Origin of the sequence: Psychrobacter sp. UBA3483 (assembly GCF_002377905.1) — a bacterium.
Lineage (GTDB): Bacteria > Pseudomonadota > Gammaproteobacteria > Pseudomonadales > Moraxellaceae > Psychrobacter.
Genome location: NZ_DFQS01000019.1, coordinates 1 through 115,343 on the forward strand (window position 1 = coordinate 1; position 115,343 = coordinate 115,343).

General features: G+C 44.3%; 94 protein-coding genes, 1 tRNA gene and 1 other RNA gene (1 of these 96 running past the window's edge). 59 read left to right on the top strand and 37 right to left on the bottom strand.

Going from position 1 to position 115,343, the window contains the following annotated elements; all coding sequences use genetic code 11:
• Nucleotides 1-25: 25 nt before the first annotated feature.
• Entirely contained in the window at nucleotides 26-769 is a 744-nt protein-coding gene (gene yihA, locus B2866_RS03300) for a ribosome biogenesis GTP-binding protein YihA/YsxC (RefSeq protein WP_296190698.1), read from the bottom strand.
• A gap of 396 nt (nucleotides 770-1,165) precedes the next feature.
• Between yihA and B2866_RS03305 the strand changes: the two genes are divergently transcribed.
• The 4 genes from B2866_RS03305 to B2866_RS03320 all read left to right on the top strand — a co-directional run bounded on the left by B2866_RS03305 (nucleotide 1,166) and on the right by B2866_RS03320 (nucleotide 4,312).
• Nucleotides 1,166-1,501 carry a c-type cytochrome gene (locus B2866_RS03305; protein ID WP_296190700.1) on the top strand — a complete coding sequence of 112 codons (336 nt, stop codon included), beginning with the start codon at nucleotides 1,166-1,168 and terminating at the stop codon, nucleotides 1,499-1,501.
• Nucleotides 1,502-1,852: 351 nt separating this feature from the next.
• Nucleotides 1,853-2,521 (top strand): c-type cytochrome, encoded by a 669-nt coding sequence (locus B2866_RS03310; protein ID WP_200662535.1) that lies wholly within the window; start codon nucleotides 1,853-1,855, stop codon nucleotides 2,519-2,521.
• A gap of 271 nt (nucleotides 2,522-2,792) precedes the next feature.
• Nucleotides 2,793-3,935, top strand: coding sequence for a hypothetical protein (locus B2866_RS03315; protein ID WP_296190704.1), 1,143 nt, complete (start codon nucleotides 2,793-2,795; stop codon nucleotides 3,933-3,935).
• A complete protein-coding gene (locus B2866_RS03320) occupies nucleotides 3,935-4,312 on the top strand; it encodes an RnfH family protein (RefSeq protein ID WP_296190706.1) in 378 nt (125 codons plus the stop codon). Before B2866_RS03315 ends, B2866_RS03320 begins: the two co-directional genes overlap by 1 nt.
• A gap of 22 nt (nucleotides 4,313-4,334) precedes the next feature.
• Here B2866_RS03320 and B2866_RS03325 read toward each other — a convergent pair whose 3' ends face one another.
• The gene (locus B2866_RS03325; protein WP_068406454.1) at nucleotides 4,335-4,754 is read right to left on the bottom strand and encodes an outer membrane protein assembly factor BamE; all 420 of its coding nucleotides are present in this window, start codon (nucleotides 4,752-4,754) and stop codon (nucleotides 4,335-4,337) included.
• A 312-nt stretch (nucleotides 4,755-5,066) separates the two neighbouring features.
• Between B2866_RS03325 and fur the strand changes: the two genes are divergently transcribed.
• Nucleotides 5,067-5,501 (top strand): ferric iron uptake transcriptional regulator, encoded by a 435-nt coding sequence (fur, locus tag B2866_RS03330; protein ID WP_068406404.1) that lies wholly within the window; start codon nucleotides 5,067-5,069, stop codon nucleotides 5,499-5,501.
• A gap of 135 nt (nucleotides 5,502-5,636) precedes the next feature.
• Here the strand turns inward: fur and B2866_RS03335 are convergent, their stop codons facing one another.
• Both B2866_RS03335 and B2866_RS03340 read right to left on the bottom strand, forming a co-directional pair.
• A complete protein-coding gene (locus B2866_RS03335) occupies nucleotides 5,637-6,758 on the bottom strand; it encodes a PilT/PilU family type 4a pilus ATPase (protein ID WP_296190709.1) in 1,122 nt (373 codons plus the stop codon).
• Between the two features lie 165 nt (nucleotides 6,759-6,923).
• Nucleotides 6,924-7,979 (bottom strand): type IV pilus twitching motility protein PilT, encoded by a 1,056-nt coding sequence (locus B2866_RS03340; protein WP_296190711.1) that lies wholly within the window; start codon nucleotides 7,977-7,979, stop codon nucleotides 6,924-6,926.
• A gap of 369 nt (nucleotides 7,980-8,348) precedes the next feature.
• On the opposite strand from B2866_RS03340, the gene B2866_RS03345 reads away from it, so the two are divergent.
• Complete coding sequence (locus tag B2866_RS03345; RefSeq protein WP_296190713.1) at nucleotides 8,349-9,113, top strand: YggS family pyridoxal phosphate-dependent enzyme; 765 nt, start codon at nucleotides 8,349-8,351, stop codon at nucleotides 9,111-9,113.
• Nucleotides 9,114-9,204: 91 nt separating this feature from the next.
• On the opposite strand, the gene B2866_RS03350 is transcribed toward B2866_RS03345, so the two are convergent.
• A complete protein-coding gene (locus B2866_RS03350) occupies nucleotides 9,205-10,482 on the bottom strand; it encodes a hemolysin family protein (protein WP_296190714.1) in 1,278 nt (425 codons plus the stop codon).
• Nucleotides 10,483-10,779: 297 nt separating this feature from the next.
• A complete protein-coding gene (locus tag B2866_RS03355) occupies nucleotides 10,780-12,483 on the bottom strand; it encodes an NAD+ synthase (RefSeq protein WP_296190716.1) in 1,704 nt (567 codons plus the stop codon).
• Nucleotides 12,484-13,411: 928 nt separating this feature from the next.
• Between B2866_RS03355 and B2866_RS03360 the strand changes: the two genes are divergently transcribed.
• From B2866_RS03360 to epmA, 3 genes are all read left to right on the top strand, one after another.
• Nucleotides 13,412-14,566: an AI-2E family transporter gene (locus B2866_RS03360; protein WP_296190718.1), complete on the top strand. Its 1,155-nt coding sequence runs from the start codon at nucleotides 13,412-13,414 to the stop codon at nucleotides 14,564-14,566.
• A 128-nt stretch (nucleotides 14,567-14,694) separates the two neighbouring features.
• Nucleotides 14,695-15,813, top strand: a complete 1,119-nt coding sequence (locus tag B2866_RS03365; RefSeq protein ID WP_296190860.1) for a 4-phosphoerythronate dehydrogenase — start codon at nucleotides 14,695-14,697, stop codon at nucleotides 15,811-15,813.
• Between the two features lie 101 nt (nucleotides 15,814-15,914).
• Nucleotides 15,915-16,940, top strand: a complete 1,026-nt coding sequence (gene epmA / locus B2866_RS03370; RefSeq protein WP_296190719.1) for an EF-P lysine aminoacylase EpmA — start codon at nucleotides 15,915-15,917, stop codon at nucleotides 16,938-16,940.
• A 145-nt stretch (nucleotides 16,941-17,085) separates the two neighbouring features.
• Here the strand turns inward: epmA and B2866_RS03375 are convergent, their stop codons facing one another.
• The 6 genes from B2866_RS03375 to B2866_RS03400 form a co-directional block, all read right to left on the bottom strand.
• The gene (locus tag B2866_RS03375; protein ID WP_296190721.1) at nucleotides 17,086-17,724 is read right to left on the bottom strand and encodes an NAD(P)H-binding protein; all 639 of its coding nucleotides are present in this window, start codon (nucleotides 17,722-17,724) and stop codon (nucleotides 17,086-17,088) included.
• A 292-nt stretch (nucleotides 17,725-18,016) separates the two neighbouring features.
• Entirely contained in the window at nucleotides 18,017-18,466 is a 450-nt protein-coding gene (locus B2866_RS03380) for a YaiI/YqxD family protein (protein WP_144297416.1), read from the bottom strand.
• A complete protein-coding gene (locus tag B2866_RS03385) occupies nucleotides 18,466-19,812 on the bottom strand; it encodes a 5-(carboxyamino)imidazole ribonucleotide synthase (RefSeq protein ID WP_296190724.1) in 1,347 nt (448 codons plus the stop codon). The genes B2866_RS03380 and B2866_RS03385 overlap by 1 nt, the downstream gene beginning before the upstream one ends.
• Nucleotides 19,813-20,031: 219 nt before the next feature.
• Nucleotides 20,032-20,610: a 5-(carboxyamino)imidazole ribonucleotide mutase gene (gene purE / locus B2866_RS03390; protein WP_191691903.1), complete on the bottom strand. Its 579-nt coding sequence runs from the start codon at nucleotides 20,608-20,610 to the stop codon at nucleotides 20,032-20,034.
• A 119-nt stretch (nucleotides 20,611-20,729) separates the two neighbouring features.
• Nucleotides 20,730-21,686 carry a metallophosphoesterase gene (locus B2866_RS03395; protein WP_296190731.1) on the bottom strand — a complete coding sequence of 319 codons (957 nt, stop codon included), beginning with the start codon at nucleotides 21,684-21,686 and terminating at the stop codon, nucleotides 20,730-20,732.
• Between the two features lie 130 nt (nucleotides 21,687-21,816).
• Complete coding sequence (locus B2866_RS03400; RefSeq protein WP_068406432.1) at nucleotides 21,817-22,425, bottom strand: rhomboid family intramembrane serine protease; 609 nt, start codon at nucleotides 22,423-22,425, stop codon at nucleotides 21,817-21,819.
• Between the two features lie 536 nt (nucleotides 22,426-22,961).
• Here B2866_RS03400 and B2866_RS03405 point away from each other — a divergent pair.
• Both B2866_RS03405 and B2866_RS03410 read left to right on the top strand, forming a co-directional pair.
• Entirely contained in the window at nucleotides 22,962-24,590 is a 1,629-nt protein-coding gene (locus tag B2866_RS03405; RefSeq protein WP_296190732.1) for a hypothetical protein, read from the top strand.
• 436 nt (nucleotides 24,591-25,026) lie between these two features.
• Nucleotides 25,027-26,742, top strand: coding sequence for an OmpA family protein (locus B2866_RS03410; RefSeq protein WP_296190733.1), 1,716 nt, complete (start codon nucleotides 25,027-25,029; stop codon nucleotides 26,740-26,742).
• 132 nt (nucleotides 26,743-26,874) lie between these two features.
• Here B2866_RS03410 and nagZ read toward each other — a convergent pair whose 3' ends face one another.
• Entirely contained in the window at nucleotides 26,875-27,945 is a 1,071-nt protein-coding gene (gene nagZ, locus B2866_RS03415) for a beta-N-acetylhexosaminidase (protein ID WP_296190734.1), read from the bottom strand.
• A gap of 553 nt (nucleotides 27,946-28,498) precedes the next feature.
• On the opposite strand from nagZ, the gene B2866_RS03420 reads away from it, so the two are divergent.
• Nucleotides 28,499-30,709: a carboxy terminal-processing peptidase gene (locus B2866_RS03420; RefSeq protein WP_296190737.1), complete on the top strand. Its 2,211-nt coding sequence runs from the start codon at nucleotides 28,499-28,501 to the stop codon at nucleotides 30,707-30,709.
• Nucleotides 30,710-31,174: 465 nt separating this feature from the next.
• On the opposite strand, the gene B2866_RS03425 is transcribed toward B2866_RS03420, so the two are convergent.
• Nucleotides 31,175-31,660: an FKBP-type peptidyl-prolyl cis-trans isomerase gene (locus B2866_RS03425; protein WP_296190738.1), complete on the bottom strand. Its 486-nt coding sequence runs from the start codon at nucleotides 31,658-31,660 to the stop codon at nucleotides 31,175-31,177.
• A 326-nt stretch (nucleotides 31,661-31,986) separates the two neighbouring features.
• Between B2866_RS03425 and B2866_RS03430 the strand changes: the two genes are divergently transcribed.
• Nucleotides 31,987-34,023, top strand: a complete 2,037-nt coding sequence (locus tag B2866_RS03430; protein WP_296190739.1) for a M61 family metallopeptidase — start codon at nucleotides 31,987-31,989, stop codon at nucleotides 34,021-34,023.
• A gap of 96 nt (nucleotides 34,024-34,119) precedes the next feature.
• Here the strand turns inward: B2866_RS03430 and copM are convergent, their stop codons facing one another.
• Both copM and B2866_RS03440 read right to left on the bottom strand, forming a co-directional pair.
• The gene (copM, locus tag B2866_RS03435) at nucleotides 34,120-34,962 is read right to left on the bottom strand and encodes a CopM family metallochaperone (protein WP_296190740.1); all 843 of its coding nucleotides are present in this window, start codon (nucleotides 34,960-34,962) and stop codon (nucleotides 34,120-34,122) included.
• Nucleotides 34,963-35,228: 266 nt separating this feature from the next.
• Nucleotides 35,229-35,855, bottom strand: a complete 627-nt coding sequence (locus B2866_RS03440; protein ID WP_296190741.1) for a pseudouridine synthase — start codon at nucleotides 35,853-35,855, stop codon at nucleotides 35,229-35,231.
• Between the two features lie 544 nt (nucleotides 35,856-36,399).
• On the opposite strand from B2866_RS03440, the gene icd reads away from it, so the two are divergent.
• A complete protein-coding gene (gene icd / locus B2866_RS03445) occupies nucleotides 36,400-37,659 on the top strand; it encodes an NADP-dependent isocitrate dehydrogenase (RefSeq protein ID WP_296190742.1) in 1,260 nt (419 codons plus the stop codon).
• A gap of 113 nt (nucleotides 37,660-37,772) precedes the next feature.
• On the opposite strand, the gene B2866_RS03450 is transcribed toward icd, so the two are convergent.
• Nucleotides 37,773-38,306, bottom strand: a complete 534-nt coding sequence (locus B2866_RS03450; protein WP_296190743.1) for a potassium channel family protein — start codon at nucleotides 38,304-38,306, stop codon at nucleotides 37,773-37,775.
• A 356-nt stretch (nucleotides 38,307-38,662) separates the two neighbouring features.
• Entirely contained in the window at nucleotides 38,663-40,885 is a 2,223-nt protein-coding gene (locus B2866_RS03455) for an NADP-dependent isocitrate dehydrogenase (protein WP_296190744.1), read from the bottom strand.
• A gap of 904 nt (nucleotides 40,886-41,789) precedes the next feature.
• On the opposite strand from B2866_RS03455, the gene B2866_RS03460 reads away from it, so the two are divergent.
• The 3 genes from B2866_RS03460 to glyA all read left to right on the top strand — a co-directional run bounded on the left by B2866_RS03460 (nucleotide 41,790) and on the right by glyA (nucleotide 45,296).
• Nucleotides 41,790-43,148, top strand: coding sequence for a GNAT family N-acetyltransferase (locus B2866_RS03460; RefSeq protein WP_296190862.1), 1,359 nt, complete (start codon nucleotides 41,790-41,792; stop codon nucleotides 43,146-43,148).
• A gap of 80 nt (nucleotides 43,149-43,228) precedes the next feature.
• Nucleotides 43,229-43,729 (top strand): chorismate--pyruvate lyase family protein, encoded by a 501-nt coding sequence (locus B2866_RS03465; protein WP_296190746.1) that lies wholly within the window; start codon nucleotides 43,229-43,231, stop codon nucleotides 43,727-43,729.
• Between the two features lie 310 nt (nucleotides 43,730-44,039).
• A complete protein-coding gene (glyA, locus tag B2866_RS03470; RefSeq protein ID WP_296190747.1) occupies nucleotides 44,040-45,296 on the top strand; it encodes a serine hydroxymethyltransferase in 1,257 nt (418 codons plus the stop codon).
• 208 nt (nucleotides 45,297-45,504) lie between these two features.
• Here the strand turns inward: glyA and B2866_RS03475 are convergent, their stop codons facing one another.
• The 5 genes from B2866_RS03475 to B2866_RS03495 all read right to left on the bottom strand — a co-directional run bounded on the left by B2866_RS03475 (nucleotide 45,505) and on the right by B2866_RS03495 (nucleotide 50,369).
• A complete protein-coding gene (locus tag B2866_RS03475) occupies nucleotides 45,505-46,203 on the bottom strand; it encodes a ZIP family metal transporter (RefSeq protein ID WP_296190748.1) in 699 nt (232 codons plus the stop codon).
• A gap of 193 nt (nucleotides 46,204-46,396) precedes the next feature.
• Nucleotides 46,397-47,671 carry a sodium/glutamate symporter gene (gltS, locus tag B2866_RS03480; protein ID WP_238060126.1) on the bottom strand — a complete coding sequence of 425 codons (1,275 nt, stop codon included), beginning with the start codon at nucleotides 47,669-47,671 and terminating at the stop codon, nucleotides 46,397-46,399.
• 84 nt (nucleotides 47,672-47,755) lie between these two features.
• The gene (locus B2866_RS03485; protein WP_296190750.1) at nucleotides 47,756-48,133 is read right to left on the bottom strand and encodes a barstar family protein; all 378 of its coding nucleotides are present in this window, start codon (nucleotides 48,131-48,133) and stop codon (nucleotides 47,756-47,758) included.
• 1 nt (nucleotide 48,134) lies between these two features.
• Nucleotides 48,135-48,908 (bottom strand): ribonuclease domain-containing protein, encoded by a 774-nt coding sequence (locus B2866_RS03490; RefSeq protein ID WP_296190752.1) that lies wholly within the window; start codon nucleotides 48,906-48,908, stop codon nucleotides 48,135-48,137.
• Between the two features lie 159 nt (nucleotides 48,909-49,067).
• On the bottom strand, nucleotides 49,068-50,369 hold the full coding sequence (locus B2866_RS03495) for a glutamate-5-semialdehyde dehydrogenase (protein ID WP_296190753.1): 1,302 nt from the start codon (nucleotides 50,367-50,369) through the stop codon (nucleotides 49,068-49,070).
• Between the two features lie 404 nt (nucleotides 50,370-50,773).
• Between B2866_RS03495 and B2866_RS03500 the strand changes: the two genes are divergently transcribed.
• The 9 genes from B2866_RS03500 (at nucleotide 50,774) to B2866_RS03540 (ending at nucleotide 60,027) form a co-directional block, all read left to right on the top strand.
• Nucleotides 50,774-51,088 carry a hypothetical protein gene (locus B2866_RS03500; RefSeq protein WP_191691458.1) on the top strand — a complete coding sequence of 105 codons (315 nt, stop codon included), beginning with the start codon at nucleotides 50,774-50,776 and terminating at the stop codon, nucleotides 51,086-51,088.
• Nucleotides 51,089-51,441: 353 nt separating this feature from the next.
• Nucleotides 51,442-52,239, top strand: coding sequence for an ABC transporter ATP-binding protein (locus tag B2866_RS03505; RefSeq protein WP_068406004.1), 798 nt, complete (start codon nucleotides 51,442-51,444; stop codon nucleotides 52,237-52,239).
• Nucleotides 52,240-52,545: 306 nt separating this feature from the next.
• Nucleotides 52,546-53,346 (top strand): transporter substrate-binding domain-containing protein, encoded by an 801-nt coding sequence (locus B2866_RS03510; RefSeq protein WP_296190758.1) that lies wholly within the window; start codon nucleotides 52,546-52,548, stop codon nucleotides 53,344-53,346.
• Between the two features lie 137 nt (nucleotides 53,347-53,483).
• Nucleotides 53,484-54,422, top strand: coding sequence for a transporter substrate-binding domain-containing protein (locus B2866_RS03515; RefSeq protein ID WP_296190759.1), 939 nt, complete (start codon nucleotides 53,484-53,486; stop codon nucleotides 54,420-54,422).
• Nucleotides 54,423-54,618: 196 nt separating this feature from the next.
• Entirely contained in the window at nucleotides 54,619-55,578 is a 960-nt protein-coding gene (locus B2866_RS03520; protein ID WP_296190761.1) for an ABC transporter substrate-binding protein, read from the top strand.
• A 424-nt stretch (nucleotides 55,579-56,002) separates the two neighbouring features.
• On the top strand, nucleotides 56,003-56,749 hold the full coding sequence (locus B2866_RS03525; protein ID WP_296190763.1) for an ABC transporter permease: 747 nt from the start codon (nucleotides 56,003-56,005) through the stop codon (nucleotides 56,747-56,749).
• Nucleotides 56,750-56,761: 12 nt separating this feature from the next.
• Entirely contained in the window at nucleotides 56,762-57,487 is a 726-nt protein-coding gene (locus tag B2866_RS03530) for an ABC transporter permease (protein ID WP_068405992.1), read from the top strand.
• A 167-nt stretch (nucleotides 57,488-57,654) separates the two neighbouring features.
• A complete protein-coding gene (locus B2866_RS03535; protein WP_409520846.1) occupies nucleotides 57,655-58,284 on the top strand; it encodes a fumarylacetoacetate hydrolase family protein in 630 nt (209 codons plus the stop codon).
• Nucleotides 58,285-58,557: 273 nt separating this feature from the next.
• On the top strand, nucleotides 58,558-60,027 hold the full coding sequence (locus tag B2866_RS03540; RefSeq protein ID WP_296190767.1) for a hypothetical protein: 1,470 nt from the start codon (nucleotides 58,558-58,560) through the stop codon (nucleotides 60,025-60,027).
• Between the two features lie 109 nt (nucleotides 60,028-60,136).
• Here B2866_RS03540 and B2866_RS03545 read toward each other — a convergent pair whose 3' ends face one another.
• Nucleotides 60,137-61,114: an Hsp33 family molecular chaperone HslO gene (locus B2866_RS03545; RefSeq protein WP_296190770.1), complete on the bottom strand. Its 978-nt coding sequence runs from the start codon at nucleotides 61,112-61,114 to the stop codon at nucleotides 60,137-60,139.
• A gap of 318 nt (nucleotides 61,115-61,432) precedes the next feature.
• Between B2866_RS03545 and B2866_RS03550 the strand changes: the two genes are divergently transcribed.
• The 11 genes from B2866_RS03550 (at nucleotide 61,433) to B2866_RS03600 (ending at nucleotide 75,385) form a co-directional block, all read left to right on the top strand.
• Nucleotides 61,433-62,416 (top strand): glutamate/aspartate ABC transporter substrate-binding protein, encoded by a 984-nt coding sequence (locus B2866_RS03550; RefSeq protein ID WP_296190771.1) that lies wholly within the window; start codon nucleotides 61,433-61,435, stop codon nucleotides 62,414-62,416.
• 93 nt (nucleotides 62,417-62,509) lie between these two features.
• The gene (locus tag B2866_RS03555) at nucleotides 62,510-63,256 is read left to right on the top strand and encodes an amino acid ABC transporter permease (protein ID WP_296190773.1); all 747 of its coding nucleotides are present in this window, start codon (nucleotides 62,510-62,512) and stop codon (nucleotides 63,254-63,256) included.
• Nucleotides 63,253-63,924 (top strand): ABC transporter permease subunit, encoded by a 672-nt coding sequence (locus B2866_RS03560; protein WP_068405974.1) that lies wholly within the window; start codon nucleotides 63,253-63,255, stop codon nucleotides 63,922-63,924. Before B2866_RS03555 ends, B2866_RS03560 begins: the two co-directional genes overlap by 4 nt.
• A gap of 189 nt (nucleotides 63,925-64,113) precedes the next feature.
• Nucleotides 64,114-64,833 carry an amino acid ABC transporter ATP-binding protein gene (locus tag B2866_RS03565; protein ID WP_296190865.1) on the top strand — a complete coding sequence of 240 codons (720 nt, stop codon included), beginning with the start codon at nucleotides 64,114-64,116 and terminating at the stop codon, nucleotides 64,831-64,833.
• A 210-nt stretch (nucleotides 64,834-65,043) separates the two neighbouring features.
• Nucleotides 65,044-66,252: an FAD-dependent oxidoreductase gene (locus B2866_RS03570; RefSeq protein ID WP_296190775.1), complete on the top strand. Its 1,209-nt coding sequence runs from the start codon at nucleotides 65,044-65,046 to the stop codon at nucleotides 66,250-66,252.
• A 323-nt stretch (nucleotides 66,253-66,575) separates the two neighbouring features.
• Nucleotides 66,576-68,333 (top strand): AMP-binding protein, encoded by a 1,758-nt coding sequence (locus B2866_RS03575; protein WP_296190778.1) that lies wholly within the window; start codon nucleotides 66,576-66,578, stop codon nucleotides 68,331-68,333.
• Between the two features lie 66 nt (nucleotides 68,334-68,399).
• Entirely contained in the window at nucleotides 68,400-70,010 is a 1,611-nt protein-coding gene (locus B2866_RS03580) for a carboxyl transferase domain-containing protein (protein ID WP_296190779.1), read from the top strand.
• A gap of 53 nt (nucleotides 70,011-70,063) precedes the next feature.
• Nucleotides 70,064-70,870: an enoyl-CoA hydratase/isomerase family protein gene (locus tag B2866_RS03585; RefSeq protein ID WP_296190781.1), complete on the top strand. Its 807-nt coding sequence runs from the start codon at nucleotides 70,064-70,066 to the stop codon at nucleotides 70,868-70,870.
• Between the two features lie 56 nt (nucleotides 70,871-70,926).
• Complete coding sequence (locus B2866_RS03590) at nucleotides 70,927-73,050, top strand: acetyl-CoA carboxylase biotin carboxylase subunit (RefSeq protein ID WP_296190783.1); 2,124 nt, start codon at nucleotides 70,927-70,929, stop codon at nucleotides 73,048-73,050.
• Nucleotides 73,051-73,086: 36 nt separating this feature from the next.
• Nucleotides 73,087-74,007, top strand: coding sequence for a hydroxymethylglutaryl-CoA lyase (locus tag B2866_RS03595; RefSeq protein WP_296190785.1), 921 nt, complete (start codon nucleotides 73,087-73,089; stop codon nucleotides 74,005-74,007).
• 190 nt (nucleotides 74,008-74,197) lie between these two features.
• Nucleotides 74,198-75,385, top strand: coding sequence for an isovaleryl-CoA dehydrogenase (locus B2866_RS03600; RefSeq protein WP_296190787.1), 1,188 nt, complete (start codon nucleotides 74,198-74,200; stop codon nucleotides 75,383-75,385).
• A gap of 200 nt (nucleotides 75,386-75,585) precedes the next feature.
• Here the strand turns inward: B2866_RS03600 and B2866_RS03605 are convergent, their stop codons facing one another.
• Together B2866_RS03605 and B2866_RS03610 are read right to left on the bottom strand one after the other, a co-directional pair.
• Nucleotides 75,586-76,314 carry a pantothenate kinase gene (locus B2866_RS03605; RefSeq protein WP_200661590.1) on the bottom strand — a complete coding sequence of 243 codons (729 nt, stop codon included), beginning with the start codon at nucleotides 76,312-76,314 and terminating at the stop codon, nucleotides 75,586-75,588.
• Between the two features lie 59 nt (nucleotides 76,315-76,373).
• Nucleotides 76,374-77,402, bottom strand: coding sequence for a biotin--[acetyl-CoA-carboxylase] ligase (locus B2866_RS03610; RefSeq protein WP_296190792.1), 1,029 nt, complete (start codon nucleotides 77,400-77,402; stop codon nucleotides 76,374-76,376).
• 215 nt (nucleotides 77,403-77,617) lie between these two features.
• Here B2866_RS03610 and B2866_RS03615 point away from each other — a divergent pair, with 215 nt between their 5' ends.
• Nucleotides 77,618-78,421: a sulfite exporter TauE/SafE family protein gene (locus B2866_RS03615; RefSeq protein WP_296190867.1), complete on the top strand. Its 804-nt coding sequence runs from the start codon at nucleotides 77,618-77,620 to the stop codon at nucleotides 78,419-78,421.
• A gap of 51 nt (nucleotides 78,422-78,472) precedes the next feature.
• Nucleotides 78,473-79,408, top strand: coding sequence for a hypothetical protein (locus B2866_RS03620; RefSeq protein WP_296190794.1), 936 nt, complete (start codon nucleotides 78,473-78,475; stop codon nucleotides 79,406-79,408).
• A 42-nt stretch (nucleotides 79,409-79,450) separates the two neighbouring features.
• Here B2866_RS03620 and B2866_RS03625 read toward each other — a convergent pair whose 3' ends face one another.
• Nucleotides 79,451-79,765: a DUF4298 domain-containing protein gene (locus B2866_RS03625; RefSeq protein WP_296190797.1), complete on the bottom strand. Its 315-nt coding sequence runs from the start codon at nucleotides 79,763-79,765 to the stop codon at nucleotides 79,451-79,453.
• Nucleotides 79,766-79,904: 139 nt separating this feature from the next.
• On the opposite strand from B2866_RS03625, the gene B2866_RS03630 reads away from it, so the two are divergent.
• From B2866_RS03630 to ligA, 3 genes are all read left to right on the top strand, one after another.
• Nucleotides 79,905-83,834, top strand: coding sequence for an AAA family ATPase (locus tag B2866_RS03630; protein WP_296190799.1), 3,930 nt, complete (start codon nucleotides 79,905-79,907; stop codon nucleotides 83,832-83,834).
• Between the two features lie 226 nt (nucleotides 83,835-84,060).
• Complete coding sequence (locus B2866_RS03635; RefSeq protein WP_296190801.1) at nucleotides 84,061-85,083, top strand: cell division protein ZipA C-terminal FtsZ-binding domain-containing protein; 1,023 nt, start codon at nucleotides 84,061-84,063, stop codon at nucleotides 85,081-85,083.
• 233 nt (nucleotides 85,084-85,316) lie between these two features.
• Entirely contained in the window at nucleotides 85,317-87,392 is a 2,076-nt protein-coding gene (gene ligA / locus B2866_RS03640; protein ID WP_296190803.1) for an NAD-dependent DNA ligase LigA, read from the top strand.
• A 60-nt stretch (nucleotides 87,393-87,452) separates the two neighbouring features.
• Here the strand turns inward: ligA and B2866_RS03645 are convergent, their stop codons facing one another.
• The 5 genes from B2866_RS03645 to B2866_RS03665 form a co-directional block, all read right to left on the bottom strand.
• Nucleotides 87,453-87,956: a hypothetical protein gene (locus B2866_RS03645; RefSeq protein ID WP_296190804.1), complete on the bottom strand. Its 504-nt coding sequence runs from the start codon at nucleotides 87,954-87,956 to the stop codon at nucleotides 87,453-87,455.
• A 248-nt stretch (nucleotides 87,957-88,204) separates the two neighbouring features.
• A complete protein-coding gene (locus B2866_RS03650; RefSeq protein WP_296190806.1) occupies nucleotides 88,205-88,618 on the bottom strand; it encodes a hypothetical protein in 414 nt (137 codons plus the stop codon).
• 492 nt (nucleotides 88,619-89,110) lie between these two features.
• Entirely contained in the window at nucleotides 89,111-91,579 is a 2,469-nt protein-coding gene (locus B2866_RS03655) for a YgiQ family radical SAM protein (protein WP_296190808.1), read from the bottom strand.
• 228 nt (nucleotides 91,580-91,807) lie between these two features.
• The gene (locus tag B2866_RS03660) at nucleotides 91,808-92,569 is read right to left on the bottom strand and encodes a hypothetical protein (RefSeq protein ID WP_296190810.1); all 762 of its coding nucleotides are present in this window, start codon (nucleotides 92,567-92,569) and stop codon (nucleotides 91,808-91,810) included.
• Between the two features lie 137 nt (nucleotides 92,570-92,706).
• Nucleotides 92,707-93,174, bottom strand: coding sequence for an Lrp/AsnC family transcriptional regulator (locus B2866_RS03665; protein ID WP_201542102.1), 468 nt, complete (start codon nucleotides 93,172-93,174; stop codon nucleotides 92,707-92,709).
• A 300-nt stretch (nucleotides 93,175-93,474) separates the two neighbouring features.
• Here B2866_RS03665 and rarD point away from each other — a divergent pair, with 300 nt between their 5' ends.
• Nucleotides 93,475-94,497: an EamA family transporter RarD gene (rarD, locus tag B2866_RS03670; RefSeq protein WP_296190814.1), complete on the top strand. Its 1,023-nt coding sequence runs from the start codon at nucleotides 93,475-93,477 to the stop codon at nucleotides 94,495-94,497.
• A gap of 118 nt (nucleotides 94,498-94,615) precedes the next feature.
• Here the strand turns inward: rarD and smpB are convergent, their stop codons facing one another.
• Entirely contained in the window at nucleotides 94,616-95,092 is a 477-nt protein-coding gene (gene smpB, locus B2866_RS03675) for an SsrA-binding protein SmpB (RefSeq protein ID WP_068405891.1), read from the bottom strand.
• Between the two features lie 287 nt (nucleotides 95,093-95,379).
• Here smpB and coaD point away from each other — a divergent pair, with 287 nt between their 5' ends.
• From coaD to B2866_RS03740, 13 genes are all read left to right on the top strand, one after another.
• On the top strand, nucleotides 95,380-95,889 hold the full coding sequence (gene coaD, locus B2866_RS03680) for a pantetheine-phosphate adenylyltransferase (RefSeq protein ID WP_296190817.1): 510 nt from the start codon (nucleotides 95,380-95,382) through the stop codon (nucleotides 95,887-95,889).
• A gap of 121 nt (nucleotides 95,890-96,010) precedes the next feature.
• Nucleotides 96,011-96,259: a YfhL family 4Fe-4S dicluster ferredoxin gene (locus tag B2866_RS03685; protein ID WP_068405886.1), complete on the top strand. Its 249-nt coding sequence runs from the start codon at nucleotides 96,011-96,013 to the stop codon at nucleotides 96,257-96,259.
• Between the two features lie 3 nt (nucleotides 96,260-96,262).
• Entirely contained in the window at nucleotides 96,263-97,600 is a 1,338-nt protein-coding gene (gene bioA / locus B2866_RS03690) for an adenosylmethionine--8-amino-7-oxononanoate transaminase (RefSeq protein WP_296190821.1), read from the top strand.
• Nucleotides 97,597-98,316 carry a dethiobiotin synthase gene (gene bioD / locus B2866_RS03695; RefSeq protein ID WP_296190824.1) on the top strand — a complete coding sequence of 240 codons (720 nt, stop codon included), beginning with the start codon at nucleotides 97,597-97,599 and terminating at the stop codon, nucleotides 98,314-98,316. Before bioA ends, bioD begins: the two co-directional genes overlap by 4 nt.
• Nucleotides 98,317-98,405: 89 nt before the next feature.
• An RNA gene (rnpB, locus tag B2866_RS03700) (RNase P RNA component class A) lies at nucleotides 98,406-98,772 on the top strand.
• 135 nt (nucleotides 98,773-98,907) lie between these two features.
• A tRNA-Met gene (locus B2866_RS03705) sits at nucleotides 98,908-98,984 on the top strand.
• A gap of 308 nt (nucleotides 98,985-99,292) precedes the next feature.
• Nucleotides 99,293-101,092: a translation elongation factor 4 gene (gene lepA / locus B2866_RS03710; protein WP_068405877.1), complete on the top strand. Its 1,800-nt coding sequence runs from the start codon at nucleotides 99,293-99,295 to the stop codon at nucleotides 101,090-101,092.
• A 102-nt stretch (nucleotides 101,093-101,194) separates the two neighbouring features.
• The gene (gene lepB, locus B2866_RS03715) at nucleotides 101,195-102,097 is read left to right on the top strand and encodes a signal peptidase I (protein ID WP_296190826.1); all 903 of its coding nucleotides are present in this window, start codon (nucleotides 101,195-101,197) and stop codon (nucleotides 102,095-102,097) included.
• Nucleotides 102,098-102,262: 165 nt separating this feature from the next.
• Nucleotides 102,263-102,658 carry a DUF4845 domain-containing protein gene (locus tag B2866_RS03720; protein WP_201542094.1) on the top strand — a complete coding sequence of 132 codons (396 nt, stop codon included), beginning with the start codon at nucleotides 102,263-102,265 and terminating at the stop codon, nucleotides 102,656-102,658.
• Nucleotides 102,659-102,820: 162 nt separating this feature from the next.
• The gene (rnc, locus tag B2866_RS03725; RefSeq protein WP_068405869.1) at nucleotides 102,821-103,618 is read left to right on the top strand and encodes a ribonuclease III; all 798 of its coding nucleotides are present in this window, start codon (nucleotides 102,821-102,823) and stop codon (nucleotides 103,616-103,618) included.
• Nucleotides 103,619-103,801: 183 nt separating this feature from the next.
• Complete coding sequence (era, locus tag B2866_RS03730; RefSeq protein WP_296190828.1) at nucleotides 103,802-104,965, top strand: GTPase Era; 1,164 nt, start codon at nucleotides 103,802-103,804, stop codon at nucleotides 104,963-104,965.
• A gap of 74 nt (nucleotides 104,966-105,039) precedes the next feature.
• Nucleotides 105,040-105,819 carry a DNA repair protein RecO gene (gene recO / locus B2866_RS03735; protein WP_296190829.1) on the top strand — a complete coding sequence of 260 codons (780 nt, stop codon included), beginning with the start codon at nucleotides 105,040-105,042 and terminating at the stop codon, nucleotides 105,817-105,819.
• A gap of 76 nt (nucleotides 105,820-105,895) precedes the next feature.
• A complete protein-coding gene (locus B2866_RS03740; RefSeq protein WP_296190831.1) occupies nucleotides 105,896-106,693 on the top strand; it encodes a pyridoxine 5'-phosphate synthase in 798 nt (265 codons plus the stop codon).
• 19 nt (nucleotides 106,694-106,712) lie between these two features.
• Here the strand turns inward: B2866_RS03740 and B2866_RS03745 are convergent, their stop codons facing one another.
• Entirely contained in the window at nucleotides 106,713-107,300 is a 588-nt protein-coding gene (locus B2866_RS03745) for a GspH/FimT family pseudopilin (RefSeq protein WP_296190833.1), read from the bottom strand.
• A 567-nt stretch (nucleotides 107,301-107,867) separates the two neighbouring features.
• Here B2866_RS03745 and B2866_RS03750 point away from each other — a divergent pair.
• The 3 genes from B2866_RS03750 (at nucleotide 107,868) to mscL (ending at nucleotide 111,959) form a co-directional block, all read left to right on the top strand.
• Nucleotides 107,868-109,052: an OmpA family protein gene (locus B2866_RS03750; RefSeq protein WP_296190834.1), complete on the top strand. Its 1,185-nt coding sequence runs from the start codon at nucleotides 107,868-107,870 to the stop codon at nucleotides 109,050-109,052.
• 349 nt (nucleotides 109,053-109,401) lie between these two features.
• Nucleotides 109,402-111,249 (top strand): translational GTPase TypA, encoded by a 1,848-nt coding sequence (gene typA, locus B2866_RS03755; protein WP_296190835.1) that lies wholly within the window; start codon nucleotides 109,402-109,404, stop codon nucleotides 111,247-111,249.
• A gap of 266 nt (nucleotides 111,250-111,515) precedes the next feature.
• Complete coding sequence (mscL, locus tag B2866_RS03760; RefSeq protein WP_296190836.1) at nucleotides 111,516-111,959, top strand: large conductance mechanosensitive channel protein MscL; 444 nt, start codon at nucleotides 111,516-111,518, stop codon at nucleotides 111,957-111,959.
• Nucleotides 111,960-112,047: 88 nt separating this feature from the next.
• Here mscL and B2866_RS03765 read toward each other — a convergent pair whose 3' ends face one another.
• The 3 genes from B2866_RS03765 to B2866_RS03775 form a co-directional block, all read right to left on the bottom strand.
• A complete protein-coding gene (locus B2866_RS03765; RefSeq protein ID WP_296190837.1) occupies nucleotides 112,048-112,488 on the bottom strand; it encodes a hypothetical protein in 441 nt (146 codons plus the stop codon).
• A gap of 357 nt (nucleotides 112,489-112,845) precedes the next feature.
• Entirely contained in the window at nucleotides 112,846-113,781 is a 936-nt protein-coding gene (gene mutM, locus B2866_RS03770; RefSeq protein WP_296190838.1) for a bifunctional DNA-formamidopyrimidine glycosylase/DNA-(apurinic or apyrimidinic site) lyase, read from the bottom strand.
• 80 nt (nucleotides 113,782-113,861) lie between these two features.
• On the bottom strand, nucleotides 113,862-115,343 hold the 3' portion of the coding sequence (locus tag B2866_RS03775; RefSeq protein ID WP_296190839.1) for a RelA/SpoT family protein. Its footprint extends 1,071 nt past the window's final position; the window shows 1,482 of its 2,553 coding nt (coding positions 1,072-2,553); its start codon lies beyond the right edge, outside the window — the gene reads right to left on this strand; the stop codon is at nucleotides 113,862-113,864.

A 115,343-nucleotide genomic window follows, 5' to 3' on the forward strand; every position in this document is an offset into this window, starting at 1 on the left:
TCTTCTAGGTTGTGGATTGGTATAGTCATAAGTGGATTATACTATATATTTTGGGTTTGGTATTATTTTCTTGGTTCTCAGGAGCAGCTGCTTCAGAATTTTTGTCCTCATTGGTCTGATATTGGTACCAGTTGCCCATGACCCCAGCGAGTTCATCAAGACCTTCTTTTCTTAGGGCAGAAAATAGCTGTATCGTACAGTCTAAGTCCAACTGCTTAAGTCTCTTACGGGTATTAAGCAGCGCAGTTTTAGATGCGCCATATTTAAGCTTATCGGCTTTGGTTAGCAAAATATGCACCGGCAGCTCGCCATCCTTTGCCCAATGCAGCATTTGCTCATCAAAGAATTTAAGCGGATGACGGATATCGGTCATCAGTACCAAACCTGCTAAACTTGAGCGCGATACCAGATATTCTTCTAGCTCAACTTGCCATTCTTTTTTCATCTCAAGTGGCACGGCTGCATAACCGTAACCCGGCAAATCAACCAAACGCGTATCGGTATCACCGATACTAAAAAAGTTAATCATTTGCGTACGCCCAGGCGTTTTAGACGAGCGCGCCAGTTGACGTTGATTGGTTAGAGCGTTGATAGCGGACGATTTTCCAGCGTTTGAGCGACCAGCAAAAGCAACTTCGAGCCCTACATCGGGCGGACAAAGACGAAAAGTCGGCGCGGACGTCATAAATTCAGTTTGCTGAATGCGCTGACGGGCTTTGGTATTAAAATCCGCATGTTCGGCGGCGACATCTTTAAACGGGGTACTCATAAATGACTCATTAATCTTAAAAAATTAGATACAGTAGTGAAAAGTTTGTGAATAAAGCAGAGCGCTAAGCAATGCTTAGAATAGATGAATGGTAAAAATCGGTCGTCAATAATATAAGGGTTTTAGGATAATGCCTATTCTATACTATTACAGCGCTTAGTTATTGAAATTACGGTAATTGCCCTCATATAAATCGCAACACAACCGTAAATAAGAGCGCGTCTGAGCCCCGATTTTTATTCCAATAAACATCGTTAACAAAGCTAAACCATATTTATATATATTAATATGACATATATTGTTACAATCTTTAGTCAGATAAATCGAATGACAATTGCACGATAAACGTTTAATAAAATCATGGATTAAGCGCATAAAAAAGATATGAGGTGTCTTATGTTTTCAATCACCGACATTTTTGCCAGAAGCTATCGTCTTCTAGCCGCCAGCGGTGCAGCCCTAATCATTGGCACGGCGACGATAAGTAGTGCGGGCGCTGCTGACATTGCCACGTCCTATAATAACTCATGTGCGGCCTGTCACGATAGTGGCGCCCTTAATGCGATTAAAAAAGGCGATAGTGCCAAATGGCAACAGCTTATCAAACAAAAAGGTATGCCAGCGCTGGTTAAGTCTGTCAAAAATGGCATGATTCAAATGCCAGCGGGTGGCTTGTGCCAAAACTGTAGTGATGACGATTATCGCAAGCTTATCGAGTATATGAGCAAGTAGTAATTGGCTAATTAGTAAGTAGTGTTGTACGGCTAAATAAGTGTAATGATAAATGATACGAGGCGCAGGGTGAGTAAACCTATTGCGCTTTTTGTTTTTTTATTAAACGACTAAATGTCGAATAGCCAGAAAAAATAACCAATGCTACGATTAAGTAGGCAAATAGTAAAAAGTCTTGCTATAATAATCCAAAATAAACCCTGATATTAGTAAGTACTTTCGGGCTGCTTGTGATAAAGACCGCATAATACATAGCGTAGCTGATTAAAGGCTATGTTTGTAGTGGGTGCGGCTTTTGATAATGCAATCACTCTAAATAATGCTTACGTCGAGTTAGTAGGATTTGTATCAATGAAAAAGTTAATCGCTGCCGCCAGCTTATGTGTTGCAAGTTTCAGCGTACAAGCTGCTATTATTGTTCCTGAACATGACGTCAATGCAGGTAAGCAAATTGCAGAAACCGTTTGTGCGGCTTGTCATGGTGTTGATGGTGTCAGTCCTGTGCCAGCACAGCCAAATCTTGGCGGTCAAAACGTGAAGTACTTATATAAGCAATTGGTCGATTTTAAATCAGGCTACCGTAAAAACGGTATCATGCAATCACAAGTTGCCAATTTGTCTCAGCAAGATTTGGCCAACGTTTCAGGCTATTATGCTAGCCAAAAACCTTGGGGTGTTGCATTCGGTAATCCTGCCACTACGCAAGAAGCAACTAAGCTATTTTTAGGTGGTGATAAATCACGTGGTGTTATCGGTTGTGCAGGCTGTCATGGTCCAGATGCTGCCGGTAACGTTTGGGCTGCATTTCCGCGTTTAGGTGGACAGCATGCTGAATATATTGCCACCCAGCTAAAGCTTTTCCGTGCTGCCGGACGCGTTGATGATATCGATAGTGATGAGCAAAAACGTGTTAACGATGCAGAAAAAGAAGGCGAGATGGGTATGATGCAGATGGTTGCTGCCAAACTATCTGATCGCGATATTCGTATCTTGTCAGATTATGTGAGCGCGATTCACTAATTTGCTACCTATATAGCGGCTCGCACTTTGACGTGCTTAGTGAGATTATATAATAAGTGAAGCAATTTGCTGCCGCCGTTATGATTTAGCTCTTAAACCCCGATTTCGGGGTTTTTTTATAACTGTTAGTCCTTATATAATTTGCGTAAGCTTTGCTAACCCTTATAGGAATTAAGCGGCTTTTATATGTCGCTATCATAGAAAATATAGATGTCTATCAGTACTTTATAGCCTTAACTATTATTCACTTTGAATCGCTTGGATTTAGATTATGATGATTCGCTATGCTTCTTACTTTATCGCCGCGCTGCTACCGTTATTATTATTTCGCTGGTTTGCACCCGCATCCATAGGCGAGATTGATTTTTGGTTGCTATGGCTTGTGGCGATGGTACTGGTCTCTCTGCCCGTCGTTTATGCGGAAATTGCTTTGGCCTATCGTAGCGCTGAAGCACCGTTGGCAGGTATGCAAAAGCTTACGCGCGAAGCGGATGCCAGCACTCTATGGCGCAGTTTTGGCTGGCTTGCGGCACTGGTTTCTATCCTCATTGCTGCGCTTGTCATATCAGGGGCAAGCCAAGGTATTTTAGCCGCTTTGGCGGAGCTCAATAGCGCACCTAATGTGCCAAGCTTTGCCATTGCGGCAGGATTAATGGTCATCGCCGTCTTATTAAGCTTACTCGGCGTGGCGCCGTTACCAATTGGCTTGGGTTTAATGCTGGTTGGTCTGTTATTGGGTGTGGCCAACGGCTTGCCAAATATTGCTTTTGCCATGACCGATGTCAGCTTAAGTGAATGGGCACGAGCAGTGGCTTTAGCGTTAGTGAGCGTTGGTGCGGGTACAGGTTTATACTGGTTTGGTCAAAACTTAGTGAGCAAGCAAGCGGTCACGGCGGTAGGGGCTGATAATCACAATGCGCAAAAAACCTCTCATAATAATGTCGCACAAGCATATCGCGCAACCAAGCTGGTGTTACCGATTTGGATATTACAGCTAGTCGTTGGCGTGGTCGCTTTATTTATCAGCGGCATGGCACTGCCACCAATCGGACAGCTATTGTATTGGGTCGGTGTGCTGTTTGTGGTCAGCTATTTGCTCCATTATAGTACGCAGCAATTGGCGCACAGATTTGGTTTGCTAGTCAGCGTGGTATTAACGTTTGTGCTAGCGCTATTGTTAGTCGTCGCCATACCGACCAATTGGCTCGTCGGCATTTTGGTGATTATCAGTAGTATCGCCGTGCTGTTATTGTCGGTTTTTGCTGGTTGGCAGATGAAAATCAGCCATTTGCGTAAGTCTTTAAACTTTGGCAATGAAGCTTTTTATAACTTGTGGCGGGTGGCGATACGCCTTATTGTGCCGCTAGCGTTACTGTTGGCGTTAATCGGTTGGGTGATGCAGTGGTTAAGCTAATGACCGCTGCTAATCATAGTGCAGCTGATAAAGATGAGGTTAACGTTAACCCAGCTCAGACTGATTTGATAACAGTATATCTGGCGTATGCAGAAGAGGCAGCACGACAGCATTATCACTCTATCCAAGTTAGGCGGGGCGCAACTTTGTATGAGGCATTGGCTCAGGCAGGTTGGCTGACACAGTTTGAGGAGCTAGCAAGCTGGTGTGAGCAGGTCGCTGATACGACAACGCCAACGGCTAAGCGTTGGCATGTAGGGGTATATGCGCAAAAGCAGCCACTAAACTATATGTTGCAGCCTTTTGATCGGGTAGAGGTATATCGCAGCTTGAGCGCTGATCCTATGTCTCAACGCAAAAAAAAATCTCGCGGTTAGTTTTTAGAAATTTCGGTCAGACTTATGATGCAGGTAGGCTATCGATACCTTCAATGCGAGTCACTATACCGTTATCATCGAAATAAACAATCAAATGCTGGCTGGCATTTTTGACATCGGCGATACCTTTACGGCGACCTTCTGTGCCTGCTTTATAATCGTAAATATAGTCCCAGCGTTTTGGCGCGAGCGTGTCTCTGATTGCTGGGCTACCAAGAATATAAAGCACCTGATTTTGATTCATACCTACTTGCACTTTTTGCGCTTGCGCTTGGGTGATGGCAGTGCCTTGGGGCAAGTCAATCTTATAGACACTCAGTAATGAGCAGCCAGACATAGCCACAGTAGCACCGAGCATAGTCGTCATGGCAATCTTACGTAATGCGTTTGCAGAGCTTAACGAACGAAAATTAAAGGTCTTTATCATGGTAAAATGACTCATAAAAAATGGGTTAGGCGCCGCTAAAAACCGATAATGTGGGTCTTGCAGGCAATCTTGCACAAATGATACGTCATTTACTTGCAATTGCCTACCACTTACGACATTATTTACCAAGCGCTATCTTGCTGCCTTTATTATTTATATTTTAAATTCAAACACTTGGCAGCGATTTTTCGCAAAAAATGCTCTGCATAATCGCTCATTTTTTATTGTTTTTATATTTTATCAGCACTTATTATTAACTATTGATGTTTATTTAACTCCTGTTTTTTGAATTCATTTGCTAAGACTTTCATAGTCAGAAGGGATATTATGGCTTCTTTTACCAATCAAGATTTACGTAAAGCGGGTTTAAAGGTAACGTTACCACGTATCAAAATTTTAGAGCTGCTTGAAAGTGCAGAGCTGCATCATATGAGTGCTGAAGAAGTGTATAAGGCGCTGATTGATCAAGGCGAAGATGTGGGGCTAGCAACCGTTTACCGCGTATTAACCCAGTTTGAGCAAGCGGGTATCGTTGAGCGCCACAACTTTGAAAACAATTTATCGGTGTTTGAGATTACTCAAGAAGAGCATCATGACCATCTAGTTTGTGATGTGTGCGGCAAAATCGTCGAGTTCCATAACAAAACCATTGAAGAAGAGCAGACCAAAGTAGCGGCAGAGCATGGCTTTAAGCTATCTGGACATTCCTTGGTGCTATACGGTATTTGTGATAATCAAGCCTGTAGAGACAACGCTAAGTAAGCGTTTGAGAAAACGATTATCTGATATTGATAATTTATAGTCTATTACTGTCCAAGTATTAACTGAAACGCCAAAAAAAGCCCTCACATTTGATGAGGGCTTTTTTATGGGGAAATTTAACCAAATTGAGCTGGTTTAAGTAATATCTAACGATAAACTATCGGCACCTTCATCTAGGTTGACGTTGCCACTTTTGCTGCTTAGTTTAATTTTTAAGCGTAAATCGTTAGGGGAGTCAGCGTGCAGAATGGCTTCTTTATAAGTAATTTCACCATTTTCATATAAATCAAACAGCGCTTGGTCAAAGGTTTGCATACCGCTCTCACGTGAGCGCGTCATGACATCTTTGATTTCATGCACCTCGCCTTTACGAATATAGTCGCTGATCAGCTGTGAGTTTAAGAGAATCTCAATAGCGGCGCGGCGTCCTTTACCATCAGGCGTTGGAATCAATTGCTGAGCGATAATAGCTTGCAAGTTTAAGGATAAATCCATAAACAACTGATTATGGCGACTGGTTTCAAAAAAGTGAATGATACGGTCAATCGCTTGGTTAGCGTTATTGGCGTGCAAAGTAGCAAAGACCAAATGCCCTGTTTCAGCGTATTGAATCGCATAGCTCATGACTTCGCGGTTACGAATCTCACCAATCAAAATCACATCAGGCGCTTGGCGCAAGGTATTTTTAAGACCCGCTTCAAAAGAATGGGTGTCGATACCGACTTCGCGCTGGGTAATGATACAACCGCGATGCTTATGCACAAACTCAATCGGATCTTCGATGGTAATAATATGACCGTGTGAATTTTGGTTACGATGTCCAATCATCGCGGCAAGGGTGGTTGATTTGCCCGTTCCCGTTGCGCCAACGAGTAAGATAATACCGCGCTTTTTCATGGCCAGCTCTTTTAGCGCGGGTGGCAGGCGCAGCTCTTCGACGGTGGGGATTTTATTTTCGATTTTCCGTAAAATCATCCCTGCCATGTCGCGCTGGATAAAGGCACTGACCCGAAAACGGGCTTGCTGCGCTTGATCTGAAATCGCAAATTGACACTCATTGGTCTCTTCAAACTCTTTTTGCTGGCTTGGAGTCATCACCCCTTTAACCAATCTCATGGTTTGGTCAGCGGTTAACGGCGTTTTACCAACGGGCAAAATTTTGCCATTGATTTTCATGGACGGCGCGACATCAGCAGTAATAAAAAGGTCAGAACCGTTTTTATTAATCATTAATTGTAAAAGCTTATCAATGTCCATAACGTACCTACATTTGGAATATATAGGTTAAAATTGCTGCGATAAGACTTTAAAGCGGGCAATAACAACCGTTAAAAATAACTAAAGCTAAGTAAAAATCTATGAGTGTGTATCTTTAAATCTAAAAAATTTATGCTAAAAGCTTTAAGGTGATGTAGAACAATACTAAATAAACGCTTCAGGCTGCTTGGCATAAGGGCGGGCGACATCTTTACTAATGGTGCCTTTTGAAACCAAGTTTTTAAGCGTTTGATCAAGGGTAATCATGCCATCACCAGCACCAGTCTGGATAGCAGAATACATCTGCGCGATTTTGTTCTCACGTATCAAGTTACGAATCGCAGGCGTGCCCAGCATAATTTCATGGGCAGCAATACGTCCACCGGTTTGGCGACGTAGCAGAGTTTGCGAGATAACCGCTTGTAGCGATTCTGAAAGCATCGCTCGAATCATGTCTTTTTCAGCAGCAGGGAAGACATCAATGACGCGGTCAATGGTTTTGGCCGCTGAGCTGGTGTGCAAGGTGCCAAAGACTAAATGCCCTGTTTCCGCGGCGGTCAATGCCAAGCGAATGGTCTCAAGGTCACGTAACTCACCAACGAGGATAACGTCTGGATCTTCACGTAGGGCTGAACGCAGTGCGGGCTCGAAACCTAAAGTGTCGCGGTGGACTTCACGCTGGTTAATCAAGCTCTTTTTAGACTCGTGGACAAACTCAATCGGGTCTTCAATGGTTAAAATATGCTCTTTACGGGTTTCATTGATATAATCAATCATGGCAGCAAGTGTGGTAGATTTCCCTGAGCCCGTTGGACCTGTGACTAGAACGACGCCGCGTTTAAAGTCGGATACCCGTTTAAAGACGTCACCCATGCCTAAGTCTTCCATGGTGAGAACTTTAGAGGGAATGGTTCGAAAAACAGCGCCAGCGCCGCGGTTTTGGTTAAAGGCGTTGACACGAAAGCGTGCTAGGTTTGGAATTTCAAAAGAGAAATCGGTTTCAAAAAACTCTTCAAAGTCGGCGCGTTGCTTATCATTCATGATGTCATAGATAAGCTGATGCACCACTTGATGCGTCATTTCGGGCATATTAATACGGGTCATCTCACCATCGACACGAATCATCGCTGGCATACCGGCTGAAATATGTAAATCCGACGCTTTGTGCTTAACCGTAAAGCGCAACAAGTCTTCGATGCTTAAATTATTCTTTTCAGCCATAATCGGATATTCCTATTTATAGACAAAATGAGCTAAGAAGGATGAGCAAAGAAATGCATAGAACGTATAATAATTTGCGATTCTATGTCACTATCTAAATTAGCTTATTTAAAAGAGTGTTAGTCTTAACTGTTACTATTACTATATTTTTCAGTAGCATATGTTAGACCATGTAACAATATGATAACAAGACTGCTGCTATTTAACCATCTACTATATGAATAAAGTGTAAAAATAGTCTGAATATTTATTGTTTCGTTACTATGAAGTTAATTGTAGCTTGCTCTCGGAGTATCAATTACTTACATTTATATTATCTTCTATTGATAATTCTTAAATTAATTGCCTAATTTCTTCTGTGAGCTTTTTATGAACAATATCTCCACACTGCAAACTAATGCTACGAGTTTAGCTAATGAAAAAAATAATGAACAAGATTTTGATGCGACGCAATTGATTGAAAATTGGCAACAAGTAAACGAACAGGTGGCGCAAGCCTCTGCCCAAGCGACAAGGCAAAAAGACGAGGTTACTTTATTAGCGGTATCTAAAACCAAGCCTACTGAGATGATTGCGTCATTAGCGCATCAAGGACAGCGTGACTTTGGTGAAAATTACTTGCAAGAGGCTATTGAGAAAATACAAATTTTACGGCAACAGCCACAATGCGAACAAATTATTTGGCATTATATTGGCAGTATTCAGCGTAATAAAACCCGTGATATTGCTGAGCATTTTGATTGGGTGCAAACGCTCGAGCGTGAGATTATTGCCAAACGCTTAAACGAACAACGTCCAGCTGAGCTGCCAGCGCTTAATGTGTTGATACAAGTCAATATTGATAACGAGGACAGTAAGTCAGGTTGTTTGCCAGCTGAGCTGCCAGACTTGATAAGCACGATTAAAGATTACGAGCGCTTGCAATTGCGCGGGCTAATGATTATTCCCGCAAAAGCTAATACTGATGCCTTTGCTCGCACCAAGCAATTGTTTGATAGTATCAAGCGTGAACATCCAGAATTGCAGCACTGGGATACGCTGAGCATGGGTATGAGTGATGATATGAATGCCGCGATTGCCAATGGCTCGACCATGGTACGCGTTGGTACAGCCATATTTGGCGCGCGTGGCTGATTTTTCTAATGTCATTAAATCCATTAATTGAGGGTTAAACGCTTTAAGTTCATACGGTTGTTTATGAGAAATGTACTTTGAAATGCCACTTTTACAAAACTTTTTCTTCAAGTTTAGTAACCAGTAGCTGGGTGATTTTCAGATTGTCAGTCGCGATAATCTCAAAACGATAGTTGGCATATTCGATGGTATCGGTTTTTTTAGGAATTTTGCGCAGCATGTACATCATAAAGCCGCTGATGGTTTCATAATTTTGACTGCGTGGTAAATTGACAATATCGAGCGCTCGAACCACATCTTCGATGGGCGTCATACCATCGATAAGCCAAGAGTTATCGGTGCGCTGTACGATAGGCTGCTCCTCAACGGTCACCAGCTCTCCCATGACAATACTCATCACATCACGCAGGGTAATGACGCCAACCACCAAGCCATATTCATTGACGATAACGGCAAAATCAGCGCCGGTCGATTTAAACATCTCCAACACTTCGAACAAAGACAAGGTATCAGGGACAAATAACGCCGGTTTTAACAGCGCTTTGTCAGTTAGGCTCACTTCTTGCTGATTCAGCACTAAGGCTAAAAAGCTGCGCGATTCTACATAGCCGATAATCTGCTCTAAATCGTCTTCCTCGCAGACCAAAAACTTATTATGTGGCTGGGCAATCATGACCTCAACCACTTCTTCGGTGCTGGTTTTGCTATCAAAATAAACGATATGCTCGCGGGGATTCATGACCGAAGTAACGGTACGCTCTTGCATCTCAAAGATATTTTCAATCAGATGATGTTCTTGTTTTTTGATTACCCCAGCTTCCGCGCCCGCATCCATCACCGCATAAATGTCTTCTGGCGTCATATCATCTTGGCGCGTGGTTGAGATACCAAAAAACTCAAAAATGAGGTTCGCTGCGCCATCGAAGATCCAAATGACTGGTTTGAAAATAAATGTCAGCGCAATCATAGGGCGTACCAGTCGCACCGCAAAGACTTCTGCATTAGACATCGCCAAACGTCTTGGCATCAAATCGGCAAGTAGGGAAAATAAGCTGGTAATCACGACAAATGAGATAATCGATGACACCGCTTCATTCTTGACTAGCAGTTGTAAATACGGGCTAATCGCCGACTCACCAACCGCACCTGCTGAAATGGCGACGGCATTAAGCACAACTTGCACCACCGTAATAAATCCACCGGGATTTTCTTGCATATGCAGCACATCAAGGGCGCGGACTTCGCCTTCTTTGGCCATGATTTGTAGCTTAATCTTGCGGCCAGCAGCGATAGCAATTTCTGCCCCAGAAACAAAGGCACTCAAAGCCAGTAATAATAAAAGAAAGATACTAGCGGTTAGCAAACTCATGACGGACTCGGATAACGATAGGTAGGGTAGTTAAATTGAAAGTTATAGTAGAAATAAGGGAAAGTAGAAAACTTGGTTTAATTACTACGCTAAAGGTTTATATAAAGAAAAACTTTTAGCAATAAAAACAAAAAAGCTGGGTAAATACCCAGCTTATTATAAAACATTTTGATTATATTATATCGAATTATATAAAAACGTAAAGTTAATCAACCTTTTAGCCTTTATTAAAACAGCAATTAAGGCAAAAGACACACACATCTAAAAGGCTGCAATAGTGAATTTTATAGTCGACGCTTAACCTTTTATCGACCATTTATTGACTAAAGGAAAACGACGTTCGCGGCCAAAGGCTTTATGGCTGATTTTAGTCCCAATCGGAGCTTGGGCGCGTTTAAATTCGCTATTATCAACCATTTTAATCACCTTAGCGACCAAATCGGCATCAAAACCTTTATCGACAATATCTTGATAGCCCATATCTTCGTCGATATACGACATCAAAATACCATCTAGCACATCATAGTCAGGCAAGCTATCTTGGTCTTCTTGATCAGGACGTAGCTCAGCCGAAGGCGGACGTATAATCACGCGCTCAGGAATAACTGGCGTGTCTTCTAAACGGTTGCGATAGCTTGCCAGTTTATAAACCTGGGTTTTATAAACGTCTTTTAGCACGTCAAAACCACCCGCCATATCGCCGTATAACGTTGAATAACCAACCGCTAGCTCTGATTTGTTACCCGTGGTGATAACCAAATGCCCGAACTTATTAGACAAGGCCATCAGTACCACACCGCGTGCGCGCGCTTGGATGTTCTCTTCGGTAGTATCAGCAGGTGATTTGTTAAATAACGGCGCCAAGGTATGGCGGATACCTTCAACGGCATCAAAAATCGGGCAAACCGTATAAGAAACGTTTAAGCGGCGGGCTTGCGCTTGGGCGTCTTCTAAGCTGATTTGAGAGGTATATTCGTACGGCATCATCACCGCATAGACTTTATCAGCGCCGAGCGCATCGACAGCGATACACAAGGTTAACGCTGAGTCGATACCGCCTGACAAGCCAACGATAATACCAGTAAAGCCCGATAGATTGACGTAATCACGCAGACCAACGACCAACGCTTGGTACATCTCTGACTCGCGGCTTAATGACAGCGGCGCTTTTATTTGTGTATCAAATTTTGCGGTCTTGACGTCAAATGTTGCTAGCAGCAGCTGATTCATAAAGCGCGACGCTTCGTGAGCAACGCTGCCGTCGGCTTGAATGGCCATAGAGCCGCCATCAAATACCAAGTCATCTTGTCCGCCAACGGCATTTAGATAAATAATTGGCAAATTATTTTCACGGCTACGTTTGGCGAGCATGGTTTTGCGATTGTCTTGTTTTTCAATCTCAAACGGTGAGGCGTTTAAGCAGGCCACAAGGTCAGCGCCTTGCTTTTTAAGCTCAGCAATCGGACCTTTTTCCCACAAGTCTTCGCAGATAAGTAGACCAATGGTGATGCCTTTATAGTCGAATAAAACTTGATTGCGACCTTTATCAAAATAACGGCGCTCATCAAAGACGCCATAATTTGGCAAAATTTGTTTATGATAAAAGCCTTTTTGATGACCGTTATGCAAAATCGCCGCCGAGTTAAAAGTGCCATGATGGTCGACATGCGGGTAGCCCACAATCATCACGATATCATCAATATCACTCAAGCTTGATAGGGCGCTTTTGACACGGCCAGATAGGCTCGGACGTAGCAGCAAGTCTTGCGGAGGATAGCCTAACAAGGCAAGCTCTGGGAAAATGATGACATCAGCGCCTTGCTCACGGGCTTGTAGGGCAAGGGCGCGCATTTTTTCAGCATTAGCGGTGATATCACCGACTAAAAAATGCGATTGCGCTAACGCAAAAGTGACGCTGTCTTGCGATTTAGAGGCCGTATTGGCATCATTTGACGAATTAAGGTTGGGATTATCAGTATCTTTGGTGGTGTCTTTTGACATTGTTATTGTTCCTATCAATAGGTTGTGTAAATGTGGTAAATCCAGCTTGGTTTCAAATAAAACCAAAGCAAAATAGGTTATAAAAGTAATGCAAAATATAAGTCTTTATTCATGCACTCAAATCGTGACTCTTGAATAGAAAGTCTATGCTGAGCGCAGCAGGATAGTCATTAATGCAATGAATATCAGTCATGCTAAAATATGCAGCGCTGCTCTAAAGGCGAGTGCTTAACACCGTTTAGAGTAGAGTAATCAATAAAGGTTGTCAGAAATAAGGTTAAAAATGCTAGGGCTGAGTTTGCTACAAATCAATAAAAGCAAATTCCCTTAACAGCATTTAAATGTGCAAATTAATCCCTTTAGTATAACATCAATTGTCTGCACAAATAGAACTGCGCAGTGATTTAGCGCGCAAGTTATTACCGCAGAAGTCACTAACGAGCAGATAAATGAGTATTGTTTTATGGCAATAATTTTGTTTAAACATTTTTGACAGTACTTCTCAATATTCGGGTTTGCAGCGTGCAGCTAAATGTAAGTAAAGATTACAACATAGCCTTATTTATTTGGCAGGCTTTGAGGCATAATAAGCCGTTGTCATGATTGGGTTTACTCCTCTAAATATAGAGAAATGGCAAGTTAAGAGTTATTTAATGAATCACAGTTATTTTTATAGTTGAATACTGTTTTTATAGCCAAATAAGATGTTTATAACCGCACTCTATGGTACGGTAGCGCTATTATTAGAGTTGTTTTTCACCATTATTTTGCCCAACTTATTCACCAAATATCTTGCAAAACTTACAACGCAAAACACTCGCTAATGGATATAGATGATGGACATGGTCTGTGATTTTTATCCACCTATTTATAAACGTTACAGCAGAGCCAAATTGGCCGTATGCTGCCCGCTCTTGGTTTATACGCTATGATCGAAAACTGGACAAAAGAATTTATTATTCAGCGCTTATTGGCCATTACCTTGCTGGTGGTGCTGATTGTATTGTGCTTTCAAGTCGTACAGTTTTTTATTGTACCGGCGCTGTGGGCCGCGATTTTAGCGTACGTCACTTTTCCTATTTATAATTTTTTTCACCAGCGCGTTCGTTTTAGCTCGAATTTTAGCGCCGCTATTATGACGGTCAGCATCACCCTTATGATAGGTCTACCGATTGTCGCTGGTGTCTTTATCTTGCAGCAAGAAGCGTTAAGCCTGATTAGTAATTTGATTTATCGTATCAAGGTTGGCTATTTGGATGTACCAGACTCTATTAAGGATTTGCCAATCATCGGTCAGCAAGTCAAAGATATGTTATGGCGCATTAATAAGAACCCTGAAGGCACGTTAGAGGCTTTTCGTCTGTGGGTACAGTCGCATTTGTATTATGGCAAAGTCGCGTTTGACGTCGTATTTAGTGGTTTGGCTAAGCTTGGTATGGCGCTGATGACGCTGTTTTTCTTTTATCGCGATGGCACAAGTTTGGTACGTCAAATCCGCCAGGCATTACGCAATATCATCGGCAATCGCATCGATGGTTATATTGATTCGGTCGGTACAACCACGCGCGCGGTGGTATACGGCATTGGTTTGACCGCATTGGCGCAGGCATTGATTGCGGGTATTGGTTACTATTTCGCTGGTGCGCCAAGTCCTATTTTGCTGACCATTGTCACTTTTATCATTGCTTTAATCCCCTTTGGTACGCCATTTGTTTGGGGCGGGGTATCGGTTTGGTTATTAAGCCAAGGTCATACTGTAGAAGGGATTGGTTTGGCGCTTTGGGGCATATTGGTTATTAGCTGGGTTGATAATCTTATTCGTCCTATCGTCATCAGTGGTGCGACCAAAATTCCTTTTATTATTATTTTTATTGGGGTGTTGGGTGGTCTGACGGCGTTTGGTTTTGTTGGGCTATTCATCGGCCCTGTGGTATTGGCAATTGGCCTTGCGGTATGGCGTGAATGGATATCGCAGCATAAGAATGATTTATTTGCACAGCACGAAGATATGCTCGCTGACGCTCAGCTGCAACCAAAAGTTAAGGTAGAAAACAAAGACGAAAATATCGTTTCTACGGATTAGCGGCATCTTTAATTTAAGCAGCAATTTATAAAAAATACACCTTGCTAATCCAGTAACCATTGATAATAAACCTTTATAAATAAGGATCTTTAAAAATGCCACATGCGACCGCTGCACATAATGAAGCTATGCGTCCTCTAACTATCGTTGCTGATAGCAATATCGCTAGCCTTGATGAGTTTTTTAACGCGTCGACGCTTGGGCAAGATAATAAACGATTAGTGAATATTATTAGCGTTGCTGGCCGTGCTATCAATGCCCAGTTGCTCGCAGAGTTGCAACCTGATGTGCTATTGATACGTTCGGTGACGCCAGTGAGCGCGGCGCTATTGGCAGATAACAACAGCGTTCAGTTTGTTGGTTCGGCGACGATTGGTACCGACCATGTCGATCAAGCCTATTTGGCAGCGCGTAATATAACCTTTGCTAATGCTGCTGGTTGTAGTAAGCACTCGGTTGCGCAGTATGTATTGAGCGCTATTTTAACTTTACGTCCGCAGTATTGGCAGCAATCGCCGCCAGTGACATTAGTGACGTTGGGCATTATCGGACTGGGTAATATTGGCAGCACGCTTGCGGAGTACGCTCGTGATTTAGGCTGGCAAGTATTGGGTTACGATCCGCTATTGCCTGCATCGAACATCAATAACGCCAGCTTTGAGCAAGTATTGAGCCAAAGTCATGTGATTAGCTTGCATGTGCCGTTAACCGATAAAAAACATGACACTAATCCTAATGGTAGCGACTATCCAACTCGTCATTTAATCGATAAAGAAGCGTTAGCTGCGATGCCAGTAGATACTATGTTAATTAATAGCGCGCGCGGGCCGGTCATTAATGCCGATGATTTGCAAGCAGATATTGCCTGTACCGGACGCCAAGTGGTACTCGATGTGTTTGAGCATGAGCCTAAAATAGCAGAAAGCTTATTATCCAAACTTGCGATTGCTACTCCTCATATTGCCGGCTACACGTTAGAAGGTAAGCTACGCGGTACGCAAATGGTTTATGATGCGCTTTGTGAAAAATTAGCAGTGACCCCTGTGCAAACCATGCATAAATTACTGCCGCTCAATATGTTTTTATGGTCTGAATTAAAGGCGCATCCAGATAGACTGGTAAAATTTTATGACATCATGGCAGATGATGTGGCACTGCGAGATAAAGTAACGGACGGACAAATACATGGTGCTGATTTTGATCAATTGCGCCGAGATTATCATTTACGCCGTGAATGGCAGTCGTAAAAGCTAGGTGTTTTTAAAAGCCAGACATTTATAAAAGTTAGTTGGTCTTACACGCTAAAACACCACTTCAAAACCCATTTCTTAAATTGCAGTAAATAATAATGACTCAAGCAAGTAATCCTTTCTCTACACCCAGTTATGCGCCAACGATGACGCTATCAATGGCACAAAAACGTGCGCAATTTATCAGTGCTATTCGGCAGTTTTTTGCCAGTCGTCACGTGCTTGAAGTGCAGACACCGTTGTTGTCGCAAGCAGGTAACACCGATACCTTTTTGCAGTCGGTCGCCGCGAAGGTTACTTATCAAGATAAACCTTATACCTATTATCTGCATACGTCGCCTGAGTTTGCCATGAAGCGCCTACTTGCCAGCTGGCAGGTGCCTATTTATCAGATTTGTCCGGTATTTCGTGATAATGAGATAGGCGTGCGCCACAATATTGAATTTACTATGCTCGAGTGGTATCAGCCGAACTATAGCCTAGACGATATGGGCGCTGAATTGGGTGAGCTGTTGGAGGCGCTTTACGGTTATCCGATTGTGCTGAGTCATTATCGTTACGTCGATGCCTTTATGGATTTTGTGGGTATCCATCCATTGACGGCGAGTCTTACCGCGCTACAAGCGGTGGCAGAAGACAAAGGTTTGACAGGATTTGATTTTAACCGTGCAGAAAATAATGCAAACAATAACGAAGAAGATATTCGTCAAAGTTGGTTAGATTTATTGTTTAGTCATGCCGTCGAGCCAAATTTGGGGCACGATTTGCCGACGTTGATTATAGAATATCCGCCAGCAACGGCAGCATTGGCGAAAACGGCTATCGATAAAGACGGTAATACAGTCGCCAAGCGCTTTGAGCTTTATATTAACGGTATTGAAATTGCCAATGCTTACGATGAGTTGGCAGACGGGCAGGCGTTAAGAGCGCGATTTGAGCGTGATAATCAATTGCGCAAGCAGCATAATCTGCCACAAATGCCAATCGATGAGCATTTATTAGCAGCATCTGATGACTTAATACCTTGTAGCGGTATCGCCGTCGGTATTGATAGGTTGCTGATGGTCATCACAGGCGCTAGCAGCTTAGAGAACGTCATTCCATTTCCAAGTGGCCTAGCTTAGTTACTCTTTGATATCGTTTGACGTAACCGTTAATTTTTAAATAATCCATAAGAAAAGCGCGTAAACCATGGCTTACGCGCTTTTTTATTTCTGTGATTTTAACAATGCTTCAAAGCTACATATTATTTATTATAGCTTTTATTTACTAAAGTTTAGCCAGCGCTGCATCGATGGCGGTCTCACCATTATGCATGCTAAAGACTTTTTTAATCGTATTGTCAGCATTAAGTACCGCTGCTAACGTCGTAGCTACATCTTCAATAGCGTTTTCGCCCGCATTGTCATCATTAATAATGATTTTACCCGTACCAGCGCGTTCTTTTAGCGCACCTGCTTGTACAATGGTGTAATCAAGACTGCTATTTTCAACCAACCAGTGATCGGCGTAATGTTTACAGATATAGTATTCTTTTAAATCGGCAATACCAGGCTGGTTCCATTTGCTGGTATTTAAAGAAAATACCGTGCTTAGCATTATATAGCGTTTGATACCTTTATCTTCTGTTGCCTGCATGGTTTTAACTGCGCCATGCAAATCGACTTCTAAGACATCTTTCCCACCAGAACCAGCAACAAAATAAACCGCATCGATATCCGGTTCAATTTGCTGTTGAATGGCGTCTTTTTCAGCAGTAATATCTAAATCTAACTGACTATAATGGTCATCACTGAATAATTTTTCATCTTGACGGGTCGTGCCAATCACTTGATGGTTGTCCGCTAATAGCTGCTTAACCAAATCTGTACCCACTCGACCGCTAGCGCCAATCACTAAAATTTTCATCGTCATTCCTATTGTTATATGAGTTTTATATGCATTATCTTTACTTTAAAACTTGTTATTTAAAAGCAGTTGTTTAAAACTGATCGTTTTAAAAGTTGCCTATAGGGTAACAATAATGATGAGCACACTTCGTTATGAAGCGTGCCGTTTGCATAGTGTTTGGTTATGGAGTGTATAGGGTTTGCAAGACTGGAATTTGTGAAGGTTGCTATTCATAGAGATAAGAAATTTTTTAAGAAGTTTTAAAAAGTAGGGCTTTCAAATTGATAAATAAAAGAAATGACCGCACCAATTAACGCACCAAGCGATTAAGACCGTCGGCAAAGGCTTTTTTGTCACGGTCACCGTAAGGTTTCTGCCCACTCATTTCTTGCAGTTCAAGCACGCCTGTACCGCGCATGGTATCCATAAAGTCGCGCATATTGAGCTTTTGCTTGATATTGTTTTTATCATAAACCACACCGCGCGTGGTCAAAACCATACCGCCCTTATCCAAAATGTCATTGGCCAAGGGAATATCGCTGGTAATGGCCAAATCACCTGGCTGGATTTGCTCGACGATATAATCATCGGCTTTATCAAATCCTGATGGCACCACGGTCATGACAAGCAGTGGTGATTTGCGCAATTTAATCGGCTGATTAGCGACAAATATCGCCATCGTTTGAGTACGTTCAGCCGTTTTGATGATTAAGTCTTTGGCAATCAGTGGCACCGAATCGGCATCTACCCAAATCTGCATTATTTCTCAGCCTTGCCGGTCTTTAATGATGCCTCTGTTTGGCTACCTTTGACTTCATTTTCATTATCTTCTAAAGTGCTGTTAGGTTTCGTATGGCTTGCTTCCTCTAACGTACTTGTTTGCTTGTCGGTCATGGTTGGCGCAAGTTTTTTATCAAGCCCCACTTTATTTGGCAAGACGGCAACCAGTTTGGCTAGAGCAGGTTCTAAATCCGCCACGTCATTTGGCATCAAGGTAATATGTGCAATTTTACGGTCTTCGCGCTCAGCCTTGTGGTAGCTATGATAATGGGCGCCATCGATATCGAGCACCGCGCGGATATCAGGATACTGACCCAACACGTTAAGCATAATCGCTGGATGAACGTTGTCGGTATCGCCTAAGGGCAGATTGACCACCGCGCGGATATGGTTTTCAAATTGACTGGTAATCGCGCCTTCGATACTCCAATGTCCAGAGTTATGGACACGCGGGGCAATCTCATTGGCCAGTAGATAATCGTTACCGCGAGCATCTTTACTTACAAACAGCTCAAGCGCCATCACACCGACATAACCTAAGTGATTCATCACCGTGCTAATAGCGTCGGTTGCTTGCTGAAATAAATGGCTAGTACCAACGGCTGGGGCACGGGTTTTGGCTAAAATACCATGATGATGGTGATTTTCGACCAAATCATAGCAGCGCACCTGACCATTTTGCGCGCGTACGGCAATGATAGACACTTCACGGCTAAAGTTGATAAAGCCTTCTGCGATGAGGGGTGCAGGCGTTGGCGTTAGCGCGCCTTTACCGCTAACCGCGTCTTTCAGCTCATGCCAAGCGATTTTAATATCGCTGTCTTCTCTAATGACAAACTGACCTTTACCATCATAACCGCCGCGGCTGGTTTTGAGCACAATCGGTAGTCCTAGCTTGTCGCAAGCTTGCTTTAATTCCGTTTCAGAGTTGACCGCCATAAATGGCACAGTGGCGATCTCAAGCTCATTAAACATGCCTTTTTCTTTTAAGCGATCTTGAGCGATATCAAGAGCAATCGGTGGCGGGAACATGCCTTGTTTGCTGCCTGATTTTGATAGATGCGCTAACTGCTCGACAGTCGCCGTTGGCGTGTTTTCAAACTCTAAAGTAAAAACGTCAGCTGCGGCGATAAATTCATCTAATTGCTCGCTAGAAAAAACTTTTCCGTAAAGGCTGGCAGGGCAGTCGGCGTTGTCTTCTAAAAACACGCACTGATGACCGAGCGGCAGGGCAGCTTGGGCGAGCATCATACCAAGCTGACCGCCGCCTAAAATACCGATGGTACGGATGGTTTGGGTAACAGGATAAGCATTGGCGGTAGTCATGGCAGGCTCTTTACATTTAAAATGAATAAGGGTTTTTAGTAAGGGATTAGCTAAAAGTTAAGGTTAGAAATAGGAAAAGGTGCACCGTATGCACCTTATCTTTAGTAAAACTCATTTGGTTATAAATATCAAGTTTAGCGCATGGTAAGTATAAAATATTGCTAGCAAGAGTATGGATAATAGCATTTTTTGTTAAAAGCTTAACTCACTTTACTTACTTTATTGATTAATAATACCAGGCGTTGGACTTGCAAGAATGGTTTCTGTTTGCGCTTGACGCATGTTATCAAGCTTAGTAGCAAGTGACTCATCATGCAAGGCAAGCACCTGAATGGCAAGAAGGGCGGCGTTATAGGCGCCAGCAGTGCCAATGGCTAAGGTGCCAACAGCCACGCCTTTTGGCATTTGTACAATAGAGAGTAGGCTATCCCAACCGCTAAGCATGGAGGATTTAACAGGGACACCAAACACAGGCAGCGGCGTTTGACTGGCACACATACCGGGCAGATGCGCGGCGCCGCCAGCCCCAGCGATAATTACCTGCAAGCCGTTACCTTTGGCGCTTTTGGCATAGTCGAACAATCTATCTGGGGTACGGTGCGCTGACACTACTTCACATTCAAAAGCAATATCAAAGTCAGCAAGCAACTGCGCCGCTGCACTCATGGTCGCCCAATCCGACTGCGAGCCCATGATAATGCCAACTTTTGGTTGACCAGCAGGGGAGGTAATAGGACCGTTTTGCTCAATAGCAGCGTTTTGTGTAGTAGGGTTCACAGTAGCGGAGGTGGTGCTCATGCTTTGATATCCTCAAAAAGACCATCATACAAAAGTTTTGCTGCCTTCGTAAAGCCAAGTTTGTCGTTTAATGACAAGGCCGGCTAAATAGCAGTTTTTTATGTCGCGATTTTATAGATTTACAATGGGCCTTCATCATGGCGATATTGCACAAAGTTACTGGCTTTCAATGGTAATGGCTGTTCAGTATCAAGCTGATAACAGGTCATATAACCGCTATCTATGGCTGCTGAATAATCGGTGCAAACCACTTGATGGCTCAATGGTTCAGGATTGCCAGTGAGCCAATAATGCCCAACAAACACGGGTTTATGCGTTTTAAGGGCAAATTCAATGTTCTCTGCCATGGCATCGTTTGGAATCTGCGCCAACCCTGAGCTCGGCGCCCGAGCTATCTCATGAATAGTGCGCTTATTGAGCTCATCAAGCCACCAACGCACGCGTACTTGTGAGCGCTCTGCCCCGTCTTTATCAACCATGACCAAACCTTCAGGCAACGCTGTTTCCACGCCTTTTAACACACGCTCAAGCGCATCATAGGCGGGGCTATGTTTTTGTGAGGTGGCAATGACCGCTTCAGGGGTCAAGCAGTTATCAGCAGTGAGCAAAGGTTTTAATACCGCCATGCTATCGACATCCCAGCAAGCGTGGACAAAGCAGGCATAATCGGTCTCAAGCCAAAGCGGTATTTCATAAAAGCGCTGCAGCCAGTATTGATGCGCTTCTGAGCCAAAGGGCACTTCGGCTAAAAACGCTTCATGTTGGCGTACGTGTACATCGCTATGCGAGCGTAAATAGCACTCGGGCTGCTTTGGATCAAGCATTGCAAAAGCCAAAGCATTGTATTCATGATTGCCCATCACCGCATCGGCCACGCCTGCATCTAGCATCGCAAAAACAATTTCAAGAGTGGCTACCTGCTGCGAACCTCGGTCAATCAAGTCACCAATAAAGAGGGCCCGATGCCCCGATGGCGGTACAAAGTGGCGGCCATTATGCACATAGCCCAACTGTTTTAGCAGCCCAACCAATTTGTCTGCATAACCGTGAATATCGCCAATAATATCTATAATCATAATTATTTATTAAATTCTTAAATATTTTGTTCAAAATAAAATTACTAAAAAACATCGCCAACTGCTTAACTACTTAAAATTCATTTATAAACCAAGCTTCGACTTTCACCACTTGATTTCATTAAACATTCTACAGCCCAGGAGATAATAGCGCATTCAAAAAGTGCGGCAAGACGCGAGGTTCTAAAATAATTGTCGCAATCACCCCAAACGCGCCGCCCCACATATGCGCCATATGATTGATATTGGAGCCGCCGCGTTTATCGGCATAAATACTATAAGCGACGTAAGCGACTGCAAACACTATCGCTGGAATAGGAATAATGGCAAATAAGTAAATCTTTTCCCACGGTGCTAGTAAAATAAATGCAAATAGCACTGCTGATACACCGCCTGAAGCACCAAGGCTCAAATAACTGGCACTTTTTTTATTTTTAAGATAGCTTGGCACCATGGCGATTACGATAGCCAGTACATAAAAAACCACGAAACCGTAACCGAATAAGAATGGCTGATATAAGCCTTCGATAGCCCGGCCAAAAAAGTACAGAGTGAACATATTAAACAGCAAGTGCATCGCATCGGCATGAATAAAGCCGTGGGTCACAAAGCGGTCCCATTGACCGTTATTTACCGCCGGCGGATAAAAAATCAGCCGATTAAATAGGGTTTTATTTTGCCACGCCAATAAACTGACAATAACCGTAATAATGATAATAAGCGTCGTGTGGTTGAACAAAGGAGAGTCCTTAGGCCGAGCCTGATAGAGGGCAGTGTTATAGAGCGTAGTGCTTAAAGACCAGATAAGTTGGATAAAAAATAACTAAATATGGGTGCTGAAAAATAGCTAAAGCTCACACCAACAGTAATAACAGTGATGCTAAGGCAAAAAACCAATAGACGACAAAATTATGCTTTAATAATCGTTTATATTGAATAATATAACAGCGTAACAGGCAACTAAGTAATGCTTCGTATACTGACCGTAACGTTTAACGACAGAATAAACAGTAATCAAAAAATGAGTATACACAGATATGTTTATGCAGTTTTATAGTCATTTAAACGCTGATACAGGGTTAGGATTGATAGGCAATTTATATGCCAACATTGCTTACCAAGTACTGACTAAGTACTGATTAAGTACTAACTGAATGCTGACCTGTTAAGGGCGTATTTTTATGGACGTGCTACAGTCTACAGCCTATAAAAATGAAGTCAAAAAAGAAATCGCTATGCCGTATCTTAAATCAACGCCGACAAAGGCTATACCTTATGAATATCATTGACCAATTAGAGCAGATAGTAACGCCCGCTGTCTTAGGTAGCCAGATTAATAATGAACAGGTTATCGATGACCATCATATTGATAACGGCCGCGTGTCTTATGTCAGCTTATTAGAGCAGTTTTATGCCATATTGGTGGCGCGTTTGGCATTGCCGCAAATTTATTCGCAATTGCTACGTGATGATGAGCCGATTGCCAATGACAATATAGTAGAGACACCATTATTTGAGCAGTTATGGCAAGCCCCAAGCGCGCGCCGCACTATTATCGAAGAGCTTGCAGCGACCCACCATATTGATGAGCTGACTACTACAAAACTTATTATGAATGCGGCGCCACTGGCTTACCGTGAGCTTAAAGTCATGGCCAATGGGCAGTTTTTACCGGCGTTTTTACAAACTGAGCAGCCATCATTGCGCCATTACCTGCCAATATGGGCGGCACCGCTCATTACCGTCGCACAAGATAACCCTGATGAATTGTTTGATTACCAAAACGCCATAGTCGACGCTGCTACAGAAGTGAGCCCTGTTTTATTAGATAAGAATGCTACTGAAGCAGGTGTGGTAAGGTCTTCTGCGAACCTGATAAAACAACAACACGTGGTAACAGAGCTTGCTAGTGAAAGCTTTGATAACAGTCTAGAGACGAGTGCCATTCATGCCAATCCTGCTGAGCATTACTTAGCTGAAAACAGCAGTTTAAAGCGCGAAAAAGTACGAACCCGTAACCAACGTAATGACTTATTAATACGGGTATTTTTACTATTTGCCGCCATCGCAGCGATTGGACTGGTATGGGCATTTTTAATTAAGCCTAATGACGCCCCGCATGTAGAACCAGTGGCCACTGCGCCTGCTGTCATAACGCCTGTCGCCGAGCCGCCCGCGCAGGTATTAACGCCGGTTTCACTTATCGTTGGCGTGGATAATAACGGTAATTTATACACCTGTAGCGCCTCCGTCGGTGACGCCGCGCTCCAAAGTACGCTGCAACAAGCGCTTAATAGTAGCTTTGGCAAGCAGGCAGGTATATGTCAGTTTACGGTACAAGAAGGCGTGGCTAACAATATTGCCAATATGCCTATCGAAGCGCTACCCAATATTTTGACTTTATTAAGAGCGGCACCATTTGCTCGCTTACAATTGCAAAATGACCGTATGATGATAGAAGCGCCAGATGGTATGCAGCTACAAAGATTGGCCACTGATATCCGTGCTCTGGCACCAACAATGATGGTAGATAGTACCGCGCCGCTACCACTGCCCAATAATGCAGAAAACGGTATAGGCGCCGATAATATGGCGATGAATGATGCAAACAATCAGTTTGCCCAAGATGGAAGCAGCATAAATGACCAGTACACTGGCATTAATAATATAAATAACAATAACGACTATCAAGCTTCTGATGACGTTACCGGTGATAGCGTGACACCTGCACCAGCACGCAATAGCGACTTTAATAATCCGCCTAGAGCTAACGAACCTAGAAGTAATGAACCTAGAAGTAATGACCGTCCCGCATCGACGCGGCCACCGGGACCTTTTTCAGAATCGGAAGTAGACGATATGGCAAGCAGCGTTATCGTGGCCGAGCCTGCGCAAGTCAGATAGATAAGCTTAAAATATAAAACACATAGGAAAGAATGCACCAAAAGTAGTTGGCTAAAAGGAGGGCAGGCACAATCACTGACTGCGCTCCTTTTTTATTTTTAGCTAAGTAGACATAGCGCCACTTGAAAATATAATTAATATGTTATTAATTTGTACTGTAAAGAGCTCGTAGTTACGTGTCACAACTGAAACATTACTTAACGTAGCAATTGCACAACAGCCCGTCGATTGTGAATAGCGCCTTAATACTTTTATAATAACAAAAGTTGAATATAGATAAATAGTGCTGATATTTATTAAGCCATTTTTGTTAATTGATTTTTTTATTAAATATGAGTATTAAGAAATATCAGTACTATTAATTTTTTAGTTTTTTGAGAATGTAGTTTGGTGCAAAAGAATTATTCAAAATAACAATTTATTAAGGAATGACATTATGGATATTATCAGTCACTTAACGCGGACGGTTAGCCCTGCAGTATTAGGCGATGATCGCAATCCCGCTAAACAGAATTTACTTGAACAATTTTATGCTATTTTTGCCGCACGCCTAGCGGATAATACGACTTATACGCGTTTTGCTAATGAAAATATCGCCCGTGATGACCAAGGGTTTTATGATCGCGTATGGACTGATGGCGCCCACCGCGACCAAATTGCCCGTGAGCTTGCCGGTAAACATAACGTTGATGCCACCGCAGCACGTGGTTTGATTGCGATGGCCGCTCCATTGGCTTATCACGAGATAAAAAGTTTGGCAGGGACCACCCCTGTCCCACAGTTTTTAAATGACAACCTTGCCAGCTATCAGCACCATATTCCAGCATGGGCGAGTGCTGTTCTGCCTGCAGGTATGGTTGCCGCGCCAGCTGGTGCTCGGGTGTCTGATACGGTCAGTACTGCGCCTATTCGCCGTGAAGAGGAAGAAAAAGGCAGCTTTATGAAAGCGCTGCTACCAATTATCGGTTTGATTATCTTAGGGGCATTGGCGTGGGCGCTGCTCAGAGGTTGCCAAGACAATCCTGAGCCAGTCGGTACGCCAGTTGCCACTGAGCAACAAGCTGCCAATGACGGACAAACAGTGGTTGCAGCCGATATACAGCCAGCTTCATTACGTATTGCGACTGGTGAAAACAGTGAGTTATACGCGTGCCGTATGAACGTTGGTAACGAGACGCTACAAGGCAACGTGATGGACGCGTTGACGGCGACGTTTGGTGATGAGGCCAATAATTGCCGCGCTGATGTCGATGATTACTTCTCGATAGATATGCCAGCTGCCGCTCAGCTTTCTTCTATTTTGCCTATCGTCAAAAACGTACCAAATGCCAGTATGCTGATTCAAGGCGATACCATTACCGTGAATGCGCCAGATGCGGCAGCATTAGATAAATTGGTTGCTGATTTACAAGCCGCAGCGCCAGCTATGACGGTACAAGCAGAGGGTCCGCTCAATGAGCGAAGCGAGATTGATCGCAGCTTAGCAGCATCGCAAGCGGCGATGCAGAACCTCGGTCAAGACCCAGATCCTCGTGATGTGGCTCGCGCCCTGAGTCTGCAAGTAGTAAACTTTGAAGTAGATAAAGCTGTTATTCCAGAAGCCAACAAGCCATTATTGGACAATGCTGTTAAGATTATGCAGCAAGTGCCAGATATGAAACTGTTAATTATTGGTCATACCGACAAAACCGCCGATGCCGCTTATAATATGCAGTTGTCACAAGAGCGCGCGCAATCGATGAAAGATTATCTGGTCGCCCAAGGTGCGGATCCAACCAAGCTAATGACCAAAGGTATGGGTGAGACCGATCCAATCGCTGATAATGCCACAGAGCAAGGTCGTTTCCGTAACCGCCGTATCGAGTTTGTGGTATATGATGAAACAGCAATGACTAACGATGGCGTGGCGATTAGTAACGGTGCGCTCGATCCAGACTTAAATCCATTAGATAGTAATAATGATGATTTGATGCCTGACAGTGATGACCGGACAGGGAACAATTTACCGGCACCTAAAAGCTCAATACCAACATCAAATAGTAGACCAATTGATCCAGACTTAAATCCATTAGACCGTAATAATGATGACATTTTACCGGACGCTGATGATGCGAGCCGTGGTACTGCTTTAGACCCAAAAGCCAGTAATTAATAAGAATTCTAATTACTTATAGTTGTCTATCGATAGCTAGTATTAATATTAAAAAGACCGCATCTTATGTTTAAGGTGCGGTTTTTTGTTGCATTAAATAAAACTGGAATAAAGCTGGTTTGGTTACATGAATTATTTATAAGCGGTTGGATCTTTTGACTCAGTAGGCGCTTCTATTTGATTCATAAAAAATGCTTGTAAGATATTTCCCTTTGCTTGTTGCCAATAAGCAAACTGCTGGCACGTTGATTCAAGGTCGCCCTGCCAAACAGGTATTTGCCCGCGCATGGCTTTGATACGCTTTTGGTCAGGATAGGGTAGCTCTTGGGCTGCTTTGGCGGCTTCGTGAGCAGCAACGCGATCATTACAGACAAGAGCAATATCGCAGCCTGCCTCAATCGCAGCTTTGACGCGGGCGCTGACATCACCTGCTGCTTGTGCGCCTGCCATCGATAAATCATCAGAAAATAAAACCCCATTAAAATTCAGCTGCTTGCGAATGATGTCTTTGAGCCAAATTTTTGAAAATCCAGCGGGTTTATTATCGACTTGTGAGAAAATCACATGCGCCGGCATTAAGGCATCAAGCCAAGGCAACGTCTGCGCAAACGGCTGCATGTCGCTATTAATAATCTCATCTAAACTACGTGTATCGATTGCTTCTGCCACATGCGAGTCAGGCGCGACGGCTCCATGACCGGGGAAGTGCTTACCGGTGGTTGCCATACCCGCCGCTTTCATACCGCGCATAAACTGGCTTGCTAAAGCGATAATGGCTTGTGGGTTTTGATGAAAACTGCGATCGCCGATCACTTGGCTGATACCGCCTCTATCGAGCACCGGCGCAAAGCTCAAATCAATGCCGACCGCCAATACTTCTGTTGCCATCAAATAACCGCAGTCGTAAGCAAGGCTTAGAGCGCGGCTAGGGTCTTGGTCAAATAGATCGCCAAGTCTACCCATCGCTGGTAATGGCGTAAAACCTTGACGTAATCTAGCAACGCGGCCGCCTTCTTGATCGACGCCAATCAATAAGTCGGCATTGTGCTGGCGGATATCGTCACACAAGGCTCGCACTTGCGCCGCATCTGCCACATTGCGGGCGAATAATATCACCCCGCCCACCTGTGCTTGTTTGATTAAACTGACATCTTCAGCAGTCAGTGCGATACTATCGATATCAATCATTAAAACGCCGTACATTGCGTGATCCTTATCAGGCTAGAGGGTTGTTTTCTCATTTCACTACATTATAAGTCAAATCGAGACAGAGCTTAGAGATGAGATGGTTTTTCCTTATAGATAATCTTTCTGTTGCGGATGGTTTGTCGCTACTTACATTTACCTTATATTATGCCAGTGATTGCAAGATGCACATAATAGCGGTTTGCTTGGCTTAAATAAATTAGGTTTAAATGATAAGTTTAAACGAGATGATTCACGCTTATAACCAAATGCACCAATGGATGCGCTACAAAATAGCCAGACCGCGTGTAAGATTGTTTATACAGATTGAGACAGTGGTGTATTTATAGCTATGCTATTATTGATTGATTTTTAACAATGAAAATAAGGATCTATCCTAAGATAAACATCCCATATTTGCCTGCTTTTAATGCTAGCGTAACCTATGGTTTAATGGTAAATATAATAGGGTGAAAAAGCACGACATCTTTTGGCTCATAGTCTATTAAATAACCTTTATTGGTAATAACAACTCAGCATACTTTTAACTTAAAATAATTAGGTATATACGATGAAAAAACAACCAGCACAGTGGTTACTCAGTGCAGCGTCAGTGGGCGTCGCTGGTCTTATCCTTACTCAAAGCTATAGCACCGCAGTGGCCGATAGCAATACAGCAGGCTTTAAAGCCACCCCTGAGCAACAGGTTACCACCCGCCAAGTAGCCGCCTTGCTGGATCGTAGCCATTATCTCAATCAGCCGCTCGATAGCGACATGGGTAGCGAGATTTTGTCCATGTATATTGACAGTCTCGATCCAAACCATACCTTGTTTTTGCAATCTGATGTCGATGAATTTAAGAAAAAATATGCCGACGAATTTGCCGCGCGTTTAAAACGTGGCGACCTATCGGCTGGGGTCGCGATTTTTGAGCGTTACCGTCAGCGCTCTAATGAATATTTTACCCTATCAAAACAACTGCTTAAAACCAAGATGGATTTGACCAGTAAAGATAGTATTGTCCTTGACCGCGAAAAGCTCAGTCATTTTAAAACCAAAAAAGAGCAGCGCGACTATTGGACGCGTCAGCTGAAGTTTCAGCTGATGAGTATTACCTTAGGCCAAGAAGACGAGAAGGCGAAAGAGAAAGTCTTTTTAAGCAATCCTGATATTACGCGCGGCCAAGACTTGTTGCGTAATGATGAGCGCACGCCAAGTGAGATTTTGCTCAATCGTTTGTCACGTCAGCAAGAGCAGCTTGCCCGTCTAAAAGATGATGAAATCATGGAAACCATCTTAAATACGGCGATGCTCACTTATGATCCGCACAGTAATTATTATGCGCCGATTCAAGCCAATGAGCTACAAATTCAATCGAGTCTGCAATTAGAAGGCATCGGGGTTTCGATTCGTCCTGACCGCAAAAATCCTGATTATACCCGCATTGTCACCTTGGTAGATGGTGGTCCGGCGGCGAAATCGGGGCAGATTAAGCCCAATGATTTGATTATTGGCATTGCCAAAGACGGCGAGAATATGGTTGATGTGGTCGGCTGGTCAACGCGTGAAATCGTCGGTTTGATTCGTGGTAAACGTGGCACCTCGGTGACCATCAAGGTGCGCCAACCAAATACGCCTGATGCCAGCGCCCGTAATGTGACGGTGGTACGCGATATTATTCAGCAAGAAGAGTCGGGCGTAAAACAGCGTGTCGTCGAAGTGCAGCGTCCCAATATCGATAAAACGCCCAAACGTATCGGTGTGCTTGAGATACCAAGTTTTTATCTCAACTATCGCGCGCGCCGCAATGGCGAAGAGTACAGGAGCGTCAGTGACGATACCGAAAAAGCGCTTAAAGCGCTGAATAAAGAAAATATCGACGGTCTGGTGGTTGATTTACGTAATAACCCAGGCGGCTCGCTCGATGAGGTCGCCAAGATGCTTGGTTTCTTTATCAAGAGTGGCCCATTGGTGCAGATTCGCGACAATCGCGGCAATATTCAAGTCTACCGCGATGACGATGGCGGCGAGCAGCTTTATAACGGCAAAGTAGTCGTTATCACCAATTTAGCCTCTGCCTCTGCCAGTGAAATCTTTGCCGCCGCGATTCAGGATTATGGCCGTGGCCTCGTTGTCGGTAGCACAACGACCGGTAAGGGCTCGGCGCAAATACAGCTAGACAGCCTAGCTTTAGGCACAGCAACGCTCACGCAGCGTAAGTTCTACCGCATCACTGGTGGCAGTACGCAAAACAAAGGCGTGGTCCCTGATGTTGAATTGGTTAATATCTACGATGATGCAACCTTTGGCGAGCGCGCGCAGAAAAAAGCCTTACCGTGGGATACGATTAAAACCGCGCCTTATAAGCCAGAAGGTAAATTTTCTGCCAATACCTTAGCAACGCTAAATCAGCAATCAAAAATTCGTCAGCAGCAAAACCCGCACTTTGTGTATCTGTCAACGCTAAATGATATTCGTAATATGGAAGATGAGAAAAAACCGATTCCTCTTGATATCAATAGTCGCCGCGCCAAAATGCAGCTGATAGAAAAACGCTCATTGGAAGCGGAAAATAAACGTCTGATTGCAACGGGCGAGCGTCCTTATGCCAACTGGAATACTTATCAAGCTGCCATGGATGCAAAATTTGAAGAGCGCAGTCAGATGAAAGAAAGTGAGCGTCCTGAGCTACCGGAGGATGAAGCGTTCATTAAAGAAGCTGCTTATATTATGCTTAGCGCTGATGCAAAGGTGCAAGCCAGCCCAGAAGAGAAGTTATAAAGAAATTCAACTGTTGAACAGTCATTATCGCAATAAAAATGCGTGTAAGCATATGCTTACACGCATTGACGTTTAGACCTCTTACTAACCTTGCGCCAATCTGCGATTATAACTGTACGGCACGATTGAACGAAAAGGTTCATAGATACTAGGGATTGGTATCGTAAAGGTCGCATCAGGGATAGGTGGTTTGCTGATTAGGGAAGATAAGGCTGGATGCCTGAACGTTATAAGATGCTCCGGGATTAAGTATCTGATAACATTAACATGGATGGTTGGTGATAAAAGCCGCATAATGCTTGTCGTTATGCGGCTTTGTTACGTCTGCAATTCCTAAAGTTTATCCAAAGAAAAGGTCAATAGATTGCTCTACTGACCTTTTTAGTTAGACGATAATACTATTATCAATAACTCATTAATAAATAACTATTCGTCTAAGCAGGTTACGCCAAACTCAAAAAGAGATTAGTGCTCAACGCCACCAGCGCCATGGATATGGCCGTGGTTTAGTTCGTCTTCAGTCGCTGCGCGTACTTCTTGAATCTCAACGTCAAAGGTCAAACGCTTACCAGCCAATGGATGGTTTGCATCAACCGTCACTTCTTTGTCGTTTACGTCAGTCACAGTCACTAACATCACTTGACCGCCAGCTTCTGACTGGAATTGCATACCAGGCTGGATATCATCAACACCTTGAAAGTTTTCGCGTGGTACATGTTGTACCGCTTGTTCTTGGTATTCACCGTAACCATCAGCAGGCTCTACGACGGCATTGACTCTTTCGCCAGCAGATTTGCCTTCTAGTTGTTTCTCAAGACCTGGGATGATGTTGCTATGGCCATGCAAATAAGCAAGCGGTTGACCTTCTGGAGACTGGTCAAGGATATTGCCTTCGTCGTCTTTTAGCGTGTAGTTGAACTTGACGGCAGTGTCTTTTGCGATAGTAGTCATAAATTATCCTAAATATGTCGATATTAAAATTTAAATACGGTTGCAATAAACCTAAAAAAGCCAATCAGCCAGCCAAATAGCCACGTCATTAGTTAATTATCATCAGTTTATTAGGGTAACTTTAGCAGTTAGCATCTTTAATTGCGATGCCTGCCATTGGTTTCAAGGTTAAAATCCGAAAAAATAGTAATTATTCGGCGAATTAATGTAAATAAATATGATTTTCTCAGTTTTGGCGGTTAGTAAAGGTGGAGGTTAAAGTTTGCCGGTTGCGTTTTTGCATCATGACTCCTACCATAGTCATAAACATAAGGATAACAACGATTATGAATTCATCTTCTCAAGCCTCTCCGATTAATAATTTAAATCAGCCAACCGCTCATGTCTTTTACCAATTCGACTTTGCGCGGTTTTTGGAGCATTTGGTCAATGTCGCGCTGACTTTTACCGCCGATACTGACGCGCCAAGTCTATGGTTGCCAGCATGGATACCAGGTAGCTATTTAATGCGTGAATTTGCCCGTAATATCACCGCGGTGCATTATGAGATTTTAGATAGCCAAACTCTAAAAAATCAAACATTAGATAGTCAACTCACGGACAGTGATAAAAAAACAAACACGTACCGCGCGCAAAAAACCGATAAAAATACATGGCAGTTGCCAGAGGCGCTGGCAGGGCAACGCATACGCGTCCTTTATGAAGTGTATTGTTATGATTTATCGGTGCGTACGGCGTATGTCGACCAGCAGCGTTTGTATGGCAATTTTACCTCGCTTGCATTAGCAATTGATGGGCAAGAGCAACAAGGGGTAGAAGTTGGTTTAATCGTGCCAGCTGCGTTTTTAGCGGATAAAGACGCTAGCCGTGTGCGCTTGGCCTGTGGACTTGAGGCCGTGCAATCACAAAGTGCGACCCAAATAAGGAGTGATAAGCCGCAAATATACCATCTACAAGCAGACAGCTATCACGAACTTATCGATCATCCGTTTGAGATTGCCGAACAAGATAGCTTTGATTTTATTATTCAAGATGATAGCCATCAGACACTGAGCCATCATTTTTATCTTTCAGGTAGCCATAACGCTAACATGGGACGCTTGCAGCAAGATGTCACTCAAATCTGTCAAACTTATCTAGATTGGCTTGGCGATGCGCCCTTTAACGATTACACCTTTATGACCTTTGCCAGTGGGCAGGATTATGGCGGGCTTGAGCATATCAACTCGACCAGTTTGATTACCCCGCGCCGCGATTTGCCTAGTATGGATGAGCCAAAAGTGCCAAGTAGCGACTATCAGCGCTTTTTGGGCTTATGCAGCCATGAATACTTCCATGCATGGTGGGTCAAAACCGTGCGTCCAGATGTGATGCTAAACGTCGATTTACGCCGCGAAGCCTTTACGCCATTGCTATGGGTGTTTGAAGGTTTTACCTCTTATATCGATGATTTTATGTTGCAGGCGTCAGGCGTCATCGATAAAGCAAGCTATCTTAAATTACTCGCCGAACAAATCAATCGTTACTACCAAACCCCAGGACGTGCGCATCAAAGCGTTGCTGAGTCGAGCTTTGACGCTTGGATTAAGCTGTATCGCAACGATGAAAACACCGGCAATGCAGGTATCAGCTACTATAATAAAGGCGCGTTGGTGGCATTATGCTTAGATTTAACGTTACTGGCAAAAAGTGCTGGTCGTTATCGTTTGTTTGATGTGGTTAAAGCCTTTTATAGCAAAGCAAAGCAAAAGGATAATAAGCGCATCGGCATTAGCAGTGCCGATATGGGTGCAGTTATCGGGCAGTTTATGCCATTAGCAGATTGGGAAGAGTTTGAGCGCCGTTATGTCAATGGCGTTGAGGAGCTGCCGCTTGAGACGCTGCTTACAGAAAATGGTATTAAGATTCATACCAACACCAAAGAGACGGCAGATAAAAACATACCGTGGGGCATGCGTTGTAGTGAGACACCGCTGGGATTAAAAGTTAATCGCGTCAACCGTGACAGCGCTGCCGCCAAAGCGGGTATTTCAGCGCATGATGTCATCATTGCAATCGATGGGATTAAAGCAGACACTAAGCAATTAGCAACGCTTAGCACTGCCACGCGCCCTGTGCAATGTCATTTATTTCGCCGTGATGAGCTAATAGTAGTTGAGGTTTTGCTTAAAGCTGACTTGGTGGATAATGATACGTATGACTATAATGAAACAGCATTCCCGCATAGCATCAGCTTACGCTTAGCAAGGGCAGCTATTGACTGCGAAGACGATGGCGATTCTGTCGGGTACGCCAATACTGAAGATACATGGCTAAATGCGCTAGCACGCCATCAAAGTGAAGAGATAAATAATAAAGCGTGAAGACATTAAAAACCCTTGCTAAGTACGCAGCTTAGCAAGGGTTTATATGTTTAATATTCAGCGTGGTATAAATAATAGTTAAGAGTTTATAGGTGTTTAACTTGCAGCTTTAGTGGTTTCTTTGATCGCTTCTTTATTGTTTTCTTCATCATTAATAACGGCTTCATCGGAGTCTGTAATCGCGGTATTAGGAGATTTATTTGCCGCAATCCAGCTTTGCATCAACTCAATCTCAGGCTGCTGAGCATTGATAATGTCTTGTGCCAATTTGCGCATCTCCTCATCGGCACCGTACTGAAGTTGTACTTTTGCCATATCTACCGCGCCGATATGATGCGCCAGCATACCGCGCGCAAATGCCATATCAGCGACAGGCTCAGCAATACCGAGCATCATATCGCTGTGCATGGTATTCATTCCTTTTGCATACGCTTCTTGCATGGCTTCGGTATTGGGTTTTGGTTTGGGCGCATCGGGGTGGCTTGCGAGCCATTTATTGATAATATCAATTTCAAGCTGCTGTGAGTCGATGATGTCTTGCGCAAGTTTACGCATGGTTTCATCAGTGCCGTACTTTAGCTCGATTTTCGCCATATCGACCGCGCCGCGATGATGCCCGAGCATGCCTTTGGCAAAGGCGGTATCAGGATCGTTATAACCCATACCAACCATCATCTCATTGTGCATACTGGTCATTGACTTGGTATAGTCTTTCAGCATATCTGACATTTTTTCAGCGTTTACCGTAACAGCATTGGCAGCCATGTCGTGCCCAGCATGGGCATCCTCGGGAGCCGTTGCCGCCGGTTCACTGCTGGCTTGAGTGGCCTCTTCTATTGGCATAACCTCGTTATCCTCAGTTGCTGGCTGGCAAGCGCTTAGCAGCAGGGCAGTAGCCACACTGGTAGCAAACAAAGCAAAATGACGAGAGGCAATCATGATATATCCTTACTATCAAAAAAACAGGAAACAGGCTCAACGAAAAATAAGACAGAAAACAAGATAAATAATGGCCAAATTTAAACCGATATAAAACGCGAAAATACGGCAAGGTTGGCAAGTCAGCGCAGTTTTGCATCTTAACAGATAAACCTTACGCGTTCGAGACGCGCCGTTTAATAAGTCGTAATATTTCAATAAAAACAAAATTGGCTCATATAAGCGGATAAGGTTTAATTTGCCACGCTAATCTAATCTAATCTAATCTAATCGACAATCCCTAACTGCCGACAGCGCTCACTATTTAAATGAATACGTACAAACTCACCAACGCCAAGCGAACCAAGCTCAAATCCTGCCACCGACCAACGAATCAGACGCAAGCAAGGCAAGCCCACATGAGCGGCCATGCGTCTTACTTGGCGATTTTTGCCTTCATAAATGGTCAACATAAGCCATGAGGTCGGCACGTTTTTACGCTCGCGAATGGGCGGATCGCGTTGCCATAAGTCAATCGGCAAATCGCCTTCCTCGACCAGTCGTGCAACTGCTGGCAAGGTTTTGCCGTCTTTTAAATGTACTCCCGCCGCCAATTGCTCTAGTTGAGCCGCGCTTACCAAACCTTCGACTTGTACCAAATAAGTCTTCCCTTGTTTTTGCTTGTTTTGGGCGAAGTTCTTGGCTGATGGTGGTTGGGTAATGGCTTTATTTACCCGTCCATCACTGGTCAAAATCAACAAGCCTTCTGAGGTTGCATCAAGTCGACCAGCAACGCGCAGCGATTTGTCAGTGAAGTACTGCGATAGAGTAGTGTGGTCATTGTTGCTGTCATCACGAAATTGACTTTGTACGCCGTAAGGTTTGTTGAATAAAACTAGGCTAGAGGTCGACATAAAATGGCATTTCCCAAAAATAAAATAATTGCTAACCGGCTGTGCGCACGGCATTCTAAGACGATTTTACTCAAAAGTAAAAAACGGATTGTTGCTAAAAAATAACTCGGCGAAGCGTGCCTACTGATAACAATAAACGAGATGTTAAATAACCTTGTTTATATTGTGGTATTTATAATATTGATTGGTAAAATTGACGTATGCAAAAGAAAAATTATCAGTCATGCTTTTATGTTAGTACACTATTTAAGGTAAATGATGATATTTTTATATCATTCATCTGATAGAAATCATGAAAATGATTATTTTTGCTTCACGCAACTTTAGCGCTTTAGTCATAAAAATAATGGCAAAAAATATGATTTTTAAAATGATTATCTAACATACTTTTAAACCTATTGGCGTATCGGCATTTTACGTAAATTATTAATACGTAACTCGCTAGCATAATGCCATTTTAAAGCCAAAATATTTTAGCTAGCATAACAGAATGCCAAGGATGCTGGCGCAACCATATATAAATATAACCAAGGAGTTTGACCCCATGCCCTATGATAAAGTTATCGTCCCAAGAGACGGCGCAAAAATAACCGTCAACGCTGATTTGTCACTAAACGTCCCCAATCATCCGATTATTCCCTTTATCGAAGGCGATGGCATTGGTGTTGATATCACGCCGGTGATGATTAAAGTGGTCGATGCCGCCGTATCAAAAGCCTATAAAGGCAAAAAATCGATCGTTTGGATGGAGGTTTATTGTGGCGAAAAAGCTTCTAAAATCTATGACGGCGAATACATGCCGACCGAAACGCTGGAGATTTTGCGCGAGTATGTCGTCAGTATTAAAGGGCCTCTGACCACGCCAGTTGGCGGCGGTATGCGCTCATTAAACGTCGCGCTACGTCAAGAGCTTGATTTATACGTTTGTCAGCGTCCGGTGCGCTGGTTTGAGGGCGTGCCAAGCCCTGTACACAGCCCAGAGCTAACCGATATGGTGATTTTCCGCGAAAACTCAGAAGATATCTATGCGGGTATCGAGTGGAAAGCGGGCAGTGATGACGCCAAGAAAGTCATTAAATTCCTAAAGGAAGAGATGGGCGTGACCAAAATCCGTTTCTCAGATGACTGCGGTATCGGCATCAAGCCTGTATCAAAAGAAGGCTCGCAGCGCTTGGTACGTAAAGCCATCCAGCATGCTATCGATAATGACTTACCGAGTGTCACTCTTGTACACAAAGGTAATATCATGAAATTTACCGAAGGCGCGTTTAAAGAATGGGGCTATGAGCTTGCCGCTGAGCGTTTTGGTGCTGAATTACTCGATGGTGGGCCTTGGATGACGATGAAAAACCCAAAAACCGGTAATGATATTATTATTAAAGACGTCATCGCCGATGCTTTTCTGCAGCAAATTTTGATGCGCCCTGCTGAATATTCAGTTGTTGCAACCTTAAACTTAAACGGTGATTATATCTCTGATGCGCTTGCTGCTGAAGTTGGCGGTATTGGTATCGCGCCGGGTGCCAATAAAGGCGGCTCAATCGCTGTTTATGAAGCCACTCACGGCACAGCGCCTAAATATGCCGGTCAGGATAAAGTCAATCCAGGTTCGTTAATTTTATCGGCGGAGATGATGCTGCGTGATATGGGTTGGATAGAAGCGGCTGACCTTGTTATCGAAGGTATCAAAGGCGCGATTAAAAATAAAACCGTCACTTATGACTTTGAGCGTTTGATGCCAGATGCTATTTTGCTCAGTAGCTCCGAGTTTGGTAAAGCAATCATTAAGCATATGGATGCCTAAGCGCTTTATAGCAGGTTATTTTATAATTTATAGCGCAAATAATAAACCATCTATATTTTTATAGATGGTTTTTTTGTGCTTATGAGTTTTATACTGAGTATTGAATGATAAATTTAGCTGTCATTTTTACCACGATTTTTACCGCTACCACTTGCCGTCCATTTGACCACCGATAAGCTGGTTGAGGCCATTAAACCGAGCACCAAGTAGCCAATCAACGCCTGTAAGCTTGCAAACACCCGAGTGATGCCTTGTGGCCGAAAATCGCCATAGCCTGTTGAGGTAAAAGTGACGACGGCATAATAGCAGCACGCCCAAAAATCTTGCGAAATGGGATTGCCATCGAGTGTGGTGTCGACGATGCCCACTTCGTAATAAAGGGCGGAGAAGGTCAGCAAAAATAAAAAGACGTTGAGCGTTGTCATCGCAAGCTCTTTCCATAAATTGCCATCATCGCCATAGATACGCTGCAAGGTGCTAAAAAGCGACCACATAAAAATACCGCAAAATAAGAAAGCAAGGCTGATAGTAAATATATCGCGCCAGCTATTGTCCGGTAAAAAATGCGTCAGTAAATACCATAAACTGCCAGTTAGGATATAAATAAAAAGAGTACCTCTAGCCGTTGTTATTTTTTCTAGCATCATAAGGTGTCATCCAAACGCTTAATATTATTTTTAGTGATAACTTAACAATAATTTTAACATGGTCGCCATTTAACCATCGTAGTAGGGCGCTTTATATACGACATTGATGTATAGTCGGAGTACTTTTAAACCGCTACGGTGTTGCTCGCCCTAGATGTACTCAGCGTACTATCTGCGGTAGATTGCCTTGTAGCTATTTTAAAATTCCTTGACGATAGATGCTTGCACTTAAATGCCTCAAGCCACAAAGAACCCATAAAAACGCCCCAATAGCCTAGGACTATTGGGGCATTTGTTTTAAACGGACGTTAACAAGACTTGTTCAGCCAGCTTGGGTTTTATTTGCAACCAAGCATTTATGACAATGAAGCAATGGCTTCGTTAAATAACGGACTTGGGCGCATGGCTTTTTCAGCCAAAGCTTCATCTGCTAAGTAGTAGCCTTTTAGATCCATCGATTTACCTTGAACTTCATTCAGCTGCTCAACGATAGCGGCTTCATTGTCTTCAAGTTTTTGAGCCAGCGGCGCAAACTGAGCTTTTAGCTCGCTATTCTCATCTTGTGCTGCAAGCTCTTCCGCCCAATATTTTGCCAGATAGAAATGACTACCACGGTTATCAAGCTCGCCTGTTTTACGTGATGGCGACTTGTCATTTAACAGTAGCGTTTCAGTTGCTCTATCAAGGGCGTCCGCCAATACTTTCGCTTTGGCATTGTCATCGTTTTTGGCCAAATGCTCTAAGGATTCGGTCAAGGCTAGGAACTCACCGAGAGAATCCCAACGTAGATGGTTTTCTTCGATCAGCTGCTGTACGTGCTTCGGTGCTGAACCGCCAGCACCTGTTTCAAACAAACCGCCGCCTTTCATTAATGGCACAACTGACAGCATTTTCGCACTGGTGCCCAATTCTAAAATCGGGAACAAGTCAGTCAGATAATCACGCAAAATATTACCAGTGGCAGAAATCGTATCTAAACCACGGGCAACGCGCTCTAGGGTGTAACGCATGGCGCGAACTTGTGACATGATTTCGATATGCAGACCGTTGGTGTCATGATCTTTTAAGTACATTTGTACTTTTTTAATCAGCTCGTTTTCATGCGGACGGTAAGGGTCAAGCCAGAAAATAACCGGCGTATTTGATTCGCGTGCACGGCGTACTGCAAGCTTCACCCAATCTTGGATTGGTTCATCTTTAACCTGACACATGCGCCAGATGTCGCCTTTTTCAACACGTTGCTCAAGTAAGACTTCACCTGAGTCAATGTCAACAATACGCGCGATACCATTGTCGCTAGATTCAAAGGTTTTGTCGTGCGAGCCGTACTCTTCGGCTTTTTGCGCCATCAAACCAACGTTTGGTACCGTACCCATGGTGGTTGGGTCAAAGTTGCCATGCCACTTACAGAAATTAATCATTTCTTGGTAAATACGCGCAAAGGTCGATTCAGGCATGACCGCTTTACAGTCATATAATTTGCCATCAGCGCCCCACATTTTACCACCGTTACGAATCATCGCAGGCATTGAAGCATCGACAATCACGTCGCTTGGAGAATGGAAGTTGGTGATACCTTTTGAAGAGTCAACCATCGCTAGACGCGGACGATGCACTTGGCAGGCATGGAGATCGCGCTCAATCTCTTCACGTAAGCTGGCTGGCAATTCGGTGATTTTTTCGTACAAGCTTGCCATACCGTTATTGACGTTAATACCTAGCTCATCAAATAACGCGCCATGCTTTTGGAAGGCGTCTTTATAATAAATGCGCACCGCGTGACCGAAGACGATAGGGTGTGACACCTTCATCATGGTGGCTTTTACGTGTAATGAGAATAAAATACCGGCTTCGCGGCAATCTTCCATTTCACGCTCATAAAACTCAAGTAGCGCTTTTTTGCTCATAAACATCAAGTCGATGACTTCTTTATCTAGCAAAGCAATCTTTGGCTTTAGCACCTTGGTCGTACCGTCTTCGAGCAATAGCTCCATACGCACGGTACGCGCTTTATCCAAGGTCATCGATTGCTCGCCGTCATAAAAGTCGCCGCTATGCATGTGCGAAACGTGGGTCTGTGACCATTGTTTCCATTCGCCCATCGAGTGCGGGTGTTTACGCGCGTAGTTTTTCACCGCTTTTGGCGCGCGGCGGTCTGAGTTACCTTCACGTAATACAGGGTTGACCGAGCTGCCTAAGCTTTTGCCATAACGGCGACGGATTTCTTCTTCTTCTTCCGTTTTTGGCTCATCTGGGAAGTCAGGAATCGCATAGCCCTTGCCTTGTAACTCTTTGATAGCCGCTTTAAGCTGCTGTACAGAGGCACTGATATTTGGTAGTTTGATGATGTTGGCGTTTGGGTCTTGAGTCAATTTACCAAGCGCCGCTAAGTTATTAGGAACGCGCTGCTCTTCGGTTAAGTATTCTGGAAATTCGGCCAATACGCGCGCTGCAACCGAGATATCACTGGTTTCAACGTCGATGCCTGCTGTTTGGGCAAATGCTTTTACAATCGGCAAAAAGGATAAGGTGGCAAGCGCTGGGGCTTCGTCAGTTTTTGTATAAATAATTTTTGACATGTTAGTAGGTTTTTCCTTGTTGTCATTAATGAGGTTAATAAGGCTGCGATATCATTTAATAGCTCTATACAGCCCTTATACAATAATGGTCTACGGGGTTGGTTCGAGTTCAATCGAGGTCCAAATACATCAGTCGTCTGTTAGCGCCATTCTTGAGCGGATATAACGGTGAGAAAAGTATTTCGTCGGCCGCCATTTGCGTTTATCAAGCTTATTTGTCTTTATTAAAAGTGCGCTTTATCAAGCGCTATCTTATAAAGGGTCATTATAAAACATTATAAAAGGTCACAATCAAAAGAGCGTTGTTAAAAAGTTATGCTAACCAACGACTCAATACTCATCATTCACAATGCTCTGAGCGTGAATGGCTGACGCTATATTATAGTTGATCCACTATAAATCTGATATGATGTCAATGTTGTATATTGAACTAAGTATACTATTTTCGCTCATATCCTATGTATCTGAATTATATTAAGCTAATAATAGCCTTATTCTACCAGTCCTCGCCCTCAATATCATCTTTTGCGTGTAATTAGCGCGCTTTTAGTGCCATTTTTCATCTTTGTATGCTTGTTTGTGAAATGATGCGCTTATTGACGTTGAAATAGTCTAGATACTTCAAATTATATGTTTTTAAATTAGCTTCTTTTAGAGTATCTGTTTTTAACATACTAACGCTAGCAACACTCAATCCTACGCCCCATCAATAAAAGACTTAGTAATCTGTCCGTATGGCATTTTTATGCGCCTTTGTTTATAACCCTTCTTCATAAAAGTATTTTAGCGCTAGATAATTTCTGGTTTTTTGCAAATTGTGACAGCAAAAGCGCTGATATTTGCTAGGCTAGACGATAAAAATAAACGAGCTTAAGAATAAATTCTAAAAAATAGTGTGGTGATGATGAATTTACAATATGCGTTACTCAGTGATAATAGCTGGCAGGATATGGCGCGTTGGCAAACGCCAGATACGCCTTTTATGACATTTGAGTTTTGGCAAGCACTGAGCGAGACGGGCGCAATTGGTGAGCAAGCAGGTTGGTTGCCGATTTATGTCTTAATCCATCGACCAAATGAGACAGATGGCGTTATTGATAATAATGCGAATGATGATAAAAGTAATGCTGCGCAGCCAATGCTTACTTCAGAACCAATAGGACAACCGATTGCCGTCATGCCAGTTTTTATTAAAGGGCATCATCAAGGCGAGTTTGTCTTTGATCATGCGTGGGCACAAGCTTATGCGCAGTATGGTCTTGATTATTATCCGCGTTTGGTGACCAGTGCGCCTTATACACCGGTGACTGGCCAGCGTCTGTGGCTAGCAGCAGGTGAGGCGCTACATGCAGATATTTTAAAAACAGCTATCGCAGGGGTTGATGATATCGCGCAGCAAGTAGAGGCCTCTAGCTGGCATGGTTTGTTTGTGACATCTGAGATGGCGGCTGTTGCCAATACAGCAATGCCGACTGATATCGATATAGAAATGGCGCTTAATAATCAAAAAAATAGCGGTACGGTAGAACCGATTGAGCTGCCGATACTTGAGCGGCAGGGCTGCCAGTTTTTATGGCAAAATAAAAATGTCAGTCAAAACAATAAACAATTTGCCGACTTTGAGGCATTTTTGGCAACCTTTAGAGCCAAAAAACGCAAAACCGTGCGTGCTGAGCGGCGTAAAGTTGCCGAGCAGGGCATCACCTGCCAGCGTAAATGCGGGGATGCTATCACTGCAGAAGATTGGCAGACGTTTTATCATTGTTATGTGATGACATACGCGGTACGTGGGCAGCAGCCTTATCTCACGCTAGATTTCTTTAAAAGACTGGCTGCTAGCATGCCTGAGCATTTGATGCTGGCGCAAGCGCTTGATACCAATGGTGAAATTATCGCTAGCAGTTTGTTCTTTTATGATAAACCCAATAACCAAAACGCCACGCTTTATGGTCGTTATTGGGGCGCACTCGCTGAGTATGATAGCCTGCATTTTGAGCTGTGTTATTATCAAGGCATCGAGTTTGCGATTGAGCAAGGTTTGACGTATTTTGACCCCGGCACCCAAGGTGAGCATAAATTAATTCGTGGTTTTGTTCCGACCAAAACTCACTCGTTGCACCGTATTTACGATGGGCGTTTTGTTCCGGCGATTAGTAATTTTTGCGTAAAAGACCGCATGCATATGGCGCAATATCGCAAGCAAGCCTTTGCAGCATTGCCCTTTAATATTGATAATATGCCGACGTTCGATAGTCCTGATTAATGGTATCACTGATTAATATGTGATTTACCACGTCCTGCTTGGCAACTTCTCATTTAATAACTTCCTATCAGCTGTAAACTATGACTCCTCATTTTTCTCGTTCTGCTCCATTATCCGCTCCCACTGAGCTCGTAGATTTTCTCAATACAGAAGGGTCGCTGACGGCCATGCTCGAGGTAAAAGCAGGGCAGCCTTTACGCGTCGAGCGCAGTTTTGAAGGCTATCGGTTATTATCCTTAGCGCAAAAAAAGCAATTGGGTTTGCAAGGCGCGGCGTTAAACCGCCCGTTATTGGCGTGGGTACGCGAGTCGCAGCTATATGGCGATAATGAGCAGCCATGGGTGGAAGCGCAGAGTATTTTTCCGCTAGCAAGTTTGAAGGGGCGCGCTCGCCGTTTACAGCAGCTAAAAGGTACGCCGATTGGCTATGTGTTGTTTAAGCGCCGCCGTACTTTACCCAATCAACGTTTTATTGAGCAAACAGCAGATGGTTGGCAACGGCAAACGCTATATGATTGGTATGGACGTAAAATACTGATCAGTGAGACTTTTTTAGCAGCGTTTTTGTCCAAGAGTGATTAACTAATTACAATAAAAGCTGATATACAAAATCAGTAAGTCATTTATTTTATTGCGCATTTATTTCTCTAATAACGCCATTTAAATCTCTCAGCTTTCCGTGAGGTTTTTTTGCGCTCATCGCACAAAGTTTCATGCTACACTTAAGCTATAGCGATGATGTCGATGCCCTTCTGCGCACCGATTTTATTGCCAATTTAGGCAAGTTATTAACAGGCCAATTGTCTGCGTTTGCCAATTTTATCTCCTTTTATTACTCGCCTCTTTTCAATGAGCACCACCATTAACGATAGCCACTACCTAGGACATCACTATGTTTAAAGATATTTCTATCAAAGAGTTTGATCCAGTACTTGCTGAAGCCATGGCCGCTGAAAGCGTTCGTCAAGAAAACCACATCGAGCTTATCGCTTCAGAAAACTACTGCTCACAAGCAGTGATGGAAGCACAAGGCACTGACCTAACCAATAAATACGCTGAAGGCTATCCTGGTAAGCGTTATTATGGTGGTTGTGAGCACGTTGATGTGGTCGAACAATTGGCCATCGACCGTGCAAAAGAATTGTTTGGCGCAGAATACGTCAACGTCCAGCCACACTCAGGTAGCCAAGCGAACTCTGCTGTTTTCTTAGCATTATTAGATGCCAATGACACCGTGCTTGGCATGAGCCTAGACGCAGGTGGTCACTTGACGCACGGCGCGCACATTAACTTCTCAGGTCTAAACTACAACGCCGTACAGTATGGCTTGGTTGAAGAGACGGGTCTGATCGATTATAACCAAGTTGACGCTCTTGCTCGTGAACACAAGCCAAAGATGATTATTGCTGGTTTCTCAGCGTATTCACAAGTCGTTGATTGGCAGCGCTTCCGTGACATCGCTGATGAAGTTGGTGCGTACTTGCTGGTTGATATGGCACACGTAGCCGGTTTGGTCGCGGGCGGCGTTTACCCAAGCCCAGTACCATTTGCTGATGTGGTCACAACTACCACGCATAAAACCCTACGTGGTCCGCGCTCAGGTATGATTTTGGCGCGTGATGAGAAGCTTGCGAAAAAGCTAAACTCTGCGGTATTCCCAGGCAACCAAGGCGGTCCGTTGATGCACGTTATCGCGGCAAAAGCGGTTTGCTTTAAAGAAGCGTTAGAAGATAACTTCAAAACTTATCAGCAGCAAGTGGTCAAAAACGCCAAAGCCATGGCAAAAGTTATCCAAGACCGTGGCTACGAAATCATCTCTGGTGGTACTGAAAACCATCTCATGCTGATCAGCCTAGTCAAGCAAGAAATGACGGGTAAAGAAGCGGACAAATGGCTTGGTGATGCGCACATTACCGTCAATAAAAACGCCGTACCAAACGATCCAAAATCGCCATTTGTTACCTCTGGTATCCGCATCGGTACGCCAGCGATTACCACGCGCGGCTTTAACGAAGCACAAGCGGGCGAGTTGGCTGGTTGGATTTGTGACGTGCTAGATAGCCGCGGTGATGAAAAAGTTGCCGCTGAAGTACGCGCTAAAGTAGAAGCCATCTGTAAAGAGCTGCCAGTTTATGCTAAAAACCAGTAATTTCTGATTCATTAGTTTGATAATTTAGAGATAAAAAAACCGCTTAGTTTAATTGCTAGGCGGTTTTTTTGTTGCGCTGACGTTTATTTTTTAAGTGGTCAGTTTATGCGAGCTAAACTGTCTATACGTACTAAGCTGGGCAATCCGTCACTTTTAAAAAAATCTCTACCAATACGACTTGATAGTGCAAAGTTACCTAGTCCACCTTTTAACCACCAAGCTGATTTAATGCTAGTGCTAAGATGAGGCCAACGGTGGTACTGATACCTGCCCAATGGTTGCTACGTTTAAAGGCGGTCGGGAAGACTTCGGTCGCTAAAGAAGCAATAACCGCCCCTGCCGCAAAACAGTTAATGCCACTAATGATGGCGTCATCGACATTTTTTAGCAGCACCTTGCCTAGGATAGCAGCCAGCGATAATAAAATCGCTGCCCCAATCCAAAGCATGAGCACTTTTTTATTGCTGGCACCGTTGCGGCGCATTTCTTTGGCACCGCCTGCCGCTTCTGGCAGATTTGATAATAAAATAGAGCCCGCCAGCGCCGCCACTTGCATAACGTTGCCACTAATTAATGCTACACCCAGCGCTAAGTTTTCTGGTATGCCATCGAGAGTGATGGCTGCCAGTAGTCCTGAGCCGCCATCGGCATTGAGCTTCTCATCGAGCAGATAATCGACACTCGCAAATACCACTGCGCCCAACAGGGTAAAGGCCGCTGTTACCCAAATTCCGCTGTCAGTCACCGCCGGCTGCACCAGCTCAATGACCACTGATATCATTAGCGCGCCGCCAGCGACTGCCAGTAAATTACCTTCAAGCCAACCCGGTAAACGGCCATAAAGTCCCCAAAGCGCCCCGATAATCAGAGCCCCTGAGACCACAATAATCACTGCAAACATTAACATAATATGCCTCATTATTTTTATAAGTTATTGATAACGGCTGTTGGGTGTGGTGTCATTATAACTTGCGTAATTGATGTGTTAGAGGCTGTTAACGGCCCATTTTGCTCGTATAAAACACTCAAAAAAACCCCGACTATATTTTTATAATCGGGGCTTATGGATATGCATTTAGGTTAACTTTCTACTCAGTAGCTTACATAAACGGTAACTTGGTAAATATCTGCAAGATAGTCGCGTTAACGATATCGACAAAGAACGCACCAACCATTGGTACAATCAAAAACGCCTTAGGTGATGGCAGGTAGCGATCGGTCACTGCCTGCATATTGGCAATCGCCGTCGGCGTCGCGCCCATACCAAAACCTGAGTGTCCGGCTGCCAAAACCGCGGCATCATAGTCTTTACCCATGATTCTAAAGGTAACAAAATAAGCATAACCAATCATGACCAAAGTCTGAACGACTAAGATAATCAAGACAGGCCCTGCCAAATCTGTCAACTCCCATAGTTTTAGCGATAGCAGCGCCATGGCTAAAAATAGACTTAATGACGCATTACCAATCACGTCGATAGCACGGTCGAACATATCAAAGTTGAACACCATGGTTAAGGCATTACGAATGATAACGCCGCCCGCTAATGCCCAAACGAAGGTGGGCAGCTCAAACGCGGTATCTGCTGCAACCAATGTCATGATGTCTGCAAACGCCAACGCTCCTGCAAATAAAGCCAATGATTCAATCGTTGAAGAGGCGGTAATCAGGCGAATGTTATCAGGTTTTTCGAACATCTCTTCATGTCGATGATCGCCATCTTCACTATGCTTGGTACTATATAACGACTGCTTGCCAGCAAGCTTTTCAACGTCGCTTTGATTGGGGTTAACAGGGGTGGGTTTTAGTCCCATTTTATTGATCAATCGGCGTGCAACAGGACCACCAACCAGACCACCTGCAACCAAACCATAGGTAGCAACGGCAATACCAAGGGTAGTAGCACCAACCACATTGTACTGTTCTTCTAGCACAACGCCCCACGCGCCTGCGGTACCATGGCCGCCTGTTAGGGCGATAGAGCCAGTCACCAAGCCGAGCAGCGGATCAAGTCCCAATACGCTGGCCATCGCCACCCCAACCACGTCTTGTAAAATAATAAAGACCGAGACGACGATAGTGAAAATTAATAAAGGCGTACCACCTGCTTTCAGCCGTCCAAAATCAGCGCTAAGTCCGATAGAGGCAAAGAACATCAGCATGGTCGCTGTTTGTAGTCCTTGGTGGAAGTTAAAGCTATAACCCCAAATCAAATTAAGGGCATAAACAATCACAGCGGCAATCAAGCCACCGGCCACCGGTTCTGGGATATTAAAGTCTTCCAAAAACTTAATTTTTTTAACCAAAAAGCGCCCTAATAGCAGCACCAATGTGGCAAAAATCAGGGTGTAATATCCATTTAATGTTACTTCCATAAGTTCATCCTTTCTCTAAATATGAATTCACCTAAATTCGGGATAAAACTGGCTTTATCTCGAATTTAGGTTCTGCTCGTTTTGCTATTCGTAGGCATCGTCTGACGCCTCAATAATCCATAATTGCGGTTTGCCAAAATCTTTATAGGCGTCTTCGATAAGGCGCTTAAAGACATTAAAGTCCTCGCTGTTGATTTTTTCTACCTCATTTAAGTAAAGCGTGAAATCTGTGATATCACTATCGGTCAAACAGTCCCAAGCGCTGTCCCAATTATGGGCAAAATAACTGGGGAAGTTGGCCACTTTCGCTAAACTCTTTAGCAGCGATTCTTTATCCAAAACATCGCCAATGGGAATATTAATTGCATGCTTCGGAATGCGATGAATAGGCGCTTCGTCTTTTTGCGCAATAGCGTTTTGGTTAACATCATTTTTTTTAATATAATAAATCGCTTGGTTCATATCATCTCACCTGCAATGGTCGAAAGCTGTCGTAATGGTCGACGGTCAAATAATAGACGGTCGGTGGATGACCGCCGGTGACAATACGCCGTGCGCCGCGATGCGAAACGCCCGGTGTCGGCACAGTGTATTCGCGATAATAGCCTTGCGACTGGGCAGGCAATTTGCCTTCGCGATTATAAAAGGGGGTGCCATCTTTATCAGGGTAAGGAAATGGGCCGCCTTGCTGAATCAGCGCCAGTGTTGGGTCAATTTGCGCATCACCCGTGATAGCTGCTGTGGCTGTTGTATCAGGGCTAGAGGTCTTAAGAGTCGTCTGCGTTATAGACGTTGCTGGCGTGCTATCTGCAAAAAAACTGGCTGTTAAGTCGCCAAAGAAAAAAACCGCCACCGCAATAAGGGCGATAAAACTCAGTAGGGTAGAAACACCAGTTTTTTTATGTTGTCTGCTTTGATTATTTTTTGACTGGTTTTTTCGATGATAGCTAGCGTTATTTTTATGCGTGTTTTTTGCGAGTTGTTTGGTTGAATTTGCTAGCGGTGCTTTTGAGTCTGCCGTTTCTAAAATGCTTAATTCATCAGAGGTGACTTCGGTTGCGCGTAATTGGTTTTTGTCATTACGCTGACTGTTAAAATAGACACGTTGGCCCTCACTTATCGGCTGCGATAAGCGCGCGGTTCTGATATGAAAGAAGACATCTTCACCTTGATTATCTACATCAATAAAGCCATAGCCTTTGTCAGCATTCCAGTGTTTAATTTTGCCACTTTGCATGGGTACGGCTTCCTATAGCGTGGTTTTTATTCAGCAAAATAATTTTTATATGCCATATATAGCATATTTATCAATAATAAAAAAACGCCAGCAATTAAGCTGACGTTGTTTAAGATTATACTCGAATTGGGCAATAAATTATAGTGCAGCCATAACGCCCTAGGCGCGCGTTTCGCCGTGACCGTAAACGATCCATTTTTGCGAGGTCAAGCCTTCAAGCCCAACCGGTCCACGCGCATGGATTTTATCGGTTGAGATACCGATTTCCGCTCCAAGTCCATACTCAAACCCATCGGCAAAACGGCTAGAAGCGTTAATCATCACGCTTGCTGAATCGACTTCGCGGATAAAGCGCTGCGACTTGGTGTAGTTGTCGGTAATGATCACATCGGTATGATGACTGCCGTGAGTATTGATATGTTCAATGGCCTCGTCGATACCAGATACCACCTTAACCGCTAAGATAGGGGCAAGATATTCGGTATCCCAGTCCTCGCTGGTGGCTGCTGATAAATGACCTTGCAGGGTAGCATTGTCATTTAAAATCGCCTGTGACTTCTCATCGAGGCGCAGTTGCATGGCGTCATCGGCTGTTACGATGGCTTCAGCAATCTTTGGTAATAGCTTGGCGGCGATTGATTCATCGACCAATAGCGTCTCCATGGTATTACAAGTGCCGTAGCGATGGGTTTTGGCATTAACGCTAACTTTAATCGCGGTTTCTGCATTGGCATCGCTATCGATAAAGGTATGACAATTACCATCTAAGTGCTTAATCACAGGGACGCGGGCATCGCGGCTGATACGTTCAATCAAACCTTTACCGCCGCGTGGTACGATAACATCGACATAGTCCGTCATGGTAATCAGCTCGCCGACGGCAGCGCGGTCAGTGGTTTCTAACACTTGTACGCTATGCTCAGATAGACCGACCTTTTTTAAACCCTGTAAGATACATTTAGCAAGCGCTTGATTGGACTCAAAGGCTTCAGAACCACCGCGCAAGATAATAGCATTACCAGATTTTAGCGCCAGCGAAGCCGCTTCTAAGGTGACGTTGGGACGCGATTCATAAATCATCCCGACCACGCCGAGTGGCACACGCATCTTGCCTAAATGAATTCCTGATGGCTGATAAGTCATGTCGGTCACTTCACCAATGGGGTCAGGTAATGCCGCCACGTCTTTTAATCCTTGCAGCATACCGTCGAAGCGCGCATCGTTTAGCTCTAGGCGATCAAGTAACGCCGCGTCCAAGTCGTTTTTTTGCCCATTATCCATATCGATTTTATTGGCCGCTAAAATATCAGCTTTGGCGCTTTTTAATTCGTCATAGATTGCCATCAGCGCCGAATTCTTATCGCCAGTATTGGCCGCAGCTAACACTCGTGATGCCGCGCGCGCTTGCTTACCGACCGTCTGCATATAAGCGGTCACATCTGTGGTATTCGATTGAGTCATAAATTAACGTCCTTTTATCATCAATAATCTACAAAATATATCATTTAGCGCCCTAATAGCGCTCTGCTATTTAACATAGAGGAGATGAGGACGATAGTAAAGTCGATTTTGTGAACAACGACCGTTTAGCAAGCACTGTAGAGTTTTGTTTTATGCTGTTTTAACCGCTTTAACTTTTTAAGCGCTTATCTAAATACCCATCGATAATGAGCGTAAAAGACGGTTTACTGTTACGTACTTTTAACAGAACTGCGCTGTAACTGCTAAGGTAGTCGTGGTTAATCGTGAGTATAGTGAGCGCTAAGACTGTCAATTCGCATTGAAATACATAGCAGTTGATTGGTGTAATAAAATGATGAATTTTTTAAAGACTTATACATTACCTACTCATGATGGAGAAAAAAATGGCTATTAAAAATAAAACCTATAAAAACTGGCTCACAGTAGGCTTGGTAGCAGCAGCATTAAGCGTCAGCGCCTGCGGCAAGAAAGACGAAGCGCCAATGGATGTTGAACCAACTGCTGATGCGCAGACGCCAGTAGAAAATAACGCTACCGGCGTGGCAACAGCAAACAGCACGGATGATGTCGCGGTTGCAAGTGCCGATGCTAATGATGGTATGGCCGTTAGCGAGAATGATGATGTCGCGGTAGCAACCGCTGATGATGCAGAAGTCCTCGATGGTACTGAGAGCGAAGAGCACATTTCGACTTACTAGTTAAGCTTGTTAAATGCCGCTTGCGGGCGTCGACTGACTATTTAGCAGATAAAACAGCGCTAGCGGCGTTAAGATGATAAAATAAGGCCCATAACTGACTGTGCGTTATGGGCCTTATTTTGTTGTTGTTTCCGTTTAAAAAAATACCGCGCTACCGAGGTAGAATTATCTAAGCCAAGCGCCGTTTTGAGTATTTTTTTATCGGCAATGAATTATCCTGTCAAACTCTAATGACTTTTAATGATTTTTAATAACTGAAGGGACAGGGTTTGCCTTTTTATTGCATTATGGGCGACAATGACGCATTTTTTTATTCATGTTTTCACTCATATTTATTGGAAGTCTGCTAAACCATGCTTGATACTGCAAAGAATCCGACTCGGCCTATCGCCTTAGATTTACAAGACGTCCATAAAAGCTACGGCTCGTTGGCGGTGCTCAAAGGGGTGTCTCTCACCGCTTATGATGGCGACGTCATCTCTATTTTAGGCTCGTCTGGCTCCGGTAAGTCAACCTTGCTGCGCTGTATTAACTTGCTCGAAAAACCCAATCAGGGGCGTATCATCATCGGCAATGATGAGCTGATGCTAAAGCCTGCCAAATCAGGCGAATTGCAAGCGGCAGATATCAAGCAATTAGAGAGCTTACGCGCGCGTGTGGGCTTTGTGTTTCAAAACTTTAACTTGTGGCCCCATAAAACCATTTTGCAAAATATCATCGAAGGACCCACGCAAGTCTTAAAAATTAAAAAAGACCAAGCGATTAGCGATGCAGAAAAACTGCTTGATAAAGTGGGTCTGCTCGATAAAAAAGACGCTTATCCGGCGAATTTATCGGGCGGTCAGCGTCAGCGTGTGGCGATAGCACGCGCCCTTGCGATGCAGCCGCAAGTCCTGTTGTTTGATGAGCCAACCTCCGCACTCGACCCTGAACTGGTCAATGAAGTGCTCGCGGTCATGCGTGAGCTTGCCGAAGAGGGGCGTACCATGCTGATCGTTACGCACGAGATGCGTTTTGCCCGTGAGGTATCAAGCAAAGTGGTATTCTTGCATCAAGGTATCATCGAAGAGATTGGTACACCTGAGCAAGTTTTCGACCACCCAAAATCTGAACGCGTTAAAGACTTTATGGCATCACATCGTCAAAACTAGAAGCGAGTGTTTTACAGGTGTTTGGTTGAATGTCAAAAAACCTAAAACGCTTACGATGCAAAAGTTGCCCTTAGTAATTTTCTTGGCATAAATTTTCTTAGCCAATTTATTACCGAATAATCACAGTTGGTATGCAAAACGTTTGTTTTTGATATTTGAGTCAGGTATTATCAAAAGGTTTATAGGCAGTCGCAACTGGCGCCTGTCTATGTCTTTATGTTCATTGACTTGCTTATCTGGCAGGGACGCCAGAGAACAAAATATCAGAACCCTATATCAAAAACCTCATCAGAATTTAAGGAATGTATGATGTCGAATTCTCGCCTATTGTGGTCATCGATGACCGTCACCGCTGCGCTTATGCTTGGCGCTTGTAGTCAGCCTGCTAATGACGCTACTGATACCAACGCTGATGCCCCTGCCGCAGAAACGGCCGGCAAGACCATTCGTATCGCCACTGAGGGCGCATACCCTCCTTTTAACTATACCAATGCCGATGGTAGCTTGGCAGGATTTGATATCGACGTCGCCAATGCGTTATGTGCGCAAATGCAAGCCAAGTGTGAAATCGTTGCTCAAGATTGGGACGGTATTATTCCAGGTCTATTGGCGCAAAAATACGACGCCGTCATCGCTGGTATGTCAATCACTGAAGAGCGCCAAGAAAAGGTTGATTTTAGCGAGCCGTATTTCGCCAATACCATGGTTTGGCTTACCGATACCAAAGGTGGCTTTGATCCCAAGTCCATTAAAAACCTAACCCTTGGCGGTCAGCGCTCAACAACGCCTGGCGCGTATTTGCAAGACAATTATGAAGGCAAAGACGGCAACACTGTCAAGCTTTATGATAATTATGACAATGCTTACTTAGACCTAAAATCTGGTCGTAGCGATGCGGTACTTGCTGAAAAAGTCTCTGCCAAATCATGGTTAGCGGACAATCCAGAAGGTTTTGGTATCGTGGGTGATGAGATTGATAACGATGATAATATTGCCATTGCTGTCCGTAAAGGTGACTCAATCAAAGACGACTTCAATAAAGCGCTGAGCGAAATCCGTAGCAACGGTGAGCTTGCCCGTCTTGAGCAAGAAAACTTCGGTCAGTAATTTGCTTGTTGCGCTTTGCGAAAAGTCTTTAACTGATAGCTATTAGTCAACAGACGGTTTCGATAAGCGCCGATTAACCAATGTCTGACCCATTGCGGATGAATAACGGCTGGTAAATATATTAAGGAATAACCTCTATGATCACTTCAATGACCTCATCAATGAGCAAAAAAGCGCTATGGCTTGCGCCGCTTAGTGCAGCGATGCTGATGCTTACGGCTTGTAACAACAGCTCAACGCCTACAGAAAATACGGACGCCGCTGCTACAAGCGATGCACCGTTACATATAAAAATCGCTACAGAATCGAGCTATAAACCTTTTAGCTATACCGACGCCCATGGCAAATTAATCGGCTACGAGATTGAGCTGGTAGATGCTCTATGTGCGCAAATGAAAGCTGAGTGTGAAGTTATCTCGCAAGATTGGGACGGCCTCATTCCAGGGCTAAATGCGCAAAAATTCGATGCGGCCATCGCGGGTATGTCAATCACGCCTGAGCGTAAAGAGGTCGTAGAATTTAGCGACCCGTACTTTCATACTGGTATCATCCTTATCGGTAAAAAAGGCGATGATATTAGCGTTGATGGTCTAAAAGGTCAGCCAGTTGCCTCACAGCGCTCAACGGTTGCGTCACAATATCTGCAAGAAAAACATGCTGACTCTGACATCAAGCTTTATGACACTCAAGACAATGCTTATCTAGACCTAACTTCAGGTCGTGTGCGTGCCATGATGTCTGATAAAGTCACTGGTATCGACTGGTTAAAAACCGAAGCCGGTAAAGACTACGAGGTCAAAGGTCAAGAGATCAGCACCAGCGATGATGCGATGGGTATTGCTTTCCGTAAAGGCGATCCATTGGTTGCCAAGTTTAATAAAGCGTTGGCTGAATTAAAAGATAATGGCACTTATGACCAAATCACTGGTAGCTATTTTGGTACCAGCTCAACGGCGGCCGCGCAACAAGCAGTAGCGACTGAGGGTGTCAAAGAAGTCGTCGTGGTTGATGATGGTAATGTCGATGCCAATGCGGTGATTGCCAAAGAAGAACAAGCAGAAGCGGCGACCAATTAATAGAGTTTTCTCTTATAGTCTATGAGATAAGCGCTGATTTTAATAAAGCACGTTTTAATTGAAGCGTGCTTTATGCCATTTATAATATTTTGCTAAGTAACGATATTAAGTGACAATATTAAGATATCCTATTTAAGTGATCATATAAAGTAATAATACTAATCAATAATACCCAGTAACAACATCAAGGATGATTATGAGCAACCATCTTCTTTTAGCCACTATGTCTAGTATGTCCTCTGCTACCTCATCCGCTAGTAAGCACTTGTTAAAGACAAAATCGATGCTAGCCCTAGCGGCATTGTTGGCTTTAGCAGGCTGTAGTAATGGTCAAAACGAGACTAACGAAAGCGCGAGCTCGGATACGACTAAAACGTCAGAAGCGGCTGATAATAATGGCGCTGTGGCCGACGATGATAATGTGCTACGTATCGGTACCGAAGGCGCTTATGCCCCTTTTAATTATACCAATGCCGATGGTACGCTTGGCGGCTTCGATGTTGAAATTGCCAGTGCTATTTGTGACGATTTGCAGATGACCTGTGAAATCATAGCGCAAGATTGGGACGGTATTATTCCGGGGCTTAAAGCGGGTAAATATGATGCCATCGTCGCGGCGATGTCGGTCACGCCTGAGCGTGCAAAGCAAGTGGCTTTTACCGACCCGTACTTTAGCAATGCCTTGGTATTTTTAGCCAAAAAAGACAGCAGCTTTGATCCTGCCAATAGCAGCGATATCGATGCGCATTCTATTGCTGCCCAGCGCTCGACCATCTCTTCGCAGTGGCTAGAAAACGCTTATCCAAAAGCTGATATGAAGCTTTATGATACCTTAAGTAATGCCTTTTTGGATTTGGGTTCTGGTCGCGTTGATGCCATGATATCTGATAAACTCCCAGCGCTAGAGTGGCTTGGCTCAGCATCAGGCAGCAATTATGCAATAAAAGGCGATGAGATAGATATCAATGATAATTTTGCGATTGCCGTGCGTCCTAACGATGAAGCCTTGCAAGCCAAAATCAATAAATCTTTGGCCAATCTAAAGTCCAATGGCACGTACGATAAAATCAATCAAAAATATTTTGCCGTACCAGCAAAGGCGGCAACCTTTGAGTCGGTAGCACCCGAATCAGCGGAAGAAAATGCAGCGCAATAAGCGCTTATTGTCATGGCTATATTAATCACGGCTTTCCCTATTTAGCGGTAAACGTGAAGTCATAAAAGCAAAAAGACATTACCATCAGGGTGATGTCTTTTTACTTTTTGATCGTTATTGCTGGTCAACTTTTATCAGATATCACTGATTTATAGGCTATTTATCCTGATAAGTATCTATTTAGGCAGCGCTTTTATGCGTCAGTATTAACATAGCTGGCAGCGAATATGATAAAATCAGCGCTCATTTCTACTGTGTCAATTTCCGCCGCCGTAATCGTATGAATATCACGTCATTCTATGACGCAAAAAATCGCAATCTATGCGGTTTGTCATACGACTATTCGCAGCGCTCAGCTATTGATGCTGATTCTTTTAACTCATATTTTGCAACTTGCTAATATAAAGAGACTGAGTGGATAATTGTGTTTGATTTACAAGGATTTGGCGCGCTATTACTAAGCGGCGCTACCGTCACTATAAAGCTTGCGCTGACCAGTTTGGTCATCGGTATGGCGTTAGGCTTGCTTGGCGCGACGGCCAAGATGTCCAATGTCTGGCTGCTACGTAAGCTTGCGACGGTCTATACTGCCACGATGCGCGGCATCCCTGAGCTGTTATTGGTGCTGTTTATTTATTACGGCGGCTCGATATTGCTCATGAGTATCCTCAAAAAGTTCGGCTATAACGACTATATCGAGATTAGCGCGTTTTGGGGCGGGGTCATGGCGTTATCAATTGCCTTTGGTGCGTATGCGACCGAAATTTTTCGCATGTCCATTCAAGAGATTCCAATAGGGCAAAGAGAAGCGGCGCAAGCGATTGGCATGCGACCTTTTCAGACATTTTATCGTATTACCTTGCCGCAAGTCTGGCAGATTGCACTGCCAGGTCTCGGCAATTTGTTTTTGGTATTGCTTAAAGATACGGCCTTGGTGTCGGTCGTCGGTCTCAAAGATATCATGTATCAGTCCTCGCGTGCGGCGCAGTCGACACAGCAGCCGTTTACGTTTTATATGGCAGCGGCGATTATTTATTTGGGTCTGACCATGTTGATTACCGGTTTTATGATGTGGCTTGAGTGGCGCGCCAATCCAGCAGCGCGTTATGCTAAAAAGCTCAGCCGTCAAACCCACCATCAAACCACTCAAAGTCAATCGACCATAGGGTAGAGGAGAGATACTATGGATTGGAATTGGCAGGTCATTTTTGACCATATCCCTGATTTAATGAGTGGGGCGGTATTGACTGTCCAGCTCGTTGTTTTCTCGGGTATTATTGGGTTGTTTTTTGGTTTGATTTTGGCATTATTACGCCTGTCCAAAAATTGGCTGGTGCAAGTATTACCATTTTTATATATCTTCTTTTTCCGTGGCACGCCGCTTTTGGTACAGATATTTTTGATTTATTATGGGCTTGGGCAGTTCGAAGCGGTGCGTAATTCGTTCTTATGGGAGCCGGTACTTAGCCAAGCGTATTGGTGTGCGATTATTGCCTTTACCCTTAATACCAGCGCCTATTTGGCAGAGATTATTCGCGGTGCAATCCAAAATATTCCTGTGGGCGAGCTTGAAGCCGCCGATGCCATTGGCATGTCAAAATGGCAGAAGCTGACGCGTATTACCTTACCGCGTGCTTTTGGTATTGTGATTCCTGCCTACAGTAACGAAGTTATTTTCATGCTAAAGGGAAGTGCGCTGGCATCCACCATTGCTTTGATGGATATCACGGGCGTTGCTCGTACGATTAGTGCGCGCACTTATACCTTGATGGAATTGTTCTTTGCGGCCGGTGTCGTTTATCTGCTGCTGTCGTGGGTAATTTTATTTAGCTTTAGATTGTTTGAAAAACGTATGAATCGTCACGCCAGCTATGTGCCGCCAGACGTGGTTACCAATACCATTCCTTAAAAGTAGGCATGGCAAAATAAAAAAGCTATAGTGGTCATAAATTAAAAAATCGGCCGTAAGGAAATAGTATGAGCTCATCGCCCCATATGTCCATCGCCAACGCTATTATTGGTAATGTGAAAGAGACTGCTAACAATAGCGATATCAGCATTGATAATAGCGAACGTCTGCGTACCTCTATCGGTAAAGTCGTCTGTGTCGGGCGCAACTATGCGGCGCATGCAGAGGAGTTGGGCAATGAAGTGCCTAGTGCGCCGATGCTATTTATGAAACCTGCCTCTTCGGTGGTATCTATCCGTCAGGGCATTGAGCGACCAAACCCTGCCATCTTTGGCGAAACCCACTATGAAGCTGAGCTTTGTATTCAGCTGGCAACAGACTTATCAAAAGCCACGCTTGAAGAGGCGAAACAAGCCATTGGCGGCGTGACATTGGGGCTTGATTTGACCTTGCGCGAGCTACAAACTGAGCTGAAAGAAAAGGGTCATCCTTGGGAGCGCGCTAAGTGCTTTGATGGCGCTTGTGTGCTTGCTGACTGGCTCGATGCGAATGCCTTTGGCGACTTCAAAAACGTGCATTATCAGCTGAATATTAATAACGAACTTAAGCAAGACGGCGATAGCGCCTTGATGCTATTTCCTGTTTATGAGTTATTGGTCAATATCAGTCACGCTTTTAGTTTGCAAGCAGGCGACGTCATTATGACCGGGACACCAAGCGGCGTTGGCGCTTTACATGCGGGTGATGTGTTGACGTTAAAACTAGGCGCTCATGAATGGCAGACAGAGGTTAAATAAGTTTTTAACCAGCTATTTAACCTAATTATCTTAATGAATAATACAAACCTCAGAGTAAATCTGGGGTTTTTTTATTTATATCTAGCGCCGTAGTAGTATTTTTATATGCAAATATATATCCATATCAGGATATATAGTGATAAAAAACAAACCTTTACGTGCTTGTGAGCATTTTAACCATAAAAATACCTGATAGTTAAATCCTTTTCTTCTGTTTATGGCATTTACAGGCTAGTATGGCAACTATCCTTAATCGTTTGCTGTAGCAAAACTATGCCCAATCCAAGACCTATAGAAACCATACACGATTTATTTGCGACCACTCGGCGCCCCTCCGATGATGAATTGGGCGCAAAGGCGGACTTTCATGGCGATGTTTATGAAGCGCTAGCAAAACTTGAGTATATTTATGTCGATGAGCTGGTCGCCGAAAATGTCGATAACAGTGTGATAAAACCGCATCAGCCCATCTCCTTAGTTGATTTCTTTGAAGGCTTGGCGCAGCTTGCCACCATGGGCGTCGTCGAAGTGACGGATATTGTAGAAGCCATCCACCGTGAGATTCTACTGCGTCCTTTGGGGCGGTTTAATAATGGCAATCTTGAGCGCTGGCAGCGCGGTATCACTGGGCGCATTTATGGTACGGTGCGCCAAGCGATGCAACTGGTCGGCAACAATATCGCCACAGGGCTGCGTTTATATAACACGGTTTTAAAACCCAAAAAAATACAACCACTGCCTTTAAACTTACGGCGTATGGTCAATATTCTAAACGGCGTCATGGGCGACCATCTTGTTACCCACCATAATCCGTTGGCCGTGTCGATGGTGCTATACGATAAAGACAATTATGTACAAAGTGGTGCATTATCGGGGCGGGTGATTGTTTTATGTCATGGGCTTTGTCTGAGTCATTTAAGTTGGCAAATAGCGGGTGAAAATAATCTCGGTGCTATGCTGAGCCGCAAATTGCCAGACAGTACGGTTTTATATTTGAACTATAATACTGGTCGGCGTATCTCCAGTAACGGGCGTAGCTTTGCCAAAGTCTTGCAAAATTTGGTCGAAAACAATCCAGACATCACCCAGCTTGATTTAATCGGCCATAGTATGGGTGGTCTGCTGAGTCGCAGTGCGCTATTTTATGGTAAAGAGCAGGGGTTTAGCTGGGTTAAACGCGTGGGTAATTTGGTGACCTTAGGCACGCCGCATCATGGCGCAAGTTTGGAGCAGATTGGTAATTTTGTGCAATATAAAATCGCTAAGCTGCCTTTTGCTGGGTCATTGGCGAAACTGGGCGATTTACGTAGCGCTGGCATTATTGATTTGCGTTATGGCAGTATTCGCGATGCCGATTGGAAGTCTTTAGAAGAGCGCAGTGTGCTACCGGCAGAGTTTCGTCATCCGACGCACCTACCGCTGCATGTAAATACTTATCTGGTCGCAGCGGCGTTGATTGAAACCCATTATGAAAATAAAACCACCAGTTTATTGGGTGATGGGCTGGTATCGGTAGAGTCGGCGCTTGGCGAATATACCAAAGAGCATACACTGAGCGTGCCTGAAGGTCATAAGGCGATATTTTATGGCGTCAATCATATGAATTTAATCTATAACGATAGGGTGCTTGAGCAAGTGATTTCTTGGTTATCAGCCAATAAATTAGGTGACGCGCATGACGCCAAATATGGCCTTGATAGCCGTATCTATTCTTATCCAATAGATTATGAGGTCGAGATTTAAGGGGTAAGACCATAAACATTATTATTAATAAACTCATAAAAACGAAAAACCCTCAAGCATGACACTTGAGGGTTTTAAATTTTAGGGACGGTAGAAGACAGATGAGAAGCTATTCAGCAAAAATCGCGGCCACATCGTCTTTATCAAATTTGTAGACTGCACCGCAAAATCCGCAGTCCATCTCAAAAACACCGCCTTGCTCATCAATGATATCTAACGCTTCTGTTTCGCCGATTTGCTCGATGGCCATCTCACACTTCTCGCGTGAGCAGGTGCAGCCAAACGATAACGCTACAGGCTCAGGGGCAACGACTTTTTCTTCGTTATATAAGCGGTACAGAATTTCATTGGCATCAAGCGTGGTCAGCTCTTCTGCTTTTAGCGTGCGCGTGAGTACACTTAAGCGCGTCCACAAATCATCATCGATACCAGCGTCTTGGTTTTGCTCGACTTCATAGGTCTCGGCTGCGGTACGAGGTAGCATTTGTACCAAGATGCCACCCGCCTGCAAGCCGTCTGATGCCAGATTAATCAGCGTTGGAATCTGCGCCGATTGTTTTTGATAATGCGCTAAACAGTCAGCTAAGTTGTCATGGCTACGCTCAACGATACCCTGATACGGCTCGCCACCATCAGGCTGGATGTTGATGAATAACACACCTTGACCGGTAGCGCCGAGCTCAGCAAAGGCGTCTTTGGCATGGATCATACTTTCCCACGCTTGCACTTGCTCGTCGGTGTCGCTTTTCCAGCTAGCAAGGGCGCGAATGATGCCGTCTTGGTCGCATTCTGCCATTGCCCAATTGAGCAAACTGTCGCTATCTGATGATTGCAATTGAATCGATAAGCGACCGTTAATTTTAACGGTACTGATGAGTAAGCTTGCCGCCGTCAGCATCTCGCCTAATAAGCGCTTAATGGCCTCAGGATAAGCTTTTTGGGCAATGGTCGTCGCATAACTACGCGATAGGCGCACCACATCGCCGCGCACCGGTGAGTCTTCGATAAAAAAGCGTTGGCGTACGTCATTATCGCGGTGGCTGCTCGCTTGTTGATCAACATTTGGGACTTGAGTATCTTGGGTCATAGGTCATAACTAGTATTAAGAAGTTGTTAGCTTTATGGGGATTAATGGTTATTTATCAATCATAGCGGCTTGGTTATTGGTTTAATTTGAATGATTATTAAACGAAATTTGTAAAATATCAGTCTCATTAAAAAAAGTTTACCCCCGTCGCGCAAATTGTTGTACAGTAACATTAAGTTGCATAGTGATAACTTAAAGCAACAGCATGGATGCATGACGGAAAAGTTAGCCAAGGACTTATATCAAGTCGAATAATGGTGCAAATACCGTCAAAGTCCCCTCCTAATTTTGTGTAAATGTGATAAAAGGATGTATCTCATGACCTACTTAATCTCTAAACCGCTCACTCTGGTTGCCTTTATGGCGCTTGGTCTAGCAGGCTGCAATAATAGCAATCAAACCAACACCGAAGCGTCGCCAGCAGATGGGGCGACGACGACAGAAGCGACAGCAAATACCAACGGTACGCTACAAAAAATCAAAGAATCGGGCACTATCGTGGTCGGTCACCGAGACTCTTCTATTCCCTTTTCTTACATCGCTGATGACCCAAATCAGCCGATTGGCTATGCGCACGATTTAGAAATGAAAGTGGTCGATGCGGTAAAAGAAAAACTCAATATGCCGGATTTAAAAATCCGTTATAACCTGATTACTTCGCAAACGCGTATTCCGCTGGTGCAAAACGGCACGGTTGATTTTGAATGTGGCTCAACCACCAATAACGAAGAGCGCCAAAAACAAGTGGCCTTCTCAAATGGTTTCTTTGAAATTGGTACGCGTTTATTGACCAAAAAAGACTCAGGTATTCAAGATTTTGAAGACCTAAAAGGTAAAACTTTGGTCACGACTGCCGGTACGACCTCAGAGCGATACATTCGTGAATACAACGACAAAAATAAAATGGACATCAATGTCATCTCGGCAAAAGACCATGGCGAAGCCTTCCTTATGCTAGAAAATGGTCGTGCTGATGCCTTCATGATGGATGATGTCTTGCTCGCTGGCGAAAAAGCCAAAGCCAAAAATCCAGATGAATGGGTGATTGTTGGCACGCCGCAATCGTTTGAGATTTATGGTTGTATGATGCGTAAGGATGACCCTGAGTTCAAAGCGGTGGTCGATGAAGCGCTTGCTAATGTCTTTAGCTCAGGCGAAATTAATAGCATTTATGATAAGTGGTTCACCAACCCAATTCCGCCAAAAAATGTCAATCTAAACTTTGAGATGTCAGACAATCTAAAAGCTTTAATTGCCAACCCACACGATAGCGCACAGCCAAAAGAAGCAACCGCTCAGTAATGATTGTCCCTCAACATAGCTTGCTGACGCGCTCAGACTGCTGTTTATAAGTCTGGCGCGTTGGCTTTTTACTCATGGCTTGGAGAGACCATCATGAATTATAGCTGGAACTGGGGTGTGCTCTTTGAGCAAACCGGTATCGGTAATGAGCTTTACTTGCATTGGATGGTGACTGGTCTTGGCTGGCTGCTATTAATTGGCAGTATCGCTTGGGCGATTGCCATGGTGATTGGTACGGTTTTGGGTATCATGCGTACCTTGCCAAACAAGGGTGCGCGTGCTATTGGCACCGCTTATGTGACTTTTTTTCGTAATATTCCTCTTCTCGTACAATTATTCTTTTGGTTTTATATCGCCCCCGGTTGGCTGACGCCTGCGCTACAAGAGTGGTGGTATAAAGACTTATCGCCCAATACCTCAGCCATGCTGTCCGCCAGTATTGGTTTGGGACTATTTACTGCCGCTCGTATCGTTGAACAGGTGCGTACCGGTATCGAGTCCTTACCTGAAGGGCAAGTCAATGCCGCCTATGCGCTGGGCTTTACAATTCCGCAGGCGTATAAAGAAGTGCTACTACCGCAGGCATTTCGTGTTATTTTGCCACCGCTAAGCTCGGAGCTCACCAACTGCTTTAAAAATGCGTCGGTAGCGTCGCTTGTTGGGGTGATGGAGCTGATTAGCCAAACCAAAACCATCAGTGAATATACCCAAAACAGCCTCGAGATTTACACTTATGCGACCATTATTTATCTGGTCTTTAATCTATCGCTCATTGCCATTATGGGATTGATTGAGCGTAAATTACGAGTACCTGGGCTGATTGCAGGGAGTCAAAAATGAATATGATGACCGAACTTGCAACGGCGTATCCGGGCTTGATGGGCGGTATGCTGACCACCTTAAAAGTATTGTTTCTCGCTATCTTAGGCGGTATTAGCTTAGGCACGGTATTGGCTTTAATGCGCTTGTCCGGCATCAAAGCGCTAGAAATTCCTGCTAAATTATACGTCAATTACTTTCGTTCTGTGCCGTTACTGCTGGTACTGCTATGGTTTTATTTTGCCGTACCGATGATGTACTTTTGGATAGCCGGTAAATACCTACAACTCGATACCGCGTTTACCTCGTGTGTTGTCGCCTTTATGATGTTTGAAGCGGCATATTTCTCAGAGGTGGTGCGCGCAGGTATTCAATCTATCGGTAGTGGGCAGGTGAATGCAGCAAAAGCACTTGGCATGACCTATGGGCAAACCATGCGTTTGGTGATTTTGCCGCAAGCCTTTCGCAAAATGCTACCGCTGATTTTGCAGCAATGTATTATTTTATTCCAAGATACGACATTGGTTTTTGCTATTGGGTTGACGGATTTTTTCCGCGCCGCTTACGTCCGTGGTGAGCTGATGGGCTTACTGACCCCTTATATTTTAGGTGCGGGAGCTGTTTATTTTATTATCAGCCTAAGCGCGTCTATCGGTGTGCAGCAATTGCAAAAACGCTTGAGGTTTTAAGGTAAATTTGGCGCAGTACTGTCATAGTAAAATGTGATTTAATAATGATGAAAATAATGTGGTTAGGAGCCAGTGATGAATGAGTCAGTGATAAATGAGCCAGGGATAAATAATGCTGACACCTATATAAATGAATTTGGCGGACTGGTCACCGATAATGGGCATGCGAGCGCCGAGATAGTCATCAAAATGACTGACGTTAGCAAATGGTACGGCGACTTTCAGGTGCTAACTGACTGTACTGCTCACGTGCATAAAGGCGATGTGGTGGTGGTTTGCGGCCCATCGGGCAGTGGCAAATCGACCCTCATTAAAACTGTTAATGGGCTTGAGCCGTTTCAAAAGGGCGATATCATGGTCAATGGTATCTCGGTTGGCGCGGCAAAAACCAATTTACCCAAACTGCGTAGTAGCGTCGGAATGGTGTTTCAGCATTTTGAGCTGTTTCCGCATCTGACCATTATTGATAACTTAACGGTCGCACAAATCAAAGTGTTGGGCCGTAAAGAAGACGACGCTAAGAAAAAAGGCATGGCCTATCTTGACCGTGTGGGCTTAAGTGCGCAATCACCAAAATACCCTGCCGAGCTATCAGGTGGTCAGCAGCAGCGCGTAGCGATTGCCCGTGCTTTGGCGATGGATCCAGTGGCCATGTTATTTGATGAACCAACTTCTGCGCTTGACCCAGAGATGATTCAAGAGGTGCTTGATGTGATGGTCGAGCTGACTCGTGATGGTATGACCATGATGTGCGTAACCCATGAGATGGGCTTTGCCAGTCAGGTGGCCAATCGGATTATTTTTATGGATGAAGGGCATATCGTCGAAAACTGTAGCAAAGATGAGTTTTTTGAAGGCGCAAAAAGTGAGCGCGCGCAGCTGTTCTTATCAAAGATTCTCAATCATTAAAACTAAGCACTGTGTTTTAAGTGTTTGTCAAAGCGTCTATACATAGGCGCTTTTTTTGTGTTTTAAAATGCCGATAAATTGATACAGATAAGCGCAATACGAATATAAATGACTCTGCGAGCGAATAGGTGAGTGCATGGCTGTTTACTGATACAATAGCGGTCAATATGTTAAAAATTAAAATAATTCATAAACGATATTGGAGCGAATATGAGTGTAGAAAATCAATCGGCAGGCATTGTTATTATTGGTGCAGGATTGGCAGGTTGGCACGTTGTCGATGCCATTCGCGCAAAAGATAAAGACATTCCCATTACCTTAATCACGACTGATAATGGCGACCGTTATCATAAACCCATGCTAACGATGGCAATTAGTCAGCAAAAAAATGCCGCGGACTTGGTACGAGCGACCGGTAGCGATGCGGCAGAGGCGGCAAATATCAATTTGCTTGCCAATACGCAAGTAACCGATATCGACCCTGCTAGCCAAACGGTACAGCTTATCTCGGCGCTACGCTCGGACCCTGTGTACACCAATTACGCTACTATTAGCTATGACAAACTGGTGCTGGCAATGGGCGCGCATCCTATTTTTCCAAAAAGTCTGCCTGAAGATTTGGTTTGGCATGTCAACCATATCGAGCGTTTTGGACAGCTGCAAGAAAAGCTTGCAGCGGGCAGTCAGCGTGTTGCTATCGTTGGCGCTGGTATGGTCGGGACGGAAATCGCTGAGGATTTACTAAAAGCGGGGCATGAAGTGACGTTGATTGATTTAAATAACGCGCCGCTCTCGCAAATGCTACCGCCACAAGCGACCGCACGTATTGCCAAAGCAGTACAATCGCAAGGGATTCACTTTTTAGGCGGTTATCAAGTGTCCAATGTCAGGCGTCATGATGACGGCACATTGCAAGTCAGCTATGCGCCAGTATCAGCTACCGATAGCGACACGGCGCAGCAGCCAAAGCCGTTAATCGTTGATCATGTGATTGCCAGTACGGGCTTGACGGTTGATGATAAATTACCAACCGCTGCTGGGGTTGAGTTCAATCGCCGCACCGGTATTGTGGTTGATGCCACCACATTACGTACGCATGCGTCGAATGTGTATGCGATTGGCGATTGTATGTCCATCAACGGCGTCGCCTGCCGCTATGTCGCGCCCCTACGTGCGCAGGCAGCGACGATTGCTGACGATATCTTGGGTCACGAGCACAGCGGTTATGATCATAAACCGCCGATGATTCGCTTAAAAAATAAAGCTATTTCGGTGATGGTCACTGGCGTACCGCAGGCTGCTGGTAATTGGCAAATAACCACTGAAACCGATGATGAACTTGTTATGGACTTGCTTGATGATAGCAATGCCGTCACTGCGACGGTAACGATTAAAGCGCCGCCAATGGTTAAATCTTAATCAAAGATAAATTGTTGCAAGTTTAACTTTTAGCTTTAATTTCTAGTCTTAATTTTTCTCAAGAGCCAGCTGTGTAACAAATACATAGCTGGCTTTTTTACCTATAATAATCGCGTGATTTTATGCTATCTTTTACTGGGCTAATATTTTTAGCGACTAATTTAAATGATACATATTGTATTACTATGATTGACAGCCTTTGATTTAAGGCGGTATAGTAGCTCATGCTTGTTAAGACCTGTTCAAGGAAAAAAGAATGGGTAACAAGCAAACTATCAGCACCATTCATAAGAGCTGTAAAAAGTAAAACGAAAGGACTCGTTATGACTCAAGTTTCTGACTTCGATAGCATTCTAAATAATATTCCCACCGTAAATATGGGCGCGCGCTCGGCAAATGCGCCGCTTACTCAAAGCTATGATAAAGGCCCTGATGTACCGCTGATTGAGGCGACCATCGGCGATTTTTTTGATGCGATTGTCTCCAAATATCCGGAGCGTGAAGCGCTGGTCGTCCGTCATCAAAATATCCGCTGGACATATCGTGAGCTGCAACAGCAGGTTAATCAGCTGGCTAGCAGCATGATTGAAATGGGGCTTGAGATTGGTGACCGCATCGGTATTTGGTCGCATAACAATGCCGAATGGCTGCTCATGCAATTGGCGACCGCAAAAGTCGGTGTTATCCTCGTTAATATCAACCCCGCCTACCGTACCTTTGAGCTGCAATATGCGTTAAATAAACTCGGCTGCTCAGCCTTGGTATTGATGCGCCACTTTAAAAGCAGCGATTACGCGCAGTTAATCCGTGAGCTGTGTCCTGAAATTTATCATAAAGACTATACCCAGCTGGATTTGGTCGAGATTCCAACCATTGAGCGCATCATTTGGATTGACGAGCCAGACTCTGATGAAGAGTTTAACTTTATGCAAAAGTTCTCGGCATGGATGGCGGAAGGCGATGCCAATGATCCACGCGTCGCCGAGCGTCAAGCCCAGCTTAAAAACACCGATGCGATTAACGTGCAGTTTACCAGTGGTACGACTGGCACGCCAAAAGGCGCGACCCTAAGCCACCGCAATATTTTAAATAACGGCTATTTTATCGGTGAGGCCATGAATCTCACTGAGGAAGACAGACTGTGTATTCCCGTGCCACTATATCATTGCTTTGGTATGGTGCTTGGCAACTTAGCGATTTTGACCCATGGCGGTTGTATTATTTATCCGAACGATGGTTTTGAGCCATTGTCCGTCTTGCAAGCGGTTGAAGAAGAGAAATGTACGGCTTTGCATGGCGTACCGACGATGTTTATCGCTGAGCTTGACCATCCTGAATTTGATAAATTTGATTTATCGACCTTGCGGACTGGCATTATGGCCGGCTCTAGCTGTCCGATTGAAGTCATGCGCCGCGTCATTGATAAGATGCATATGAAAGAGGTCACCATTGCTTATGGGATGACCGAAACCAGTCCGGTTTCTTGTCAGACCAATGAGCATACGCCGCTTGAGAAACAAGTATCGACGGTCGGGCTTGTACAGCCTGCGCTTGAAGTCAAAGTCGTCGATACCGAAACGGGCGAGATTGTACCTTTAGGGGAAACCGGCGAGCTGCTAACACGTGGTTATTCGGTAATGAAAGGTTATTGGGGCAGCCGTTTTAAAACCCGCGAAGCGATACAAGATGGCTGGATGCATACCGGTGATTTGGCGACCATGGATGAGGACGGCTATGTCAAAATCGTTGGCCGTAGTAAAGATATGGTCATTCGCGGCGGTGAAAATATCTATCCTGTCGAGATTGAAAACTATCTGTATCGCCATCCGAAAATTCGTGACGTCCAAGTCGTCGGTATCCCAGATAAGCGTTATGGAGAAGTGCTTGCTGCTTTGATTATATCAAAAGAGCCGGGCTGCCTAACCGAAGAAGAAGTGCGCAAGTTCTGTAGCGAGCATATCGCTCATTATAAAGTGCCGACTTACTATCGCTTTGTGACTGAATACCCGATGACCATCACCGGTAAAATCCAAAAGTATAAAATTATCGAACAGATGAAGGCAGAACTGGGTTTAGAGTAGTCACGAAAATACGTTAAGATTTTAACAAGTTATTGAATAATAAACACAAGTATAAAAAGGGATATCATGAGCGCTATCATAACCAGTAAACTGAGTCCGAACGCCAGCGATTTTCAGCAAAACCGCGCCGCTATGCAAGAGATAGTCGACGACTTATATCTGCACCTGCGTAAAGTCGCCCAAGGCGGTTCAGAGCGCGCGCGTGCTAAGCATTTAGCGCGTGGCAAGCTGCTACCTCGTGAGCGTGTTGAGCGCTTGCTGGATGTCGGTACGCCATTTTTAGAAGTCGCGCCCATGGCAGCCCATGATATGTATGGCGAAGAGATTCCAGCGGCTGGGGTGATTGCGGGTATCGGCCGCATTAACGGCACCGAGTGTATGATTGTCTGTAATGACGCCACGGTAAAAGGCGGCACTTATTATCCGATGACGGTCAAAAAGCATCTGCGTGCGCAAGAGATTGCCCAAGAAAATAACTTACCTTGTGTATATTTGGTGGATTCAGGCGGCGCAAACTTGCCCAATCAAGATGAAGTGTTCCCTGATAAAGATGACTTTGGCCGTATCTTTTTTAATCAAGCCAATCTAAGTGCGGCCGGTATTCCGCAAATCGCCGTGGTGATGGGTAGCTGTACCGCAGGCGGTGCTTATGTGCCAGCGATGAGTGACGAATCTATTATTGTCAAAGACCAAGGCACCATCTTCTTAGGTGGTCCGCCACTGGTAAAAGCGGCGACGGGTGAAGAGGTCACGGCTGAAGACTTAGGCGGCGGCGATGTGCATACGCGTCTGTCAGGCGTGGTTGATCACTTGGCACAAAATGATACGCATGCATTATCGATTGCTCGTAACATTGTCAGTCATCTTAACCGTCCTGCCAAGCAAATCCCCAATCAAATCAAACCGCGTCCACCGCGTTACGATGCCAAAGAGCTATATGGCGTCATTCCAACCGATAAGCGCAAACCTTTTGATATCAAAGAAATCATCGCTCGTATCGTCGATAATAGTGAGTTTGATGAGTTTAAAGCGCGTTTTGGTACCACGCTGGTTTGCGGTTTTGCCCATATCGAAGGTATGCCAGTTGGCATCATCGCCAATAATGGCATCCTGTTTAGTGAGTCGGCACAAAAAGGCACGCACTTCATTGAGCTGTGCTGTAAGCGTAAAATCCCATTGGTATTTTTGCAAAATATTACCGGCTTTATGGTCGGGCGTAAATATGAAAACGAAGGCATCGCCCGTCATGGTGCCAAGATGGTGATGGCAGTGGCTAACGCCAAAGTGCCGAAATTCACCGTTATCGTTGGCGGCTCATTCGGTGCTGGTAACTACGGCATGTGCGGCCGTGCTTATAGTCCTCGCTTTTTATGGATGTGGCCAAATGCGCGTATCTCAGTGATGGGCGGTGAGCAAGCGGCCTCGGTACTGGCAACCGTCAAGCGTGATAATTTCGATCGCAAAGGCGAAGAATGGAGTAGCGAGGACGAAGCGGCATTTAAAGCGCCGATTCTTGAGATGTACGAAAAACAAGGTCATCCCTACTATGCAACGGCGCGTCTTTGGGATGATGGGGTGATTGACCCTGCCGATACGCGTCATGTACTAGCACTAGGGCTAAGCGCTGCCTATAACGCACCGATTGAAGAGACGACCTTTGGTGTTTTTAGAATGTAATATTAAATGGAATATGGGCAAGCATTTCACGTATATAAAAAATAGAGAAGGTTATGCGAAAAAATCTGAATAATTATAAAAGCCTACTGGTCGAAATTGAACAGCACGTCGCGACGGTGATATTAAACCGTCCTGAGATACGTAACGCCTTTAACGATGAAATGATTGCCGAGTTGACTGAAGCTTTTACCACGCTTGCTACTGATGATAATGTGCGTGTCATTGTCTTAGCAGCTGCAGGCAAAGCATTCTGTGCGGGCGCTGATCTCAATTGGATGCGGGCGATGGCAGATTATAGCTATGAAGAAAATCTAGCCGATGCCGATAAGTTGGCGCAAATGCTCAAAACTATCTATGAATGCCCTAAGCCAACCGTTGCTGCTATTCAAGGGGATGTTTATGCAGGCGGTATGGGCTTAGTTGCCGTCTGTGATGTGGCCATCGCGGTTAAAATTGCCAATTTTTGCTTAAGCGAAGTGCGTTTAGGACTGGCGCCTGCCACCATTAGCCCTTATGTGATAAAAGCATTGGGCGCACGAGCCTCACAGCGTTATTTCTTAAGTGCAGAAGTGTTCGATGCCAAAAAGGCGCGGCAGCTTGGCTTTATCCATGAGCGCGTCAGCGAAGAATCACTTGACGATGCGGTCGCAGCATTCTGCGATAAAGTGGTTAAAAACAGCCCCGAGGCGGTTAAGACCTGCAAGCGTTTATTGCATGAAGTCGCGGGTGCACCGATTACCGATAAGCTAATTGCTGACACCGTCAAAGGTATTGCTGATATTCGCTCATCAGAGCAAGGTAAGGAAGGCGTGCAAGCCTTTTTGCAAAAGCGCAAGCCTGATTGGTTGACTGCAGATTAGTAGTAAAAAACGATAGTCAAGCCGATAAATAAAAACGATAAGTTACAGGGATAGTTATGTTTTCTAAAATTCTAATTGCCAACCGTGGTGAAATTGCCTGCCGTGTTGCCGCGACTGCCAAGCGCATGGGTATCCGTACCGTCGCTGTTTATTCTGATGCTGACCGTGAGGCCAAGCATGTCGCTGTCTGTGATGAAGCGGTTTATTTGGGTGGTTCATCCCCCAAAGACAGCTACCTAAAAGGCGATGCTATCATTGCGATTGCTCTCGATGTTGGTGCAGAAGCAATCCATCCGGGCTATGGCTTTTTAAGTGAAAATGCGGATTTTGCGCAGGCCTGTCAAGATGCTGGTCTGGTCTTTATTGGTCCATCGGCGGACGCTATTCGGGCGATGGGCGGTAAATCTGAATCCAAGCGCTTGATGGAGTCGGCTGGCGTACCATTGATACCAGGTTACCATGGTGAAAACCAAGAAGCAGAATTCTTGCAGCAGCAAGCAGACAGCATTGGCTATCCGGTACTGATTAAAGCCAGTGCAGGTGGTGGCGGTAAAGGTATGCGTATCGTTGAAGAGAGTAGCGACTTTATTGATTTATTAGACTCATGTCGCCGCGAAGCCATTACCAGCTTTGGGAATGATCAAGTATTGGTCGAAAAGTACGCCCTAAAACCACGCCATATCGAGATTCAAGTATTTGGCGATACGCATGGTAATTATGTGCATTTGTTTGAGCGAGATTGCTCGGTACAGCGCCGCCATCAAAAGGTATTAGAGGAAGCACCAGCACCCGGTGTTGACGCTGCCATGCGTGAAGCGATGGGAACAGCAGCTATCGAAGCGGCGCGTGCGGTTAATTATTTTGGTGCAGGCACGGTTGAGTTTATCGTGGAGCAGCGCGAAGGCACGATGAATTTTTATTTTATGGAGATGAATACCCGCCTGCAAGTGGAGCATCCGGTTAGTGAAGCGATTTCGGGTGTCGATTTGGTCGAATGGCAATTGTTGGTCGCAGCAGGTAAACCATTACCGAAAAAGCAAGACGAGCTGGTGATTAATGGGCATGCGATCGAAGCGCGTATCTGCGCTGAAAATCCTGATAATGGCTTTTTGCCAGCAACGGGTACTTTATTTACCTATCAAAAGCCTGAGCACAGCACCTTTGTTATTAATAAAAGCGGTACCGATGTGCGTATTGATGATGGCGTACGCGAGGGCGATGTGATTAGCCCGTTCTATGATTCTATGATTGCAAAGCTGATCGTGCATGCACCAACGCGTGAGCAAGCATTGGCAAAGCTCGACCGCGCACTCGCTCAAACGCGTATCGTTGGTTTGCCAAATAACGTGGCGTTTTTGCGCTATATATTGAATACTGAGTCGTTTAGCCAAGCCAATTTGGATACGGCGCTTATCGAGCGTGAGGCGGATGAGCTGTTTAATCAGCATCCGCTTGATTTATCGACACTCGTCGTGACTGCTATTACGCAGCAACTTACCAGTGAAAGCGCAGCACAAGACACAACTATTGATCCATTCAGTAAGCCGACTGGTTTCCGTGCTTATAGCGATTACACACGCTCGTTTAGCTTGGTTTATGATGAGCAGGCGTACCAAGCGCGTATTAGCAACTGGCACAATGCAAATAGTTCGGATAGTAAAAAAGGTGCCGAAAATACCAGCAGCTTTACGTTGATCATTGAAAAAGAGGTCGCGAGTAACGATACTCAAGATAATGTCAATGTAGCCGCTCAGACAGAAAGTGTTTATGAAGGTGAAGTCAGCTACGCTAGCAGTGATGCACACAATCATACTTTATGGCTAGAAGGTGCACGTATTAGCGCTCAAAGTTGGGTACATAATGAGACCGTTTATGTGTTCACCGATAGCGGTCGAGATGAGATTACGCTGATTGATATCATGGCACATGTCGGTGAAGAGACTGCTGCTGTCGGTAGCTTGAAATCACCGATGCCAGGACAGGTCGTTGCCTTTAAAGTGGCCGTTGGCGATAACGTAAAAAAGGGCGACCCACTTGCCGTTATCGAAGCGATGAAAATCGAACATACCATTACCGCACCAACTGACGGCGTGGTGGCAGAATTGTTATTTGCGGCGGGTGATTCGGTTGCTGATGGTGATGAGTTACTGCGTATTGACACGGAAGCTAGCGAAGCTTAAGAGCCGAAGTATTAGAACAATGAAAGGATAATAACCATGAGCCATTCGTACCCAGATCACGTCAGAATCGTTGATGTTAGCCCGCGTGATGGCTTGCAAAACGAGTCCATGACGGTGCCAACTCAGGTTAAGCAAGCGTTGATCGACGACTTAATTGCAGCAGGCGTGAAAAAGCTTGAGGTGACCAGCTTTGTCTCACCAAAATGGGTGCCGCAAATGGGCGACAATAGCGCGCTGCTCGAAGCACTTGCCCCCACCCGTCATGATGAGGTTTGTTACTCGGTACTGGTGCCAAATATGCGCGGTTTTGACAATGCCATCGTGCATTGCCCCGATGAAATCGTTATCTTTGGCTCAGCCAGTGAAACCTTTAGCCAAAAAAACATCAATTGCAGTATCGATGAGAGCATCGAGCGTTTTGCGCCCGTTGCTGCTGCGGCAAAAGCGCAGGGCATCAAAGTGCGCGGCGTCATCTCTTGCACAGTCGGTTGCCCTTATGAAGGTGAGATTGCTCCTAGCCAAGTGGCGTATGTCACTAAGCGTTTGGTTGAGATTGGCGCTGAGCAGATTGGTATCGCTGATACCATTGGTGTTGGTACGCCATTAAAAGTACAGCGTGCGCTACAAGCTGCATTAGAATACACTGATATTAGCATGCTATCAGGGCATTTCCATGATACTTATGGTCAAGCCGTCAGTAATACGTTAGCCGCCTTGCAGATGGGCGTCAGTGAATTTGATACCTCCGTCGCTGGGCTTGGCGGTTGTCCGTATGCCAAAGGTGCAACCGGCAATGTCGCCACCGAAGACGTCGTTTATATGCTGCACGGTATGGGCATCCACACGGGTATTGATTTGGATAAATTGGTGGTAGCTGGCGAGCGTATCAGTGAATTCTTGGGTCGGCGCAATGGTTCAAGCGTGGCACGTGCGCTGATTAATAAACGTCAGTCTTAACTAAAAAATAAAGCCAGTCATAAGCTAAATGAACAGAAATAAATGAATAGATAGCTGGTATAAATTTTTTGAAGCCTCTGGAGTGACGCAGTCGCACAGCAAGCGATAAAAATTTTTACCAGCTATATGGTCTCTTTTTAAATGGATCTAAATTTTTAAGATTTAAAACTTTTATATACAAGGAATGGCTATGAGTTTACCTGGATTAAATTTTCAGCTTGGCGAAGATATTGATGCATTACGTGATGTGGTGCAGCAGTTTGCGGCAAAAGAAATTGCCCCGCGTGCAAGCGAAATCGACAGCAGCGATGAGTTCCCAATGGATTTATGGCAAAAAATGGGCGAGCTCGGTCTGCATGGTATTACCGTTCCTGAAGAGTACGGCGGATCTGACATGGGTTACGTCGCGCATATGGTGGCGATGGAAGAGATTAGCCGGGCTTCTGCCTCTGTAGCACTGAGCTATGGCGCGCATTCAAACCTGTGTATCAACCAAATCAAACGTAATGGCTCAGAGGAACAAAAGCAAAAATATCTGCCCAAGCTCATCAGTGGTGAATTCGTCGGCGCACTCGCCATGAGTGAAACGGGTGCTGGCTCAGACGTGGTTAGCATGAAGCTCAAAGCCGAAGAAAAAGGCGGTTATTATGTGCTAAATGGCAGCAAAATGTGGATTACCAATGGTCCTGATGCTGACGTAATGGTGGTTTATGCCAAAACCAGTCCAGAGCTAGGTGCCAAAGGCATGACGGCCTTTATCGTTGAAAAAGGCATGAAAGGCTTTGGTACGGCGCAAAAGCTCGACAAACTGGGCATGCGCGGTAGTCATACTGGTGAGATGACTTTTGATAATGTTGAAGTGCCCAAAGAAAATATCTTGGGCGGCGTTGGTGAAGGCGTCAAAGTGCTGATGAGTGGTCTTGATTATGAGCGCGCGGTATTGGCCGCAGGTCCTATCGGTATCATGCAAGCGGTGATGGACAACGTCGTCCCTTATATCCATGACCGTAAGCAATTTGGGCAAGCGATTGGTGAGTTCCAGCTTATCCAAGGTAAAGTCGCCGATATGTATACCATCCTACAGGCGGGGCGTAGCTTCTTATATACGGTCGGTAAAAATCTCGATATGCTCGATCAACGCGGCGCCGGTCATAGCCGAGAAGTGCGCAAAGATTGTGCCAGTGTGATTTTATGGTGTGCCGAAAAAGCCACGTGGATGGCAGGCGAGGGCATTCAAATCTTTGGTGGCAATGGCTATACCAATGAGTATCCACTCGGCCGTTACTGGCGTGATGCCAAGCTGTATGAGATTGGCGCGGGTACCAGTGAGATTCGCCGGATGCTAATCGGTCGTGAGCTATTTAACGAGACTAAGTAGAGATTATAGAATGTTCTTTATATACTAAACTCTTGCTCATGGGCTAATTTTTTCTTGCTTGCTGTTCGCAGGCGTGACAGAGGCTGCGAAAAAATCATCCCATGAGCACCTAACATCGTTTTTAAATCGAATAAACTAGAAATAAAAAAGCAGGTCGCTTAAAACGTCCTGCTTTTTTAATGTATAAAAATTATAACGCCCTAAGCCTGTTTACTATGGTCAAAATAACGCGCCAGACCATTTAATAATAAATCATCGCGCATACGCACCGAACGATTGATATGTTGCGCAATGATATGGGCATCACCGCCGGTCATGATGAGCTCAAAGTTTGGATAACGGTTACTGATTTCATTAATCGCGCCAACGATGGACAACATAATGCCGCGATGGACGGCGTCTTTTGTGTTGATACCGGGGCTCACGCTATCAAAAGTGCCATTAGAGATAGTAATTTGCTTGGTACCAGAAAATAACGACTCACGTTGCAGATAGATGCTAGGGAAAATATAACCGCCTAAGTGCTCAGCGTGATCAATCAAATCAATCGTCACCGCCGTACCGCAGCCAATCACACATTGACGTTTTTTCTTATCCACCGCACCCAGCATCTGTAGCCAGCGATCGCAGCCGAGCTGTTCGTCATTATAGGCGCTTTGCATCAAGGCATGCTCAGCATCGACGTGGACAAATTCAAACGGGATATTCAGACGGCTCAAGGTTTCAGACACTTTAATATTTAAGTCGTCGCCCAATACTGAGGAAATCCCAATGAAATCCGGCGCATAACGCGCAAAACGATCGGTTAGACCCATGAGCAGTTCGGCAGGCGCTTGCAAATGCTGCTTGGCATCGTGCGCGACTATCTGCCCGATATCATCGGTGAGCCAGTATTTAAGACGGGTATTGCCAAGATCTAACCAGAGCATAAAAATCCCTTTATATGGTGCTCGTTCAGTATGGTTTTTTAAATATGGTTTTCAAAGGTTTAAGCGTCACCAATCACATCAATACGACCGGTAAAAAGCGCAGAAATCTTACCGTTATATTCACGTAATTGCAAACATCCATGTGTATCAAGACCGCATGCATAACCGGTCAGCGTCTCGATATGACCATTATAATCTTGGGTGACGCGCAAGCGTAGCCCTGCCAATGCATCCATCGCGTCAAACTGCGCCAAAAAACTGTCCAAATAATAACGCTGCCCGGTTGGCTTCTCCAATCCTAAATACTCAAAGCGGGTCATCGCTGCTATTAAAGCTTCACTCATTTGCTGATAAAGCGTTTTTAGGTCTAGAAGTGGGATAGTCTGTGTTTTTGGCTCAAGCATGGCACAAATATCTCGTAAGCTAATCGCCTGATAACTCATGCCCTCGCAAGTTTGCGCGGTGAGCTTAGGCGTAGCCTGCACATTTAGACCCACGCCCATCACTATACCGACCAATTTCCCTGCTTTTGTTACGGGTTCTATTAAGATGCCAGCGAGTTTATTAAAGGGTAGGGTTTGTTTGGTAGACTCAAGCGACTTTAAAGCGGCGTTATTCAATTCAGTATGATTTTGATGAGAATATTGCTTTGAGTATTGGTGTGAATAAAAGCCCAAATCATTGGCCCATTTTACCCCGATTGCTGTCAATCCTTGCGCGCGCAATTGCTCGTTTAGCACTTGAATAACAGGCATTTTTGCCAATTCAACGCCGATAATCAGCGACAATAAACCGCTAATCGGCATGTGCACGGGATGATATAACGACAGGTAGACATTGCCACGTGGCGATTGCCACGAGCGCCCGTGTTGCCCGCGACCAGCGCTTTGGGTTTCTGCTGTTAGTAGGTGCATCTCGGCTGCATTTAGGCGGCCATGTTGCAGCGCTGTTATCAGCTCACTATTGGTCGAGCCACTACTCGCAAGGTGGCGATGGTTAAGCTTAGGTAAATGCTCAAGCTCTAATGACTCAAATGCATCAGAGGAATAGGCAGACAAAGAGTCAGATGATGAGTCAAATGGCGGCATAATAAGTTTCGTCGATGGGGTAAATTGGCGTAGGTAAACTTTGATATACTGAGCGATTGTTGCTCATTAATAATACAAAGCCGACAGCATAAAGGTCAGATTATGATTTGGCAAATGCGATTGAGCGTGTGATGTCCAAATGACTATAAGATTATACAATTATACGATTAGATGATTTTAATAAAAAAGACGCAGAATAAAAGGCCGATTTAATGATGTTATATGTGTGGTTTGTGATAGCGGGGGCGTTTGCGGGTGTCAGTGCGGGTTTATTTGGCGTTGGTGGCGGCATGATTATCGTGCCAGCATTGGTATGGATTTTCACCGCTTATCATTTTTCACCCGAAGTGGTCACCCATTTGGCGATTGGCACGTCACTTGCGACGATTGTGGTGACCTCTATCAGCTCTTTAACGGCACATAATAAGCGCGGCGGCGTACGCTGGGAAGTGTGGCGCAAAATGGCATTGGGTTTGGTCATCGGCAGTTTGGTCGGCGCCGGTATCGCCGATATGATTGACGGTAAGGTATTGCAAGCCATTATCGGTGTTGGCGCGTTATTGGTCGCTTTAAAGATGCTGTTTTTGTCTAATAAAGAACAATTGGGTAAGCCGTTACCGTCAGCTGGCATTCAATTTGGGGCAGGGACAGGCATTGGTCTAGCGTCATCTATTTTTGGGATTGGCGGCGGTAGTTTGACCGTGCCGTTTTTAAACTGGGCAGGATTGCCGATGAAACAATCGGTCGGTACGTCTGCTGCTTGCGGCTTACCGATTGCATTGGCAGGCGCGGCAGGCTTTGCCTGGTTCGGTCAAGACGTGGTCAATCTGCCTGAGGGCACGATAGGCTTTGTCCATATCACGGGCTTTTTATGCATATCTGTCGCTAGCTTTGCGATGGCAAAAGTTGGCGCCAAACTCGCCCATGTATTGCCCGCACAGACGCTGAAACGCGCTTTTGGCGTGCTGCTGTTATTTGCTGGCGGGCAGCTTTTGTTAAGCGGGATTGGGGTGATTTAATACTCTCAAATTTAAATAAAAATTAGCACGCCAATTTAGGAACAATTTTGAATGAAAGCAGCAGAAAAGTATCGCCGTGTATTTGGTTCAATTAGTCATCTAAAAGATGAAATACCATGGACGACTGGTTTATCCAATATGGTAGAGTTTTTAGTATGGGAGCCGCAACGTGTTCTTGGTATTAGCAAAAAGCAATATGTACGACAGATTATTGAATGGGCAATGGTTCCCGAGCTGAAAGATAAGAGTTTGCAAGAAATCGAGCAAGCTGTGAGTAAAGAATTGAATCAAAAAATGAGTGAGTCTGAGCAATTAGAGACTTATTCAACGCAAATGATAGGTATTTGTAATGCTAGGGAAGCGGTGCGTCGCGTAAAGTTCTTTTCTGAGGATTATCTAAATAAAGAGTTCGATATTTTTCTAAGTTTATGTAGTGATATTTATCTAAATTTATTTTATGGGCAATTCATCGAATTTGATCAAATAGGCTCATGGTCAACTCATGGCAATAGCGGCATCTTTGAATTTAGTACCGAACTAAAAGCTATGTTCATGGATAATTTATCTTATAATCATAAGGCAAATATACTGATTGCCAATGAATTGAAGCTTAATGGCAAGAAAAACCCTGACCAAATATTAAAGTACTGCTTAATGTATAAGTATTTATTAGAAATAGGCTTTATTGATAAAGGTGCAAAGTTTTTACTACTGTTTATCGGCGGCAGTGTGGTAAAGGGAGATAAGCAAAGTATGATTAATCAAGAAATAGCTATGTGTCAAAGCAAGCCGGAGAAATACCAACACTTATTACAGCCTGAGTTATTGAAATTAGCTGCTAGTTTAGAAGTTACTAGCATCTCTTGGCAGTCGCTGATTGAGTTTAATAATCATTATTTGAATGACAATGAGGCTTGCCAAGTCGAGCAAAAACTACTCAAGGGTTTCAATCAAAGCCTTCAATCAAAATCGTTTATGCACTTATGACTATAATTCTAAAGCTACCACGACTTTAGATGAAATAGCTGCTTATTTGTTATCAATCGCATCAAGCCCCAAACGTATCCACTTTCTGGCGAGCTCATCATGGTCGCTGAGCATACTCCACAGCGCATCTTCACTAAAGATTGAGTGCGCTTTACCTGAGTGCTCAATGGGCAGATCCGCTTCACGATCTGTCATCCATTGCGGATTAAGATAATACTCTTTCAACTCATTTTGCAAGGCTTCAGCGCGCACAAACTGCTGCTGCGCCTCAAGCTGCTGACGATGCAGCTCACACCATTCTTCATATTTTTGTTGTAGTTCTTGCGGATCGTATTTATCAAAATTGTCTTTAGTCATTGTCATCGCCTTAATTTTTATTTTTTAGATGAATTATGTAGATTCTCAGCCCTATTATAGCATCCTTCACAAACCCTAAAAACTCGTCACAATTTGCGGTAGAATAGCCGCCTGTTTTTGCTAAGTTTATCGATATTTCATGCGCCTAAAATCTCTCAAGCTGGCAGGCTTTAAATCCTTTGCCAATCCAACCACTTTTACCTTCCGTCATGGTATCACCGCCATTGTCGGGCCAAACGGCTGCGGTAAATCCAACGTCATTGATGCCATTCGCTGGGTATTGGGCGAAACTTCCGCCAAGCAATTACGCGGCGGGGCGATGAGTGATGTCATCTTTGCTGGCACCCAAGATAAAGCAGCCAAAAGTGTCGCCAGCGTTGAGCTGACTTTTGAGCATACGCAAGATGAGCAGACGGGGATTCGCCATGAGTTTAATCTCTATCACGAGCTGTCCGTCCGCCGACAGGTAAATTTGGATGGGCGCTCAGACTATTTTATCAATGGCACGCGCTGTCGTCGCCGTGATGTGGTCGATGTGTTCTTGGGCACAGGGCTTGGCGCGCGTAGTTATGCGGTCATCGAGCAGGGGATGATTGGGCGTATTGTTGAGTCTAGCCCGTTGCAGCTACGCGAATTTATCGAAGAAGCGGCTGGCGTTTCTCGCTATCAAGCGCGCCGTGAAGAAACGCAAAAAAAGTTAGAGAAAACGCAGGACAATTTAGCACGTCTGCGCGATATGCAAAGCGAGCTGGTCAGCCAACAAAAGCGCCTGTCTAAACAAGCGGCCAGTGCTGAGCGTTATGAAGAGCTGGCATTAACGCTTGCTGATATCAAGCAACAGCTTGCTATTCAACAGCTTTATCAAGCAAAGCATAGTCAGCAGCAGCAAAAAATCGCTCATGAGCGCAGTGCTAATGAAGTTGCCGTTTTACAAGCCAGTTATGACGCGCTAAAAGCCAAACAAGATAAGCTTGCGGCGCATATTAATCAAGAACAGTGGCTAAAAGACGATGCGCAAAGCAGCCATTATCAGCAGCAGCTAAGCTATCAACAAGCGGAGCATGAGTTTAGTGACGCAAAATCACAGTTAAACGCTATCGCCCAGCAACTTACCAGTTTAGAGCAGCAGCGTCAGCAAGCGGTGAGCGAGATTGAGCGCTTAAAAACCGAGCAAGCCGAGCAGCAAAATGTACTAGAAGAGTTGCGCCCACAGCTAATTGAGCTAACCAATAAACGCGAAATGCATAAACGCAACGAGCAGCCCTTACAGCGCGCCTATCATGACGCGCAAAATCAGCTATCCCGCCTGCAAGATAATGCTCGTACGCTTGAGCAGCAGCAAGCCATTAATAATCAAGCGCAAAAACGCCAGCAGCAAAACCATGAGAAATGGCAGCGCCGCCAACAAAGTTGGCAAAATCTCTGGCAGCAGCTACAACGGTCGCTAGCACCTATTGATATTGTTGATGGACGTGAGAAAGGTAATTCGAGCAATTTACAGCAGACGTTAAATGCACAAGTGACTGAGCTCAATAAACAGCTGCAACAGATTGGGCGCCAACAAGACAGTATCGATGAGCGTCTGTCTGAGCTACAACCGCAAGCGCATGAGTTGCAGCGGAGCTTAAACAAGCAGCAGCGCGAGTTAGGCGAGGATGAAAAACGTCATGCGGTACTGGCAGGCGAGTACGATACCCTGCATCAAATATTGCATCCGAAACCGACAGCAAAACCCCAACAGCTTGCTAACGTAAAAACTGCTTTAGAAAGTGATATAGCCAAGGATTATAACGAATTGGCCATTACCACATTACGTGAGCAGATTGAGCTAAGTGCCAAAGGCCAACAGCACGCCGAGCTACTCGATAGCGTGTTAGCGTTGTGGCTCGATAGTCATGTGTTGGTTGCTAGCCAAGTGAGTAATGAGAAAGTTAATGACGACTCTCAAAAATCTAATAGCTTATGGCAAGCGCTTGAGCAGGAGTTAACAGCTGTATTTACTTATCAAGCTGCGCAAAACGGGGACGACAATTCAAAGAATAAATCGCGGATAGAAAATGGTCATAGTCTATGGCTATCTGCCAAGCAAAATGATGTAAAGACAAAGCCAATTGTTAGTGAGTTGCCAAGCACTTTGACTGATAAAGTATGGCCTTTATCACAGCTTATTATTGCCCCTAACTTAGCACTTTGGCAGCACTGTTATTTATATATCGCGCAACCTGAAATTAATACTCAGCAAAGGTTAGAAGATTTGACTGAGACTTTAAAAGTGTTGCCATCATCAGCTATTTTACTGACAGTTGATGGCTGGATTATCAGTCGTCAGGGTACGATTAATTTGAGCAAATTTGTTGGCGCGCAAAACGGTCAAAGTGAGAGCAATAATCAGTTTTTAAGCCAGCGTTTGCAGCAACGCAGCCGTTTACAAGCGTTAGAAGATTTGCTGGATGAGTGTGAAACTAAAATACAAGCCCAGCAAAAGGCGATTGCTAATAATCAACGCAACTATGATGCCCTAACGGTCAGCTTAGAGGAAACGCGAGCGCAAGCTGAGCAATTAACCCGCGATAAGCATCAATACCAGCAAGAGCTTACCACTAAGCGCGCCAATGCAGAACGCCTACAAGCGGACAGCCAACGCCTCAATGCTGATAAAGTTGCCCTTGAGCAGGAACAACAAGAATTAGAGCAAGAACAGCAGACCCTAACTCATGAGCAGCAGCATATCCAAAGTGAGATAGCAGCGCTAACGCCGCAAATAGCCGATGCGCGTTTATTAAGTCAGCAATTACAGTACGAGCGCAGTGAGCTAAATCGCGCGCGGCAGGTAGATGATGACGCCTGGCAAGCAATGCAGCTGCGTATTCAGCAGAGCGAGATGCGCTTAGAGCATAGTGCGAGTAGTCTTGCACGGGCAACCGAGCAATATGATAAATCGCTGCAAAGCGAGCAGAGTCTAAAAACGCGTCATGAGCAGCAGCAAGCTAAACTGCCAGCCTTGCAAGCAGCATTGCAGAGCGCACAGAAAGCGCGCGATGAGCAGCAGGCCGTATTAACCACACGCGAAACGGCATTAGCAGCGCTTAAAGAGGAATATAATCAGCAGCAGACCGAATTAGATACGCTACAAAATACTTTGCAAATTCAGCAAGGCGAGCTTGCCAATCTTGCGACAGAATTGGCACTCAGCGAAGCGCGTTTGGATGATGCCAGTAATCATACGCAAGAAGCGCTAGATGCTTATGATAAAGCCAGCCATAAATATCAAGCGCAATCAAAGATGTCGCAGCATCAGCATAAGCAACAAGTGATGAGCGTATCAAACTTATTGGCAGATTTTATCGCTCATGATCGACGTGTGCGTCCAGATAAAATCGCTGAACTGGAGTCCGAACGTACGAAACTTGAGCAGCAACTAAGCAAAATAGGCGCGGTCAATCTTGCCGCTGTAGCAGAGTTGGCAGAAGTTAATGAGCGCTTAGAGCCACTTGCGCAGCAAACAGCCGATATTGCCGCTAGTATGCAAACGCTGACGGAAGCGATTGCTTCGATTGATGAGACGACCAAGACGCTATTTATGCAGACGCTTGATGCGGTCAATAATGAGCTTGCCAATTTATTTGCTAAAGTCTTTGGCGGCGGGCAAGCAAGCTTAACCCTCAATACGGACGATATGCCTGCCAATGCGCCAAAGTCAGAGCAGTGGCGGGCCGGGCTAACGTTGATGGCACAGCCAAAGGGCAAACGCAATAGTCGCCTTGCGGTACTGTCAGGTGGCGAAAAAACATTGACCGCGCTAAGTTTAATTTTTGCCATATTTAAGCAGCATCCAGCGCCGTTTTGTGTGCTTGATGAAGTCGACGCGCCGCTTGATGACGCTAACGTCGCCCGTTTTACCAGCTTGATAAATGAGTTGGCAGATGATTTGCAGTTTATTTTTATCAGTCATAATAAGCTGACGATGCAGATTGCTGATGAGTTAAAAGGCGTCACCATGCCAAGCGCGGGGATCTCTACCTTGGTAAGTGTGTCGCTAGATGAAGCGGCAAGCTACCTTTCTGATTAAGAGTAGCCTAGTAGCAAAATAATTAATAACGACAAGTGATGGTCAGTGGTATAGTTAGGATTAGCATTTAAAGTCAGGCGAGTAGTCGGAAAATTAGTCAGCGAAGGCTTCAGAGCCAATGATAAACGCTGACTATATGGTGACGATATGCATTAGCCATGCTAGACTATTGCCATTTCTTCGCACTTGTACTCTCCCTTTTGTCATATATTAGGATGTATTTCTCATGACCGCTATCCAGTTTATCTTGATCGCCATTGCCGCATTTATCGTGCTTGCAGGGCTATTTATGGTCATTCGCAGCTTTAAACGGCGCAAAACTGCTGAGGCTGCCGCGGTCAATTATGATAAAAACGGTATACCCATTATTCCGCGTCATGAGCGCAATATCGTCGAGCAGCCAGACTTGGACGATACGGTGGCAGGCGAAACCAGTATCGCCCCTGATCGTAGTTATCTCAATGCCGTGGTCGAAGAAGAGCCATTGCCCCAATCTCATAGCAATGTCGATACCCAACTAACTGCTGCCCGCCACGATATTAATGACATTAATAATGATAGCGGCATGATAGATGACGCCGACTATGCACGCTGGCAAGAAGAGCAGCAGCGAGAAGACAACAGCGAGTTTACCGAAGCGGCTGAGCAGATGCATATCGAGCAAGAGCCGGACGCATTTTCAAGTCTTATGTCAGCGACGGACAGTTTGATGCCAGTCATTGATACCGCTGATGAGCCAAGCTTTGATAATAATAGCCCAATCCTCGATCAGCATCTCTCAGAGCCAGTTGATGAGGCGCAAAACGGTCCGTTAATCAATGCCAAAGACAATATCAATATCACTATCTTGCCGCATCAGTATCGCGACCGCCCAGCAGCGGTGATTCGTGGGCGTGATTTGCTAGCGTTGGTGGATAAATATGGTTTGCGTTACGGCGCGATGAATATGTTCCATCGCTATGAGCAAAAAGACGGCACCGGCATGCTGTGGTTTAGTATGATGGGCATTACTGATAGTGGTATCGCACCTTTTGACCCGCATAGCGTGGCAACCAATACTTACAATGGCGTGGTGCTATTTTTATCGTTGCCGCATCCGCAAGCGCTACGCAGCTTTGATAGTATGATGAGTATTGCCTATATGATGGCAAGCGATTTGGACGCCGTGATGCTCGATGAAGAAAACGACCCCATTACCCCAGAATATAAACAGCAATTGCGTAACCAAGTTCGCGATTATGAAGGGTAAAATCTGAATAGATAAACAGTTAAAATTATTCCTAAAGCATTTTAAAAGGCAAATAGCGCTTAACGTTATTTGCCTTTTTTAATTTTTAAGCTTTGATTGCAGAGCATTGCATTCGCCCGATTTTTTATAAACTTAGTTTTTAACAGAATGGGTTTTCTACAAAATCATATCCGACTAACCTGCAAACTTGTTATCATATCGGCATCTTGAATTGCAAAAAAAAGACGCCGACTATGACTGATCCTATTGTACCCACTGCTTCTAAGAATACTGCTGATACCCAATCTGCAGACAATGCTGCTGCCATCATTGCTCAAATGCGCACGTTCATTGATACTTTAAAAACGCATAATTATGCTTATTATGTGCTCGATAATCCGATTTTAGAAGACAGCGAATACGATCAGCTGCGGCGCTCTTTATTGGAACTTGAAGAAGCGTATCCTGATTTAAGACAGCCGGACAGTCCAATCAATCAAGTTGGCGACACGCCGCTGTCCGCCTTTACCCAAGTCAGACACGACGTACCCATGCTATCGCTTGGCAATGTCTTTGATTATGACGAGCTGCATGGCTTTATGCGCCGCGTCAATGATCGCCTCAATGATGCGCAGAAAAATCCTGAATACGAGATGGAGCTAAAGCTTGATGGCTTGGCGGTTTCACTCAAATACGAGTATGGAAAGTTTGTGCAAGCAGTGACACGCGGTGACGGGCAAACGGGCGAGGATATCACCCAAAATGCCAAAACCATTCGCAATCTGCCGCTTTGGCTTACTGCTGCAAGCGAGATTCCATTGTTAGAAGTACGCGGTGAAGTGCTGATGCCAAAAGCTGGTTTTGAGCGTCTCAATCGCTTAGCGGAAGAAAAGGGCGATAAAACCTTTGCCAATCCCCGTAATGCCGCTGCTGGTAGCTTACGTCAGCTTGACCCTGCTATTGCTGCTAGTCGTCCGCTGGCTTTTTATTGTTATTCAGTCAATCAAGGTCTACCTGAGAGCATCGATACTCAATCAGCCGCCTTGGCTTGGCTTGGTTACATAGGTTTTAGCGTCAGCGCGGTGAGAGTGGTGCAGAACCCTCGAGAAGCACAGGCCTATTATGAGTCGATGATTGCAACCCGTAGTCAGCTGCCGTTTGAAATTGATGGCATGGTCATCAAGGTTAATAACTTAGCATTGCAGCAGCAACTTGGTTTTTTATCGCGTGAGCCGCGCTGGGCAACCGCCTATAAATTCCCTGCCGAAACGGTGATGACGCGTCTAAATGATATCGAATGGCAAGTCGGACGCACCGGACAAATCACCCCAGTCGGCAAGCTCGAACCTGTCAAAGTCGGCGGCGTCACCGTTAGCAATGTCACCTTGCATAACTTTGGTGAAATTCAGCGCTTGGATGTGCGCGCAGGCGATATGGTCAGCGTGCACCGTGCAGGCGATGTCATCCCTAAAGTCACCCGCGTTTGGGTTGATCAACGTCCAGCAGATTCAGAGCCCGTTACATTGCCAGCGACCTGTCCTGTCTGCGACTCGCCTGTAGTGCTACCAGAAGATGAGGCCTTGGCGCGCTGTACCGGTGGTTTGTTTTGTCCCGCCCAGCAGACTGAAGCCCTCATTCATTTTGTCTCGCGTCGGGCGATGGATATCGATGGCTTAGGCGCAAGTTGGCTGATTAGCTTTTTTGAGCATGGCTTGGTCAAGACCGTCGCCGATATCTATCAGTTACATAAACATACGGACGAGCTGATTAATTTTGAAAAATTGGGCGAAAAATCGGTGCAAAACATCGTTAACGCTATCGAAGCCAGTAAACAGACGACGCTGGCACGCTTTATTTATGCGCTGGGTATTCGCGGTGTCGGTGAGACGACGGCGCAGAATTTGGCGCAGCAATTTGGCGACCTTGATCGCCTGATGGCAGCAGATATCGACAAGCTCCTACAAACGCCTGACGTCGGCGCGATCACCGCTGAGCTTATCCATGAATTCTTCCGTGCACCGCACAATATCGAAGTCATCACCGCATTACGCGAAGCAGGCGTGCATTGGGATAAGGTTGAACAGATAGTGTCAGAGGGATTGCCGCTTGATGGTCAAACGTGGGTCATTACGGGCGCGCTCGATAGTATGGCGCGCGATGAAGCCAAAGCCAAACTGCAAGCGCTCGGTGCCAAAGTTTCCGGTAGCATCTCGACAAAAACCACCGCGCTATTGGCAGGTGATAAAGCTGGCTCCAAACTGACCAAAGCAGAAAAATTGGGTGTGAAAGTGGTGGGTGAGGAAGAGTTTTTGGCGATGGTTGGAGAGTAGGAGAGAACTGTTAAAACAGAGACAGTAGGGTAAGCCTAGCGCACCCTACAAATTAAACTACTACTCCGCCATTTTTCCATGCGCCTTAACCTCACCCTTCTTCCTATCTGGCTGAATCACGATAGGTAATACCAATCCTTTCGCAAAGTCATCTGACAGCACATAATTATAGCGACTGGCAGCGACATCGGAAGTGGTATGAATAATAAGTTTTATCTCTTTATCATCGGTCAGCTCATGCGAAGTATAGGTTTCGCTAAGCTGATCGAGTACTTTTGAGAGGGCTTCATTGCTTGCCATACTTACGGTCAGATTGTGCTGAGCCGTGGCATTATCCACACCGAAATACTCCGCATAATCGCGCACATTTTGGCTATCAAGCGCAAACGGATATTCATAATTGGCAGGGTCAACAGCTTTTTCGCCGCTTGCGACCAGTGACCAGTCGATAGTATGCACGTCTGCCGCGTCAGATGTTTGCGTAGCAGAAGATTTAGCAGTGCTATCAGCATTGTTGGCGCTATTATCACAGCCTATTAGTGTCGCCAAGCCTAAACTAGTCATTATCATTATACTTATGAGGCGCTTAACCATCGAAGTATCCTTTTATTATTGATTATCATGCAATTGTTATCAGCGCTATTTTGCCAGTTTTCGCGTTGCTTCTCTAGCATAATAGAATAAAGCATTGGCGAGTACAGTTTTAAATTTGCGACCATAAAAAAACAGCCATCATTCGATGACTGTTTATATGATGCTAAGTTTAACAATGATAGGTTTATCATTATTAATGAACAATTAAACCAAAATCATTATCTGCCTATTTGACAGTTTACTTGGTATTCTTTACCGTTTGCCCATTTCATTGCAAGGATACCTTTATCGCCTTTCATATGCCACGCATAGACCACTTCTGGGTTTGACTCATTGACATAGCTTGCCGTATCACCTTGGACGCCACCATTTAAAATGATAGGTTGGTCTGCCCAGTTTACTTTAGGTAAAGTCGCATTTAGCATGACTTGTTTTTTATTGATTGATTGTTTTGCTAAGATTTTGCTGTCATCGGTACAAGTATAAGGGGCGGGCGCCATACGGTCATAGGCGACATCAGTCACGCTTTCTGACGCGGGGGTCTTGTTTGGTGTAGTAGGTGCGGTGGTCGCACAGGCACTAAGTAACGCTAGAGCAGGTAAGGCAACAGCAACTTTGGTTAGGGTATTCATGGCATTCTCCAAAAATGTAAAATTAGCAGGTATTTTTTGACTATGCTTTTTCTAATCATGCGCTTTTTAACGGCGCCTTATGCATATAGCGCCTATGTTAACGAAAAGACTTTCTAGAGAATGTTAGAAATTGTTTGTTACATGTTCGTTAAGTTACTTAAACACTGATTAATGTAACGCTGTCCTTAATAGCCTTTGTAAAATAACTATAGTGAGTGAAAAGTAATGTTAATACATCACACACTGCTGATATCAATTTTTCTTGCTTGCTGTGGCTGCGCAGACAGAGGTTACAAAAAATTGATATCAGTAATACCGTCGCGTTTTTAGGATATTTTGACTATAAGCTCAAACAGTTATTTAGAAAAGCCAATGTATTCAATGGCCAAGACATAAAAAAGCGCCTATCGACGGCTGAGCCGATAGGCGCTTTAATTGGGGCATGGTTAAGACAAAAAAACGTTAACAGCTGCTTAATTACTTCGTATGAAACTATTTAGTTTTGCGCGGTGGCAGACCTGTATGCTGAGTTTGGAAGTTGCCTTTACTGACTTTTTTGTGATTTTTGCTCGATGCGCTTTTACCCGAGGTGTTTTTTGCAGCGTTAGGACTATTGTTGCTGCGTTTCACCGAGTCATTACCCAAGCGGCTGTTCTTTTTACGCGCCGATTGATAGCTGTCTTGCGCCGCGTCGCGACCTTCTAAACTGGCGTTAAATGGCGGGATTAGGCAGCCACGACCTTTACCGATCAAATCCCCACGTCCCATATCTTGCAGCGCTTTACGCAGCATGACCCAGTTTTTTGGGTCGTGATAGCGCAAGAAAGCTTTATGCAGTTTACGCTGCTTGCCAGATTTGACGATATCCATATCGCCCTCACTGCGGCTCACCTTATGCAGCGGGTCTTTATGCGTATGGTACATGGTGGTTGCGGTCGCCATCGGACTCGGATAAAACGCCTGAACTTGGTCAGCGCGGTAGCCATGACTTTTTAGCCACAGCGCAAGATTCATCATATCCTCGTCTCTAGTGCCGGGGTGAGCGGCGATAAAGTACGGAATCAGATACTGCTCTTTACCGGCCTCTTGGCTGTACTGCTCAAACATGGCTTTGAATTTATCGTAGTTGCCCATGCCAGGTTTCATCATTTTTGACAGTACCGCTTCTTCAGAATGCTCAGGAGCAATCTTTAGATAACCGCCAACATGATGGCTGACCAATTCTTTGACGTATTCAGGGTCTTTAATCGCTAAGTCATAACGCAAACCTGAAGCAATCAGGATTTTTTTCACGCCTTTGATATCACGCGCTTTACGATAGAGCTGGGTCAAATTACTGTGATCGGTAATCAAGTTATCGCAGACGTCAGGATAGACACAAGATGGCTTACGGCAGTTCTTTTCAATGGTTTCGTCTTTACAGTTGAGGCGATACATATTGGCGGTCGGACCACCAAGGTCGGAGATGACGCCGGTAAAGTTTGGCGCCGTATCACGAATCGCTTCGACTTCACGCAAGATAGATTCTTCTGAGCGGTTTTGAATAATACGACCTTCGTGCTCGGTGATTGAACAAAACGTACAACCGCCAAAACAGCCACGCATGATATTGACCGAAAATTTAATCATGTCATAAGCAGGGATGCGCGCATCACCATAGCTTGGATGCGGCAGACGCGCGTACGGCAAATCAAAAACGTAATCCATCTCTTCGGTTGAGAGTGGAATCGGTGGCGGATTGAGCCAAACGTCAATCGAGGTATGCGAGTTACCAGCGCCGCTACTATGACGCTGCACTAAAGCACGCGCGTTACCCGGATTGGTTTCAAGGTGTAATATACGGTTGGCATGCGCGTACAACACTGGGTCAGCTTTGACGTGCTCATAATCAGGCAGGCGAATGACCGTTTGCTCACGCGGCGGCATTTTAAGTTTATGTTTACGTGCGGTTTGTGGTTTATCAAAGCCACGCATTTGCACTACTTGCGTGTCTTCATCAACTTGCTCAGCATTCAATACTTTATTGGTCACGGGTTCGGCGACAAAACCTTGATACTGTTTTGCATATTGGGCTGACATGCCTGTCATTGCTGATGTAGCTTGTCCAACGGGTGAAGGGCTAGTCTTATCTTGCTCGATCGAACACTGGTCAACGTCTTCCGTCATCACATATGGATTAATAATGGGATCAACGCGGCCAACGGTATCGACGTCATTACTGGCAACCTCGGTCATGCCCGCTTGCCAATGGCGACGGGTTGGGGTCAGTAAATACGCTGTACCGCGCAAACTGCTCATTTGCTCAAAGGTGTAACCTTTTGATAAGCCATGCACCACATCAACGATGGCACGCTCAGCATTACCGTATAATAAAACATCGGCGCGGGCATCGATTAAGATACTGCGACGGACTTTATCCGACCAATAATCATAATGGGCGATACGGCGTAAGCTGCCTTCGATGCCGCCCAAAATAATGGGCACATCAGGATAAGCTTCGCGGCAGCGCTGGCTATAAACGATGGCCGCGCGGTCAGGGCGTTTGTCAGCCACGTTACCGGGCGAATACGCATCATCGCTACGGATTTTACGGTCAGCGGTATAACGGTTAATCATGCTATCCATGTTACCCGCGGTCACGCCATAGGCGTAAACCGGTTTACCAAGCTCCATAAAGGCATCTTTGCTTTTCCAATCTGGCTGGGCAATGATACCGACGCGAAAGCCTTGAGCTTCTAATAAACGACCGATAATCGCCATACCAAAGCTTGGGTGGTCGACATAGGCATCGCCTGAGATGATGATGACATCACAGGCATCCCAGCCAAGCTCATCCATCTCTTTGCGGCTCATTGGCAAATAGGGCGCAGGCTCATAGCAGCTCGCCCAATGTTTGTCGTAGTCGTAAAGGGGTTTGGTGCCTTGTTTAAAGGCGGTACGGGCGATGGTATCGGCAGACATGAGCGGACCTGTTAATTAAAAAAGTGGCACTAAAAAAGCCGTTATCGTTATTTATAAACAACGGCTTATTTAAAAGCGCTCATTTTAACATGAATTACGCTCAGGATGTGATAAACGCTGATAAAGGATTAACGATAAGTTATTGATAGCGTAAGGTAATATATATAAAAAAGGATTATTAAACGTTAACAACCCTTCTTTGTTTATGTATGAATTAAGCCAAAAAGTTTATTGTTCTAATAGTTGGAAGGGAAAGGTAACGACATCAAAAGCAAGGGCAAAGGGCAGTAACACCAGCTTTTGCGCAGTATTGGCACCGCTACGAGACACTTGTTGTTGCTGGCTTTGAGTATAAAAACTGACCGTATAAGGTTTGCTTAAAGCGCGGTAGTTAGATTGAATCAAGCTTAAATTACTCACTTGTGGATAGATAGCGCCTTTAACAGGCACGCTAAAGCAAAAGCGCTGGGCATTGATGCGTTGGTCGCTGGCTGAAGTACAGTCGCGACCATTATTTTGCAAAAAGAATTGATAATCTGAGCGCTGGAATTCATCTTTTAACTTGGCATACGACAGTTTCATTTCACCCTGAAAATAGCCATCATTGTTGGGCACATAAAAACTCATGTCGTTATCGACGTGAAGGTTCTTTGGCGTCAGATTGCTTAATAAGCCAATCATTTCCGTGCCGCCTTGGGTCAGCACATAGCTGTTCTTTTCACCGACGATGACCATGGTGGCGTTGGGCGTTTTTGGCAATGCTTGGGCAGGACGACCAAAAGCCACAATTTGGTCTTCAGATAAGACTTGCTTGCTAGTTTTGGTGCTGACGTGATTGTCACTTTCTAATAAAGAGCTGGTGGCGCAGCCTGAGCTGGCAAGCAATGCCGCAAGTGATGCGCCTGTTAATAAGGTTTTTGGGTTTAATAACTTAGATAGGGTCTGAGCATTCTTATTGGTATCACTAGGCGGTATCTTTTTACTTATCATGAGGCTTCCTTGTCTGCTATACGGTTGTTAATTTATCTAGCATTTAATGCCAAACATTCGTTGTTATCGTACCTGTTTTACAGACTATTTATCCACTTATATTGATGATAAAAATTGCATGGGCGATGTAGCTAGTATTAATCGAGCAAAATCTTAGTGCCGCTCTTGGTAAAGTTCATCACAAACTGGCTTTTAAAGCTACGCACATTGTTCTCGTAAGTCAGTAAATTACGGGTAAATTCATGATAATCGTTCATGTTTTTGGCATTGACCATCAACATAAAATCCGCATCTCCTGACACTTCATAGCAGCTCATTACTCGCGGCTGATCATGCATCAAGCGCTCAAATCGATGTTGCATCGAGGTATTGGAGCGCGACATCTCTATCATGACCACCGCCGTAAGCCCGTAACCGACCTTATTTGGATCAACGATAGCGACTTGTTTGGTAATCACACCGCTATCTATTAATGCTTGAATACGGCGCTGGGCAGTGGCGATCGAGACATGCACGCGTTCTGCCACCGTTTTTAACGGCAAAGTCGCATCGTCCTGTAGCAAATTTAAAATCGCTTTATCGGTATCGTCTAAAATATGGTTCACAATAGCGCTTCCCTAGAAAATCACAAATATCAATACTTTTATTATAAATATTATTGCTATTAATTCAAATACAAGAAAATAACTAGGTTTCGGCAATAATTAAAGTAAATTTATTCGAATAAATGCTTATATAGAAATAATTTCTCATAGCAGCTTAGTACAATAGACGTTATTAGTCAAAGCTTAGAAACCAGAGCTTAGAAACCAGAGCACAGCAATCAAAGCTTGTGAATAACTGAATAAGCAAAATAAAGAAATCGCTAAGCCTTTTAACGTCTATTTATATTTACGGTGCTTATCATGTCGAACCCAACACTATCTAATGTCTATACTAATATGCTCACAGCTATAGTTTCGCGCTTGCCACTGCCTGCGGTTTGGACGGCTAGTAGCGCGCAGCAGCGTACATTGATAATGGGCGTGGCACTGGCGATATTATCGAATCTGTTATTTGGTGTGCTTTATGCCTACAGCAGTTTTTTGGCGCCGTTATCTGGTACGCAAGTCTTTATCTGGCGCATGCTAGCGATGTGGGCAGCACTGATAGGGTATTTGCTCATTAGTGGGCGTTTAGGTTTACATCTCGATAAATTAAAGGCATTGTGCACGGTAAAGCAATGGGCGTGGTTATTGTTGCCAACGCCGATATTTCTCAGCCAGTTTTGGCTATTTATGTGGGCGCCAGTTAATGGTCAAGGCGTGCAAACCGCGATGGGTTATTTTCTGTTCCCACTGATGATGGTGGTGTTTGGCTGCGTCTTATTTGGCGAAAAATTGAGCCGTCTGCAATGGTTGGCGGTTGGCTTTGCCGCTGTCGGCGTCGGTAGTGAGATTGTACGTACCCAAAGTGTTTCTTGGGCGACGCTTTGGGTCTGCGGTACTTATCCTATTTATTATATTTTACGCCGCCTACAAGGTATCGGCGCGATTACAGGTTTGCTGGTGGATTTAACCATCTTTGCACCGTTTGCCGTCGCCTATTTATTATTTGTTGCGCCGAGCAGTTTAGGATTGGTTGGCAGCTCTAGCTTTTTTATCATGATGTTGGCAGGACTTGGCATGCTTAGCGTGCTGGCAATGAAAACCAATGTTGATGCCAGTCAAATGTTACCCGTCAACGTTTACGGTATGATGAGCTATATAGAGCCGGCATTATTATTTATCTTAGCCATCACTGTCTTGGGCAATCCTTTTGAATCATCGATGATTTATAGCTATGGTTTAATTTGGTTAGGAATTATTTGCCTAATTGCACACGGTATCCGTCAATTACGCCACGCTCATAAACAGTCGCAGCTTAATAGAATAGCGCAAACGGTTTGAAAATAAATGCCCTAAATGGATTGATTCAACTTATTTGCCAAATAAAAAAGGACGATTCAACAATATGCGGAATCGTCCCTTTTGCGTTAGATTAAAATGTATCACTTACAACGTTTTTTTAATCCAAATGCTGCTTAAAGCCGCGCTGCTTATCACGCTCCCAGTCGCGGTCTTTTAGCGTTTTACGTTTATCGTGCTGTTTTTTACCGACGGCAAGCGCAATTTGGCATTTCACTAAAGAGTTTTTCCAGTAGCAAGATAACGGCACGCACGCATAGCCTTTTTGATTGACCGCACCCATCAGTTTTTCAATTTCACGGCGATTGAGCAGCAGCTTACGGGTACGGATGCTATCAGGGCTGACATGCGTTGAGCTTGAAAGCAGCGGCTGAATATGGGCGCCAAATAAAAATGCCTCATTATTACGAAAGATAATATACGCTTCGGTAATCGTCATTTTGCCGGCGCGAATGGCTTTAACTTCCCAGCCTTGTAACGATAGACCTGCCTCAAAGGTTTCTTCAATAAAATACTCGTGACGAGCTTTTTTATTGGCACAGATTTGATTGTCAGGTTTTTTTGATTTTTTTGACATAATTTCTCCATAAGGACTTTTATATACATGGTTTGTATAAATTGTCCTTGTCTAACAGTTCCTCATCCTAGCTCTCAAATATAGAGAGTTTTTTATCATGCGGGTTTGTCCTATCAAGCACGGCAAACCAAAGCATGGCAAAAAGGGATGAGTCGAACCGACTATTGTAGCAAAGCACACAGCGAAAAGGTAAATCGGCTGTTAGGACAAATGTAGCAGATAAGTAGGAAGTTTGAGCAAAATTTGCTAGCATATGGGTCATTATCATTAACCATATTAGCCCTGTTATGAGCCCTTCTGCTACTTCTTCAAAATTGCATACCAAAATTTTATACCCGGGTACCTTTGATCCGATTACCAACGGTCATGTCGACTTGGTTAAACGCGCGGCTAAATTGTTCGATGAGGTTGTCATCGCCGTGGCCTCTGGTCATCATAAAAAGCCATTATTCGACTTTGAAGAGCGCGTGCATTTGGTCGAGACGGTATTTACGGATTTGCCGCAAGTGTCGGTGATTGGTTTTGAGGGTTTGCTGGTCGATTTTATGCGCGAAAAAAATGCCACCGCAGTATTACGGGGTCTGCGCGCGATGTCAGACTTTGAATATGAGTTTCAGCTGGCCAATATGAACCGCGAGCTTGATGAGAATTTTGAAGCAGTATTCTTAACGCCGTCGCAAAATTACTCGTTTATCTCATCAACGATGATTCGTGAAATTGCCAAACTTGGCGGTGATGTGACGAAATTTGTGCCACCTTGCGTCTCAGAAGCTTTTATACAAAAACTCAGCAGCTAAATTTAGCTAAACGCTTAACAAGCTAAGCTTTAATGATGGGCTGATGGTTTAATGTTAAGTGTAATCGTAAACCACGGACGTACTCATTTTTTATCAACTGCTAGCAAATAAGGAGCAGTTTATGGCGTTATTAATTACCGATGAATGCATCAATTGTGATGTCTGCGAGCCTGCTTGCCCAAACGAAGCCATCTCAGAGGGCGATGATATCTATGTTATCGACCCAGATTTATGTACTGAATGCGTCGGTCATTTCGATGAGCCGCAATGCGTGGTCATCTGTCCTGTCGATTGCATCCCTCATGACCCAAACCACGTCGAAACCCAAAGCGACTTATTGGCAAAATACAAACGCATTACTGGCAAATAAAAAATGATGAGATCTGACCCCTCAACGAGCAATCTTTCAACCAACGATTTCGACCAACAGCACCTTTGGCATCCTTATGCCAGTTTGCCACCCACCTATCCTAATATCGTTATTGACCATGCCGAAGGGGTTTATATTATCACTAACGATGGTACGCGCTTGATTGACGGTATGTCGTCATGGTGGGCAAGTGTGCATGGTTATAATCACCCCAAGTTAAATGCGGCGATGATTGCACAATTGGGCAAAATGGCGCATGTGATGTTTGGCGGCTTGACCCATCAGCCCGCGATAGATTTGGGCAAAAAATTGCTTGCTATCGTACCTGCTGGACTCGACGCGATATTTTATGCTGACAGTGGCAGCATTGCCGTCGAAGTAGCACTAAAAATGGCGCTGCAGTATCAGATTGCTGCCAAGCGTCCGCAAAAGTGCCAGTTTGCTTCAACGCAGTCAGGCTATTATGGCGACACGTGGCACGCGATGAGTGTGTGCGACCCTGTCAACGGTATGCACAGCCTGTATGGCAACCAGTTACCGATGCAGCATTTTGTCCCTGCACCGCCGTTAGGATTTGGGCCTCAGCTAACTCAAACTATACGTGATGAATTAACCGTATTTTTTGCCAAACATAGCCATCAGCTTGCTGGCTTTATCATCGAACCTATTATTCAAGGCGCAGGTGGTATGCGCTTTTATAGTCCGGAATATCTACAACTATTACGCCAATTGTGTGATGAGCATGACGTGCTGCTAATTGCTGATGAAATCGCTACTGGTTTTGGTCGTAGTGGCAAGCTGTTTGCTTGCGAGCATGCGGATATTAGCCCTGATATTATGACCATTGGTAAAGCGTTGACGGGCGGTTATATGACCTTTGCCGCGACTTTATGTACGCGCCATATTGCCGAGACCATCAGCCAAAGCGAGTATGCTGCACTCATGCATGGTCCCACTTTTATGGGCAATCCGCTAGCTTGCGCGGTTGCTTGTGCGTCCATTGATTTAATACTGTCTTATGATATCGAAGCGCGTACAGCAAATATGCAAGCCGTTATGGAACAACGACTCACGCCTGCAGAGACGTTAGATGGAATAGCAGAGGTACGTTGTTTAGGCGCAGTGGCTGTGATTGAATTAGAGACAGCCGTTGATATGCCAGATTTTCAGTCTTTGCTGATTGACAATGGCATTTGGGTCAGACCGTTTGGCAAATTGGTCTATATTATGCCTCCTTACGTTATTACTGACGATGAGCTAGGGGATTTATGCCAAGCGCTGCTAACCGTCGTTACTTCGTATTTGCAGCAAGTTCCTGTCACTGATAGAGCTTCGCTATGAGTGTGCTATTTATCTCCGGTATTGATACTGATATTGGTAAAACCTATGCCACAGGCATGATAGCAAAAGCGCTGATGCAGCAAGGGGTTAACGTCATCACTCAAAAGCTGGTACAAACAGGCGTTACTGTCAATTCAGCTAGTGGCAAAATGAATATTGCCGATGATATTGTTATTCATCGTCAGTTGATGGGAGTTTCATTGCAGCCTTATGATTTGGACTTTACCACGTGTCCTTACCGTTATGAAAAACCCGCATCGCCGCACTTATCTGCCGCGCTTGCTAATGACGTTCTAGACCCCAAAGTCATTACTAAATCTACGCAGCAATTGCAACAAAGCTGCGACGCGGTGCTGTTAGAAGGCGCAGGCGGCTTGCTGGTGCCCATAACCGAGCGGTTATTAACCTTGGATTATATTGCTGAGCAAGGCTATCCAGTTATCTTGGTAACCTCAGGGCGGCTTGGTAGTATCAATCATACCTTGTTGAGTTTGGAAGCAATCAAAGCGCGCAGTTTAACGCTGCATAGTGTGATTTATAACCATATTCATGATAGTGCTGCTCAGACAGATGATGAGATTGCCAATAGTACGATTGATTATTTAAAAAACTATCTAGCGCGCCATTATCCAGACACCTACTGGCTGCAAATGCCGCAACAGACAAATAGCACTATCGGTAATGATGACTTTGTTTTAACGCTAGATTTTATTTAAACGCTTTTATTTAAATGGTTTTATGACAACAGATAAATAAGCGTAAAACACTTTCCACACCTCATACTAATTTTGCTATACTAGCGCGCTTGGTAGACTAGGCGATCGCCGCTGCACACTGGCAACAGATGCGCAGGGGAGGAAAGTCCGGGCTACATAGGGCAGCGTGCCAGCTAACGGCTGGGCAGGGTAACTTGACGACAAGTGCAGCAGAGAGCAGACCGCCTTTGGTGTCGCAAGACATTATCGGTAAGGGTGAAAGGGTGCGGTAAGAGCGCACCGCGTGAATGGCAACATCTCACGGCATGGTAAACTCCACGCGTAGCAAGACCAAATAGGCATCGGCATGGCGCGGCCCGCGTTCGATGCGGGTAGGTTGCTTGAGCGTATCAGCGATGATACGCCTAGAGGAATGATCGTCCACGACAGAACCCGGCTTATCGGTCTACCAACTTTTTTGTTTTATGGTTTTTTATCGTTAGTATTGGTAATATTTGCCACGAATTTGAATGAAATGCACATTTTTTGCAAAAAATACTAATTAGGGGTTGACGCAGGTCCTCTCTATCGGTATTATACCGAGCCTTAAATGGCGATGTAGCTCAGCTGGTTAGAGCGCACGACTCATAATCGTGAGGTCAAGAGTTCAAGTCTCTTCATCGCCACCATATTTAGCAAGACCAGCAGTAGTAAAATGCCAATCATCTTATGATTGGTTTTTTTTTGCCTGATTTTTGCTTGCTGACAAAATCAACTTACTTTATAGCGGAAAACTGCTAGAATACCTTCGTATGCCTGCGCGTCATAAAAGTTAGTCATTTGCGCTGTGGGCATTTCAATTGCGGCAATACGGTATGTACTTAATCTGTCTCTTTTGGCGTATTGGCCAGTATGAGCTATAAGTATGTATTCGACGGTTGCCATCTGACACTATGTATATCCGTTATTCAATCCTCCATTATTTAGTAGGCGCTTTGTGACTGCATTAGCCAATATTCGTAACTTTTCTATTATTGCCCACATTGATCACGGCAAGTCGACCCTTGCTGACCGTTTTATTCAGATGTGCGGCGCGCTGCAAGATCGTGAGATGCAGGCACAAGTCCTTGATTCTATGGACATTGAACGTGAGCGCGGCATCACTATTAAAGCCCAGTCTGTGACCTTGTTTTATGATCATCCTAACGGTGAGCGTTATCAGCTAAACTTCATTGATACGCCCGGTCACGTCGATTTCTCTTATGAGGTCTCACGCTCATTAGCGGCTTGCGAAGGCGCGCTATTGGTCGTTGATGCGGCACAAGGCGTTGAAGCACAGTCGGTCGCCAACTGTTATACCGCCGTTGACCAGGGTTTGGAGGTGATGGCAGTTTTAAATAAAATTGACTTGCCGCAAGTTGAGCCTGAGCGCGTGATTCAAGAGATTGAAGACATTATCGGTATTGATGCAGTTGATGCGCCGCGCGTCTCTGCAAAATCTGGTCTTGGTGTCGATAAACTGCTAGAGGCCTTGGTTGAATTTATTCCTGCGCCAACGGGCGACCGTGATGCACCGCTACAGGCATTGATTATCGACTCATGGTTTGACAACTATCTGGGCGTGGTGTCTTTAGTACGTGTGCGTGAAGGAACGATTAAAAAAGGCGATAAGCTGTATATTAAGTCGACCAAAGAGGCGCACTTAGTGGGCTCAATTGGTGTCTTTACCCCGAAACCTGTAGACACAGGTATTTTACAAGCGGGCGAAGTAGGCTTTGTTATCGCAGGAATCAAAGATATTGCTGGTGCGCCTGTTGGTGATACGATTACCCATGCCAGTACGCCTGATGTTGAGCGCATTCCTGGATTTAAGCAAATCACGCCGCAAGTTTATTCTGGTATGTTCCCAGTAGATTCTAGTGATTTTGAAAAATTCCGTGAAGCGCTGCAAAAACTACAGATTAATGATGCATCGCTATACTTTGAGCCTGATACCTCTGATGCGCTCGGCTTTGGTTTTCGCTGTGGCTTCTTGGGTATGCTGCATATGGAGATTATCCAAGAGCGCTTAGAGCGTGAATATGACTTGGATTTAATCACCACCGCGCCGTCCGTTATCTATGAGATTGAAAAGAAGAACGGCGAAGTCATTTACGTAGATAACCCGTCAAGATTGCCTGAACCAAATAATATCGAAGAGTTCCGTGAGCCAATTGCGCGCTGTCAGATTCTAGTGCCGCAAGATTATTTGGGTAACGTCATGACGCTATGTATTGAGCGCCGCGGCGTCCAAGTCGATATGCGTTTTATGGGTCGCCAAGTGCAGCTGATTTTTGATATTCCGATGGGCGAGGTGGTCATGGACTTCTTTGACCGCCTAAAATCAGTGTCGCGCGGATTTGCGTCGCTCGATTATAATTTTGAGCGCTATCAAGCTGATAAATTGGTCAAAGTTGATGTCCTCATCAATGGCGATAAAGTCGATGCCTTAGCGATGATTGTGCACCAAGATCAAGCACGTTTCCGTGGTAATCAGCTGGTTACTAAGATGAAAGAGCTGATTCCACGTCAGATGTTTGATGTGGCGATTCAAGCGGCGATTGGCAGTCAAATTATTGGTCGTAGTACGGTCAAAGCCATGCGTAAAGACGTCCTAGCGAAGTGTTATGGCGGTGACGTCTCGCGTAAGAAAAAACTACTGTCTAAGCAAAAAGCGGGTAAAAAACGTATGAAGCAAGTAGGTAACGTCGAGATTCCACAAGAAGCCTTCTTGGCCGTCTTGCAGGTCGATAATTAAACGTTCATTATCTTTTAAAAGATAAAAAGACAGCAATATTTGGCATAGACAGCTTTACTGCAACCGTGGTTTGATTCTCAGCTTGTTAATAGGCAAATTCGTATGGATTTTGATTTTAATTTAATTTTAGTGCCATTAACTATTGGCCTAGGTATTATTTGGCTATTAGAGAAGCTGACGCTCAAACAGCGTAAAACCCGCGGTCGCGGTAAAGAGAGCCTACTGGTACGTTGGGCGTATGATTTTTTCCCAGTGTTAGCGGTGGTCTTGATAGTGCGCTCATTCTTAATTGAGCCGTTTAATATCCCTTCATCGTCGATGGTGCCAACCTTGTACACGGGTGATTTTATCGCGGTCAATAAATACGCGTATGGCGTACGTCTACCGCTGACTTATAATAAAGTACTTGATACAGGCACTCCCGAGCACGGCGATGTAGCGGTTTTCCGTTACCCGGAAAATCCAAGTATTTACTATATTAAGCGCGTGATTGGCTTGCCGGGTGATACCGTCAGTTATAATCAAGGCACGCTGGCGATTAATGACACGCCAGTTCCTACTAAGGCGATCAATTTTGATGCCGACGCTGAGTTGACCTCACAGCTATATCCAGCCGGACAAGTGGCACCCGGACAAGTCTTGACCGAAGACAATGCGATGCGAATGGGGCAACAAGAAGAAAGTCAGGCAAAGTACTTTGAAGAGACCCAAGGTGACAACAAACACTTGGTTCGCTACTTAGCAGATATGAATAGCTCGCAATACGCGCCATTTTTGCAGCAAGAATCGCCAGAAGTGGTCAGCTCTGAAGGCACAGAGTGGCGTATCAGAGTGCCAGAAGGTCATTACTTTGTAATGGGTGATAATCGCGATCGTAGTGCTGATGGGCGTTTTTGGGGTTTCGTTCCTGATGATAATTTAGCGGGTAAAGCGGTTTATATTTGGATGCATAAACCGCCCGGTCTTAATTTACCAACCTTTAAACGTAATGGTAGTATTGATTGATATCATCGCTTTTTAAAGGTTGCTGCGCTAAAGAATGATGTACCGATAATAGATTGTGCTAATATTATGGCCGGCTAAAGAAAACCATGATATTAAAGGTTATTGATAAGATAGTTTTTTAAATATGGCAGTTTACCTATAGCAACTTACCCTTTGAGAGGTCTTATGGTGCAGCAGTTATCTGGGTTGTCTTCGCAGCGCGGCGCTAGTGTAACGAGTGTCGTTTTTATCATTATCGTTTTGGGCGTGGCGGCTAAATTGTTTGTGGCTATTGCACCAGCACAAATTGGCGATTATCAGTTGACAAAAACCTTAAGTGCGCAGCTTAAAGAGTCCAATGCCAATAAAGAAACGGCCAAGCAGTTTGTAGAGCGCGTGAATAAGCAGCTGTCTATTAACGCCGATTATGATACCAAAGCAGAAGAAGTGTTTACTTTCACCGATAAAAAACCAGGTCAATTGGCTATTCATAAGAAGTACGAAACCACCAATAATTTTTTTGGTAATATCGATATCGTTAATCGTTTTGAAGGCGACATTGATGCTACTACTGCCGAATAGCCTAGATATCAGAACTTAAATATCAAAACCTATATATTAAAAATTAGAGCACTAAAATTAGCCAGCTAAAAAATCCTAACATTGATTTTTTTAGACCATCTTTAAGATAATGACTTCTCATCATATTTATTAATGAAAAAAAGGGATACACACAGACCACGCATGAAACCAACTTCGCAGTCTCCTCAGGCGGTTCCCAATCCCCATAAAAATAGCGTGTCTGATGACACGCTTATTATTAGCGCAGAATTTATTCAACGGTTAGCGATATTGTCGCGCAAGTTGGGCTATGTGTTTAATGATTTAAGCTTGCCTAAACTGGCGCTTACTCATCGCTCCTTTGATAGTAAGAAAAACTATGAGCGCTTGGAGTTTTTGGGCGACGCATTATTAGGAATGATAGTCGGTGAGGCTTTGTATCATCGCTATCCTACGCAAAATGAAGGCCGCCTGACGCGCATGCGGGCAACTTTGGTACGGCAGGAATCGCTTGTGATTATTGCCCAAAACCTAGAGCTGTCTAATCATTTAATATTGGGCGTGGGTGAGCGTAAAGGCGGCGGGCGCAATCGTGCTTCCATTTTGGCAGATGCGGTAGAGTCGTTGATAGGTGCTATTTATTTAGACAGTCAAGATATGGATATTACCCGTGCGTGCGTGCTATCGTGGTATGGTGATCTCATAGACAACGTCAGTGACCAAAAAGCGCTAAAAGACGCCAAGAGCCGATTACAAGAATGGCTGCAATCTAAGCAGTTTGATTTGCCGCATTATGAGCTGATGGAAACCCGTGGCAATGCACCGCACCAAATCTTTGTGGTGCGCTGTCAGGTTAATATCAATAATTGTCCTGATATTACCGAGTCTGGCGAAAGTCGCCGTATTGCTGAGCAAAAAGCGGCAGAATTAATGATTAATCAGCTACATAAACTGCCAGGACAGCCAAAAAGACGTACCTAGTTTTTTAAAGCTCATTTTTTAAAACCCATTTGCTCTAATACTAAATTCGATGATTTCAATAAATAATTTCAAGGAATTGTTTTTTGAAATTTTCAATCTTTTTAACATGATCAGTTGTATGTCGCTTTTCTTTAAACAATTAATAAGTGGCATAACTGATGACAACCTCCATAGGATTAATCCATGAGCAATCACCATGACTTGCCATTAAATAATGAAGATAATGCCAAAAATATGACCGAAAACCCAGATATGAGTTCAAGCCAAAGTGCGACTGCAGCAAATGGCGTTGTACAAGATGACGTGCAGAAAAAAAACGCCAGATTAAACGATACCAATCTAAAAGTTGATAACACCGAAGATACGACGTTAGATAATGATACGACGATAGAAGAGTTTTTTTCAACAAATAACAATGCCCATATCGCTGAAGATTTTAAAGCCGGTTATGTGGCCATTGTTGGTCGCCCGAATGTGGGTAAATCAACCTTGATGAACCATTTATTGGGTCAAAAGCTGTCTATCACGTCGCGTAAACCGCAAACCACCCGTCACCGTATTCACGGCATTTTGTCTAATGATGAGATGCAAGCGGTGTTTGTTGATACTCCAGGTATTCATCGCAATGAGGTACGCGCTATCAATGAGCGTATGAATAAAGCTGCCGTCTCTGCATTGGTTGATGTTGATTTGGTCTTATTTGTCGTTGATTCAGACCAGTGGCGTGATGACGATTTATTGACCCTACAAAAACTTGGCGATACCAATCTGACCGTAGTATTGGTAATTAATAAAGCCGATACGCTAAAAGATAAAGGTAGCGTGTTACCACTGATCGAAACGTTTAATGAAAGTTTTGATTTCGCTGATATCGTTCCTGTTTCTGCTTTAAAAAATCAAAACCTAGACCGCTTGCAAGAAGTGATTGCCTCGCATTTGCCAATCGCCGATCCTATCTATGATAGCGAGCAGATTACCGATCGCTCAGAGCGCTTTTTAGCCAGTGAAATTATTCGCGAAAAAATCATGCGTAGTGCCGGCGATGAAGTACCTTACGATTTGACGGTACAGATTGATGGTTTTAAAGACGAAGCGGCGCATATTGACCCAAAAACTGGCCGTCCGCGTAAAGCGGTCACTTTTATCGATGCGACCATTTATGTTGAGCGTAGCGGACAAAAAGCGATCGTCATTGGTGATAAAGGTCAGCGTATCAAACAGGTCGGCATGGATGCACGTAAAGACATGGAACAACTGTTTGATAAGAAAATTATGTTAACACTGTGGGTGAAAGTGAAACGCGGCTGGTCTGATGACGAGCGTGCTTTGACCAGTTTAGGATATTAAGCACGATTAAAAAAGCATGGTGGGTAGATGTTGACCGCCATGTATCTATATCACCACGGCTGAGGTAATAATCCATGCGTAATGAAGCGTTAATCGGTTATTTATTACATCAGCGCCCCTACCAAGAAAAGCGCGCCTTATACTATCTGTTTTCTCAGCAACATGGTGTCATCCATGGCGTTGGCAAAAAAGGCGCGCCGCTTTTTATGCCACTGCAACTTTTTGCCAGTGGTAAACGCGATTTAAAAACATTCACGCAGATTAATATTGCGCCATTAAGCTCGATTCAAGAATCTATAGCAAAAAATCCTTTAGCGCTAAAAGACAGTAACGTAAATCTAGCCCAGACACTGCATCATGAAAGTATCAGCGGACAACATCAATACACTGGCCTTTACTTGAATGAGATATTGTGGCGGCTATTACCCACTGAAGATCCTATGCCAATATTATGGCAACACTACCAACATAGCCTACAGCAGCTTAAGCAGCCCTTAACTGCCGATGAGCTGCGTCTATGTTTGCGCCAGTTCGAGACGCATTTGTTTAACGAATTGGGCTTTGCCTTAACATTAAAACATGACAGCTTAGATCAGCCTATTGAACCTGACACTTGGTACCGTTTCCTACCTGATGTGGGCTTGATGCCAATTGTGCATAATGACGATGAGAGCGCTGTTGCGCAGACCGTTTTCAAAGGTAATGAGATTTTGATGATGGAAGAGCAGGGGGTGGCTGCATCAACCCTTAATGCTTGGTCGCGTTTGCATCGACAATTGATTGACCATTTGCTTGATTATCAACCGTTGCAAAGTCGCTTACTTTGGCAGCAGCAGCAGCGCTATCAATCTTAGTCTAATCGTAAAACATACCAATATTTTATAAACTATTTTTTAGTAAATTACTCAAATATGTATAAAAGGATCTTTTATGACTAATACTACAGTACAGACACCCCCCTTAGCACAAACCTCAGAGAACGACTTAAAAAAGCCTCTATTGGGGGTAAATATTGACCATGTAGCGACTTTACGTCAGGCACGTGGTGTCAGTTATCCTAGCCCATTGGCGGCTGCTCTGCTATGTGAGCAAGCTGGAGCTGATGGTATCACTATTCATTTGCGTGAAGACCGCCGTCACATTCAAGATGCGGACGTTTATGAAATTGCTGAGCAGCTAACCACTAAAATGAACTTGGAGATGGCAGCAACGCCTGAGATGCTAGAGATTGCTCGTCAGGTTAAGCCATTTTGGGTATGTTTAGTACCTGAAAAACGTGCGGAATTGACTACCGAAGGTGGTCTTGATGTTGCAGGTCAAATAACTTGGTTGACGGATTACATCAGCAACTTGCAAGCAGTCGGTATCAAAGTTTCTTTGTTTATTGATCCAGAAGATAAGCAGATTGCGGCAGCGGTAAGCTGTGGGGCAGATGCAATTGAGCTACATACTGGCGCTTATGCGGAAGCCGGTTTAGCAGGTAATATCGCTAAAATGAACGATGAGCTTGCTCGCATTAAGCAAGCTGTGCAAACTGCGCAACATGCTAATTCTAAGCTTCTGGTTAATGCGGGTCATGGTTTGACACGTGATAATGTCCACGCTATTGCGCAAATTGATGGCATATATGAGTTAAATATCGGACATGCCCTCATTGCTGACGCTGTCTTTGTGGGATTAGAACAAGCAATTATTATGATGAAATCCGCTATGCATCAAAGTGTTTGATGATTTTCATGTTGTTTTTTTAATTTCCACAATCAGTAGGGTGGCTTGCGTTAGGTTTATAAGTAATGCCACCGCCTTGGTTGAATGAAATTTGATACATGGTGTGATTGTACGTTGAGGTTGGACAGTACTTAATATGGCCGAAATGGCCGCGTGGACTACCGCTATCACCCCAAAATTTTGTGTAATGGCGTTTATTTCCTACTCTTAGGTACAAGGTGCTGTATTTAGGTTCTAGTGCTTGTTCTTCTAATAAACCATCAACACCTACGTCAAAGTTGTTATTATTATTTGTATCTAAAAATAGCAATAGCTTTTTATAGCTGTCTCTGTCACATGTGCCGCCGTTATTAGACAGGCAAACCAGTAAGTCTTGCCTTCTAATAAGGCTTTCAGCTTTCGCTAATTTTAAGGTGTTTTTAATTTGTCCCTCAATACGTTTTGCTTCCATACTAGCCAATTGCTCCAATATATAAGGCGTCGCAATCATTACGATAATAGCTAAAACGGCGACAGTAACAATCAGTTCTATTAAGGTAAAACCAAATTTACTTTGGGCCTGAAAGTGAGGTTGCTTTCTTGACAATACTTTATATAATTCAATCATGAGAGACTGCTACCTATATAAGCGGTATGGCTATATGAAAGATGCGAAAGTAAAAAATGTGAAAAATCGACTAACCTGAAGCTTAAGACCAAATTTTTAAAAATGTATAAAGCTAGTTTAATTTTGAGACATATTGCATATAAGTCGAATAATGTTCATTATGGTAAATATAAACTAAATATATGTCTACTGTCAAAGAATGTTTCAATTCGTGAATAAGGAGTTTTAGCAATAGAGAAAATTAACGTTTTGTATTAAAATATCTTGAAACAATAGATAGGATTCGTTTCATCATCTATTGCGACCTCACACACAAAAGATAAAAAGTGTAAAGTGTGTTAGTTGTCAGTAAGTTAAGCTGGCTAATGTGTTTTAGTTATGACATTATCGTGTAATAATGTGTAGCTGGTTAACGAAAAAAGTTGTAAACTGAATTGATAATCGCTAAGCTACTTCTTAATTGGTTTTGCTTTGTAATTTCAAATTCGTAAATGATGTCTGCTTTTGGGCATCTTGAGATGCGGTTTTGCTTAACGCATTACTAAAATTATCCTTTGGAGGAAGTTCATGAAATTAAATAAAATTGCTTTGGCTTTATTTGCCATCACAGCGGCTCCACTAGCAGCAAACGCTGGTGTTACTATTACTCCGTTACTACTTGGTTATCATTGGACTGAAGATGGTGAGGACCAACGTGATCTACTAGCAAACTATAATGATGGTGCAGAAAACTATTATGTAGAAAACGGCTTATATACTGGTGCAGCACTTGGTATCGAGTTGACTCCTTCTACTCAGTTTCAAGTAGAGTATGGTGTTTCTAATACTGATGCAATAAGCAACAGAGGTTCAGCTTATAATGCTGATGCTGAACATGAAATGATTTCTGGTAACTTCTTGATCGGTTTTGAAGAGTTCAGTGGTTATACAGACAATGCATTTAAACCTTATGCTTTGATCGGTGCTGGTCAGTCTAAACTTGAAATCGAAGATGCTAACGGTAATATGGTTTCAGGTACAAAAGATACTATCGGTAACCTAGGTCTAGGTGCTATGTATCGTATTAACGACGCGCTAAGCCTACGTGGTGAAGGTCGTGCGATTCATAACTTTGACCAAAACTGGTGGGAAGGTATGGCTCTAGCGGGTCTAGAAGTTGTACTAGGTGGTCACTTAGCTCCTACTGTTGCTGTACCGCCGATGCAAGAGCCATTAGTTAACACTGCTCCAGTAGTGGTCGTTGAGTCTGATCTTGACTCTGACGGTGATGGTGTACCTGATAGCATCGATGCATGCCCAGGCACTCCAATGAACGTTGTAGTTGATGAGCGTGGTTGCCCAGTACCAGTAGATATTACTGATGAGCTAAAAATGGAGCTACGTGTATTCTTTGATAACGACAAATCAACTATCAAAAACCAATACAAACCTGAAATTGCTAAAGTAGCAGAGAAGATGCGTGAGTATCCTAACTCTACCGCTCGCGTTGAAGGTCACGCTTCTAAAACAGGTCCTTCAGCACGTTATAACCAACGTCTATCTGAAGCCCGTGCAGTTGCAGTTAAATCTATGTTGACTAACGAATTTGGTATCGAGCCAAACCGTCTATCAACAGTTGGCTATGGTTATGACCAACCAATCGCTGATAACAACACTGAAGAAGGTCGCGCTATGAACCGTCGTGTATATGCCATTATCACTGGTGACAAAACCATGACTGTTGAACAAACTAAAGATATGGTTGTTCAATAAATAGTCGCTACTAATTATGTGTTAACTTAATTAGTTACAAAAAAAGTCATCCTTTGGGTGGCTTTTTTTTATTTATGTAGTAAGAAAAGTAAGTTATTGCATAAATTGATGGTGCAATAATGTTATACTAGCGACCCAAACACTTTGTAAATTGACAAAGTGTACATTAGCATAGCTATCTGTACGATGGATTTATGAGCATAGGTATTTGATTTTACTAATATTAGCCAATCTGCCTATTGCACAATCATTTAATCATAAAGTAATCATGTCTATCTGATTGATGGCAACAGTTTATCCAGCGGTGCTTACTGCTACTGCATTTTTTAAGACGAAACGAGCATTTTATATGGCGAACGATATCAAACACCTGCGTAACATTGCAATTATTGCCCACGTTGACCACGGTAAAACCACTTTGGTTGATAAGTTATTACATCAATCTGGTACTTTTGGCGACCGTGCAAACATTGCGGAACGCGCAATGGATTCAGGTGATATTGAGCAAGAACGTGGCATTACTATTTTGGCGAAAAATACGGCCATCCGTTGGACAGATGACACTGATGGTACTGAATACCGTATTAATATTGTCGACACCCCAGGTCACGCCGACTTTGGTGGCGAAGTTGAACGCGTTATGTCAATGGTTGACTGCGTATTGTTGGTTGTTGACGGTGTTGATGGCCCAATGCCACAAACCCGTTTCGTGACTCAAAAAGCGTTCGAGCAAGGCCTAAAGCCGATTGTGGTTATCAATAAAATCGACCGTCCTGGTTCACGTCCTGATTGGGTAATGGATCAAATCTTCGATCTATTTGACAATCTAGGTGCTACTGATGAGCAGTTGGATTTTCCAGTGGTTTATGCATCAGCGTTAAACGGTATTGCTGGCTTAGAAGCCGACAACTTAGCAGATGACATGACGCCATTGTTCAAAACTATTGTTGATGTGGTACAGCCACCGCAAGTCGATGCAGATGCCCCTTTCCGCATGCAAATCTCTAGTCTTGACTATAACAGCTTCGTGGGTGTTATCGGTATTGGCCGTATTCAGCGCGGTAAAGTTAAAACCAATACGCCTGTGACTGTCATTGATAAAAATGGTAAAACGCGTAACGGTCGTATCCTAAAAATCATGGGTTATCACGGTCTTGAGCGTATTGAAGTAGAAGACGCGCAAGCGGGCGATATCGTTTGTATTACTGGTATTGATGCTCTAAATATTTCAGACACCATTTGTGACCCTAACCACGTTGAAGCGTTACCAGCATTGACTGTTGATGAACCGACAGTATCAATGAACTTCCAAGTAAACAACTCACCATTTGCCGGTCGTGAAGGTAAATTTGTGACGTCACGTAATATTCGTGAGCGTCTCGAGCGTGAATTGATTCACAACGTGGCACTACGTGTAGAAGATACCGAGTCTCCAGATAAATTTAAAGTATCAGGTCGTGGTGAGCTGCATTTATCAGTATTGATTGAAAACATGCGCCGCGAAGGCTTTGAGCTAGGTGTATCAGGTCCAGAAGTTATTGTTAAAGAAGTTGATGGCAAGCTACAAGAGCCGTATGAAAACGTTGTCTTTGATATTGAAGACGCGCATCAAGGTCCAATTATGGAGCAAGTCGGCTTGCGTAAAGGCGAGATGACCAATATGGAGCTTGATGGTAAAGGTCGTATGCGTATTGAAGCAACAATGCCTGCGCGTGGTTTGATTGGTTTCCGTTCAGAGTTCTTAACCCTGACGTCGGGTACTGGTATCATGACTTCAAGCTTCTCACATTACGGTCCACAAAAGATTGGTGATGTTGGTGGTCGTTCAAATGGCGTATTGGTGTCTATGGCAAATGGTGTTTGCTTAGGTTTCGCGCTATTTAACCTACAAAAACGTGGTAAATTGTTCGCTGAGCCACAGCTTGAAGTTTATGAAGGTATGATCGTTGGTCTGAACTCTCGTAATGATGACATGGTTGTGAACCCAACAACGGCTAAACAGTTAACCAACGTCCGTGCCAGTGGTACTGATGAAGCGTTGACGCTAACGCCAGCGGTTAAATTTACCCTTGAGCAAGCGCTTGAGTTCATTCAAGATGACGAATTAGTAGAAGTAACGCCAAAAGCCATACGTCTTCGTAAGCGTTATTTGACTGAAAATGAGCGTAAGCGTCACGGCCGTAAGAAAGGTGCTTAATCATTCATTTTGTTAAGAATTGACAGAATGATTTAATAAGAATAAAGAAGTTCTTTATTTCTATTGCGGCAAAGTTATAATCAGCAGTATAGAGTGAATCGAATATGGTTCACTTTATATTGCTTTTTTTGTACCTATCTTTTATATATAATAGTGAGACTAATCAGTTATAACGCATTGTTTAGAATTGCTTTCATTATCTCTAATTAAGCATATACATTTAATTATTTACCTGACCATAGGTAAAACCTTTTAGGAGTGACATTATGAGTATGGTATCTGAGTTTAAGGAATTTGCTTTAAAAGGCAACGTGATGGACCTAGCGGTCGGTGTCATCATTGGTGGAGCGTTTGCTACTATTACGACTTCTTTAGTTGAAGATATTATTATGCCAATCGTTGCTTTTATTGCGGGCGGCGAAATCAACTTTAAAAATATGTTTTTTATACTAGGAGATGCACCCGAAGGCGTTGCGATGACTTATGATGCACTCAAAGCAGCAGGTGTACCGGTATTGGCTTATGGTAGCTTTATCACCGTACTGATTAACTTCCTAATTTTGGCGTTTATCATCTTTATGATGGTAAAAATGGTGAATAGATTACGCCGTGCAGATGAGGTAGAAGAAGCCATAGCGGAGCCGTCAGAAGAGGTGCAATTACTGCGTGAGATTAGCGCTAAGCTGAGTAATACTCACCTTACAAAATAGAATTATATAATTCGCTCACCAGAATCAAAAAAGGCTAACGATAAGTTAGCCTTTTTTATTGTCAATTGATAAGCTTGGAGCTTATCAATTATGGCGTCACTACCACATAGTCATTGGTATTAATGAGAATTTCTGAAGGACCATCGACCACAATACGAACGACATTATTGTCAACGACTTGTGACTTATAATAGTTATCTTCGGCAACCGTACAGCCTAAGCAGCGTCCCATGGCATCCCAGGGTTCAACGAATAATTTCTGCTGTGCTTGGTCGGCATTACCGCCAATAAGAGAGAAGGGTAGGCTTACAATATAAGCGGCTGTGCCTGCGACAGCGTTCACCAACTGTAATGGTTTACCTACAATAGTATCCACTACCATAGTCTCATAAGAGGGACCAAAATCCGTTTCATCAATTTCTATCGCGGCTAAAGCAGGCTGCATGCTAGCAAAAATTAAGCTTACAATTGCCATCATGGTCACTAACTTATATTTGACGGTGCGTTTCATTTTAGCGGGAGCGCTCATAATGATATCCTAAAACTCATAAGAAGTATGATTCATAGCTGCTGCTATTTCTATATAGAGACAAGCCTGCTATAGAAATAATGCGACAACGATAGATATTTTAATATTACAGATAAATAAACGCTTTGCACTATTTATGTAAATATTGGCCCTATTAAAGCAAGATTTAAGCCAATAAGCAACAAAAATGCGCAGGATATCTTTATATGAAAGATGTTTTTAAAGCGACTAAGTTTGAATGGAATTTTTAAGGGCGTTAAATCATATTTCCATAAAAAGGATTCATGGTGGCAATTCGGTGCTTTATAGCTTTGCAGACTTTTTAAATCTTCAGTTGTAAGGCCATTTAGAAATGCGTTATTTAGCAGGCTGACAGTTAGGACAGAAGACACTGGCTCGTCCGTTGAGCTTAATGTTTTCTAAAAGGGTGTCACAGTGTGGACAAGTCTCTCCTTGTCTGCCATAAACATTTAAGGTTTGTTGAAAGTAGCCTGTCTGGCCGCTGGCAACAGTAAAATCGCGTAAGGTAGAGCCACCTAGCGTGATGGCCTTTTTTAAGATGATTTTGATATGCTCAACCAAGGTGACTATCTGCCCATAGGAGACCTCATTGGCCGGTGTTGCCGGATGAATACCTGATAAATAAAGGCTTTCAGTTGCATAAATATTACCAACGCCGACAACGACTTGCTGCTCCATAATCACTGATTTAATTGCGCGTTTGATAGGCTGCTTACTATTGGTTTTATCAGATATATTGTTATCAGAGGTTTGGTTTGGATTGTCCGAGCGCTGAATTAAATGATATAAATAATCAGCGGTAAAGTCTGCTGATAATGGCTCGAGACCTAGATGGCCTAAAAGCTTATGACCGTAATCTTCAAACCATAACACTGAACCAAATCGCCTTGGATCATAATAATGTAGCTGTGTTTGGCTATTATCAGCGCCGCTAAATGTCACTAATAAATGGTCATGTTTACGCTTATCGGTGCCATAGCTGTGCTGCTGTAAGCTACCCGACATACCAAGGTGAATCAAAAGTTGGCGCGGTGCTAAGCTACCTGCTTGAATAGAGGTATTGTTACTGGCAGAAATGAGCGGTATAAAGTTTAGGATTAAATACTTCGCTCGGCGCTCGACACTGTCCAAAGTGTAATCGACCAATTCACTCAAGTCATCAGGCATCGACCAGCGTAGTTTTGGCTGGAAAACTTTGACATCGACCACTTGTTGACCTAATAACGGTGTCAGGCTGGTTTTGGTTGTTTCTACTTCGGGCAACTCAGGCATAGTATTTCTTATCAGACTCTATTAGGTATAAAGGGCCATTTGAAAGTTTCAAATCTTTGAAACTTTCGAAGCTTTGGTTATCAAACAACAGCGCGGCGAGCATGTAAGATACCATGTTGCTGTTCGAGTTTGGCAAGTAACTTTGACAAATGCGCGAGCCCTGAAACCTCAATATGGAACTTTAAAAAGGCGATATTGTCATCGTTACTGAGCGTCTCAACCTGACGAATATTGACATTTTCTTTATCAATAATTTGGGTCAAATCACGTAGTAATCCGCGCCTGTCATAGGCTTCAATGTGAATGTCTACCGGCTGATAACGACCAGCTTTAACCGTCCAAGCCGCCTCAATTTCACGCTCAGGGTCACGTTCAATTAAGCGCAGGTATTCAGGGCAGCCACGGTTATGCACGCTGACGCCGCGCGATAAGGTAATGTAGCCTGCGATAGGTTCACCGTGAACAGGATGGCAGCAGCCGGCTAGGTTAATCTCGATATTATCCAAACCATCGATACGGATTTTGTAAGCGTCAAGTTTCCCAGCGTTTCTCGTATCAATACTAGGGGTAAAATCTTCTTCAGGTTTTTCAGGCTCTAAATCTAACTGCCGAGAAATATGACTGGTCAACTGATTAAGACTGATATCACCCGTGACCAAACCAACCACGATATCATCGGTATTATTGACATTAAAATGCTGAATATAATCGTTTAAATCGATACTGTTCGGATGTACCGACAAGCGCTCAAGCTCTTTACTGAGCATTTGGCGACCTATCTCGATATTTTTATCGCGGTCTTGCTTATTAAACCATTGACGCAGTTTTGAGCGGGCGCGGTTGGTATGGATATAACCGAGCGAGGCCACCAACCAATCGCGGTTCGGTTCACGCGAGGCTTTGGTGATAATCTCAACTTGTTCGCCCGTTTTTAACTGGTAAGTCAGCGGCACATAGCGCTGATTGACGCGCGCCGCTTGCGCCCGATTACCGACTTGCGTGTGTACATAGTAAGCAAAGTCCAATACCGTTGCGCCTTTTGGCAGCTCGGTAATATCGCCATCGCGACTAAAGATATAAATACGTTCGAGCTCATCAAAATCAACCAACTGCTCTTCGTCGTCAAACTCGATCTCTTCTAACTCTTCACCGGTCAATAGTGCTGAGCGCGGCTGATTGCGCGTTTCATTATTAATCGATAGTAGCTGACGTAATGAGCTGATTCGTTGGTTAAGGTAATTGTCCTTTTTATTTTTCAGGCCTTCTTTGTAATTGACGTGCGCGCACATGCCAAGCTCGGCTTCAAAGTGCATCTCATGGGTACGAATTTGCACTTCAAGCGACTTGTTTTCGGCAATAACGGCGGTATGGAGCGAGCGATAACCGTTGGATTTTGGATTGGTAATATAGTCGTCAAATTGTTCAGGGATATAGCGCCATAAACCATGTACCAAGCCCAAAACGTGATAGCAGTCTGAAGGATTATTGACCAAAACCCGTAACGCACGTATGTCATAAAGCTGATCAAAGGATAAACCTTTAAGCTTCATTTTCCGGTAGAT

What these genes read in the sequence shown, in the direction of transcription:
- B2866_RS03560 (WP_068405974.1), top strand. Translation starts at nt 63,253, where the DNA reads ATGAATATGATGACCGAACTTGCAACGGCGTATCCGGGCTTGATGGGC.
- B2866_RS03305 (WP_296190700.1), top strand. Translation starts at nt 1,166, where the DNA reads ATGTTTTCAATCACCGACATTTTTGCCAGAAGCTATCGTCTTCTAGCC.
- bioD (WP_296190824.1), top strand. Translation starts at nt 97,597, where the DNA reads ATGAGTGTGCTATTTATCTCCGGTATTGATACTGATATTGGTAAAACC.
- gltS (WP_238060126.1), bottom strand. Translation starts at nt 47,671, where the DNA reads ATGGAAGTAACATTAAATGGATATTACACCCTGATTTTTGCCACATTG.
- B2866_RS03320 (WP_296190706.1), top strand. Translation starts at nt 3,935, where the DNA reads ATGACCGCTGCTAATCATAGTGCAGCTGATAAAGATGAGGTTAACGTT.
- B2866_RS03325 (WP_068406454.1), bottom strand. Translation starts at nt 4,754, where the DNA reads ATGAGTCATTTTACCATGATAAAGACCTTTAATTTTCGTTCGTTAAGC.
- B2866_RS03500 (WP_191691458.1), top strand. Translation starts at nt 50,774, where the DNA reads ATGGCTATTAAAAATAAAACCTATAAAAACTGGCTCACAGTAGGCTTG.
- B2866_RS03485 (WP_296190750.1), bottom strand. Translation starts at nt 48,133, where the DNA reads ATGAACCAAGCGATTTATTATATTAAAAAAAATGATGTTAACCAAAAC.
- icd (WP_296190742.1), top strand. Translation starts at nt 36,400, where the DNA reads ATGCCCTATGATAAAGTTATCGTCCCAAGAGACGGCGCAAAAATAACC.
- B2866_RS03570 (WP_296190775.1), top strand. Translation starts at nt 65,044, where the DNA reads ATGAGTGTAGAAAATCAATCGGCAGGCATTGTTATTATTGGTGCAGGA.
- B2866_RS03460 (WP_296190862.1), top strand. Translation starts at nt 41,790, where the DNA reads ATGAATTTACAATATGCGTTACTCAGTGATAATAGCTGGCAGGATATG.
- nagZ (WP_296190734.1), bottom strand. Translation starts at nt 27,945, where the DNA reads ATGTACGGCGTTTTAATGATTGATATCGATAGTATCGCACTGACTGCT.
- B2866_RS03420 (WP_296190737.1), top strand. Translation starts at nt 28,499, where the DNA reads ATGAAAAAACAACCAGCACAGTGGTTACTCAGTGCAGCGTCAGTGGGC.
- B2866_RS03585 (WP_296190781.1), top strand. Translation starts at nt 70,064, where the DNA reads ATGCGAAAAAATCTGAATAATTATAAAAGCCTACTGGTCGAAATTGAA.
- smpB (WP_068405891.1), bottom strand. Translation starts at nt 95,092, where the DNA reads ATGTCAAAAAAATCAAAAAAACCTGACAATCAAATCTGTGCCAATAAA.
- B2866_RS03565 (WP_296190865.1), top strand. Translation starts at nt 64,114, where the DNA reads ATGACTGACGTTAGCAAATGGTACGGCGACTTTCAGGTGCTAACTGAC.
- B2866_RS03580 (WP_296190779.1), top strand. Translation starts at nt 68,400, where the DNA reads ATGAGCGCTATCATAACCAGTAAACTGAGTCCGAACGCCAGCGATTTT.
- B2866_RS03600 (WP_296190787.1), top strand. Translation starts at nt 74,198, where the DNA reads ATGAGTTTACCTGGATTAAATTTTCAGCTTGGCGAAGATATTGATGCA.
- mscL (WP_296190836.1), top strand. Translation starts at nt 111,516, where the DNA reads ATGAGTATGGTATCTGAGTTTAAGGAATTTGCTTTAAAAGGCAACGTG.
- B2866_RS03650 (WP_296190806.1), bottom strand. Translation starts at nt 88,618, where the DNA reads ATGAATACCCTAACCAAAGTTGCTGTTGCCTTACCTGCTCTAGCGTTA.
- B2866_RS03345 (WP_296190713.1), top strand. Translation starts at nt 8,349, where the DNA reads ATGAACAATATCTCCACACTGCAAACTAATGCTACGAGTTTAGCTAAT.
- B2866_RS03590 (WP_296190783.1), top strand. Translation starts at nt 70,927, where the DNA reads ATGTTTTCTAAAATTCTAATTGCCAACCGTGGTGAAATTGCCTGCCGT.
- B2866_RS03455 (WP_296190744.1), bottom strand. Translation starts at nt 40,885, where the DNA reads ATGTCAAAAATTATTTATACAAAAACTGACGAAGCCCCAGCGCTTGCC.
- B2866_RS03515 (WP_296190759.1), top strand. Translation starts at nt 53,484, where the DNA reads ATGATCACTTCAATGACCTCATCAATGAGCAAAAAAGCGCTATGGCTT.
- B2866_RS03520 (WP_296190761.1), top strand. Translation starts at nt 54,619, where the DNA reads ATGAGCAACCATCTTCTTTTAGCCACTATGTCTAGTATGTCCTCTGCT.
- B2866_RS03635 (WP_296190801.1), top strand. Translation starts at nt 84,061, where the DNA reads ATGACCGCTATCCAGTTTATCTTGATCGCCATTGCCGCATTTATCGTG.
- B2866_RS03745 (WP_296190833.1), bottom strand. Translation starts at nt 107,300, where the DNA reads ATGATTGAATTATATAAAGTATTGTCAAGAAAGCAACCTCACTTTCAG.
- glyA (WP_296190747.1), top strand. Translation starts at nt 44,040, where the DNA reads ATGTTTAAAGATATTTCTATCAAAGAGTTTGATCCAGTACTTGCTGAA.
- fur (WP_068406404.1), top strand. Translation starts at nt 5,067, where the DNA reads ATGGCTTCTTTTACCAATCAAGATTTACGTAAAGCGGGTTTAAAGGTA.
- recO (WP_296190829.1), top strand. Translation starts at nt 105,040, where the DNA reads ATGCGTAATGAAGCGTTAATCGGTTATTTATTACATCAGCGCCCCTAC.
- B2866_RS03595 (WP_296190785.1), top strand. Translation starts at nt 73,087, where the DNA reads ATGAGCCATTCGTACCCAGATCACGTCAGAATCGTTGATGTTAGCCCG.
- B2866_RS03545 (WP_296190770.1), bottom strand. Translation starts at nt 61,114, where the DNA reads ATGACCCAAGATACTCAAGTCCCAAATGTTGATCAACAAGCGAGCAGC.
- B2866_RS03505 (WP_068406004.1), top strand. Translation starts at nt 51,442, where the DNA reads ATGCTTGATACTGCAAAGAATCCGACTCGGCCTATCGCCTTAGATTTA.
- yihA (WP_296190698.1), bottom strand. Translation starts at nt 769, where the DNA reads ATGAGTACCCCGTTTAAAGATGTCGCCGCCGAACATGCGGATTTTAAT.
- B2866_RS03430 (WP_296190739.1), top strand. Translation starts at nt 31,987, where the DNA reads ATGAATTCATCTTCTCAAGCCTCTCCGATTAATAATTTAAATCAGCCA.
- B2866_RS03335 (WP_296190709.1), bottom strand. Translation starts at nt 6,758, where the DNA reads ATGGACATTGATAAGCTTTTACAATTAATGATTAATAAAAACGGTTCT.
- lepB (WP_296190826.1), top strand. Translation starts at nt 101,195, where the DNA reads ATGGATTTTGATTTTAATTTAATTTTAGTGCCATTAACTATTGGCCTA.
- B2866_RS03450 (WP_296190743.1), bottom strand. Translation starts at nt 38,306, where the DNA reads ATGATGCTAGAAAAAATAACAACGGCTAGAGGTACTCTTTTTATTTAT.
- B2866_RS03375 (WP_296190721.1), bottom strand. Translation starts at nt 17,724, where the DNA reads ATGAAAATTTTAGTGATTGGCGCTAGCGGTCGAGTGGGTACAGATTTG.
- B2866_RS03385 (WP_296190724.1), bottom strand. Translation starts at nt 19,812, where the DNA reads ATGACTACCGCCAATGCTTATCCTGTTACCCAAACCATCCGTACCATC.
- ligA (WP_296190803.1), top strand. Translation starts at nt 85,317, where the DNA reads ATGACTGATCCTATTGTACCCACTGCTTCTAAGAATACTGCTGATACC.
- B2866_RS03350 (WP_296190714.1), bottom strand. Translation starts at nt 10,482, where the DNA reads ATGAGTTTGCTAACCGCTAGTATCTTTCTTTTATTATTACTGGCTTTG.
- B2866_RS03605 (WP_200661590.1), bottom strand. Translation starts at nt 76,314, where the DNA reads ATGCTCTGGTTAGATCTTGGCAATACCCGTCTTAAATACTGGCTCACC.
- B2866_RS03365 (WP_296190860.1), top strand. Translation starts at nt 14,695, where the DNA reads ATGCGTCCTCTAACTATCGTTGCTGATAGCAATATCGCTAGCCTTGAT.
- B2866_RS03660 (WP_296190810.1), bottom strand. Translation starts at nt 92,569, where the DNA reads ATGATAAGTAAAAAGATACCGCCTAGTGATACCAATAAGAATGCTCAG.
- B2866_RS03495 (WP_296190753.1), bottom strand. Translation starts at nt 50,369, where the DNA reads ATGACTCAATCGAATACCACAGATGTGACCGCTTATATGCAGACGGTC.
- B2866_RS03425 (WP_296190738.1), bottom strand. Translation starts at nt 31,660, where the DNA reads ATGACTACTATCGCAAAAGACACTGCCGTCAAGTTCAACTACACGCTA.
- B2866_RS03380 (WP_144297416.1), bottom strand. Translation starts at nt 18,466, where the DNA reads ATGCAGATTTGGGTAGATGCCGATTCGGTGCCACTGATTGCCAAAGAC.
- B2866_RS03490 (WP_296190752.1), bottom strand. Translation starts at nt 48,908, where the DNA reads ATGCAAAGTGGCAAAATTAAACACTGGAATGCTGACAAAGGCTATGGC.
- B2866_RS03410 (WP_296190733.1), top strand. Translation starts at nt 25,027, where the DNA reads ATGGATATTATCAGTCACTTAACGCGGACGGTTAGCCCTGCAGTATTA.
- B2866_RS03310 (WP_200662535.1), top strand. Translation starts at nt 1,853, where the DNA reads ATGAAAAAGTTAATCGCTGCCGCCAGCTTATGTGTTGCAAGTTTCAGC.
- bioA (WP_296190821.1), top strand. Translation starts at nt 96,263, where the DNA reads ATGATGAGATCTGACCCCTCAACGAGCAATCTTTCAACCAACGATTTC.
- era (WP_296190828.1), top strand. Translation starts at nt 103,802, where the DNA reads ATGAGCAATCACCATGACTTGCCATTAAATAATGAAGATAATGCCAAA.
- B2866_RS03530 (WP_068405992.1), top strand. Translation starts at nt 56,762, where the DNA reads ATGGATTGGAATTGGCAGGTCATTTTTGACCATATCCCTGATTTAATG.
- purE (WP_191691903.1), bottom strand. Translation starts at nt 20,610, where the DNA reads ATGAGCACCACCTCCGCTACTGTGAACCCTACTACACAAAACGCTGCT.
- B2866_RS03555 (WP_296190773.1), top strand. Translation starts at nt 62,510, where the DNA reads ATGAATTATAGCTGGAACTGGGGTGTGCTCTTTGAGCAAACCGGTATC.
- B2866_RS03655 (WP_296190808.1), bottom strand. Translation starts at nt 91,579, where the DNA reads ATGTCTGCCGATACCATCGCCCGTACCGCCTTTAAACAAGGCACCAAA.
- rarD (WP_296190814.1), top strand. Translation starts at nt 93,475, where the DNA reads ATGTCGAACCCAACACTATCTAATGTCTATACTAATATGCTCACAGCT.
- B2866_RS03550 (WP_296190771.1), top strand. Translation starts at nt 61,433, where the DNA reads ATGACCTACTTAATCTCTAAACCGCTCACTCTGGTTGCCTTTATGGCG.
- B2866_RS03630 (WP_296190799.1), top strand. Translation starts at nt 79,905, where the DNA reads ATGCGCCTAAAATCTCTCAAGCTGGCAGGCTTTAAATCCTTTGCCAAT.
- copM (WP_296190740.1), bottom strand. Translation starts at nt 34,962, where the DNA reads ATGATTGCCTCTCGTCATTTTGCTTTGTTTGCTACCAGTGTGGCTACT.
- B2866_RS03765 (WP_296190837.1), bottom strand. Translation starts at nt 112,488, where the DNA reads ATGAGCGCTCCCGCTAAAATGAAACGCACCGTCAAATATAAGTTAGTG.
- B2866_RS03625 (WP_296190797.1), bottom strand. Translation starts at nt 79,765, where the DNA reads ATGACTAAAGACAATTTTGATAAATACGATCCGCAAGAACTACAACAA.
- B2866_RS03395 (WP_296190731.1), bottom strand. Translation starts at nt 21,686, where the DNA reads ATGATTATAGATATTATTGGCGATATTCACGGTTATGCAGACAAATTG.
- epmA (WP_296190719.1), top strand. Translation starts at nt 15,915, where the DNA reads ATGACTCAAGCAAGTAATCCTTTCTCTACACCCAGTTATGCGCCAACG.
- B2866_RS03750 (WP_296190834.1), top strand. Translation starts at nt 107,868, where the DNA reads ATGAAATTAAATAAAATTGCTTTGGCTTTATTTGCCATCACAGCGGCT.
- B2866_RS03315 (WP_296190704.1), top strand. Translation starts at nt 2,793, where the DNA reads ATGATGATTCGCTATGCTTCTTACTTTATCGCCGCGCTGCTACCGTTA.
- B2866_RS03740 (WP_296190831.1), top strand. Translation starts at nt 105,896, where the DNA reads ATGACTAATACTACAGTACAGACACCCCCCTTAGCACAAACCTCAGAG.
- rnc (WP_068405869.1), top strand. Translation starts at nt 102,821, where the DNA reads ATGAAACCAACTTCGCAGTCTCCTCAGGCGGTTCCCAATCCCCATAAA.
- B2866_RS03575 (WP_296190778.1), top strand. Translation starts at nt 66,576, where the DNA reads ATGACTCAAGTTTCTGACTTCGATAGCATTCTAAATAATATTCCCACC.
- B2866_RS03540 (WP_296190767.1), top strand. Translation starts at nt 58,558, where the DNA reads ATGCCCAATCCAAGACCTATAGAAACCATACACGATTTATTTGCGACC.
- B2866_RS03620 (WP_296190794.1), top strand. Translation starts at nt 78,473, where the DNA reads ATGAAAGCAGCAGAAAAGTATCGCCGTGTATTTGGTTCAATTAGTCAT.
- B2866_RS03340 (WP_296190711.1), bottom strand. Translation starts at nt 7,979, where the DNA reads ATGGCTGAAAAGAATAATTTAAGCATCGAAGACTTGTTGCGCTTTACG.
- B2866_RS03360 (WP_296190718.1), top strand. Translation starts at nt 13,412, where the DNA reads ATGATCGAAAACTGGACAAAAGAATTTATTATTCAGCGCTTATTGGCC.
- B2866_RS03610 (WP_296190792.1), bottom strand. Translation starts at nt 77,402, where the DNA reads ATGCCGCCATTTGACTCATCATCTGACTCTTTGTCTGCCTATTCCTCT.
- B2866_RS03615 (WP_296190867.1), top strand. Translation starts at nt 77,618, where the DNA reads ATGTTATATGTGTGGTTTGTGATAGCGGGGGCGTTTGCGGGTGTCAGT.
- B2866_RS03510 (WP_296190758.1), top strand. Translation starts at nt 52,546, where the DNA reads ATGATGTCGAATTCTCGCCTATTGTGGTCATCGATGACCGTCACCGCT.
- B2866_RS03355 (WP_296190716.1), bottom strand. Translation starts at nt 12,483, where the DNA reads ATGTCAAAAGACACCACCAAAGATACTGATAATCCCAACCTTAATTCG.
- coaD (WP_296190817.1), top strand. Translation starts at nt 95,380, where the DNA reads ATGAGCCCTTCTGCTACTTCTTCAAAATTGCATACCAAAATTTTATAC.
- typA (WP_296190835.1), top strand. Translation starts at nt 109,402, where the DNA reads ATGGCGAACGATATCAAACACCTGCGTAACATTGCAATTATTGCCCAC.
- B2866_RS03685 (WP_068405886.1), top strand. Translation starts at nt 96,011, where the DNA reads ATGGCGTTATTAATTACCGATGAATGCATCAATTGTGATGTCTGCGAG.
- B2866_RS03440 (WP_296190741.1), bottom strand. Translation starts at nt 35,855, where the DNA reads ATGTCGACCTCTAGCCTAGTTTTATTCAACAAACCTTACGGCGTACAA.
- B2866_RS03645 (WP_296190804.1), bottom strand. Translation starts at nt 87,956, where the DNA reads ATGACTAGTTTAGGCTTGGCGACACTAATAGGCTGTGATAATAGCGCC.
- B2866_RS03405 (WP_296190732.1), top strand. Translation starts at nt 22,962, where the DNA reads ATGAATATCATTGACCAATTAGAGCAGATAGTAACGCCCGCTGTCTTA.
- B2866_RS03465 (WP_296190746.1), top strand. Translation starts at nt 43,229, where the DNA reads ATGACTCCTCATTTTTCTCGTTCTGCTCCATTATCCGCTCCCACTGAG.
- mutM (WP_296190838.1), bottom strand. Translation starts at nt 113,781, where the DNA reads ATGCCTGAGTTGCCCGAAGTAGAAACAACCAAAACCAGCCTGACACCG.
- B2866_RS03720 (WP_201542094.1), top strand. Translation starts at nt 102,263, where the DNA reads ATGGTGCAGCAGTTATCTGGGTTGTCTTCGCAGCGCGGCGCTAGTGTA.
- B2866_RS03475 (WP_296190748.1), bottom strand. Translation starts at nt 46,203, where the DNA reads ATGTTAATGTTTGCAGTGATTATTGTGGTCTCAGGGGCTCTGATTATC.